The sequence below is a fragment of the Blautia caccae genome, assembly GCF_040095955.1.
GTDB classification, from domain to species: domain Bacteria; phylum Bacillota; class Clostridia; order Lachnospirales; family Lachnospiraceae; genus Blautia; species Blautia celeris.
Genome location: NZ_JBBMFP010000005.1, coordinates 57,672 through 173,014, shown reverse-complemented (window position 1 = coordinate 173,014; position 115,343 = coordinate 57,672). Strand labels below are relative to the sequence as shown.

General features: G+C 48.1%; 109 protein-coding genes, 1 tRNA gene and 1 other RNA gene (2 of these 111 cut by a window edge). 22 read left to right on the top strand and 89 right to left on the bottom strand.

Features of this window, described 5'->3' with window-relative positions; genetic code table 11:
* Positions 1 to 981, bottom strand: partial view of a 3-isopropylmalate dehydrogenase gene (gene leuB / locus WMO65_RS07475; protein ID WP_033143500.1) — the 5' portion only. 102 nt of this gene lie to the left of the window's left edge; only the first 981 of its 1,083 coding nucleotides appear in the window; it begins with the start codon at positions 979 to 981; the stop codon falls past the left edge of the window.
* A 320-nt stretch (positions 982 to 1,301) separates the two neighbouring features.
* Here leuB and WMO65_RS07470 point away from each other — a divergent pair.
* Positions 1,302 to 1,372, top strand: a tRNA-Gly gene (locus tag WMO65_RS07470).
* Between the two features lie 178 nt (positions 1,373 to 1,550).
* On the opposite strand, the gene WMO65_RS07465 is transcribed toward WMO65_RS07470, so the two are convergent.
* From WMO65_RS07465 to WMO65_RS07445, 5 genes are all read right to left on the bottom strand, one after another.
* Positions 1,551 to 2,402, bottom strand: coding sequence for a phage major capsid protein (locus WMO65_RS07465; RefSeq protein ID WP_148392942.1), 852 nt, complete (start codon positions 2,400 to 2,402; stop codon positions 1,551 to 1,553).
* A 7-nt stretch (positions 2,403 to 2,409) separates the two neighbouring features.
* The gene (locus tag WMO65_RS07460; protein WP_148392943.1) at positions 2,410 to 2,919 is read right to left on the bottom strand and encodes a hypothetical protein; all 510 of its coding nucleotides are present in this window, start codon (positions 2,917 to 2,919) and stop codon (positions 2,410 to 2,412) included.
* Between the two features lie 344 nt (positions 2,920 to 3,263).
* The gene (locus WMO65_RS07455) at positions 3,264 to 3,404 is read right to left on the bottom strand and encodes a hypothetical protein (protein ID WP_187370621.1); all 141 of its coding nucleotides are present in this window, start codon (positions 3,402 to 3,404) and stop codon (positions 3,264 to 3,266) included.
* A 69-nt stretch (positions 3,405 to 3,473) separates the two neighbouring features.
* Entirely contained in the window at positions 3,474 to 5,138 is a 1,665-nt protein-coding gene (locus WMO65_RS07450; RefSeq protein ID WP_187370622.1) for a YfjI family protein, read from the bottom strand.
* A 218-nt stretch (positions 5,139 to 5,356) separates the two neighbouring features.
* A complete protein-coding gene (locus WMO65_RS07445; protein ID WP_148392945.1) occupies positions 5,357 to 5,548 on the bottom strand; it encodes a helix-turn-helix transcriptional regulator in 192 nt (63 codons plus the stop codon).
* 137 nt (positions 5,549 to 5,685) lie between these two features.
* Between WMO65_RS07445 and WMO65_RS07440 the strand changes: the two genes are divergently transcribed.
* On the top strand, positions 5,686 to 6,087 hold the full coding sequence (locus WMO65_RS07440) for a helix-turn-helix domain-containing protein (RefSeq protein ID WP_148392946.1): 402 nt from the start codon (positions 5,686 to 5,688) through the stop codon (positions 6,085 to 6,087).
* A 165-nt stretch (positions 6,088 to 6,252) separates the two neighbouring features.
* Complete coding sequence (locus WMO65_RS07435; RefSeq protein WP_054352362.1) at positions 6,253 to 6,783, top strand: ferritin-like domain-containing protein; 531 nt, start codon at positions 6,253 to 6,255, stop codon at positions 6,781 to 6,783.
* Between the two features lie 54 nt (positions 6,784 to 6,837).
* Here WMO65_RS07435 and WMO65_RS07430 read toward each other — a convergent pair whose 3' ends face one another.
* From WMO65_RS07430 to tgt, 8 genes are all read right to left on the bottom strand, one after another.
* Entirely contained in the window at positions 6,838 to 6,984 is a 147-nt protein-coding gene (locus tag WMO65_RS07430; protein WP_018596440.1) for a hypothetical protein, read from the bottom strand.
* Between the two features lie 91 nt (positions 6,985 to 7,075).
* A complete protein-coding gene (locus WMO65_RS07425) occupies positions 7,076 to 8,824 on the bottom strand; it encodes an NADH-dependent [FeFe] hydrogenase, group A6 (RefSeq protein WP_118594048.1) in 1,749 nt (582 codons plus the stop codon).
* Positions 8,818 to 10,656: an NAD(P)-binding protein gene (locus tag WMO65_RS07420; RefSeq protein ID WP_148392947.1), complete on the bottom strand. Its 1,839-nt coding sequence runs from the start codon at positions 10,654 to 10,656 to the stop codon at positions 8,818 to 8,820. Before WMO65_RS07420 ends, WMO65_RS07425 begins: the two co-directional genes overlap by 7 nt.
* 287 nt (positions 10,657 to 10,943) lie before the next feature.
* On the bottom strand, positions 10,944 to 11,795 hold the full coding sequence (locus WMO65_RS07415; protein ID WP_225305293.1) for an AraC family transcriptional regulator: 852 nt from the start codon (positions 11,793 to 11,795) through the stop codon (positions 10,944 to 10,946).
* Between the two features lie 79 nt (positions 11,796 to 11,874).
* Positions 11,875 to 12,750, bottom strand: a complete 876-nt coding sequence (sdaAA, locus tag WMO65_RS07410) for an L-serine ammonia-lyase, iron-sulfur-dependent, subunit alpha (RefSeq protein ID WP_033141124.1) — start codon at positions 12,748 to 12,750, stop codon at positions 11,875 to 11,877.
* 9 nt (positions 12,751 to 12,759) lie between these two features.
* Positions 12,760 to 13,428 carry an L-serine ammonia-lyase, iron-sulfur-dependent subunit beta gene (gene sdaAB, locus WMO65_RS07405; protein ID WP_033141125.1) on the bottom strand — a complete coding sequence of 223 codons (669 nt, stop codon included), beginning with the start codon at positions 13,426 to 13,428 and terminating at the stop codon, positions 12,760 to 12,762.
* A 156-nt stretch (positions 13,429 to 13,584) separates the two neighbouring features.
* Positions 13,585 to 13,908, bottom strand: coding sequence for a preprotein translocase subunit YajC (yajC, locus tag WMO65_RS07400; protein WP_033141126.1), 324 nt, complete (start codon positions 13,906 to 13,908; stop codon positions 13,585 to 13,587).
* 210 nt (positions 13,909 to 14,118) lie between these two features.
* Positions 14,119 to 15,255, bottom strand: coding sequence for a tRNA guanosine(34) transglycosylase Tgt (tgt, locus tag WMO65_RS07395; RefSeq protein WP_033141127.1), 1,137 nt, complete (start codon positions 15,253 to 15,255; stop codon positions 14,119 to 14,121).
* A gap of 281 nt (positions 15,256 to 15,536) precedes the next feature.
* Here tgt and WMO65_RS07390 point away from each other — a divergent pair, with 281 nt between their 5' ends.
* Complete coding sequence (locus WMO65_RS07390; RefSeq protein WP_103731377.1) at positions 15,537 to 19,781, top strand: 2-hydroxyacyl-CoA dehydratase; 4,245 nt, start codon at positions 15,537 to 15,539, stop codon at positions 19,779 to 19,781.
* Positions 19,782 to 19,865: 84 nt separating this feature from the next.
* On the opposite strand, the gene WMO65_RS07385 is transcribed toward WMO65_RS07390, so the two are convergent.
* From WMO65_RS07385 to WMO65_RS07365, 5 genes are all read right to left on the bottom strand, one after another.
* Positions 19,866 to 21,500: a putative polysaccharide biosynthesis protein gene (locus WMO65_RS07385; protein WP_148392948.1), complete on the bottom strand. Its 1,635-nt coding sequence runs from the start codon at positions 21,498 to 21,500 to the stop codon at positions 19,866 to 19,868.
* Between the two features lie 14 nt (positions 21,501 to 21,514).
* Positions 21,515 to 22,189, bottom strand: a complete 675-nt coding sequence (ung, locus tag WMO65_RS07380) for a uracil-DNA glycosylase (RefSeq protein ID WP_148392949.1) — start codon at positions 22,187 to 22,189, stop codon at positions 21,515 to 21,517.
* Between the two features lie 86 nt (positions 22,190 to 22,275).
* Positions 22,276 to 23,745, bottom strand: a complete 1,470-nt coding sequence (locus WMO65_RS07375) for a sensor histidine kinase (RefSeq protein WP_033141131.1) — start codon at positions 23,743 to 23,745, stop codon at positions 22,276 to 22,278.
* 3 nt (positions 23,746 to 23,748) lie between these two features.
* Positions 23,749 to 24,423, bottom strand: coding sequence for a response regulator transcription factor (locus WMO65_RS07370; RefSeq protein ID WP_054352361.1), 675 nt, complete (start codon positions 24,421 to 24,423; stop codon positions 23,749 to 23,751).
* 145 nt (positions 24,424 to 24,568) lie between these two features.
* Positions 24,569 to 25,330 carry a Tim44 domain-containing protein gene (locus tag WMO65_RS07365; protein WP_103731379.1) on the bottom strand — a complete coding sequence of 254 codons (762 nt, stop codon included), beginning with the start codon at positions 25,328 to 25,330 and terminating at the stop codon, positions 24,569 to 24,571.
* Between the two features lie 210 nt (positions 25,331 to 25,540).
* On the opposite strand from WMO65_RS07365, the gene ssrA reads away from it, so the two are divergent.
* The 9 genes from ssrA (at position 25,541) to WMO65_RS07320 (ending at position 31,715) form a co-directional block, all read left to right on the top strand.
* Positions 25,541 to 25,892: a transfer-messenger RNA gene (gene ssrA, locus WMO65_RS07360) on the top strand.
* A gap of 245 nt (positions 25,893 to 26,137) precedes the next feature.
* Positions 26,138 to 26,461: a sporulation initiation factor Spo0A C-terminal domain-containing protein gene (locus tag WMO65_RS07355; RefSeq protein ID WP_033141133.1), complete on the top strand. Its 324-nt coding sequence runs from the start codon at positions 26,138 to 26,140 to the stop codon at positions 26,459 to 26,461.
* Positions 26,462 to 26,550: 89 nt separating this feature from the next.
* Positions 26,551 to 26,706 carry a hypothetical protein gene (locus WMO65_RS07350; protein WP_156120842.1) on the top strand — a complete coding sequence of 52 codons (156 nt, stop codon included), beginning with the start codon at positions 26,551 to 26,553 and terminating at the stop codon, positions 26,704 to 26,706.
* A 154-nt stretch (positions 26,707 to 26,860) separates the two neighbouring features.
* Complete coding sequence (locus WMO65_RS07345) at positions 26,861 to 27,526, top strand: response regulator transcription factor (protein WP_054352358.1); 666 nt, start codon at positions 26,861 to 26,863, stop codon at positions 27,524 to 27,526.
* 2 nt (positions 27,527 to 27,528) lie between these two features.
* Entirely contained in the window at positions 27,529 to 28,608 is a 1,080-nt protein-coding gene (locus WMO65_RS07340) for a HAMP domain-containing sensor histidine kinase (protein WP_306799953.1), read from the top strand.
* A gap of 117 nt (positions 28,609 to 28,725) precedes the next feature.
* Positions 28,726 to 28,878: a hypothetical protein gene (locus tag WMO65_RS07335; protein WP_181014410.1), complete on the top strand. Its 153-nt coding sequence runs from the start codon at positions 28,726 to 28,728 to the stop codon at positions 28,876 to 28,878.
* Positions 28,875 to 29,723 (top strand): ABC transporter ATP-binding protein, encoded by an 849-nt coding sequence (locus WMO65_RS07330; RefSeq protein ID WP_148392951.1) that lies wholly within the window; start codon positions 28,875 to 28,877, stop codon positions 29,721 to 29,723. Before WMO65_RS07335 ends, WMO65_RS07330 begins: the two co-directional genes overlap by 4 nt.
* On the top strand, positions 29,720 to 30,712 hold the full coding sequence (locus WMO65_RS07325; protein WP_148392952.1) for an ABC transporter permease: 993 nt from the start codon (positions 29,720 to 29,722) through the stop codon (positions 30,710 to 30,712). Before WMO65_RS07330 ends, WMO65_RS07325 begins: the two co-directional genes overlap by 4 nt.
* A gap of 1 nt (position 30,713) precedes the next feature.
* Entirely contained in the window at positions 30,714 to 31,715 is a 1,002-nt protein-coding gene (locus WMO65_RS07320) for an ABC transporter permease (protein WP_148392953.1), read from the top strand.
* Between the two features lie 57 nt (positions 31,716 to 31,772).
* On the opposite strand, the gene WMO65_RS07315 is transcribed toward WMO65_RS07320, so the two are convergent.
* The 11 genes from WMO65_RS07315 to WMO65_RS07265 form a co-directional block, all read right to left on the bottom strand.
* Complete coding sequence (locus WMO65_RS07315; RefSeq protein ID WP_148392954.1) at positions 31,773 to 33,452, bottom strand: M3 family oligoendopeptidase; 1,680 nt, start codon at positions 33,450 to 33,452, stop codon at positions 31,773 to 31,775.
* A 42-nt stretch (positions 33,453 to 33,494) separates the two neighbouring features.
* Positions 33,495 to 33,962: an SsrA-binding protein SmpB gene (gene smpB / locus WMO65_RS07310; protein ID WP_033141140.1), complete on the bottom strand. Its 468-nt coding sequence runs from the start codon at positions 33,960 to 33,962 to the stop codon at positions 33,495 to 33,497.
* A gap of 4 nt (positions 33,963 to 33,966) precedes the next feature.
* The gene (rnr, locus tag WMO65_RS07305; protein ID WP_103731384.1) at positions 33,967 to 36,159 is read right to left on the bottom strand and encodes a ribonuclease R; all 2,193 of its coding nucleotides are present in this window, start codon (positions 36,157 to 36,159) and stop codon (positions 33,967 to 33,969) included.
* A gap of 112 nt (positions 36,160 to 36,271) precedes the next feature.
* Entirely contained in the window at positions 36,272 to 36,508 is a 237-nt protein-coding gene (gene secG / locus WMO65_RS07300) for a preprotein translocase subunit SecG (protein ID WP_018596465.1), read from the bottom strand.
* 188 nt (positions 36,509 to 36,696) lie between these two features.
* A complete protein-coding gene (gene eno, locus WMO65_RS07295) occupies positions 36,697 to 38,016 on the bottom strand; it encodes a phosphopyruvate hydratase (protein WP_033141141.1) in 1,320 nt (439 codons plus the stop codon).
* 85 nt (positions 38,017 to 38,101) lie between these two features.
* On the bottom strand, positions 38,102 to 38,794 hold the full coding sequence (locus tag WMO65_RS07290; protein ID WP_052099417.1) for a TasA family protein: 693 nt from the start codon (positions 38,792 to 38,794) through the stop codon (positions 38,102 to 38,104).
* Entirely contained in the window at positions 38,769 to 39,266 is a 498-nt protein-coding gene (locus WMO65_RS07285) for a signal peptidase I (RefSeq protein ID WP_187370623.1), read from the bottom strand. Before WMO65_RS07285 ends, WMO65_RS07290 begins: the two co-directional genes overlap by 26 nt.
* Entirely contained in the window at positions 39,263 to 39,922 is a 660-nt protein-coding gene (locus WMO65_RS07280; RefSeq protein WP_148392958.1) for a hypothetical protein, read from the bottom strand. Before WMO65_RS07280 ends, WMO65_RS07285 begins: the two co-directional genes overlap by 4 nt.
* Positions 39,919 to 40,500 carry a hypothetical protein gene (locus WMO65_RS07275; RefSeq protein ID WP_148392959.1) on the bottom strand — a complete coding sequence of 194 codons (582 nt, stop codon included), beginning with the start codon at positions 40,498 to 40,500 and terminating at the stop codon, positions 39,919 to 39,921. The genes WMO65_RS07280 and WMO65_RS07275 overlap by 4 nt, the downstream gene beginning before the upstream one ends.
* A complete protein-coding gene (locus WMO65_RS07270; RefSeq protein WP_187370624.1) occupies positions 40,493 to 43,432 on the bottom strand; it encodes an MSCRAMM family protein in 2,940 nt (979 codons plus the stop codon). Before WMO65_RS07270 ends, WMO65_RS07275 begins: the two co-directional genes overlap by 8 nt.
* A 234-nt stretch (positions 43,433 to 43,666) precedes the next feature.
* Complete coding sequence (locus tag WMO65_RS07265) at positions 43,667 to 44,923, bottom strand: uroporphyrinogen decarboxylase family protein (protein WP_148392963.1); 1,257 nt, start codon at positions 44,921 to 44,923, stop codon at positions 43,667 to 43,669.
* Between the two features lie 214 nt (positions 44,924 to 45,137).
* Here WMO65_RS07265 and WMO65_RS07260 point away from each other — a divergent pair, with 214 nt between their 5' ends.
* Complete coding sequence (locus WMO65_RS07260; protein WP_033141147.1) at positions 45,138 to 46,013, top strand: helix-turn-helix domain-containing protein; 876 nt, start codon at positions 45,138 to 45,140, stop codon at positions 46,011 to 46,013.
* A 119-nt stretch (positions 46,014 to 46,132) separates the two neighbouring features.
* On the opposite strand, the gene gpmI is transcribed toward WMO65_RS07260, so the two are convergent.
* The 5 genes from gpmI to WMO65_RS07235 form a co-directional block, all read right to left on the bottom strand.
* On the bottom strand, positions 46,133 to 47,674 hold the full coding sequence (gpmI, locus tag WMO65_RS07255) for a 2,3-bisphosphoglycerate-independent phosphoglycerate mutase (protein ID WP_033141148.1): 1,542 nt from the start codon (positions 47,672 to 47,674) through the stop codon (positions 46,133 to 46,135).
* A 141-nt stretch (positions 47,675 to 47,815) separates the two neighbouring features.
* Positions 47,816 to 48,556 carry an amino acid ABC transporter ATP-binding protein gene (locus WMO65_RS07250; protein WP_148392964.1) on the bottom strand — a complete coding sequence of 247 codons (741 nt, stop codon included), beginning with the start codon at positions 48,554 to 48,556 and terminating at the stop codon, positions 47,816 to 47,818.
* Positions 48,546 to 49,241 carry an amino acid ABC transporter permease gene (locus WMO65_RS07245; RefSeq protein WP_033141150.1) on the bottom strand — a complete coding sequence of 232 codons (696 nt, stop codon included), beginning with the start codon at positions 49,239 to 49,241 and terminating at the stop codon, positions 48,546 to 48,548. The genes WMO65_RS07250 and WMO65_RS07245 overlap by 11 nt, the downstream gene beginning before the upstream one ends.
* Before the next feature lie 85 nt (positions 49,242 to 49,326).
* On the bottom strand, positions 49,327 to 50,106 hold the full coding sequence (locus WMO65_RS07240; RefSeq protein ID WP_033141151.1) for a transporter substrate-binding domain-containing protein: 780 nt from the start codon (positions 50,104 to 50,106) through the stop codon (positions 49,327 to 49,329).
* 232 nt (positions 50,107 to 50,338) lie between these two features.
* Positions 50,339 to 51,787 (bottom strand): L,D-transpeptidase family protein, encoded by a 1,449-nt coding sequence (locus WMO65_RS07235; RefSeq protein ID WP_148392965.1) that lies wholly within the window; start codon positions 51,785 to 51,787, stop codon positions 50,339 to 50,341.
* Between the two features lie 188 nt (positions 51,788 to 51,975).
* Between WMO65_RS07235 and WMO65_RS07230 the strand changes: the two genes are divergently transcribed.
* On the top strand, positions 51,976 to 52,878 hold the full coding sequence (locus WMO65_RS07230; protein WP_242980804.1) for a radical SAM protein: 903 nt from the start codon (positions 51,976 to 51,978) through the stop codon (positions 52,876 to 52,878).
* Positions 52,879 to 52,939: 61 nt separating this feature from the next.
* Here the strand turns inward: WMO65_RS07230 and tpiA are convergent, their stop codons facing one another.
* From tpiA to gap, 3 genes are all read right to left on the bottom strand, one after another.
* Complete coding sequence (tpiA, locus tag WMO65_RS07225; protein WP_033141154.1) at positions 52,940 to 53,689, bottom strand: triose-phosphate isomerase; 750 nt, start codon at positions 53,687 to 53,689, stop codon at positions 52,940 to 52,942.
* Between the two features lie 63 nt (positions 53,690 to 53,752).
* Positions 53,753 to 54,946: a phosphoglycerate kinase gene (locus WMO65_RS07220; RefSeq protein WP_033141155.1), complete on the bottom strand. Its 1,194-nt coding sequence runs from the start codon at positions 54,944 to 54,946 to the stop codon at positions 53,753 to 53,755.
* A gap of 105 nt (positions 54,947 to 55,051) precedes the next feature.
* Positions 55,052 to 56,071 carry a type I glyceraldehyde-3-phosphate dehydrogenase gene (gap, locus tag WMO65_RS07215; RefSeq protein WP_033141156.1) on the bottom strand — a complete coding sequence of 340 codons (1,020 nt, stop codon included), beginning with the start codon at positions 56,069 to 56,071 and terminating at the stop codon, positions 55,052 to 55,054.
* Between the two features lie 208 nt (positions 56,072 to 56,279).
* On the opposite strand from gap, the gene WMO65_RS07210 reads away from it, so the two are divergent.
* Positions 56,280 to 57,080 carry a histidinol-phosphatase HisJ family protein gene (locus WMO65_RS07210; protein WP_148392966.1) on the top strand — a complete coding sequence of 267 codons (801 nt, stop codon included), beginning with the start codon at positions 56,280 to 56,282 and terminating at the stop codon, positions 57,078 to 57,080.
* 16 nt (positions 57,081 to 57,096) lie between these two features.
* Here WMO65_RS07210 and WMO65_RS07205 read toward each other — a convergent pair whose 3' ends face one another.
* From WMO65_RS07205 to WMO65_RS07185, 5 genes are all read right to left on the bottom strand, one after another.
* Positions 57,097 to 57,720 (bottom strand): GNAT family N-acetyltransferase, encoded by a 624-nt coding sequence (locus WMO65_RS07205; RefSeq protein WP_033141158.1) that lies wholly within the window; start codon positions 57,718 to 57,720, stop codon positions 57,097 to 57,099.
* A gap of 140 nt (positions 57,721 to 57,860) precedes the next feature.
* Positions 57,861 to 58,937, bottom strand: coding sequence for a tRNA 2-thiouridine(34) synthase MnmA (mnmA, locus tag WMO65_RS07200; protein WP_033141159.1), 1,077 nt, complete (start codon positions 58,935 to 58,937; stop codon positions 57,861 to 57,863).
* Entirely contained in the window at positions 58,937 to 59,374 is a 438-nt protein-coding gene (gene nifU / locus WMO65_RS07195) for a Fe-S cluster assembly scaffold protein NifU (protein ID WP_033141160.1), read from the bottom strand. The genes mnmA and nifU overlap by 1 nt, the downstream gene beginning before the upstream one ends.
* Before the next feature lie 35 nt (positions 59,375 to 59,409).
* On the bottom strand, positions 59,410 to 60,603 hold the full coding sequence (nifS, locus tag WMO65_RS07190; RefSeq protein ID WP_033141161.1) for a cysteine desulfurase NifS: 1,194 nt from the start codon (positions 60,601 to 60,603) through the stop codon (positions 59,410 to 59,412).
* A gap of 12 nt (positions 60,604 to 60,615) precedes the next feature.
* A complete protein-coding gene (locus WMO65_RS07185) occupies positions 60,616 to 61,071 on the bottom strand; it encodes an RrF2 family transcriptional regulator (protein WP_033141180.1) in 456 nt (151 codons plus the stop codon).
* A 162-nt stretch (positions 61,072 to 61,233) separates the two neighbouring features.
* Here WMO65_RS07185 and WMO65_RS07180 point away from each other — a divergent pair, with 162 nt between their 5' ends.
* Positions 61,234 to 62,565 carry a polysaccharide biosynthesis protein gene (locus WMO65_RS07180; protein ID WP_033141162.1) on the top strand — a complete coding sequence of 444 codons (1,332 nt, stop codon included), beginning with the start codon at positions 61,234 to 61,236 and terminating at the stop codon, positions 62,563 to 62,565.
* 244 nt (positions 62,566 to 62,809) lie between these two features.
* Positions 62,810 to 63,841, top strand: a complete 1,032-nt coding sequence (locus tag WMO65_RS07175) for a 3-deoxy-7-phosphoheptulonate synthase (RefSeq protein WP_033141163.1) — start codon at positions 62,810 to 62,812, stop codon at positions 63,839 to 63,841.
* Positions 63,842 to 63,987: 146 nt separating this feature from the next.
* Here the strand turns inward: WMO65_RS07175 and xerD are convergent, their stop codons facing one another.
* The 9 genes from xerD to WMO65_RS07130 form a co-directional block, all read right to left on the bottom strand.
* Entirely contained in the window at positions 63,988 to 64,872 is an 885-nt protein-coding gene (xerD, locus tag WMO65_RS07170) for a site-specific tyrosine recombinase XerD (protein WP_033141164.1), read from the bottom strand.
* Positions 64,873 to 65,087: 215 nt separating this feature from the next.
* Complete coding sequence (locus WMO65_RS07165; RefSeq protein WP_033141165.1) at positions 65,088 to 65,657, bottom strand: stage II sporulation protein M; 570 nt, start codon at positions 65,655 to 65,657, stop codon at positions 65,088 to 65,090.
* 193 nt (positions 65,658 to 65,850) lie between these two features.
* Positions 65,851 to 67,410 (bottom strand): ribonuclease Y, encoded by a 1,560-nt coding sequence (gene rny / locus WMO65_RS07160; protein WP_033141166.1) that lies wholly within the window; start codon positions 67,408 to 67,410, stop codon positions 65,851 to 65,853.
* Positions 67,411 to 67,538: 128 nt separating this feature from the next.
* On the bottom strand, positions 67,539 to 68,150 hold the full coding sequence (locus tag WMO65_RS07155) for a regulatory protein RecX (protein ID WP_148392967.1): 612 nt from the start codon (positions 68,148 to 68,150) through the stop codon (positions 67,539 to 67,541).
* A complete protein-coding gene (gene recA / locus WMO65_RS07150) occupies positions 68,150 to 69,286 on the bottom strand; it encodes a recombinase RecA (RefSeq protein ID WP_033141168.1) in 1,137 nt (378 codons plus the stop codon). Before recA ends, WMO65_RS07155 begins: the two co-directional genes overlap by 1 nt.
* A 355-nt stretch (positions 69,287 to 69,641) precedes the next feature.
* Positions 69,642 to 69,899 carry a spore coat protein gene (locus tag WMO65_RS07145; RefSeq protein ID WP_033141169.1) on the bottom strand — a complete coding sequence of 86 codons (258 nt, stop codon included), beginning with the start codon at positions 69,897 to 69,899 and terminating at the stop codon, positions 69,642 to 69,644.
* Between the two features lie 12 nt (positions 69,900 to 69,911).
* On the bottom strand, positions 69,912 to 70,097 hold the full coding sequence (locus tag WMO65_RS07140; protein ID WP_033141170.1) for a hypothetical protein: 186 nt from the start codon (positions 70,095 to 70,097) through the stop codon (positions 69,912 to 69,914).
* A gap of 87 nt (positions 70,098 to 70,184) precedes the next feature.
* Positions 70,185 to 72,185 (bottom strand): ABC transporter permease, encoded by a 2,001-nt coding sequence (locus WMO65_RS07135; RefSeq protein WP_033141171.1) that lies wholly within the window; start codon positions 72,183 to 72,185, stop codon positions 70,185 to 70,187.
* A complete protein-coding gene (locus WMO65_RS07130) occupies positions 72,175 to 72,942 on the bottom strand; it encodes an ABC transporter ATP-binding protein (RefSeq protein WP_033141172.1) in 768 nt (255 codons plus the stop codon). The genes WMO65_RS07135 and WMO65_RS07130 overlap by 11 nt, the downstream gene beginning before the upstream one ends.
* Before the next feature lie 301 nt (positions 72,943 to 73,243).
* Between WMO65_RS07130 and WMO65_RS07125 the strand changes: the two genes are divergently transcribed.
* Entirely contained in the window at positions 73,244 to 75,208 is a 1,965-nt protein-coding gene (locus WMO65_RS07125; RefSeq protein ID WP_033141173.1) for a sodium-translocating pyrophosphatase, read from the top strand.
* Positions 75,209 to 75,308: 100 nt separating this feature from the next.
* On the opposite strand, the gene WMO65_RS07120 is transcribed toward WMO65_RS07125, so the two are convergent.
* The 35 genes from WMO65_RS07120 to spoIIIAA all read right to left on the bottom strand — a co-directional run bounded on the left by WMO65_RS07120 (position 75,309) and on the right by spoIIIAA (position 110,550).
* Positions 75,309 to 76,058: a GNAT family N-acetyltransferase gene (locus WMO65_RS07120; RefSeq protein WP_148392969.1), complete on the bottom strand. Its 750-nt coding sequence runs from the start codon at positions 76,056 to 76,058 to the stop codon at positions 75,309 to 75,311.
* Between the two features lie 127 nt (positions 76,059 to 76,185).
* Positions 76,186 to 76,632: a GNAT family N-acetyltransferase gene (locus WMO65_RS07115; RefSeq protein WP_148392970.1), complete on the bottom strand. Its 447-nt coding sequence runs from the start codon at positions 76,630 to 76,632 to the stop codon at positions 76,186 to 76,188.
* A gap of 258 nt (positions 76,633 to 76,890) precedes the next feature.
* The gene (locus WMO65_RS07110; protein WP_148392971.1) at positions 76,891 to 79,425 is read right to left on the bottom strand and encodes a DsrE/DsrF/DrsH-like family protein; all 2,535 of its coding nucleotides are present in this window, start codon (positions 79,423 to 79,425) and stop codon (positions 76,891 to 76,893) included.
* Positions 79,426 to 79,528: 103 nt separating this feature from the next.
* On the bottom strand, positions 79,529 to 80,545 hold the full coding sequence (locus WMO65_RS07105; RefSeq protein WP_148392972.1) for a sensor histidine kinase: 1,017 nt from the start codon (positions 80,543 to 80,545) through the stop codon (positions 79,529 to 79,531).
* On the bottom strand, positions 80,542 to 81,210 hold the full coding sequence (locus WMO65_RS07100) for a response regulator transcription factor (protein ID WP_148392973.1): 669 nt from the start codon (positions 81,208 to 81,210) through the stop codon (positions 80,542 to 80,544). Before WMO65_RS07100 ends, WMO65_RS07105 begins: the two co-directional genes overlap by 4 nt.
* Positions 81,211 to 81,337: 127 nt before the next feature.
* On the bottom strand, positions 81,338 to 82,783 hold the full coding sequence (glgA, locus tag WMO65_RS07095; protein ID WP_033141221.1) for a glycogen synthase GlgA: 1,446 nt from the start codon (positions 82,781 to 82,783) through the stop codon (positions 81,338 to 81,340).
* A 148-nt stretch (positions 82,784 to 82,931) separates the two neighbouring features.
* Positions 82,932 to 83,726: a sporulation transcription factor Spo0A gene (gene spo0A / locus WMO65_RS07090; RefSeq protein WP_033141185.1), complete on the bottom strand. Its 795-nt coding sequence runs from the start codon at positions 83,724 to 83,726 to the stop codon at positions 82,932 to 82,934.
* A 199-nt stretch (positions 83,727 to 83,925) separates the two neighbouring features.
* Positions 83,926 to 85,128 carry a SpoIVB peptidase gene (gene spoIVB / locus WMO65_RS07085; RefSeq protein ID WP_243128828.1) on the bottom strand — a complete coding sequence of 401 codons (1,203 nt, stop codon included), beginning with the start codon at positions 85,126 to 85,128 and terminating at the stop codon, positions 83,926 to 83,928.
* Positions 85,129 to 85,209: 81 nt separating this feature from the next.
* A complete protein-coding gene (gene recN / locus WMO65_RS07080) occupies positions 85,210 to 86,895 on the bottom strand; it encodes a DNA repair protein RecN (protein ID WP_349063914.1) in 1,686 nt (561 codons plus the stop codon).
* 5 nt (positions 86,896 to 86,900) lie between these two features.
* Entirely contained in the window at positions 86,901 to 87,371 is a 471-nt protein-coding gene (gene argR / locus WMO65_RS07075; RefSeq protein ID WP_033141187.1) for an arginine repressor, read from the bottom strand.
* A 38-nt stretch (positions 87,372 to 87,409) separates the two neighbouring features.
* Positions 87,410 to 88,270, bottom strand: coding sequence for an NAD(+)/NADH kinase (locus WMO65_RS07070; protein WP_148392976.1), 861 nt, complete (start codon positions 88,268 to 88,270; stop codon positions 87,410 to 87,412).
* A 4-nt stretch (positions 88,271 to 88,274) separates the two neighbouring features.
* Entirely contained in the window at positions 88,275 to 89,084 is an 810-nt protein-coding gene (locus WMO65_RS07065) for a TlyA family RNA methyltransferase (protein ID WP_148392977.1), read from the bottom strand.
* Positions 89,081 to 90,943: a 1-deoxy-D-xylulose-5-phosphate synthase gene (gene dxs, locus WMO65_RS07060; RefSeq protein ID WP_033141190.1), complete on the bottom strand. Its 1,863-nt coding sequence runs from the start codon at positions 90,941 to 90,943 to the stop codon at positions 89,081 to 89,083. The genes WMO65_RS07065 and dxs overlap by 4 nt, the downstream gene beginning before the upstream one ends.
* Positions 90,944 to 90,957: 14 nt before the next feature.
* Positions 90,958 to 91,860 (bottom strand): polyprenyl synthetase family protein, encoded by a 903-nt coding sequence (locus WMO65_RS07055; RefSeq protein WP_148392978.1) that lies wholly within the window; start codon positions 91,858 to 91,860, stop codon positions 90,958 to 90,960.
* Positions 91,850 to 92,071 carry an exodeoxyribonuclease VII small subunit gene (gene xseB / locus WMO65_RS07050; protein WP_148392979.1) on the bottom strand — a complete coding sequence of 74 codons (222 nt, stop codon included), beginning with the start codon at positions 92,069 to 92,071 and terminating at the stop codon, positions 91,850 to 91,852. Before xseB ends, WMO65_RS07055 begins: the two co-directional genes overlap by 11 nt.
* A gap of 185 nt (positions 92,072 to 92,256) precedes the next feature.
* Positions 92,257 to 93,504: an exodeoxyribonuclease VII large subunit gene (xseA, locus tag WMO65_RS07045; RefSeq protein WP_103732524.1), complete on the bottom strand. Its 1,248-nt coding sequence runs from the start codon at positions 93,502 to 93,504 to the stop codon at positions 92,257 to 92,259.
* Positions 93,501 to 93,908, bottom strand: a complete 408-nt coding sequence (gene nusB, locus WMO65_RS07040; protein ID WP_033141193.1) for a transcription antitermination factor NusB — start codon at positions 93,906 to 93,908, stop codon at positions 93,501 to 93,503. The genes xseA and nusB overlap by 4 nt, the downstream gene beginning before the upstream one ends.
* 139 nt (positions 93,909 to 94,047) lie before the next feature.
* Positions 94,048 to 94,428: an Asp23/Gls24 family envelope stress response protein gene (locus WMO65_RS07035; protein ID WP_018596515.1), complete on the bottom strand. Its 381-nt coding sequence runs from the start codon at positions 94,426 to 94,428 to the stop codon at positions 94,048 to 94,050.
* 618 nt (positions 94,429 to 95,046) lie between these two features.
* Complete coding sequence (locus WMO65_RS07030; RefSeq protein WP_256139327.1) at positions 95,047 to 97,329, bottom strand: oxidoreductase; 2,283 nt, start codon at positions 97,327 to 97,329, stop codon at positions 95,047 to 95,049.
* Entirely contained in the window at positions 97,326 to 98,039 is a 714-nt protein-coding gene (locus WMO65_RS07025; protein WP_148392981.1) for a hypothetical protein, read from the bottom strand. The genes WMO65_RS07030 and WMO65_RS07025 overlap by 4 nt, the downstream gene beginning before the upstream one ends.
* Entirely contained in the window at positions 98,039 to 98,239 is a 201-nt protein-coding gene (locus WMO65_RS07020; protein ID WP_033141196.1) for a hypothetical protein, read from the bottom strand. Before WMO65_RS07020 ends, WMO65_RS07025 begins: the two co-directional genes overlap by 1 nt.
* Positions 98,240 to 98,252: 13 nt before the next feature.
* A complete protein-coding gene (locus WMO65_RS07015; protein WP_103732581.1) occupies positions 98,253 to 99,047 on the bottom strand; it encodes an acyl-CoA dehydratase activase in 795 nt (264 codons plus the stop codon).
* Positions 99,048 to 99,074: 27 nt separating this feature from the next.
* Positions 99,075 to 100,721, bottom strand: coding sequence for a 2-hydroxyacyl-CoA dehydratase family protein (locus WMO65_RS07010; protein WP_052099418.1), 1,647 nt, complete (start codon positions 100,719 to 100,721; stop codon positions 99,075 to 99,077).
* A complete protein-coding gene (locus tag WMO65_RS07005) occupies positions 100,714 to 101,919 on the bottom strand; it encodes a 2-hydroxyacyl-CoA dehydratase family protein (protein WP_033141198.1) in 1,206 nt (401 codons plus the stop codon). The genes WMO65_RS07010 and WMO65_RS07005 overlap by 8 nt, the downstream gene beginning before the upstream one ends.
* Before the next feature lie 15 nt (positions 101,920 to 101,934).
* On the bottom strand, positions 101,935 to 102,696 hold the full coding sequence (locus WMO65_RS07000) for an ATP-binding protein (protein WP_148392982.1): 762 nt from the start codon (positions 102,694 to 102,696) through the stop codon (positions 101,935 to 101,937).
* 283 nt (positions 102,697 to 102,979) lie between these two features.
* Positions 102,980 to 103,519, bottom strand: a complete 540-nt coding sequence (locus tag WMO65_RS06995; RefSeq protein WP_033141200.1) for a M48 family metallopeptidase — start codon at positions 103,517 to 103,519, stop codon at positions 102,980 to 102,982.
* A gap of 128 nt (positions 103,520 to 103,647) precedes the next feature.
* The gene (locus WMO65_RS06990; protein WP_033141201.1) at positions 103,648 to 105,240 is read right to left on the bottom strand and encodes a peptide chain release factor 3; all 1,593 of its coding nucleotides are present in this window, start codon (positions 105,238 to 105,240) and stop codon (positions 103,648 to 103,650) included.
* A 93-nt stretch (positions 105,241 to 105,333) separates the two neighbouring features.
* On the bottom strand, positions 105,334 to 106,119 hold the full coding sequence (locus tag WMO65_RS06985; RefSeq protein ID WP_033141202.1) for a SpoIIIAH-like family protein: 786 nt from the start codon (positions 106,117 to 106,119) through the stop codon (positions 105,334 to 105,336).
* A gap of 61 nt (positions 106,120 to 106,180) precedes the next feature.
* Positions 106,181 to 106,666, bottom strand: coding sequence for a SpoIIIAG-related protein (locus tag WMO65_RS06980; RefSeq protein WP_033141203.1), 486 nt, complete (start codon positions 106,664 to 106,666; stop codon positions 106,181 to 106,183).
* The gene (locus WMO65_RS06975; RefSeq protein WP_052099419.1) at positions 106,663 to 107,019 is read right to left on the bottom strand and encodes a stage III sporulation protein AF; all 357 of its coding nucleotides are present in this window, start codon (positions 107,017 to 107,019) and stop codon (positions 106,663 to 106,665) included. The genes WMO65_RS06980 and WMO65_RS06975 overlap by 4 nt, the downstream gene beginning before the upstream one ends.
* Before the next feature lie 12 nt (positions 107,020 to 107,031).
* Positions 107,032 to 108,417 carry a stage III sporulation protein AE gene (locus WMO65_RS06970; protein ID WP_148392983.1) on the bottom strand — a complete coding sequence of 462 codons (1,386 nt, stop codon included), beginning with the start codon at positions 108,415 to 108,417 and terminating at the stop codon, positions 107,032 to 107,034.
* Positions 108,414 to 108,800, bottom strand: coding sequence for a stage III sporulation AC/AD family protein (locus tag WMO65_RS06965; protein ID WP_018596529.1), 387 nt, complete (start codon positions 108,798 to 108,800; stop codon positions 108,414 to 108,416). The genes WMO65_RS06970 and WMO65_RS06965 overlap by 4 nt, the downstream gene beginning before the upstream one ends.
* A gap of 18 nt (positions 108,801 to 108,818) precedes the next feature.
* Complete coding sequence (spoIIIAC, locus tag WMO65_RS06960; RefSeq protein ID WP_026255597.1) at positions 108,819 to 109,013, bottom strand: stage III sporulation protein AC; 195 nt, start codon at positions 109,011 to 109,013, stop codon at positions 108,819 to 108,821.
* 53 nt (positions 109,014 to 109,066) lie between these two features.
* A complete protein-coding gene (locus WMO65_RS06955; RefSeq protein WP_103731194.1) occupies positions 109,067 to 109,585 on the bottom strand; it encodes a stage III sporulation protein AB in 519 nt (172 codons plus the stop codon).
* The gene (spoIIIAA, locus tag WMO65_RS06950) at positions 109,579 to 110,550 is read right to left on the bottom strand and encodes a stage III sporulation protein AA (protein WP_033141206.1); all 972 of its coding nucleotides are present in this window, start codon (positions 110,548 to 110,550) and stop codon (positions 109,579 to 109,581) included. The genes WMO65_RS06955 and spoIIIAA overlap by 7 nt, the downstream gene beginning before the upstream one ends.
* A gap of 237 nt (positions 110,551 to 110,787) precedes the next feature.
* Here spoIIIAA and WMO65_RS06945 point away from each other — a divergent pair, with 237 nt between their 5' ends.
* Positions 110,788 to 111,348 carry an HD domain-containing protein gene (locus WMO65_RS06945; RefSeq protein WP_148392984.1) on the top strand — a complete coding sequence of 187 codons (561 nt, stop codon included), beginning with the start codon at positions 110,788 to 110,790 and terminating at the stop codon, positions 111,346 to 111,348.
* A gap of 108 nt (positions 111,349 to 111,456) precedes the next feature.
* Here WMO65_RS06945 and WMO65_RS06940 read toward each other — a convergent pair whose 3' ends face one another.
* Positions 111,457 to 113,400 carry a glycoside hydrolase family 127 protein gene (locus WMO65_RS06940; RefSeq protein WP_148392985.1) on the bottom strand — a complete coding sequence of 648 codons (1,944 nt, stop codon included), beginning with the start codon at positions 113,398 to 113,400 and terminating at the stop codon, positions 111,457 to 111,459.
* Positions 113,401 to 113,593: 193 nt separating this feature from the next.
* On the opposite strand from WMO65_RS06940, the gene WMO65_RS06935 reads away from it, so the two are divergent.
* Positions 113,594 to 114,493 (top strand): AraC family transcriptional regulator, encoded by a 900-nt coding sequence (locus WMO65_RS06935; protein ID WP_033141208.1) that lies wholly within the window; start codon positions 113,594 to 113,596, stop codon positions 114,491 to 114,493.
* Between the two features lie 94 nt (positions 114,494 to 114,587).
* Here the strand turns inward: WMO65_RS06935 and WMO65_RS06930 are convergent, their stop codons facing one another.
* Entirely contained in the window at positions 114,588 to 114,992 is a 405-nt protein-coding gene (locus WMO65_RS06930) for a MerR family transcriptional regulator (protein ID WP_033141209.1), read from the bottom strand.
* Positions 114,993 to 115,242: 250 nt separating this feature from the next.
* Between WMO65_RS06930 and WMO65_RS06925 the strand changes: the two genes are divergently transcribed.
* On the top strand, positions 115,243 to 115,343 hold the 5' portion of the coding sequence (locus WMO65_RS06925) for an aldo/keto reductase (protein WP_148392986.1). Its footprint extends 895 nt past the window's final position; the window shows 101 of its 996 coding nt (coding positions 1–101); its start codon is at positions 115,243 to 115,245; its stop codon lies beyond the right edge, outside the window.

Genomic DNA, 115,343 nt, shown 5'->3' with positions numbered 1-115,343 from the left:
CTGTACGGCTGCCTCCACGGCATCTGCCTCTTTGTCCAGGTCCAGGGAATAGCGCAGCATCATAGCCGCAGACAGAATGGTTGCCAGGGGATTGGCGATGCCTTTTCCCGCAATGTCAGGCGCTGAACCGTGGCTTGGTTCATAAAGGCCGAATTTTGTCTCATTTAAGCTGGCTGATGAGAGCATTCCGATGGAACCTGTCACCATGCTGGCCTCATCAGACAGAATGTCGCCGAACATGTTCTCTGTGAGGATCACGTCAAACTGACCCGGGTTATGGACAAGCTGCATAGCGCAGTTATCTACCAGCATGTGTTCCAGTGTCACTTCCGGATAGTCCTTTGCCACCTCTTCCACTACTTTTCTCCAGAGTCTGGAGGAGTCCAGTACATTGGCTTTGTCCACACTTGTAACTTTTTTGCTTCTCTTCATGGCAATATCAAATGCCTTGACAGCGATTCTGCGGATTTCATTTTCATTATATGTAAGTGTGTCAACGGCTGTAGTTACACCGTTTTCCTCCACAGTCTTTCTCTCACCGAAATACAGGCCGCCGGTCAGCTCCCTGACAATGATCATGTCAAATCCGTCTCCGATGACTTCCTCTTTCAGGGGGCAGGCACCTTTCAGCTCATCATACAGATACGCCGGGCGCAGATTGGCAAACAGATTCAGGGCTTTTCTGATAGCTAAAAGTCCTGCCTCAGGGCGTTTTGACGGCTCCAGTTTATACCAGGGAGAAGTCTTGGCATCCCCTCCGATGGAACCCATCAGCACTGCGTCAGAAGCCTTTGCCGTCTCCACAGCCTCCTCTGTCAGCGGTACACCGTGTACATCAATAGATGCCCCGCCCAGCAGCACTTCCTCATAGGAAAAACTGTGTCCGTATGTTTCACAGACCTTATCCAGCACTTTTTTGGCCTCTGCCACAATCTCCGGTCCGATTCCGTCACCCGGTATCAATGCAATTTTATAGTTCATGAGATTCTCCTCCTGTCGTACAGTTGTCGTATGTTATCGCATTATAGTATTTTAATTATGATAATCCTTTTTCGCTTATATTTCAAGGCATAATAAGGCAGTCTGCTATTCTTTTTCGTTATATAAGCTATAACAGTTTAAAAACCCTCTTGCAAATAAAAATAATTTGGATTATAATATTTTCAACGCATCAGTTCCGGGAGGAGTGCGGTTACGCCCGTATCTGCGGTGTCTCGGTTCACACATATGAATATCCCGGAGGAACACGCGCAGGCTGGTGCATGCCTGAAGATGTTCAGGTTCCTCAATTATACATGTATGCAGATATAGTTCATCGGTAGAACGCCAGCTTCCCAAGCTGGAGAGGCGGGTTCGATTCCCGTTATCTGCTTATAAAAATGTCGAAATTACTGTATAGACAGTGATTTCGGCATTTATTGTTTTTCGCCGGTAAGCATATGGTAATCATTCTGCATCAAAACCTCTATCTCTTCACAGACACGGAACCGGGCGGCTATCACGCACAAAATGCCCCAGACAATCCGCTTTGGAAAGCCCGGGGCATCTGTTTAACTTTTTGCTGCTGCAGTCTGTTCCTGATAATAAATAGCTTCTGCTTTATTTTCTAAAACAAAAGCATCGTAACAGATGCGGCCTTCTATCAGTTCGCCGCTGATACCAGGCGGGTCCTGATGTGTCTTGTAATCTTCCAATTTGGTAGGAGCTACGGTAGCCACCGGATGGGCCAGCATAAAACCAAATCCTTTTGGAAGTCTTTTAGACGGAACTTTGATCACTACCGCCCCGTCCAGATTGCCAATAACACCGCGTAATCTCATATCACTGCCAATATCTGTCTCCATTGTGATATCCCTGCACTGTTTCATAAGAAGATAAGTGTCAGGAGTCACCAGCAGCACACGGCCTGTTTCCGGCACTTCAGAATTGTCCAGAGCATTACTGGCCTTGATGATCTCCGTATAGATATTGTCTGCTGTCAGCGCCACAGCTGCAGGCTTATGCCCCGCCTTTGTTGTCATAACTCCATATACATAAGTATCAACTTCCGGAATCACGACTTCCCGCACCTGCCGAGCAAGAGCAGACGCTGCTGCCAGCTGGTCACTGGTTTCATCCTTATCCAGCTTATCAATGGCAAAGGTAAAAGATCTGTCATTTTTCAGCGTAAATTCTTCCGTAGTGGCATCCAGTCCCTGCACTCTGCCGTACCTTGACCATTCTCCCTCCTTCGGGCCGGAGCGCCCGTAATCATTCATAGATGCGGTTGTCACCTTATAAACCTTGATCGTATGTGCCCCTGTCCAGGATAAGTCCTGATTCGTCAGCAGGGATTTTTTGCTCTCTGTTGAAAATAATTCATCTACATAAGGCAGATATTGTGTTACTAAATCAATTGCCATTTATCCATCATTCCTTTCTGTTAAGCCCCATAGCCTGTCTTACCGGATCTGTACCGGTGTGAAAAGCTCCGGTTCCCTCCGGAACGCACCCCACTTTTAAATTCTTGGAGGGTATCGCACGAAAACCGGATGCAGGCTCCTGGTCTGTTTTGTCATTTTTTCCATATATTTCGTATAATTTGTCTAATTTACAGTTTAAATCCTCTTCATCCGTACAGTTGATAATATCTGCCAGCTCACGGGACATTCCCCGTTCGTCCAGCTTTTCCTTTACCATCAGCTTCATTTCCCTTGCCTGCAGTTCTGCAAGCTTCCGGTCATACTCTGCCTGGGCTTCTTTGTTGATCTGCCCCTTCATCCTGGCTATCCTGGACTGAACAAATCCGTTCACTTCTTCCTGTGTGAACAGTTTCTGCTCTTTTCCGCCGCCTTCCCTGGCAGTTCCCTGTACTTCTGATTCATTCCCCATATTTTCAGCCTGGGTACTCTGTTCTGCATCATTCATGCTTTCTTCCATATTTTTCCTTCCTGTTTAACGTCCAGTGGACTATTTTACCATCAGACAGATATGCCCCGCTGCCCGTCCGGGTGAATAGATGTTCCCTAAGGAAAGGAGTGAACAAATAAATAAGCGTGGGAACGGCTATAATCGCATATTGCGGCTTTAGCTGTTCCCACGCCTTATACAAGACTTCCAGCAGAAAAGAGATGAACTGCTGGGGTACTTTTATTATTCTATCTGTTCTAAAACTATTATATCACATCAAACAAATATATGCAAGTAAAACCTTTATATTTTTAATGATTTCCGGCATCTTTTCATACTTTTTCTCGATACAAGACCAAAGCCGGGTTAGCGTATCATTTCAAGATCACGTATGCCTTCTTATATTCCCCCCTCTGTTCTTTCGCCAATTTACAGGACTTAATGACCGGGTGCAACAGTCTGAGCACGGTATGAAGTTCCTGGGCATTTTGGTAAGATATTTTAATCTTGATCATGTTTTACAACCTCCCTGTTCTCTGATATTTTTGTGACATATCCGCAAATACAATCTAAAGCTTGATCATTCACACATTTTTCTCCTTCCATCTGGCATATTCCGGATTTTTATATACAATTTCCGACGGTCTGCCTCCTTTTTGGAGGTTTTGGGGGTTTTGAGAGGTGAGACAAGATTTCTGAATGCGTATGTAGCCATGTTCTGTCAAACACCTTAACCCGGGAATCATTCCTTCTTTTTTCTCCATACCTTTTCTGTCACAGCACAATTTATACAGATCTCTCAGTTTCATTTCCATTTTTCCGGTAGAATCTATACGTCTCATAATGTATTTAGCGTCTCTGACTTCCGGTGAATCCGTTAAACCCATGATATTGAATGCTGCCCTGGCATGGGTCCGGAAATACCTGCCTATTTCTACAGCATTGCCCATAGTCTGACCGCTGACTTTATAGAATTCCGACTGTTCCGCATACTCAAAGCAATGGAGAATCAGTGCTATCCTCATTGTAGTACCGTGAAGTTTTCCGAGCCATGCCTTGAACTCTGAAAAACATTCTTTCAGCTCACGCTCAATCTCATAGAAAAAGGCTTCTGCCAGTCTATCTGCTTCCTCACCCAGTTCTATGACCTTCGGCTTATCCGGTACGGGAATTGCAAGAAGCCTCTGAACTGCTTCACCATAATCCGCCCTGTCTGTATCAGATATCTTTTTCACCCTATAGTTTCTGTCTCCTATGGCAGAAGGCGGCAGACTGTATAAAAATCTGGCATTCAGGCCACGGCCTGTAAATTCACTGTTTTCCATTATTTGTTTTATCACTATTGGCTGTACATACAAAAGCATGGTTATCAAGGGACAATCCAAAGCCTGTCCCTTCCTGGTTATTCTGTCCTGAGCGTACCGGTCACCTGTATAGGCTTTCAAAATAAGATCAATGACGGTCTTATCACTGTATCTGCCGGCCAAAATATTGAAGATACCTCCTTCTGTGGAAAAAATTCCTATTCTTTCATGATTCTGCTCCATTAACTTCCCGAGTATTTCCATCGTTACGTCATCTGCCACCAATCTGACAGGAGCTTTCTCTTTTAGTCCATTCAATTCCTGCTGTATATCCGAAAGGGCTTCCAAATCCTCACATATATCCTCTCCTTTTCTTTTGCTGCATCTTGTCAGGTTCTTTGTAATTCCGGCAATCTTGCCTTCCAGTATCCTTTTTTTCGTCTCATACAAAGCAATATCCGGCGCCCGTTTTTCATTTTCCTTTTTTTCATATTCATAAACAGGCTTCATGATTTCTTTCATTACTGGACTTTTTCTTTCGGAAGCCTCTCCCACAACAGCCATATACAAATTTCCGGGTTCATACCAGTCAGAATGAGGATGGATACTATATTTCTTCTGTATGCACAGTGAGCCTACTGTGAGCACTGCCGGGGCTACCATACCGGAAGATACCTGCAGGTTCTCTGCAACTGCTTCTGAAAATCTCTCCACAACTGATGGCAGCAGACTAGTATTGAAAGCCGTAAGTTTCGTTATATCTGTTTCCCCAAAACCCCCAAAACCCTCAAAACTATCTGAATAGGGAATCTCACCTTGTCCGGCAAAGCCTGCTAAAGTGCAGTCTCTGCTTACTGTCCGGGCCTGTCCGGGCCTTTTCCACTCAGAAAACGCCGTATCAAATCTGTCCCACACTCCATCTGCCGCAAGTGTATTTCTGATCAAATTTAAATTCTGCAGATAATAAGGTTCAATCTCAGAAAAAAAAGCATCTGTCCAATTGTCAGAATTCCGGATTTCATGTATTAATTCCATGCCTGTCATTTACTCACCTGCCGTATTCCTTCTACCGCCACAGTATTTCTTCACCTTCTCAACCACCCTTCTTATAGTGTAATGCACTGCTTCTTCTCTGCTGTTCAATCAGCTCTCTTTCCTGCATGTTATTCCATAATATCGGTCAGATTAACGCCTAAAGCTTCTGCAATCCTTTTACCTACTTCATCCGAGCAGGTTTTGCCGCATCTGATATAATTAACTGTAGCCCTGGAAATCCCGGCAAGCTCCGCTAATTTTTTCTGTGTCATATCTCTTCTGGCAAGTTCTGTAACAAGTTTGATTCTGTCAATCCTCATTTTTTCACCTCATTTCAAAATCATTTGATTGTATATGTGCATAATATATCAATCTTACGATTGTGTCAATGCTTTATTTAAATCTTTTGATTGTTTTTCTATCAACATTATGTTATTGTATATATAGAGGTGATAAAATGGATACAGGAAAAAGAATCAAAGAAATCAGGAAAGCCAACGGGCTTACACAAAAAGAACTCTCAGAAAAATTAGGGACCTCGCAGCAAAATCTTGCCCAATACGAGAACGGAAAAAGACAGCCAAAGTTTGAAACTTTACGCCGAATCGCAAAAGCTCTGGATGTCGGATTAGATGAATTTATGTCCGATACAGAGCTTTCTCTTTTTGAAGGAATGGCAGACTTATATCTCCATTCTTCCAATGATATCAAAGACATTTCTCCCTGTGAAGCGGGCAGTATTCAGGAGAGATATCTCATGGAAGCCTTTAGGGCACTGAATCGTGAAGGACAGAATAAAGTTGCCGATTATGCGGATGACCTTTTGGGAAATCCTAAATACCACAGAAAAAATGCGTAAACAGGGAGAATGCATTTCATAGATAACCAAAAAACAGAGGACCCAGCAATTTTGCTGAGTCCGTTTTTATACTGCCTGTTGAGTTATCCGGAACTACCTGCAAATATAGTTCTATCCCGGAACCTTCCCACATAAAAATTATTAATCCCATTTAGGAAATCAAATATGAATAAATACCAGTATAATATCCATGCTAATCCCGATTCCATACCAGTGAAATACTCTAACTGGTATCCCCCGGTCAAAGTCACTGAAAAAAATACAGATTACGCACAGCTGCTCATGCCGGATCTTGCATCTGCGGTCAGTGAAATGACAACTGTACATCAATATCTATTCCAATCCTGGACAATCAATAACGAATACGGTAATATCCGCCGTATAATCAAACGCATTGCCGTGGTCGAGGAACACCATTTCTCTGTCATTGGACAGTTGATTGCCCTTCTCGGCGGACAGCCGGAATGCCGTTCTTCAGAATCCAAATCTTTCTGGTGCGGGGATATGGTGGATTACAGCCCTGATATTTACACCATACTTGCAGTTAACGCTAAATCAGAGAAGTTTGCTGCCAAAGCATATCTGGAACAGTCAAGAGAAATAAAAGATCCTCTTGTTTCAAAAATGCTGGCAAGACTGGCCCTCGATGAAAAACTGCACTATAATATTTTCAGTGACTTTTTGTCACAGATATAATTGTTTGGCACTGCTTTGTGAAAGGGGCGGCATTCCGCCCCTGCCGACAGCTCTTTATACCTGTCTGATCTTCGGCTCCACGGCCTCAGACCTGGCATTGTGCTGCTGATTCTGGTTTTCCGGTTTTACCTTCTGGGTAATGCTGTTGAAAGTCTCGTTTGATTTCTTTCTGTTTAACGCTTCCTGCTGCTTTTTATCCATCTTATTCACCTCGGCATTAAAGTGTTTTTACATATTATTCTTACACTTCAGTATTCCCAAAGGCTATGGTTTTTATGTATGCCGCTTAAGCTCACGTTTCTCCCGGCATTTTCCATCCGTGATGGTCTGTATGCAGCAGCTCGTGGGCTTTGTGGGACAATGGTTTTTCCAAAAAATCTTCGTAGCATTTTATCACAGAGGGATTTTCATGTGAGAACCGGATGTGACTGACCTTATCCAGGCCGTATAGGATCTGTCCCCTGTCCCCGGCAAGCTCCCGGCCGTCGTGGATAGGCTGGCCGCCTCCGCCTGCGCATCCGCCTGGACATGCCATGATTTCCACAAAATCATAGGAAACCCTGCCCTTTCTTAGCGCTTTCATCAATTTCCTGGTATTGCCCAGTCCGCTGGCAACCGCCACCTTTAAAATCGTGCCTGCCAGATTAAATTCTGCCTCCTTCCAGCCGTCCATGCCCCGGACTGCCCGGAAGGCATCCGGTTCGGGATTCTTACTGGTCACCAGATAATACGCGCTGCGCAGTGCAGCCTCCATAACACCGCCTGTGGCGCCGAAAATGACGCCTGCGCCGGAGCCCACGCCCAGAGGCATATCCAGCTCCTCCTCTCTAAGCGTCTCAGGAAGTATATGGAACATACGAATCATCCGGTCTATTTCCCTGGTAGTCAAAGAAGCGTCCACATCCTGCCCTGCACCCGCATCCCTCATGGTCGGAAGGGCACATTCCTGTTTCTTGGCTACGCACGGCATCACAGACAAGCAGAAGATCCGCTCCGGGTCCACATCAAGCAGCTTTGCATAATAGGTCTTTGCCACAGCCCCGAACATCTGCTGCGGTGATTTGGCTGTGGAAAGCTGGTCCACCATATCCGGATACTGGGATTTCATAAACCGGACCCAGCCCGGACAGCAGGAGGTAAACATAGGGAATGTCTCATTTTCTCTGTTCTTCAGTTTCTCCAGAAACTCACTGCCTTCCTCCATGATTGTCAGATCCGCACTGAAATTCGTATCGAAGATATAGTCAAATCCCATTTTGCGCAGAGCCGAGGCCAGCCTTTTTACGGTTGCAAATTCCGGCGCCAGGCCAATGGATTCTCCCCATGCCGCACGCACGGCAGGCGCGATCTGAACTACTGTGATCTTGTCCTTATCGGCAATGGCATCCAGTACATGCTCCGTATCATCCCGCTCTCTAAGCGCCCCCACCGGACAGTGGGTGATGCACTGGCCGCACACAGCGCAGTCCGATTCTTCAATTTTCCGGTTGCCTGACACATCCACTGTGGTTCTTGAGCCTGTATTCACCACGTCCCAGATATTAACAGACTGGATTTTATCACAGATTTGTACACAGCGCATACATTTGATGCATTTCGTATAATCCCTGATCAGCGGAAACTCCATATTCCAGCAGTTTTTCGGCAGCTCCTTAACAAAAGGAACATCCATGATGTTCAAATCGTTTGCCACGCTCTGCAGGGAACAGTTCCCGCTCCTGACACAGTAGGCGCAGTTGCTGTTGTGCTGAGATAAAATAAGCTGCACATTCGTTCTTCTGGTTTTCCGGGCTTTGGGGCTGTTCGTATGCACCATCATTCCCTCTTTTACCCGGTTATTGCAGGCCGTGACCAGCTTTGCGTAACCTTCCACCTCCACAACACAGACACGGCAGGCTCCAATCTCATTGATACCCTTCAGATAGCACAGTGTGGGAATCCGGATTCCTGCAAGGGCAGCCGCCTGTAGGATCGTGCTGCGTCTGTCGGCCTCTATCTGTATGCCGTCAATCGTAAGTTTAACTCTCTCTGTATTCACCATTTTTCCACCCTGCCTCCCTTAAACACACCGAAACCGAAGTGGTCACAGCGCAGACAGCGTCTTGCCTCCTGGGAAGCCTCCTCAGAAGTCATACCGCATTCGATCAGTTCCATATCCTTCACTCTCACGGATGCCTCGCGCTCCTTCATATTCACACGGCCGCAGGTGGGACGGTCATGGAGACGGACCCTTGGAATCTCCACACCGCTTGTGATCGTATGGTTATATCCCAGAAATTCGTCAATATTGGCTGCCGCCACTTTCCCCGCCGCAATGGCACGGATCACAGTCGCCGGACCGGTCACACAGTCACCTCCGGCAAATACGCCGGCAGCATCCTTCACACCGCTCCAGTCAAAGGCATCAATGGCAGCACCTCTTGTAATGGGAATACCGGATTCCCCGAAATGCCGGGAGTCAATCCCCTGTCCTATCGCCACCAGGATTCGGTCACAGGGCAGACGGAGCTTTGCCACATCCGCGTCTCCCGGTGTGGGTCTTCCGTTTTTCATTTTACCGATGATCTGAGGCTGTACCCAGAGCGCGGAAACCTTGCCCTGTCCGTCCTTCTCTATAGACAGCGGCGCATGAAGGTCCAGCACCTCGCACCCCTCCGCAATGGCTCCTTCCACTTCCTCCGGAAGAGCCGTCATATCCACTTTCCTTCTTCTGTAGGCAATACGCACACGTTTTGCACCCAGACGCACCGCGGAGCGCGCCACATCCATAGCCACATTGCCGCCGCCGATCACAATGATATCCCTGTCCTTAAAGTCCGGCATCTCTCCGTCACCGATGCTTCGCAGCATTTCCACTGCGGACATAACGCCCTCGGCATCCTCGCCCTCCATTCCTATCTTTCGGTCTGTATGGGCACCGATGGCTATGTAGACGGCATCATACCGGGGACGGATATCCTGTATCAGATACGGCTCCTCCCCCACATCTGCCCCGGTGACCACGTCAATCCCCACGCTCAAAAGCCGGCTTATTTCCCCATCCAGAACCTCTCTGGGAAGCCGGTAGCTGGGAATGCCGTATCGCAGCATGCCGCCCAGTTGTTTTTCCTTTTCATAGATTGTCACCTTATGGCCCATTAAAGCCAGGTAATACGCTGCGCTGATGCCTCCCGGACCGCCCCCGATGACTGCAACTTTCTTACCCGTTGCAGGGGCTGTCTTTGGTACCGGCACTTCTCCTGCCTGCTCCACTGCAAAACGTTTCAGTCCCCTGATATTGATGGGGTCATCCAACATGGTCCTGCGGCACCGCACTTCACAGGGATGCTCACAGATAAGGCCGCAGACTGCCGGCATGGGATTGTCCTTCCGGATCAGGCGCACCGCATCTGCATACCTGCCCTCCCTGACAAGGGCAATGTAACCAGGAATGTCCACACCAGCCGGACACTGGGATACACACGGCACGGGCTGGTTCAGGTTACAGGAGCACCTCCCCCTTAAAATATGCTCTTCAAAATCCTCCCTGAATCCCCGGATTCCCTTCAGCACCATCTTGGCGGCCTCATAACCGATGGCACAGTCCGCGGAATAGAAGATACTCCTGGCTGTCCGCTCAATAACCGCAATGGTCTCCAGAGTGGCATCACCATCCAGCACATCATCAAATAATTTTTCCAGCTGCCCCAGTCCGACACGGCAGGGAACACACTTTCCGCAGGACTGAGCATGGCACATTTTCAGGAAAGATGCCGCCATATCCACCGGACATAACCCGGGCGGGCTGGCAACAATCCGCCGTTCCAGGTCCTTATAGAGTTCCTCCACTGTCCGCTGCGCGCTGTTTTGCGTAATGATACTTAATCTGCTCATATCTACCTCCAATTGCTTCTGTATACCTGGCAGTTCAGATAACTGTTCTGAACTGCCGCCCATATACATTCCGGACTCCATATGATCTCAGAATGATATGACAGTTACCCTTTCGCTTTATCATATTAACGGGATATAGTTATAATTTAAAATTACCATTTTACAGCTTTATCGTCAATACTATTTCAGTTATTTTTATTAATTTTCCAATAATAATGCTTTGTTATCTATATTTTTCATATAAAAATACCCCATATCTTTTTACAGATATGAGGCATCCTTCTTTTTCAATATTTCACCGGTATCCAGACTTCCACTTCTCCCAAATCTTCCGCCTCGTTCCAGAAAACGTACTTTTCAATGGTGGGCAGTCCGCACTTGTCATACTGGCTCTGCGGAAGAAATTCCTGATTGATCTGCCGCCACAGATTTCCCAGAACATTGTCAGAAATCTTACCCCTGGCCTGAAAAATAAGCCACGTTGCCGGGGGATACTGATATGTCACAAAACCATCTATCTCCGGCCCGTCCCATAAAACAGCGCACATATAATCATTGCTGCCATCCTCCTGAAATCCGAAACACAGTCCCAGATCAAAGAAATCTCCGCTTACGGCTTTCATTTTCTCATTGGTGCCGTCACTTTTGACCACTGCCCAGGTACCGCCGCCATACGGCGTTGTCATTCTTGTTCCCAATACCCGGAAAGCCCCTTTTTCCTCAATCGTATACTTCATAGACTCCACTCCCTTCACAGTCACCTGAAATTCCAGCCTGCAGTAAAACATCAGCGGAACAGCACTCTGCCTTACCTCTGAGGGATTGACGCCGTGCATTTTGCGAAACGCCACACGGAAGGCATCTCCTGACTGATAGCCATATTTTAACGCGATATCTATTACCTTTTCCTCTGTATTCTGCAGATCATAGGCTGCCATGGTAAGCCTGCGTCTTCTCACATATTCAGAAAAACTGATATTAGTCACCTGTCCGAAAAGACTCTGAAAATTCTGATACGGACACGCCATGATCCTGCTGACTTCCTCCTCATCCACATCATCCCGGAGGTGGTCCTCCACATAATCCATCACCCGGTTGATTCGCTGCATCCACTCCATTTTCTCACCTGCCTTACGCATAGTATAAGCCATCCAGAGCCTGTCTGCCCGACAATTTTTCTACGGAAAATATCGGCACGGAAAATGCGTCTGTCCGTTTTCAGCCGCCGAAGATCTCACAGGTACGCCTGCATGCCGCCGGGGTTGCCGCACAGCCTCCCAGCGCGCTTTCCCGCAGCTCAAAGGGAAGGCTTCTGCCCACATGATACATGGCCTGTGCCATTTCGTCGAAGGGAATAAGAGCCGGAATCCCTGCCAGTGTCTGCTCCGCGCAGATCAGCGCATTGGCCGCTCCCACACTGTTCCGGTTCTGACACGGGTATTCCACAAGGCCAGCTATGGGGTCACAGACCAGGCCCAGCAGGTTGGACATTGCCACAGAAGCCGCGTCAAGGCACTGCTTTGGTGTACCGCCCATCATCTCCACCGCTGCCGCGGCAGCCATGGCGGACGCGGCGCCCACTTCTGCCTGGCAGCCAGCTTCCGCGCCTGCCACAGAGGCATTCCTCATAAGCAGATATCCCACAGCCCCTGCTGTGTACAGCCCGTTTAAGATCACCTCTTCCGGCAGATCATACGCCTCCTCCAGAGAGAGGAGCACGCCCGGCACCACACCCGAGGAGCCCGCTGTGGGCGCAGCCACGATCACACCCATGGAGGCATTGACCTCCAGAACCGCCATGGCGTATGTGACCGCACGCTGCAGCACAGTCCCGCAGACAGATTTTCCTGCCTCTGCATGGCGGTGAAGCTTCCCGGACTCTCCGCCGATGAGACCGCCCACGGACGGTTTTGGATTGGTCAGAGGTTCTTTTGCGGAACGGCGCATGATCGCCAGGGATTTCTTCATTTTCTCATCCACTTCCTCCTCAGAAATCCGGGAAAACTCTGTCTCCCTCAGCTTCATGACCCTGGAAATGGGTATGTTCTTCTCACTGCATATCTCTAAAAGCTCACTGCCCTGATTGAATTCCATCCTATCCTCCTATATCTGTACCAGAATCACATTGGAGACACAGGGATTTTCCCTGATCTTCTCTGTCACATCTTCCGGTATTTTCTCATCCGACTCCACAATGGTATATGCCCTGGCTCCTCTCTCCTCCCGGTAGAGGCGCATGAACGCAATATTCACATTTCTTTCGCTCAGTACCTTGGTGATATGGGCCACCACACCCGGCTTATCCGTCTGGCTCACCACCAGGGTACTGTACTCCCCTGTAAAATCCACCTCTATCTGGTTCAGCCGGACAATCTTTACTTTACCGCCGCCCAGCGACACACCCCGCACAAAGAGATGCTCCCCGCCGGTACCCTCCATATCCATATCCGCGGTATTGGGATGTTCGTCGCCAAGCTTATCACTGATGATAAACTCATAATCAAGTCCCTGTTCACGGGCAAGTGTCAGGGAATCCCTGATCCGCAGGTCATCCGTCTGAAATCCCATGATTCCCCCGAGTAGTGCACGGTCTGTGCCGTGTCCCCGGTATGTCTGGGCAAAGGAGCCATACAGAGTAAAGCGTACCTTCTTTATTTTCCCCGGAAAAAGCCTCCGCGCAAGAAGGGCCATTGACGCCGCTCCTGCCGTGTGAGAGCTGGAAGGCCCTACCATATTGGGACCGATCACATCAAATAAACTGATAAATGCCATATGTTTATTTCTCCATTTCTGATACATCTCCACAGCCTGTATCCCATTTGGCGAAGACTGCAGAACACTATTTTCAAATACCTTCTGACAGACGAAAAAACAGGCGCCGCAGAACTATTTTTCCTGCAACACCTGTCTTACTTTTCAATCTTCTGATCACTCTTTTTCTGCGATTCCGTCTCCGGCTTTCTCAACTTCTGCGATTGCCGCTTTTCTCATGGGAATTCTGCAGTTTCTGTTGTTTCCGAATTCTACGATCACATCTTCATCTGTAATATCAATTAAGATTCCGTAAAAACCGCTTGTTGTTACCACGCTGTCTCCCACTTCCATAGAGGATAACATGGATTTTACTCTCTGCTGTTCCTTTTTCTGCGGTCTCATAATCATGAAATACATTAAAAGAAAAAATACAACCAGGGGCAGTAACATAGTTGCCCATGCGCCTGCACCGCCTGCGCTTGCCTGTCCTAAAAACATTTTAGCTCCTCCTGCAAAATAAACTTTTTAGTTCTTTCAACTTATATGCCGAGTTCCCATATAAACTCGGTATGATACAGCAGCTATACCGCTGTTTCATCCGATCACCCGGACTGCTATATTGAACGCTATTACAATAATACACAATTTCTCTTATTTCTTCAAGTGTTTTTCAGGTTTTTTTATATATTTTACACATTTTTTCTGTTTTTATGCCTTGGGGCCTGCTGCCATGCGCTCCAGTTTCTGCTGTTTATAGTCCTCATAGTGCCCCTCATCAAGTGCCTGCCTGATTTCCGTCATCATTGTATTGTAGAAGTACAGGTTGTGAAGCACACACAGACGCATGCCCAGCATCTCCTTTGCCTTAAGCAGATGGCGGATATATGCCCTGCTGTAGCTTCTGCAGGCAGGACACTGGCAACCCTCCTCAATGGGACGGGAATCCAACTCATATTTGGCGTTGAACAGATTCAGTTTTCCAAAGTTGGTGTACACGTGGCCATGGCGTCCGTTCCGGCTTGGATATACGCAGTCAAAGAAATCCACGCCCCTGGAAACACCCTCCAGAATATTAGCCGGTGTTCCCACACCCATCAGGTATGTGGGCTTGTCTGCCGGAAGATAGGGAACCACACTGTCCAGGATCCGGTACATCTCCTCATGGCTCTCTCCCACGGCCAGTCCTCCCACCGCATAGCCGTCAAGGTCCATTTTGGCGATCTCTTTTGCGTGGGCAATACGGATATCATCATACACTGCGCCCTGGTTAATGCCGAACAGCATCTGCTGGGGATTGATGGTGTCCTCCTTCGCATTCAGCCTTGCCATCTCATCCTTACACCTTGCAAGCCACCTTGTGGTTCGATCAACAGAATCCTGGACATATTTCCGGTCCGCCACAGAGGACGGGCACTCGTCAAAAGCCATGGCAATGGTGGATGCCAGATTGGACTGTATCTGCATACTTTCCTCCGGTCCCATGAAAATCTTATGACCGTCAATGTGGGAATTGAAATAAACCCCCTCCTCTTTGATCTTCCTTAATTTTGACAGGGAAAACACCTGAAATCCGCCGGAGTCCGTGAGGATCGGCCTGTCCCAGTTCATGAACTTGTGGAGGCCGCCCAGCTTCTTCACCACCTGGTCACCGGGACGCACATGGAGATGGTAGGTGTTTGACAGTTCTATCTGAGTTCCTATTTCATGCAGGTCTGTTGTGGCTACAGCGCCCTTGATGGCTGCCACTGTGCCAACGTTCATAAAGACAGGTGTCTCCACTGACCCGTGCACAGTTTCAAAATGGGCGCGTTTTGCCATGCCTTCCTGTTTCAATATCTTATACATACAGCAATTTCCTCTTTCTAAAAATAATTCTTCTGCCGGCTGTTTCCGGCATCTGTGTCTGGCTTATTCTACCATATGGAAAATATAAACGCAACCGGCAGGAATATTTTCTTTTGTCCATATATATAACTAAAATAATCCAATTTCAAAATAGCAATTGTATTTTTAGAAATATTGTCGTATAATGTTAAATGATTTTCTATAGCACTATATAAATAAGAAGAAACGCATATATGACGGCGTGAAAACCGTCCATTTTTTATGAAGGAGGTCTCCTGACTATGTCAGCAGATAATAAAAATACTGCAGCCGCATACCGTCTTGGCATTGATATCGGTTCCACCACGGTAAAAATTGCAGTTTTAAATGAAGAAAAAGAAATCCTTTTCTCTGATTATGAACGCCACTTTGCAGACATTCAGAATACACTGGCTGGGCTGCTTGACAAGGCATACAGACAATTGGGGGAATTTTCAGTCCTCCCGGTCATCACCGGTTCCGGCGGACTGACACTTGCAAAGCATCTGGAGGTTCCCTTTGTACAGGAGGTTATCGCTGTATCCTCCTCCTTACAGGAACTGGCACCCAAAACCGACGTGGCTATAGAGCTGGGCGGTGAGGATGCAAAGATCATTTACTTTGAGGGTGGAAATATTGAACAGCGTATGAATGGTATCTGCGCCGGCGGTACCGGCTCTTTTATTGACCAGATGGCTTCTCTGCTGCAGACAGATGCTGCGGGGCTGAATGAGTACGCTAAAAATTACAAAGCCCTCTATCCCATTGCAGCCCGCTGCGGTGTGTTCGCCAAGACAGACATCCAGCCGCTGATCAATGAGGGCGCCACCAAAGAAGACCTTTCCGCCTCCATTTTCCAGGCTGTGGTAAACCAGACTATCAGCGGTCTTGCCTGCGGGAAACCCATCCGCGGCCATGTGGCATTTCTGGGCGGTCCGCTTCACTTTTTATCTGAACTCAAGACAGCATTTATCCGCACACTGAAGCTGGATGAGGAGCACACTATTGTGCCTGACAATTCCCATCTGTTCGCGGCTATCGGTTCCGCGCTGAATGCGAAAAAAGAAACGCCTGCTGTCTCTGTCACTGCCATGCGCGACAGGCTGTCAGCCAATATACATATGGAATTTGAGGTGAACCGTATGGAGCCTCTGTTCGCCTCCAGGGAGGATTATGACAAATTCAATGAGCGCCAGAGCCACTACAATGTCATAACCGGAGACATTTCCAGCTACAGCGGAAACTGTTATCTGGGCATTGACGCGGGTTCCACCACAACAAAGGCAGCCCTGGTCGGTGAGGATGGTTCCCTGCTCTATTCCTTCTACAGCAACAATAACGGCAATCCCCTGGCTACCAGTATCCGCGCCATCCAGGAGATTTACAGCCACCTTCCGCGGGAAGCAAGGATCGCATACTCCTGCTCCACCGGATACGGCGAGGCACTGATAAAAGCCGCTCTCCTTCTGGACGAAGGGGAAGTGGAGACTGTTTCCCACTATTATGCTGCCGCCTTCTTTGACCCGGAGGTGGACTGCATCCTGGATATCGGCGGACAGGATATGAAATGTATCAAGATAAAGAACAAGACCGTAGACAGTGTGCAGCTCAACGAAGCCTGCTCCTCCGGCTGCGGCTCCTTTATTGAGACTTTTGCAAACTCCCTGAACTACAGTGTGCAGGATTTCGCAAAAGCTGCCTTGTTTGCCAAAAACCCCATTGACCTTGGAACACGATGTACTGTTTTCATGAATTCCAAGGTAAAACAGGCACAGAAGGAGGGTGCCGAGGTGTCGGATATCTCAGCGGGCCTGGCTTATTCTGTTATCAAGAACGCACTGTATAAGGTAATCAAGGTATCCGATGCCTCCGAACTTGGAAAACACATTGTGGTACAGGGCGGAACCTTCTATAATGATGCTGTTTTAAGAAGCTTTGAGCGTATTGCCGGCTGTGAGGCCATCCGTCCGGATATTGCCGGGATCATGGGAGCTTTCGGTGCTGCCCTGATCGCCAGAGAGCGCTATACGGCAGGACAGGACACTACCATGCTGCCCATTGAGAAGATCAACAGCCTTCAGTATAAGACCACTATGGCAAACTGTAAGGGCTGTACCAACAACTGCCGTCTGACCATCAACAAATTCTCAGGCGGACGCCAGTTCATTTCCGGCAACCGCTGCGAGCGCGGCATCGGCAAGGAGAAGAACAAGGATCATATTCCCAACCTGTTTGACTATAAATATAAAATGCTGTTCTCCTATGAACCGCTGACAGAGGACAAAGCCCCCAGAGGAAAAGTGGGAATCCCGAGGGTCCTCAACATGTTTGAAAATTATCCCTTCTGGTATACCTTCTTCACCAGACTGGGATATCAGGTGGTGCTTTCTCCCACCTCCACAAGAAAGATTTATGAGCTGGGCATTGAGTCCATCCCCAGTGAGTCCGAGTGCTACCCGGCCAAGCTGGCCCACGGACATGTGTCATGGCTGATCAAACAGGGCGTGAAATACATTTTCTACCCCTGTATCCCATACGAGCGTGAGGAATTTGAGGACTCCATCAACCATTACAACTGTCCGATCGTCACCTCCTACGCGGAAAATATTAAGAATAACATTGACGAGCTGAATGACCCGGAAATCAAATTCCACAATCCGTTTTTAGCCATGACGAATGAGGAGACCATCACAGAGCGACTGCTGGAAGAATTCCAAAACATTCCCTCCACGGAAGTCTCTGACGCCGCCCACGCTGCCTGGAAGGAAATGGCCAGATGCCGGGAGGATATCCGCCGAAAGGGCGAGGAAACCCTGCGCTACCTGGATAAGACAGGAAGACACGGCATTGTGCTGGCAGGAAGGCCATACCACATTGATCCGGAAATCCATCACGGCATCCCGGATCTGATCAATTCCTACGGTATCGCCGTACTGACTGAGGATTCCGTTTCCCATCTGGCTCCCATTGAACGCCCGCTTCGTGTCAATGACCAGTGGATGTACCACACCAGACTTTATGCGGCTGCCAACTTTGTGAAGGAAAAAGATAATCTGGATCTGATCCAGTTAAACTCCTTTGGCTGCGGCCTGGATGCCGTGACCACTGACCAGGTAAATGAAATTCTGGCTGGCAGCGGCAAGATCTACACCTGCCTGAAAATTGATGAGGTAAACAACCTGGGCGCTGCCCGTATCCGTGTCCGCTCCCTGATTGCTGCCCTCCGCGTCAAGGAAGAGCAGCATATCAAACGGAAAATATCACCCTCCTCCATCAAAAAGGTGGTGTTCACACCGGAAATGAGAAAAAAATATACCATTCTCTGCCCCCAGATGTCACCCATCCATTTTTCTATCCTGCAGGCAGCTTTCAACGCCAGCGGATACAATCTGGAGGTGCTTCCCAATGACAACAAGGAAGCCGTGGATGTAGGCTTAAAATATGTGAACAATGATGCCTGCTATCCTTCCCTAATGGTGGTGGGCCAGATCATGCAGGCACTTCTGTCAGGCAAATACGATCTGCACAAGGTAGCGATCATCATGTCACAGACAGGAGGCGGATGCCGTGCCTCCAATTACATCGGATTTATCCGAAGGGCACTTGCCAAGGCAAACATGTCCTACATACCGGTCATCTCCATCAACTTAAGCGGGCTGGAAGAAAATCCGGGATTTAAGATCACGGCAAAACTGGCCACCAGGCTGGCTTTCGGCGCAGTGTTCGGTGATATCCTGATGAAATGCATTTACCGCATGCGCCCCTACGAAGCAGTCAAAGGCTCCGCAAATGCCCTGCACCGCAAATGGGAGAAACGCTGCATCCGTTTCCTGAGCGCGAAACATATCACCTTCGGACAGTTTAACCGTATCTGCCGCCAGATGATCCGGGAGTTTGATACTCTCCCCATCACCGGTGAGAAAAAACCGAGGGTCGGCATTGTAGGTGAGATTCTGGTCAAATTCCTTCCGGCTGCCAACAATCATCTGGCAGAACTTCTGGAAAAAGAAGGCGCAGAGCCTGTATGCCCTGATCTCATAGACTTTTTATGCTACTGTTTCTACAACCAGAACTTTAAAGCAAAATATCTCGGCTTCAAGAAATCTTCCGCGAAAACCGCCAATCTGGGTATCAAAGCCATTGAGTTTATCAGAGGCGCCGCCAACAAAGAATTTGCCAAAAGCAGGCACTTTACGCCCTCTGCCAGCATTGAAGATCTGGCAAAAATGGCAGCACCCATTGTGTCCATCGGCAACCAGACCGGGGAAGGCTGGTTCCTGACCGGAGAAATGATGGAGCTGATCCACAGCGGAGCGCCCAATATTGTATGTACCCAGCCATTTGGCTGCCTGCCTAACCATATTGTGGGCAAAGGTGTCATCAAGGCCATCCGCAAGGATTATCCTGACGCCAATATCGTTGCCATTGACTATGACCCGGGAGCCAGCGAGGTAAACCAGTTAAATCGTATTAAGCTGATGCTCTCCACTGCATTCAAAAAAATGTAAATGCTCCGGAATATAAAAAAAGCCTTCGGGCCGCCGTCTTCTATGCGGCCCGAAAGCTTTTTTCTGTTTGCAGATTTATTTTTCTTAAATGATCTTCAGTTTCTGAGCCAGCACAGCCAGCTTTGTTCCTCCCGGCAGAGACAAAAGTTCCTGTCTGGATGGTTTCGCAATAAAGAGATATGCAATAAAATACACGGCAACAGCCAGCGCAATGGAGGGAATCAATGCCAGCAAATTGGAATGGGGCAGAGCTTTTGCCAGAAACCGCACTCCCTTGTACACCCCGAATGCCACTGCTCCCATGGGAATGGTAGCTAAAAGCGGAGGCAGATAAGCATATCTCCAGGGATTCTGATATCCCAGATATTTCTTCAGCGCCCTGTCATTGAGCACACACATCACTATGGCATAGACAATCATGGCAATAACCACGGCATAGATGCCCGCATTGGTGAAAAACAGCAGTACCGCAAGAAAAACCACGTCCACAGCCAGGGAAACAGCAGCGTTGATCATAGGAATATTGGCCCTTCCGATTCCCTGCAGCACACCATTTGATATATTGGATGTACTGTTTAAAATAACCGTGATGACACCGAGCACCATGAGCTTTCCTGCCACGCCTTCTGTGGAGGGGAACAGCAGGGAGGTCACCGGCTGTGCCAGCACAGCAAGACCCACAGAGGCCGGCATGGAAATCAACATACTGATCCATGTGGCATTGTTTATCTTTTCAATAGCCCCCTTCACATCACCGGTGGCATAGTGGGCGGAGACCTCCGGAATCATGGAGGTTGGCGCCGTACTTGCCAGTGTCAGGGGGATATTGATCAGCGTCATGAAAAATCCAAACTCCGCGTACAGCACCTTCACCTGGCTGTTGTCCATCCCTCTGAAATCGGAAATGCTTGTGTACATCACACCATTGATATAGCCGTTCACATTGTAAATAAAGGCGCTGAGAATAATGGGAGCCACAATCAGCACAATGTTTCTCATAACCTGCTGATAACTCTCATCCACAGACACTTTGTCCCTGGCAATCCGGCGGTTGATGGTCTTCCTGTTCACACTGTATACAAACAGCATAAAAAGAAGCGCTGCCGTAACGCCTGCGCCCGTACCGATGGTCGCTCCGGCTGCACTCCATCTCTGCAGCGTATCCTCACCTGTGCCTGCGAAATGGTGAACCATAAAGTTTGCCATCAAAAGCGCCACTACCGCAACTGCTATCTGCTCCACGATCTGTGAGATCGACGTGGGCATCATATTCCTGTAAGCCTGGAAATATCCGCGGAACACACCCAGGATACCCGAAATGAAAATGGTGGGGGCCAGCATCTGAAGCGCCAGTCTGGCATTTGCCACACTGTCCGGCACTAAGACAGAAGCGCCGAACACACATATGAGCGCCACAATGCCTCCTGCTATGACTGCATATAAAAGGGCACCTTTAAAAACCCTCTGCGCGTCCCTGTACCGTTTGAATGCAATCCTCTCTGACATAATCTTGGATACAGCCTGCGGAATACTGAAGGATGCGATCATCAACAGAATAAAATAGACATTCTGCGCAAACTGAAAGCAGGCAAAACTCTCTCTTCCCAAAAGAGAAGACAGCGGACTTTTGTAAATCATTCCGATGATCTTTGAAATCAGTGCTGCGACCATTAAGAAAGACGCATTTTTTACTAATGTATTACTATTCTTTTTACCCATTTGTCCAAATTCCTCTATCTGTTTTCTATCTGCCAGTCAATTGGCTCCAGGCCATGCTCCTGCAGAAAAGCATTTGCCTTGCTGAAATGACGGCATCCGAAAAATCCGCGGAACGCAGACAGCGGACTGGGATGAGGTGCTTCCAGGATCAGGTGGCCGGGATTGTGCAGCATACTCTTTTTCATCTGCGCCGGTCTTCCCCATAAAAGAAATACCATGGGCCTGTCCTGTTCATCCAGAATACGGATTGCTGCGTCCGTAAACTCCTCCCAGCCGATCCCTCTGTGGGAATTTGCCTGATGGGCGCGCACAGTCAGCACTGTATTCAGAAGCAGTACGCCCTGCTTTGCCCATTTTTCCAGATATCCATTGTTGGGTATATAACAGCCGCAGTCCTCCTGCAGTTCCTGGTAAATATTCACCAGGGAAGGAGGAATCTCCACATCCGGCTTCACAGAAAAACACAGGCCGTGAGCCTGTCCGTCATTGTGATAAGGATCCTGTCCCAGTATGACCACTTTCACCTGGTCCAAGGGGGTAAAATGAAATGCATTGAAAATATCGTCCGGTGCGGGGAATACCTTTCTTGTCTGGTATTCCTGCCCCACCTTCGCGAACAATTGTTTATAATATGGTTTTCCGAACTCCGGCCTTAAAGCCTCCAGCCATTCTCCCTGTAAAGGCGGCATAAAAACATCCCTCCTGCATTTTTATCATGTCCTCTAGTTTAGCAGAATCCATCGAAAAATGCAAGGAGGTGTCGCAGAACCCCCGGTTACTTTTCTTCCAGCTCAAACCAGAATTCCACCCCGTTGTCATAGTTCACAACGCCGAATTTCTGGTGCATTCCCTCCATAATAGCCTTGACAATTGACAAACCGATACCGCTTCCGCCGTATTCCCTGGTACGGGCTTTGTCCACTTTATAGAATTTTATCCAGATCTTATCAAGATCCTCCTCCGGAATGGGTCTGCCTGTGTTGAAGACGGAGAGACGCACATGATTGTCCCTTCTTCTCATCTTCACCTCGATCTTCATATCCCCATCCACGTGATTCAGGGCATTGGACACATAGTTGGTCACCACTTCCTCCACCTTGAACTCATCGCCCCACACATATACAGGCTCATCCTGAGGGAAGGAAATCTGCGCGCCTTTCTGGTCTGCCAGAAGCTGCGCAGACTGCACGACGCCTCTCACAAGGTCCGTCAGATCAAAACGTTCCATGGCAGTCTGGTCATTGCCGAACTCCAGTTGGTTGAGAGACAGCAGCTTTTTCACCATATTGTTCATTTTGGCAGACTCGTCCATAATGACATCACAGTAAAATTCCCTGCTCTCCGCATCGTCATTGATACACTCCTTCAGGCCCTCCGCATAGCCCTGGATCAGAGCGATGGGCGTCTTCAGCTCATGGGATACATTGGAGAGAAATTCCTTACGCATCTCATCAATCTGTTTCTTCTGCTCAATGTCCTCCTGCAGCTCATTGTTGGCGGTCTTTAACTCGGATATGGTATGTTCCAGCTCCTCGGACATCTTATTAAAATTCTGCCCCAGAGTGCCGATCTCATCCTCCCCGCCGCCTTCATATCTGGCCTCAAAATCAAGATTGCTCATACGCCTGGAGATTTCCGTCAGTTCCAAAAGAGGCTTTGTGATCCGCTTGCTCATAAACCAGATGATCCCGCTGCTTATCATAATCACGAGAAGCCCGATATAGACGTAAAACATATTGGAGATTTCCACACTGTCCCGGATACTCGCCATGGGCATACGAATCAGAAACGCGCAGTTTCGGTTTTCCATCACGCCCCACATATCCAGATACACCACATTTTCCTTATCATCTGTGTTCTGCTCCAGCGTATAGGAATCATTTGCCGAGATGACTTCCCTGTTTTCCGGCATCATGCCCCAGATATATCCAAAGAGAAGCCTGGTTGCCAGCAGATCCGGATTCCGGCCGTCATTGGCTATGATGGTCCAGTCCTGAGAGCTCACGTCCACGAGTACCCAGGATATATTCTTTTCAATACAGAGCCCCTGCAGATGCGTCCTGCCCTCCGGGTCATTGAAGGCCTGCTCATTCAATGCTTTATAGACCGTTTCCAGCGAGTCCGCTTTTCTGGAAATGTAATATTTCTCCAAGAACAGCCGGTTTACTGCCGTTATGGACAAAAGAGACAAAAGCGTGATCCCGATAAAAGAAACTGCCAGACGCACCTTAATTGATTTTCTCATGTCTTATACCTCAAACTTATATCCCATGCCCCAGATGGTCTTGATGTATTCACCCTTGTCCCCCAGTTTACTGCGAAGTTTCTTTACATGGGTATCAATGGTGCGGGCATCGCCAAAATAATCGTAATTCCATACAGAATTCAGAATCTTCTCCCTGGAAAGCGCAATTCCCTGGTTTTCCAGGAAATAGGTCAGCAGCTCAAATTCCTTATAACTCAGCTCCATGGGCTGCCCGTCAATGGTTGCAATATGGGATGCCTTATTCACCTCAATACCGCCTGCTGACAGAACATCACTGCTTCCGCAGATATTTGCTCTTCTCAGGATAGCCTCCACCCTGGCAACCAATATCTTCGGACTGAAAGGCTTTGCAATATACTCATCCACGCCCAGCTCAAATCCCAGAAGCTCGTCCCTCTCATCTCCCCTGGCTGTCAGCATAATAATGGGCACCTTTGACTCCCTGCGTATTTCCCTGCATACCTCCCAGCCGTCCATCTTCGGCATCATGACATCCAGAATCAAAAGGGCAATGTCCTTTGTGGCATAAAATATATCCAGTGCCTCCTCACCGTTGCCGGCCTCCAGCACCTCAAAATCTTTCTTAACCAGGAAATCGCGCACCAGCTTGCGCATCCTGCTCTCATCATCCACTACCAGTATTTTGCATTTTTCCATATCCGTTCCCTCTCTATTCCTACAGACTATTTCTGTCTGTTTTTTATGTACCTGTTTGACTCATACTGCCGGCAGAAACCGTAATATCCCTGCCATTTCAGTTAAATATAGCAGAAAAATTTGTTGAATTTGTGAACAAATGCTTTTATACAAACTGATTGATATCTATTTCATCCTGCTGTCTGATCTCCTGGAGAACCCACCGCTCATTCCGGTAAATAAATTTCCAGTATTCATAAAAGCTCTCTTTTTTCGTGTTGCCGCGCACACAGATTTTTGTGTTCCTGTTAATATAGTACCCCACCATGCTGCCGTGAATCAGATACCAGATACAGTCATTCTCCTCTCCCAGTTCGTCATAGGCACCTACCGGCACTGCGCTCAGAAGCTTTACATGCTTCTGTACCACTTCTTCCTCCCTCACTTCCATCCACTGAATCTTCATATTAAAATCTTCCAGCAGTTCCTCACTGAGATAGGCAGCCGCATAACCGGCGTCCATCCGTCTCCAGCACTCCTGTATTTGATAATAAGCCTCCTCCACCTGACGCTGTACTTCCCGGTAATCCCAGTTTCCTCCGATTTTTTCATATTGGCGCATAAGATTTCTGCTTTTTGCAGCAGCTTTTTTGGCTTTTATTGTAAACGCGATTGCTCCGCCGCAGGTAACGACAATAGCATTCACCCCGAAAAGAATATTCCCCGTCAGATTGCTGCGGGATGAGGAGCGGCCGCTGTGGTAACTGCCTCCCCCGGAACTTCCGCTGTGTCCGCCGCCTCCGCCCGAACTTCCGCCGCCGGCCCGTCCCCAGACAGGCACAGCCAGAGCAGTCAGAAGTATTCCAAGAAGTAAACAGCCGTGCCAGAACTTCCTATACTTTCTTTTCTTATTTGATAACTTCATCATCTCTTCTGTCTGCAGGGAAACTGTCCCCCATGGGCCCTCCCCCTGCTTTCCCCTTGTGATTCATTTAAATTCAGTCTATCCCAGACAGATTTATCTGTCAAGCCTGCTGCTTCCCGCCTATGCACAAAACAATTTTTTTACGCTTTTCCCTTGACAAAACCATAAAAAGACGCTATTCTATAGTATACTTCCACAGTGAAGTCCAGTTATGGGCTTGTACTGGTTTCGACGGGGGTTTTGAAGTTGGGGAAGCCATCCGCAGACTCCGGGACTGCGCAACAACCTGGAACTTAAATATAAACGCAGACAATAATAATTTAGCGTTAGCTGCCTAATTGCAGCTTGTCGGCCCCGGGTCACCTGCTGCCCGGGAATCCGGCATCGACTTTGCAGGGCCCTTTACTTTCAAAGCTTTGAGAAAGTAAAAGATTCATGAAGCTACTAAGTACATCAGCCTGTCATCCGGCGGTTGTATGAGGGAATGTTAAAAGAATGACTGTGATGGGAGATGCCTCAAGGGATAGACTTTCGGACGCGGGTTCGATTCCCGCCAGGTCCACTTAATAGTGCCATCCGAATCCGGAGTGTTCGGATATTGACTTATCAGCTCCACTTTTATTTTACCCGGAATGCCTGGTTTTACCGGCATCCGGGTCTTTTTTTTATTTCCAGGACACTCTGCATTTTCATTCCCTTTGTACATTCAGTGTAACGAAGGTCTTTTTTTGCATTATAATGTCGAACTTTCCTTTCTCTATACGAATCTCCTTTATAATATTATAGAACATATGAGGAGGGTAAATAATCATGCATACAAAAGATAAAATCATAAGGCAATTTGGCATTACTTCAAAATATAAAGGATACCGCTATCTGCTGGACGCAATTCACATTGCTGCCGAGAATTACGATGAATGTCTCAAGGTGACAAAGGATGTCTATCCTGTCATTGCTCATAAGTATGGGGTTACCAAAGTCAGTGTAGAACGTGACATAAGAACTGTTATCGAGAAGTGCTGGGACAACAATAAAACATATCTGCAGGAGCTGTCCGGTTACAAGCTTTCCAGATGCCCCTCAAACAGCGAATTTATAGATATTATCGCCTACACTGTATACCGGAATCAATAGACTGCCTCGGATGGCAGTCTGCTGTTTCCATTATTTACCAGTTTATCTGTCAGACTTACGGTTTTATAATGGAGGCAGGGGTGATTTGATTGGAAAACTCTGATAAAAAGGCAGACAAAGCATTTGAAGCGTGGATCGCCGAAACGGTCAGACGCGAAGCTGTTCCTAAAGAGACGCAGAGCGAACAGGAGCTGTTTGACAAGATATCCGCTGAAGCAAAACGCCGCGGACTTTTCCATGAATGATTACGGCTCTGCCGTGAACAGTAACATAGGGCTGTCCGCATAGGGCAGCTCTTTTTCATTCTGTTTGCATTCCCTTTTGGAACGTAATATAATAAAATCTGATCAGGCAGTTATAAAAGCCTGTACTAAAGAACAAAAACAGAAGGAGACGAAAATGGCACTGATCTTAATTGCTGAGGATGAAAAAGGTATGCAGGATATCCTGACAGACTATATGCGCCACGGAGGACACACCTGTATAACGGCAGATGACGGCATAGACGCTGTGACGATCCTGAAAAATAATCCTGTGGATCTGGCTGTCCTGGATATTATGATGCCCCATCTGGACGGCTTTTCCGTATGCCGGATTGCCAGGGAAATGTGCAGTATCCCTATTATATTTCTCACGGCAAAAGACAGCGAGACAGACAAATTAAAAGGCTATGAATACGGCGCCGACGATTATATCACGAAGCCCTTCAGTCCCAAAATACTGCTCGCCAAAATCAATGCCCTCCTGCGCCGCGCTGCGTCTGTCCATCCGCAGGATATCCTAAGCGCCGGAGACATAGTGCTGCAGCTCTCCTCCCATACAGTTACCGTCAGCGGCACGGAAACTGTACTGACCCATAAAGAATTTGAACTGCTGCGCCTTTTCATGCTGAACAAAAACCAGGTCTTTTCCCGGGAACAGCTCCTCAACCGTATCTGGGGATATGATTTTGAAGGGAATACAAGAACTGTGGATACCCACATCAAAACTCTGCGCCAAAAGCTCGGCAGCGAAGGAGAGCATATTGTAACCCTCATCCGTTCCGGTTATAAGTTTGAGGTATGACTATGAAAAAAATACTATCTGCATTTCAACTGACCACGATCCGTAAAAAAACACTTTTGCTCTCAAAACTCATGGGCGGAAGCATTGTCTTATTCTATCTGCTCACTTCGGAGCTGCCTGCAGACAGCAGTCTTTCTTTTCTCATATGGTTCTGCCTTATGGCAGCCGTTATCATCTGTGTGGATATTCTGCTGGGGCGCCTCATCTCCACCCCCTTAAACGAAATCAACCGGGAGGCAGAGCGGATGGCACATCTGGACTTCACAGCACGCTGCCGCATAAACTCCAACGACGAATTCGGCAGACTCTCTCAAAGCCTGAATACCATGTCCGCCAATCTGAAGGACGCACTGCAAAAGCTGGAGCAGGCAAATATCCAGCTTGAAAAAGATGTGCAGAAAGAGCGTCTTCTGCAGGCTCAGAGAAAAGAGCTGACCGATAACCTGTCACACCAGATGAAAACACCCCTTGGACTCATACGCGCTTATACGGAAGGCTTAAAGGATGAGGTGGATGAGACAAAAAAACAGCAGTATCTGGATGCCATACTATCTGCCGAAGACCGGATCAGCCATATGCTGGTATCCCTGCTGGATCTGTCCGCACTGGAGTCCGGTTCCGCGGAACTTTCTGATGAAACCTTTGATTTTATTGAAATGGCAGAGACGTGTGCCGGACGCCTGCTCCTCGGCACCCCGGGCGGAAATTACCGTTTCACTTACCGGCTTCCTGATACTCCTGTTCTGATTCGGGCAGATTCAAAACGCATGGAACAGGTGCTGGACAATCTCATTGAAAATGCGAGAAAAAATGTCCGGGAAGGCGGTGAAATCCGCCTCACTATAAGCTGTTTTGAAAAGGAGCTGTCCTTTTCCCTGTTCAATCAGTGCGCCCCCATTCCGGAACCGGAACTTCCAAAAATCTGGTCCAAGTTCTACCGCGGACAGAATACTGCCGGCAGCGGTTCCGGACTGGGGCTGGCGATTGTAGCCCAGGTGCTCTCAGCATACCGGGTTCCCTATGGCGTCCGTAATCATAAGAACGGAGTGGAATTCTATTTTTCTTTCCCTATTATCACATGATTCCCGGACAACGATTCCCCTTTTGCAGCGGACAGTTATTTCACATGAACTTCACAGCAGTCCCACACTGACTTCACCTTCCCTGTATAGACTATCTTATACAAGGGAGGTGATTTTATGTTCTTTGGTCTTGCATGGTATTGGTGGCTCATAATCGCCGTGATTTTTGCACTTTCCATACCTCTGAAAGTGAAATTTATGAGATGGTGGAACAAACGCAGAGTGGAAAAAAGAAAGTTCGATAACGACAAATGGGGGGATGAATCATGATTGATGTTAAGAATCTTCGTTTTTCTTATAAAAAGGGCCATGAAACGCTGCACGGTCTGACGTTTGCTGTGGATGACGGAGAAATTTTCGGTTTTTTGGGGCCCAACGGTTCAGGCAAATCCACAACACAGAAAATACTGACAGGGATTCTTGGCGGTTATTGCGGCGAAGCACTCCTTTTTGGGCAGAAACCGGATGCACATCCCATGGATTTCCGAAGTCAGATCGGTGTGCTCTTTGAATTTCCTTACCTGTATACAAATCTGAGTGCTCTTGACAATCTGAATTATTTTGCTTCTTTCTATCCCGCCGGAAGACGCAGAAATGCTGCAGAACTTTTGGAAATGCTGGAATTTAAAAAGGATTTTCTGCGAAAGCCGGTATCTTCCTATTCAAAAGGCATGAGGCAGCGGGTCAGCATGGCAAGAGCGCTGATACACAATCCCAGGCTGCTGTTTCTGGATGAGCCGACCAGCGGGCTTGATCCATCCGGAGCTGTGCTGTTTCGGAAAATCATTGAGGAGGAACGCCGAAAAGGAACTACCGTCTTTCTTACCACCCATAATATGCTGGATGCCGACCTGCTTTGCGACAGGGTCGCATTTATAGCGGACGGGGAGATCAATGCACTGGATACGCCGCAAAAGCTGAAAGAACAAAAGAACAGCAATATGGCAGAGGTCACTTATCTCTATGAAAATAAGCGCTGTACTGTCAGCGTGGAGCTGTCCCGCCTATCCCGGGTTTTCCCTTTCCCACATGATAAAATCATCAGTATCCATACAAAGGAACCCACTTTGGAAGATATCTTTATCCAATATACAGGGAAGGGGCTGATTTCATGAGATATGTTGTATTTTCTCTTCTCAAAAAAGATTTCCGCCTGATGCTGGCATCAAAATTTTTCCTGCTGACACTTGGATCCCTTATTCTCTATTCCTGTTATATTAACCTGGTCTATGTCCGTTTGGACCAGGAAATCTACCCTGTATACCTCTATGACCCCATGGGGGTTCAGAGCACTGCCCCCTCTGCAGCTATAAGATCAGAGAGTGCAGAGCAAATGCATCAGGCCTGTTCAGACGGTTATTCTGTAGGGATTGACGCCTCCGGCCGTGTTCCCCGCATCTACATGGTCTCCTCCGGTATCAGGCGCACCGACAACAGCAGGGCAGCCTATGCGGTATCCCTGCTTTTCCCAGATTCTGAAACGAAAACTGTAGTCATAGGCACCAATACAAAGGAAATGAAAAACAGGCGGGAGATCACCTGTGAATTTCTCTTCTTTGAACTGTCTGCAGTGGGATTTCTCGGACTGGCTTCCACCCTGTTTAAAGAAAAACAGATGGGTGTCATCCGGGTGCACAGTACGCTGCCGGTCAGTCAGACTTACATAGTGCTCTCCAAACTGGTGCTCTTTCTCGCGGCAGATTTGATCTTCGCGGCATTACTGACTTTAGTTAATCTTGGTGTTTCACAGGGACTATCCGTACTGCCTGCTGTTATGATCCAGGCAGGTATTCTGTCCGTTGTCATGGCACTTACAGGTTTTTTCTGCGCCGTATGCCTGCAGGGTTTCCGGCAGTTTTCCCTTCTGTATCTAATACTTGCCGTATTTGTCACAACACCGGTTTTTCTTGCGGGGCAGACCGGTATATCCTGGAAATGGATCAGATACCATCCTATGTATCACTTGTTTATGGCTCTGAAAAACGCATATTTCGGCATGAAACCTGCAGGTAACATATATTATGCAATCTGTGCAGCAGCGGTTCTGTCACTGTTTATGCTGGTCTGCCGGACTCTGAAACATGAAATGGCAAAGGAGGGGTAACATGACAGGAATAACCTTTCAGTTAAAAAATGTCCGCCGCGATAAAATGTGTATCCTGACCTTTCTGCTTCCCATCCTTGCAGGACTGGCTGTCAACCTGCTGTCAGGTATAAACTTATCCTCAGTCAGTGAGACAGGTTTCGCCGCAGTCAAAGACAGCCTCACCTCTGACGCTGTCCATTGGCTCCGCAGCATGGGGCGTTTGGAAATGTATGAAAACAGACAGTCTATGGAAACTGCAGTCAACCAGCCAGCCTCACAGTTGATCGGTGTAATCCAAAACGGAGACAGCCTCACTGCCGTTCTCTCCGGAGATGAACTGGAAGTAAATACCGTAATCGGAAATACCCTTCCTAAGATGTATGAGGAGCGGGCAGCACTTTCCTCCTACGAGATAGATATTGTGCCGGGAGGCAGCAGTGACAGCTTGAAACCGCTGCTGACAGCCATCACCATGGCAACTGCTCTGTTCATGGGATGTACGTTCAACGCTATGAATATGATCAATGAAAAGGAAGAGGGAATCGGATTTGTGAATGAAGTGATGCCTATGACTAAGATGGGCTATATGCTGCAGAAACTCTCTCTGGGATATATAGGTGCCGTTCTGTCCGCCGCGCTTACTGCCTTTATCTGCATACGCATATCCCCGGATATGATAATCCCGCTGCTTCTGGTCATTTTATTGTCTGCTTTTCTTGCCGCTCTTGCGGGATTGTTCATCGGACATTTTTCAGACGGGCTTATGTCCGGGATTGTCTTTATTAAAATGGTTATGATACTGTTCCTTGCACCCCCGGTGCTGTTCTATCTGGTCATTCCGGAAGACAGTTTCCTGCATACCATAACATATCTGCTTCCCTCAAGCGCTGCTTTTTATGGCATCCTGGACCTTATAAACGGATACTGCGGACATATGCAGGAATACATCCTTGTACTTCTGCTGCACAGTATCATCTGGCTGGCTGCGTATCTTCTTATGTGCCGCCAAAGAAAGTCATAGCATACATCTGATCACTGCTTTACAGCGGCCGGAATCCTATCCCGGCCGCAGCTTTTCTTACCTGGTGATATCCTTCTTCAGTTTATCCACGATTTCCTGAATACATCCATCCTCAAAGGGGGAGCGCAGTCCGGCTTTCCGCAGAAGATTTTCAAAATAATCCGAAGCAGACAGTCTGCAGAGCTGCAGATAGCTTTTCCACGCTTCCTCATAATTCTCCTGCATCTTATTTTTGAACTCAAAGGCACAGAGCTGTGCAATCACATAGTCAATATAATAGAGAGGGAAGCTGTAAATGTGATGCTGCCGCTGCCAGTAACCGCCCTCTGCAAAGAACTGCAGACTGCCATAATCCAAATGCGGTTTATAGGTCTTCTCCAGCTCTTTCCAAACGGCTTTTCTCTCCTTTGGCGTCATATCCGGATCATCATAGACCCTGTGCTGGAACTCATCCACCATACAGCCGTAGGGAATGAATAATACCGCATCTTCCAGATGCATCTCCCGGTATGCCTCAGCCTTGACTCCGGCAAAAAACAGAGAATACCAGGGCTCCGTGAAAAACTCCATTGACATGGAATGGATCTCTGCAGTCTCCATACCGATATCAGCATGCTCCCGAATAGGGTCCTCTGATGCCAGATACCCCTGAAAAGCATGCCCGCACTCGTGTGTAATGACATTCACATCATCACTGGTTCCGTTAAAATTGGCAAAAATAAACGGAGATTTATAATCCGGTATATATGTCATATATCCGCCCACTGCCTTTGTCTTTCTACCGAACACATCCAGAAGCTCGTTCTCCATCATGAAGTCAAAAAATTCCCTTGTCTCTTTTGAAAGCTCTCCGTACATTTTCTGTCCGGCTTCCAGAATCTCTTCCGGTGTCCCAAACGGCTGGGGATTTCCATCCTTTCCATAGACCTGTTCATCTGAAAAATACATCTTATCCAGACCCAGGCGCTCTCTTCTGTTCTCATACAGACTCTCCGCAAATGGCACAAAGACCTCTTTTACCTGCCGTCTCAGATTTTCCACCTGTTCTCTCTGGTAGCTGTTCCGCTGCATACGCAAATATCCCAGCTCTGTATAACTCTCAAAGCCCAGCTCTTTTGCCTGGCGTGTCCTGTTCTTTACCAGCTTGTCGTACAGCTCATCCAGTTTATCCGCAATACCCATGAAGAATGCATTCTGCTTTTCATATGCCCGTCTTCGGACTTCCGGGTCTTTATGCTTGAGATAAGGACCTAAAAGAGACAGATTTAATATTTCCCCATCCCAGTCTATTTTGGCACTGGCCAGGAGTTTTTCATATTCTGTCACCAGCGCGTTTTCCTCCTGCATGATCGGTATCACGGATTCATTTACGCAGCGGAAGGAAAGCTCCATATTTTTAAATGCTACAGGCCCGATGATCTGCTCCAGCTCTTCCCTGAACCGGGAATGATACAGCAGTTTCAAATACTCCACAGACAGGTTGCTGTAAGCAGGCACCTGTTCATCGTAGTAAGCCTTTTCTTCTTCATAAAACGCATCTGTGGTATCCATGCTGTGCCGGATGGATGCCAGGGTGACCTGTGTGGAAACCCGGTCAGAGAGGGCATAATACTTTTTGTGGATCTCAAACTGTTCCTGTGCACTTTCTGCCATTTCAAATGCCTTCATCAGTCCCAGCAGTTCCTCTTTTACTTTTCCAAAGTCAATTCTCTCATACGGCATATCACAAAATTTCATGTTGGTTTCCTCGCTTTTCACTGAATTTATTCCCGCGCTTTTTTATAAGTTTTTTACTTTAAATTCCCGCTCAGCTTCTCTTTTCTGATCCTTCTTGGCAATGTCCTGCCTCTTGTCATACAGCTTCTTGCCTTTTGCGATGCCGATTTCCACTTTCACAAGGCTGCCTTTGAAGTAAACCTTAAGCGGTACCAGGGTATAACCCTTCTCTGCTATTTTTCCTGCAATCTTACGGATCTCATACTGGTGCAGGAGAAGCTTTCTGGTTCTCAGAGGATCTTTATTGAAGATATTCCCTTTCTCATAAGGGCTGATATGCATGCCGTAGACAAAGACCTCGCCTCTGTCAATCTGAATAAAGGACTCCTTAATGCTGCATTTTCCCATGCGCATGGACTTTACCTCAGTGCCTGCAAGCTCGATACCCGCCTCATAGGTATCTTCTATAAAATAATCATGATAGGCTTTTTTATTGTTTGCAATCAGACGAATCCCTGATTCTTTTCCCATAATTTTAATCCTTTCCTCTCACCATTTCTTCACTTTCCCCGATCACAGGTGAAAAATCCACTGCTTTTGTGACAATATCCGCATTTTCAACCCGCACCTTTACTTTCTGTCCCATGATATATTGTCTTTTTGTCGTTTCGCCGGTCAGGCTGTAATGCTCCCTGTCGAAGATATAGTAGTCATCGGTCAGTGTATTGACATGCACCAGCCCTTCCACTGTATTTGACAGTTCCACGTAAAAGCCCCATTCCATAACGCCGGATATGGTGCCCTCAAAGATTTCGCCCAGATGGGATTCCATGTATTCTGCTTTCTTCATCTTCACAGTTTCCCGCTCCACTTCCTCTGCTCTGCGCTCCAAGGTGCTGGACTGATTGGCAACCGCGTCCAAGAGATCCCCATAATGTTTTTTCTTATCCTGGGTCATTCTTCCATGGATGGTCTCCTTGATGATCCTGTGTATCTGCAGGTCCGGGTATCTCCTGATCGGAGAGGTAAAATGGCAGTAATATCTGGCTGCCAGTCCAAAGTGTCCGCTGCAGTCAGTGGTGTATTTTGCCTGCTTCATGGAGCGCAGAAGCAGCCTGGAAAAGAAAGGTTCACAATCCATTCCCTCGATTTCATCCAGAATCCGCTGCACTTCTTTTGGATGGATCTCCTGCTTTGCCTTTTTCACTTTGATTCCCGTTCCGCGTATCATGGAAAGCACTGCCTCCATCTTCTCCGGGTCCGGATTATCGTGCGTTCTGTACACAAAGGGAATCTCCCTGAAATAATATTCCTCCGCAACCGTCTCATTCGCCAGCAGCATAAAATCTTCGATAATTTCTGTTGCCACATTCTGTTCATAGGGATATATCTCTGTAGGCCTGCCGTTTTCATCCAGCTTTATCTTACTTTCCGGGAAATCAAAGTCAATAGCTCCCCGTTTTCCTCTTTTCTTTCTCAATATCCCTGATAATTCCTGCATAAGGAAAAACATGGGGGCCAGTTCCGCGTATTCCCCGGTAACCTCCTCATCCTCGTGGAGCAGGATTTTTTTCACATTCGTATATGTCATCCTTCTGTCCACATGAATGACAGTCTCTGCGATCTTATGCCCAATCACATTTCCCTTCTTATCAATATCCATGAGACAACTGAGTGCCAGGCGGTCTTCCCCTGCATTCAGGGAACAGATGCCATTGGACAGCTTCTTGGGGAGCATGGGAATGACACGGTCAACCAGGTAGACACTGGTTCCTCTTTTCAGTGCCTCTCTGTCAAGGGCACTGTTGTATTGTACATAATTGCTCACATCGGCAATATGCACGCCCAGATGATAGAACTCTCCCTCTTTCGTAATAGACACCGCATCATCCAGATCCTTTGCATCTTCCCCGTCAATGGTGACCATGGTCCAGTCCCTCAAATCCATGCGTCCGTAATAGTCACCCTCATTGAGGGTTTCCCTGATTCTTTCAGCCTGGTTCAGCACCTTTTCCGGAAACTCCATGGGCAGGTCATAGCTTCTGGCCACAGACATGACATCCACGCCCTTTTCACCCAGATGGCCCAGAATCTCCTTCACCTTTCCCTCCGGGTTTCTGCTTCTGCTGCCGTAACTGCGGATAGCCGCCACTACTTTATCACCGCTGACAGCACCCATGGAGTGTTCCATGGGGATAAAAATATCTTTTGAAAATTTTCTGTTGTCAGGAACCAGGAAGCCAAAGCTGTCACTCTTCTCATATGTGCCGACAACCTCTTTCATTCCGTGTTCCAGTACCTTGACCACTGCGCCTTCCCTGCGCCTTCCGTCTCTTTCCTCTCTCAGGATTCTTACCTGTACGGTATCCTTGTGGAGCGCATCACCGGTGTGTTCCTCGGGGATAAAAATATCCTCGTCTTCACCTTCCACCTCCACAAAGCCGAATCCCTTGGCATTGCCCACAAAGGTTCCTGTCAGATAAAATTCACGTTTTGCTTTGTTTTTCTTCTCATATTCACGGGAAGGTTCCTTTTCCTTCTTCCCGCTCTCTTTTCTCACCGCCTCGTAGCGGCCCCGCTTGTTGATGCTTATTTTTCCTTCCTCCAGCAGCATGTCCAGAGTCTTATGAAGCTCCTCTCTTTTTCCTGCCGGAATCTGTAAGAGCACTGCAAGTTCCTTCGCCCGCATAGGCGTATACTCCTTGCAGCACATGATCTCATACAGCATCTTTTTGCGTTTCTTAACCTGCGCATTTTTTTTCAAATATTTACTCCTAACTAAAGGCGTCTTTCGCCTATAAAAATATGACACCCTTGCGTGACTGCAAGAGTGCCATCTCTTAAAATTTCAGATTCAAAACCAGTGCCAGAACAAAGAATAAAATTCCCATGATCTTAGTGGCTTTAACCAGTGCCCCTTCCATAGAACGGCCCTTGTTTTTACCCCAATAGGTATCAGCCATACCAGCAATTGTGCCAAGTCCCTGAGATTTTCCTTCCTGCATCAGAATAATAACGGTCAACCCAATACAATCAATAACGAATAAAATCGTCAGTACAATTCTCAAAATTTCCATGATTACACCTCCTAATCGTCAAACAAAATTAGTGTATCACAGTATTTCCGAGATTTCAACTGTTTTTAGCGATTTTAGCCTGTTTCTGGAAATATTATAGTTACTGTTCACTGCGTGCCCAGTATCACGCTTCGCGATGCACAGATATGGAACATTCTGCTCTGTATCGCGCCGGATGTCTCGGGATTTTATCTCTCAAATGGTGTCTCATAACAAGCCTGCGCGCCAAGAGAATCCTCAATCCTTAAAAGTCTGTTATATTTTGCTGTACGTTCTGAACGGCAGGGAGCACCTGTTTTGATCTGTCCCGCATTCACTGCAACAGCCAGATCCGCAATAAAAGTATCCTCACTCTCACCGGAGCGGTGGGATATCACTGCCCGATATCCTGCTTTCTGGGCCATTTCCACAGCATCCATAGCCTCTGTCAGAGTGCCGATCTGGTTTACTTTCACCAATATGGCATTTCCCGCGTTTAACTTAATACCGCATTTGAGTCGTTTTACGTTCGTGACAAACAGGTCATCTCCCACAAGCTGCACCTTTTCACCAAGCTCCTGCGTCATGAGCTGCCATCCGTCCCAGTCATCCTCGTGTAAGCCGTCCTCTATCGAGACAATCGGAAATTTATCCAGCAGCTCCTGGTAATATTCTACCATTTCCCTGGAATTTCTCTGTACTTCACTGCCGTTCATCTGGGATTCCCCTGGAAAGTAATAACAGTCTTTTTCCTGGTCATACAGTTCGCTTGCCGCAGCATCCATAGCATAGCAGATCTGTTCCCCCGGTGCATAACCGCACTTTTCCACAGCCTGATTCAGGATCTCAAATACTTCCCCGGCACTGCTCAGATTTGGCGCAAAACCGCCCTCGTCCCCTACTCCTGTGGATAACTCTTTATCCTTCAGTATCTTTTTCAGAGCCTGATAGATTTCTGTACACATGCGCAGACCTTCATGGAAGCTCTCTGTTCCCACCGGCATGATCATAAATTCCTGGAAGTCTACCGTGTTGTCCGCATGTTTTCCTCCGTTTAATATATTCATCATGGGAACCGGCATTCTCTTTGCGTGACATCCGCCGAGATACTGATAAAGAGGAAGCTTCAGGGCTTTGGCAGCCGCTCTCGCCACAGCCAGCGACACACCCAGCACCGCATTGGCACCTATATGCTCCTTGTTGTCGGTTCCGTCTGCTTCCAGAAGGAGATTGTCAATATGACTCTGCCTCAGCGCGTTTTCTCCAAGCACAGCGTCTGCCAGCTTCACATTGACATTGTTCACAGCCTTCTGTACACCAAGGCCTCTATACCTTTTTTCTCCGTCTCTCAGCTCAACTGCCTCAAATCTTCCCGTAGATGCGCCGGAGGGTACGATCGCCCTTCCTGTCACCCCGTCTTTTCCCACTATTCCTTCACCGACTGTCACTTCCACTTCCACAGTCGGATTTCCTCTGGAGTCTAATACTTCTCTGGCGTATACCTTTCGTATTGGTAAATAACGATACATGGCATTACCTCCTGCAATTTCTTCATACAAAACTAGTATTGTCTGGCTCCGGTAAAAATATGCCTTGACAAATTATTTTACGCTGTCAGGATTTATTCTGTGTTTCAAAAATTTTCCAGACGTTTGCAGGGTCCGTCACATCCTTCTCCGTAAGATCCGTAGTCTGAATGGCAAAAGCCTTCAGATCAATATCCGTCGCTGCCTCCTCCATGGCAGTTCCATCCGGCATTTTTTCGCCCTCAATCACATTGGCAAAAGTTACGGAACTGAAAAGCTCCGGTGTTGTGATTCCTTTTGCCAGCGCGGTGCAGGCAGACTCTGTGCCGTATACATATTTGTACTCATGGGCTACCACCACATTACTCTCATTTTTAATGTCTGCCGCATTTCCCATCCTTGTCCAGCCGCTGTTGACGGTCCAGGAATAAAGTTCCGTAAGTGCCTTTGGATTCCTGCTGCCGTCCTGGTTTGCAGTAATGACATCTGCCACCGGCACCTGTACTGTGACAAAGACAAAAGCGTCATTTATCCCCACATTGGTCACCTTAGGATCTTTGATCAGCTTTTTATTGGGCGTGATATCCTGCTTTTCTTTCTCAGGCACAGCGTCCCACTTCGGTTCTGTCAGGGTAATATCCACTTTACCGATGGTTAAATGGTTTTTCACCTGTTCCCTGTCCGTAAAGTACGCCGCCGCACTTCCGGCCAAAAGTATGGCTGCCAGTGCCAGACATAAAAGAAATGCTTGTTTTTTACTCTTCCGTGTTATGTTTCTCATAATACGTTCCTCCTGAAATTTTCACTGTTTTTAATAAAATAAATAAAATCACACTGCCTGTTAAAAAAAATACGGCAAACTCTTCTGCGTTTTTCATAAACGCCTTTCCCACATACGGGACGCTAAACAAAACCTTACCTTTTATCTGGTGTACTCTCACCAAAGCCGCATCCGGCACCGGATTGGCATCCCCCTTTGTCACTATTCCCGCTTCTGTTCTTCGGACGATCCGGTGCAGGACCAATTCTCCGTCATTTCTTTCAAAAGCCAGAATGTCCCCCTGCTGCAGGTGATCGGCATCCGCGCGGAGATTTACCCAGGATATACTTCCCGTTTGAATGGCCGGTTCCATTGATCCGCTGACAACAACAAATGGACGAATACCGAAAATACATAAGGCTATGTTGGCTATCAAAAGCAGACAAAGTACCCAGTACAAGATTTCCCCTATGCGGTAACATGCTTTTTTCATTGTTTTCTCCATTTCCACACCGCATAGGCCGCAGCCGCAGATCCCAGACACAGAACCGCTGTCAAAAAGAGGGCTGTATCATCACCTGTTTTCGGGGAGCGTACTGTGGCTTTTTCTTTTGTCCAGTCTCCATCTCCCACAGCCTCCACAGTTACAACAATATCCAGGCTGTTCTCCGTGTAGTATTTTATGATATTTCCACTGCTGTCATATTTTGTATCCCACGCAGAAGGAATGGTAAAAGAACGGAAGATGTCTGTTTTCTCACCTTTTTTCAGTTTCTTCTCATAGTAATACCAGCCATCCTCCCGCCGTTTCCATTCTTTTGGCATTCCCTTTATCATATCCTCTGTGACGGGCAGCTTCACCTCCTTTCCCATGATCACTTCAATCTTAGCCCGAATCTCACATTCATTCTGCAGATTGGTGACTCTGGGAATCTTTATGATCTCCTGTCCGGGCATAACTGCCTCCAGGTCCTTCCAGGGTACTTCCCGGCCGTTTCTATCCAGGGTGAATTCTTCGAGCCTGATATCCACCTTTCCCCTGGCCTTTTCCAGACCTTCGGCCTTTTCTGCAAGGACAGGGACCGGAAGACTCAATCCTACAAACAGGAGGCAGATGCACAACAGCGGATGATATCTCTTTCTTTTCATACATTCCCCTCCTCTTTCCCTGTTTTTTTGTTCCTGTCAAAATGTTTCCATGCCTCCTGCCAGGCGTCTTTTAAAAACTGGCCCTGCTGGTAAGATTCCGCATAGACACTCAGGGAAAATCCCCGCTTTAACAATTCTTCCGGCGCATCCTCTGACACGGTGATCTGTCTCAGCAGTTCTGTAGTGATCTCTCCCATCTCCAGTGCGCTTTTGTAATAATAGTATCCATCCTCTGACTTTTCCCAGTTTTCTGAATCGATTCCCAGATGCAGATAGGGCAGGATTTCCTCATCATCCATAAGAAGCCTGCACCGTATAAAACAACTGGATTTGCCTTTGTTGGCAATCTGCACGCTTTTTGCTATGACCTCCCCGGGCTTTAACTCATCCGGGGGATGAAATTCCTCTGTGATCTCCAGATTGCTGTCACCCGGTCTGATTCGGTTGCTGCGCGCGTCCTGGTCACTGAAATAAGCACTCCCCACACCCACAGCCAGACCGGCTGCTGTCAGCAGAAGAATCAGCAGCAGCAGTGCCGCGGCTTCCTTCAGCCGTTCTTTTTTTCTGACTTCACTCATGTTCTTCCTTTTCCCTCTTCAAAATAATATTTTCACAGACAGACGTATCTGACCAGTCCTGCCATTCGTCTTTATGGTTGATAAAGACTGCGCGGCCGGCATCGTTTTGGATCAGGTCAAATACCACGGTATCTTCCTTCCTGGTGCCTCCTGTTATTTCTGTAATATCTTCCAGTGAATACCGCATAACTTCCATCTCATATGCCGTGTAGGTACCGGCTGGTAATTCCGTAAATGTGACAGTTTTTCGGATCCTACCATCACTGTTTTTCTCCTGTTCCGTATACTCCCTGGTAAATTCAGCAGTTCCATGCAGAATATGTGTCTTTCCTTCCAGATCCACCCCTTTAACCTCAAACAGAAAAATGGGGTTGCCGTTGGCAAAATTGATCTCATCCGCACGGATCTCTTTTTCCAGAATGAGTTTTACTTTTCTCGGTGTATTCCTGGCCGCAACCTCCAGGGTCTTTCCCGCGGATTCCTTATTTATAGAAAATGCGATCTTCTCATCGGACAGTTCGTATCCCTCCGGCGCAGTCTGCTCAATGAAGAAGTAACTGTTCCATGGTAAATTTTTGACTGTGATACATCCCTTATCATCCGTAGTGTATTCTCCTACTTTTTTGTTTTTACTTGTATAGAGATAAAAAACCGCACCTTTTAAGGTCTTGTCAGACTCTGATGATAATTTCTTCAAAGTCACATTTCCCTTTTTCACAGGCTCCTCTGAGCGGACGCTTTTCCGGTATACGGTCTGATTCAAATCCGTGTTTGTAAAGGTAACCGTATATGTATTTTTATCCAGGTTATATCCTTTTGGCGCGGTAACCTCCCTGACTGTATAAGTTCCTGTAGCAAGCGGTACGCTGGTGGCTTTCCCTGATGTATTTGTGGTCATTTTGTCCACCACGGTCCCTGCTTTATTTTTCACTTCATATACCGCACCGGAAAATTCCGCATTGCCCTGTGGTTTTGTTTCTTCGGTATCCTTGTCCGCTTTTTGAAGATCAATGTAGCAGCTTACCGCCTTTTTGGGAATCTGGGCTGTAACTGTCTTTTTATGTGCCGCGGAACCACCGCCGCCCTCCAGCATGGTCACCATCTGATATTTGGAATTACTGCTTTTATATACCCATCCCGCCAGATACAGGGAATGGTTTCCTGAGATTGTTGCTGTGACCTTGGCCCCTTTTTCCTGCAGCAGCAGATATTGTGTTTTGGGAATCCAGATCCGGAATGCGGACGCATCGCCGCTGTCCTTCCAGATCACGGTGGCACCGTTATCCGCCGTTCCCTTTTTGGATGTAATGTACTCGCTGCAGTCTGTGAGGCCGTCCGACAGGTTCTGGCTGATCCATTTTGTTGTGAAACCGGCCTTGCCGTTATAATCCTGAGCTGTCCAGGTCACACTGGAGTCAGACAATGCGTAGTCAAAATCTCTCCATCCGTCAGCAAACGGTGTGTAATAGGGGGGATGATTTGCATCATTTACCATCTTGTTGATGATGCTGTAGAATTGTTCTTTTTTAGATCCTTTGAGATGATTATAAAGTGTGTTCAGGGAGAATTCCCCGTTGACTATGTGGACAGCATACTGGGTGGCCAGTGCATCATATTTCCATCCGTATCCTGTCCTGTAATTTGGCCACAGGCTCTCTTGGCCCCAGTAGCGGCATCCCCAGTACATAAGATAGGCAATAGACGGTGACACACGCCCTGCTCCATCCCAGGTAATCTGCCCCTCCGGCGCATTGTGCTGATACTGCACACAGTAAAGAAGGCGCCACTTTCCCCGCATATCCTGGTTGTCAGAATCGCTGGAGTCCACATACTTGATCGAGACATTATACGGATCGTCCAGGCTTAAAAGGCCGGGGTCAATGGAACCTAAGGATTCCTGCCATCCCACCTGTATGGTACTGGTGGCCGCACTCCTCAGGTACATATCCGAGATTCTGGAATACTGTCCCGGTATCTGTTCCTCCAACAGCGGCCCGGATGTATCCTGTTCCGGCTGCGCCTCCTGTTCTGGCTGTTCCTCCTGCCCTGGCTGTTCCTCTTGTTCCGGCTGCGCCTCCAGTTCTGGCTGATTACCCTGTTCCGGCTGTGCCTCCTGCCCCGACTGTTCCTCTTGTTCCGGCTGTTTTTCCTGCTCTGGCTGATTACCCTGTTCCGGCTGCTTTTCCGGGTTTTCCTTTTTGTCCTTTTCACCGGGCGTACTGACATCCTCCGGCTGCTTCTGCGCAGAAGCAGAACCTGCAGGCTCTTCCAAACCGTCCGGCTTTTTCTGCCTGCCGGACTCTTTTGCACCTCCTTCAGCCATTAGACTGATCTCGGTTTCCTCACAGCTATCCTGCCCGTTTTTCTGTTTATATCCGGGTTCCAGGTCAGAATTTTCCTGCTCTTGTCTCTTTTGTACATATCCTTTGCCGGATATGTACTGTGTTTTCGGGTGACCGGCAGCTTTGTATATTCCCCGTGCCTCCACACCTGGATCACAGGACATTTCTTTCTGTTCTGCGGATGTACTACAGGCAGGCTTTTCCCCTCGCCCTGTCTCCAGACCGGAAATCTGGCCTGTTCCCGGCATCTGGCCGGATTCCATGTCTTCTTCATAGCCTGATGAGCTCTGATATTCTGTCTTTTCTCCTGTACATCCGTGTAATCCCACTTTTTTGCTGTGATCATTTTCTGCAACCTCCTTCTGAACTGCAGTTTTTTCTGCTCCTATGGACTTCTGTCCATATTCCTGTCCTCCTGACGATTTGGACGGAGGGCCTTTTCCCCCCGCTGCTGTCCCCACAGCCAAACCGTGTGCATCCGTATGCAGCATATCCCTGCCGTTTCCGGCAGAAATTGCCTGTGCACAGACAGCACAGGAAAAAAGGACTGTAAGAAGCCCTGCTGCCAGAACCTTCTTCCATTTTTTCATAAAAACAATGCCCCTTTCCGCTTCAGGGCGCAAAATTCCCCTATAAGGATCTTTTTACCCCTTCTGCTTTTACTTTACATTTGGAAACTTCGGCCGAACGGCCTTTTCAGATTTTCGGAATCGCTCCGAGATTTGATTTGTAGATAAATCATAGCATACGAAATTCATGAAAACAAGACGGAAACTTTCACAAATTCCCGTCTTGTTTTACCCTGCATTTTTGTTGAAATATTATTACCTGTCCCCGTTGAACTCCTTCACAGCCTCAATCATGGCAGCTATATTTTCAATTGGGGTATTGGCCTGTATGTTATGTATGGTATTAAACACATAGCCGCCGTCCTTTGAAAAGATCTCCAGTCTTTCCAGAACCTGTCTGCGCACTTCCTCCGGCCTGCCAAAGGGCAGTACCTGCTGTGTATCCACACCGCCGCCCCAGAATACAATGTCTTTGCCGTATGTATCTTTCAGTGTCTTAGGGTCCATTCCCTCTGCAGAACACTGCACCGGGTTGATGGCGTCGAACCCGCCTTCGATCATATACGGAAGAATGGGGAAAATACCCCCGCAGCAGTGTTTCAGTGTCTTCCACGTTGTGTGCTCATGCACCCAGTCATTCATCTTTTTATAATACGGCATATACAGGTCGCGGAACACTTCCGGGCTCATAAAAGGGCCTCTCTGGGTTCCGAAATCCGTACCGCAGATAAAGAGAATATCAATATCCGAACCAAATGCATCCCAATATTTCTTAAAACTCTCTATGGCAATATCTGTTCCCTTCTCAAAAACCTCTTCCACGTAATCCGGATAGAGAAGGGGCGCCATATACCATTCCTGAATGCTTCTGATTCCCCTGGGATTCTTCAGATTTGGTCCCGGTATATTATTGGCATCCCCAAGGCCAAAATAGCCTGGGCCTACCTGTATGGCCCTCTGTGAGCCTTTCACCTGAGCCAGCACTTTTTTGTGGTAGGCGATCTGTTCATCTGTCACATGGGTATAATCCTCCACGTTGTCATCCGGATTGGCCTCGTCCTCATCAAATTCCGGCGTGCGCGTAAGATTATCAAAGTAAAATCCATTGGCGGGCATGTGGCCGGACGGGGGCAGGGAATTATCTCCCTCCGGATAGACGAAATATCCGCCTTTTCCGTCATCCTTTACCACCGCATTGGAGGGAATCAACACAGTCTCTCCCCGGTATCTCCACTCTTTCCAGTCTGTATTGATATGTCCGTAAGTGTCCCCATAGTTATAAAGCTGCTGTACATCACATCCCAGGCAGTCTGCCAGATCCGGCTCCACAAAGGCTGTCATGGTGGACATGTCATTGATCTTCGGCGGACGGTACTCCAGCCCGTAATATGCCCGCAGATCCTTCAGCACAATGGCATTGATCATGGAACAGCACATTCCCCCAAAATCCACCGGCACTTTATCCGGCTGCCTGTGTTCAAACGCCGCGCGAACTCTCTCTCTTGATGTCATCCTTACCTCTCCTTTCCCGTACTTCAAAAAGTACGTCCCAACATGCGCAGTTTACCCATAATTAACAAATCGTGCGCATACAAAATAGTTTTCTCCCATGTCTCTGTAATTCCGTCTTGCTTGTTTCTAATTCATAATATATACTATTCTTATAGTTTTTTCACTACTCAATCATGCTCATTAATATACATTTTGTGCTGTCAGGAGGCTGCTTATGATATTGGAAAAAATACACGAAGAAGGCATGATACCGGGGGAACGGGGAATCATGAGCAAAAAAGGGATATACTTTCATTCCCCCTCCCCCTTTGCGAAGGAGCATCTCTTCTGCGTATACTGGGGAGCTGAATATCTCTGTGCACCGCCCTACCAGGTCAGCCGAAAGGGTCTGCACTCTTACCTTTTTTTCTGCATTTTGTCAGGGGAACTGCATTTTACATACAGGGATCACTCTTTCACAGCAGCTACCGGGGATATTGTTCTTTTAGACTGTATGTATCCCCACCACTATTACACACCCAAACAGGTAAGGTTCCAGTTTTTTCACTTTGACGGCAACATCACCTCTGACTACTGTGAATATCTCTACCAAAAAGACGGAGCACTGTTCCGTAATAAATCCGAGGCCGCGTTAACTTTCCAGCAGCTTTTGGATCAGCTCCGTCTTCCCCAGCCTGATGACCACCGTCTTTCCGCCCTGGTCCACACCCTGTTCGGTTCTCTGGCTGCCAAAATCCGAAAACCATTAAGCCCCTCCATTCAAAAAGCCTGCCTCTATCTGGAAACCCATTTCCAGGAGCCAGTGACCGTGGAGGACGCTGCCCGCCAGACAGCTCTGAGCAAATACCACTTTTCACGGGTATTCAAGGCCGAAACCGGCTCCTCTCCCCATGAGTACCTGTCCACCCTCCGACTCCGGCGGGCCAGGGAGCTTGTTATGGAGACCACACGCTCCATAGACGCCATCGCCGTGGAATGCGGTTTTTCCAGCACCTCCCACTTTATCCGCGCCTTTAAAAAAGACCTGGATTTCACTCCTGCTGTTTACCGCAAATTCTTCGACCCCTCCGGCTTTCAGAAATCCCCCTGATCCACGTACATCCTGTCCGGAAGACTGTTCCGGTACGGCAAAAAGAGCGCTGTTCCCTCCCGGTTCCTATAACCGTTTTGGGAAACAGCGCCCTTTCTCATTCAGGCATACTGAATCATTTATTTCCTGATCAGCAGAGATTTTCCAGTCATTTCTTTCGGCTGTTCCATCCCCATCATCTCAATCAGTGTAGGTGCAATATCTGCCAGGCATCCGCCTTCTCTCAGACCATAGCAGGGGTCTGCATTGACCAGAATGAACGGCACCGGATTCGTTGTGTGGGCCGTAAAGGTTTCCCCTGTCACATAGTCTTTCAACTGCTCTGCATTTCCGTGGTCCGCACAGATGAACATCTGGCCTCCCACTTCCTTCACAGCGTCCACGGCTCTGCCTACGCACTCATCCACGGCTTCCACTGCTTTGATCGCTGCCTCTTCCACTCCTGTATGGCCTACCATATCAGGGTTGGCAAAGTTGATGATGATCACATCATATTTGTCGGAGCGAATGGCCTCTGTCAGCTTGTCGCAGACTTCATAAGCGCTCATCTCCGGTTTCAGGTCATAAGTAGCAACCTTGGGTGATTTCACCAGGATTCTGTCTTCGCCCTCATTAGGCTCTTCCACACCGCCGTTAAAGAAGAAGGTCACATGCGCATACTTCTCTGTCTCTGCGATACGTGCCTGTTTCATGCCATGGGCAGCCAGGAATTCACCGAATGTATTGCTGATGGCTACCTTATGGAAAGCCACGTCTTTGTTCGGGATAGTCGGGTCATACTCTGTGAAGCATACATAGGTCAGATCCAGTCTCTTCTCTCTTGCGAAACCTGTAAACTCCTCATCACAGAAAGCTCTCGTGATCTCACGCGCCCTGTCAGGACGGAAATTAAAGAAGATGACAGAATCTTTGTCCCTGATGATTCCTACCGGCTGGCCGTCTTTTACAATGGCTGTAGGCTCTACAAATTCGTCAGTCTTCTCTGCCGCATAGGAGTCCTTGACAGCGCATACAGGGCACTCTGCCTGCTTGCCCTCTCCCTTAGTCATAACATTGTAGGCTCTCTCCACACGATCCCAGCGGTTGTCACGGTCCATAGCATAGTAACGTCCCATAACGGATGCCACCTGGCCAACACCCAGCTCTTTCATCTTGTCATTGAGCTCTTTGATATATTCTTTTCCTGCTGTGGTCGGAGTGTCACGTCCGTCCAGGAAGCAGTGTACAAATACTTTGGAAAGACCTTCTCTCTTAGCCAGCTCCAGAATACCATACACATGGGTATTATGGCTGTGCACACCACCGTCAGAAAGAAGTCCGAATAAATGCAGTGCTGAGCCGTTCTCTTTGGCATTGCGTACTGCCTTCAGCAGTGCTTCGTTCCGGAAGAAATCCCCGTCTTCAATCTCTTTTGTAATTCTCGTCAGCTCCTGGTAGACAATACGTCCTGCACCCATGTTCAGGTGACCCACCTCAGAGTTGCCCATCTGTCCTTCCGGAAGGCCCACGGCCATTCCGCTTGCATTGCCTTTTACAAAGGGACACTGGGATTTTAACTGGTCCATAACAGGAGTCTTCGCCTCGCATACAGCGTTTGCCTCACAATTATCATTCAGGCCATATCCATCGAGAATCATTAATACGGTTGGTTTTTTACTCATATTTTCTCTCCTTTATATGTCAAATTCCATTTCTGCATCTCATACCTTTTTCATTTTAACAGAAATCCAGAAATTTTCAATCCTAATTGCAAGATTTGGACGGATTTTGTTAAAAAAATGACAGGGCAGGATGATTTGAATTTATAATACTTTTGACAAAAAGTCCCTTAATCTCTGGTTTTTCGGATTTTCAAAAAATTCCTTTGGTTTGTTTTCCTCCTGGATCTTCCCCTCATCGATGAAGATTACCCTGGAAGCCACCTCTTTGGCAAATCCCATTTCATGAGTCACCACGACCATAGTCATTCCCGACTGTGCCAGTTCCTTCATAAGCTCCAGAACCTCCCCGACCATTTCAGGATCAAGGGCTGATGTAGGCTCGTCAAACAGCATAACATCAGGATTCATTGCCAGAGCTCTTGCGATGGCGATTCTCTGCTTCTGACCTCCGGAGAGCATTTCCGGATATGTGTCAGCCTTCTCCGGCAGCCCAACTCTGGCAAGCAGCTCGTCCGCTTTCTTTGACGCCTCACTCTGTGACATGAGTTTCAGCTTCACAGGCGCAAGCATGATATTTTCCTTCACAGTCATGTTAGGGAAAAGATTAAACTGCTGAAACACCATACCGATTTTCTGGCGATGGCGGTTAATATCCACCTTAGGATCTGTAATATCCGTACCTTCAAAGAGAATACTTCCCCCTGTAGGCACTTCCAGCAGATTCAGGGAGCGGAGAAAAGTGGATTTACCGGATCCGGAAGGTCCAATGACCGCAACCACTTCACCCTGGCGGATATCCGTGGTTATGCCGTCCAGCACTTTATTATCTCCGAAGGCTTTCTCAAGCCCCTGCACTTCCAGTAAAATGTTGTTATCGCTCATTGGTCCTCAACTTCCTTTCCAGCTTATTCATACATGCTGTTAAAATCATAACCAGTATCAAATAAATCAGCGCTGCTGCCAGCAGAGGCAGGAATGCGTTGTAGGTACGGCTCTGGATCAGCATAGCGCCCTTTGTCAAATCCATCATTCCGATGTAGCCCACAATGGAAGTCTCTTTTAAAAGCACGATCATCTCGTTGACCAGTGCCGGAAGTACATTCTTAAATGCCTGCGGCATGACAATGGACTTCATGGTCTGGGAATAATTAAGTCCCAGAGAACGCCCTGCTTCAAACTGTCCCTGATCCACTGACATAATACCGGAACGGACGATCTCCGCCACATAGGCGCCTGAGTTGATACCAAAAGCCAGGCCGCCCACCAGCACAGGGTCCAGAGAAAGGCTGCCGAAAATAACGAAGTTCATGATCAGCAGCTGGATCATGGTTGGTGTTCCGCGGATCACGGTCAGATAAATCTTAAATACGGCGTTTAAAACACCGAAGGAACCGTTTTTATCATGGCTGGAACGCACAATGGCCACCGCAAATCCGATGATGATACCGATGATCACTGCCAGAAGTGTGATGAGCAGAGTATTTTTCAAACCTTCCAGCAGCCACATATACCGGTCATCCTTGATAAAGTTGTTATAAAGCTGTTGTGAAATCCCTAATACACACATTTTTCCACCTGTCTTACTTTCTCCCGCAAGTAAAGCTGCCGGCAGGATTGTCAGCAGCTTTTCTTTTCATGGGTCATCTTTCAACTTATTTCTTTACTATGATTACCTGGCTTGCGTTTGCATACGTGTCTGTAAAATCAACGCTCTCCAGACGTTCTTCGTTTACTGTCATGCCGGCTGCACCGAAGTCTGCCTTTCCGGACTGTACTGCAGGAAGGATGGCGTCAAACTCCATATCGGACACTTCCAGCTCATAACCCAGCTTATCACAGATTGCCTGCGCGATATCCACATCGATACCTACGATAGCCTCACCGTCATGATACTCCCACGGCTCAAACTCCGCGTTGGTAGCCATCACAAGCTTTCCTTTGGAACGATCTGCATCTGCCGGTGATTCATAGGGATTTTTACCCGCCTCATCACCGATATAATTGTTTACTATATCGGAAAGAACACCTTCCTCCTCCAGCTCGCCCAGAGCTTTATTAAATGCATCTTTCAGCTCTGTGTTGCCTTTTTTCATGCTGATGGCATACTGCTCGTCTTCAAACTGGTTCTCAATCATTTTCAGGTCATCATTCAGCTCAACGAACTTCTTGGCCGGCTCTGTATCGATCACCACACAGTCGATCTGGCCTTTTTTCAGCGCCTGGATTGCCTGAGCGCCTTTGTTATAACGCTTTACCTCTTTTGCGCCGATTGACGCCTCTGACACTGTGGTATCACCTGTTGTTCCAAGCTGAACGCCGATAACGGCATCCTTTAAATCCTCTTTTGACTCAATCTTCTTTGTGCTGCTGCCGCATCCTGCCAAAGACAGTACCATGGCAGCAACTAAAGCTGCTGCTGCTAATTTTTTCATTTTTCTCTCTCCTTACGCATTCATTTTTATGCATTTTTAATGTATATTATGTATTTTTATTCAACTGATTAGCATTATATCAGCTTTGCAGGCAAATTTCAACAGAAAAACTGCAAAAACAAGATACACATTCACACCTTCCCGCGCCGCAGTGATGCTGTTGTGCACACAGAGAGCACCAAATATTTCCGGATATAGCTGCGGCCGAAGCTTCCGCTCCGGCCGTCTTTCGTCAGTACACCACAATCGGTGTATTCACCTCAATATTATTATAGATCATCTGCACCGCATCTATGGGTGTATTGACACATCCGTGAGAACCATTGGACAGATAGATATCGCCTCCAAAAGCATCTCTCTTTACAAGGTCATGGATTCCCACGCCTCCGTTAAATGGCAGCCAATAGTTAACCGGCTCTTCATAGTCAATACTTCCGTCCGGTTTTTTGCCCACCAGAGTGAAAGGACTCTTTTTATCTTTCAGATTCCAGACACCCCCTGCCGGTGTTGCATGTCCTGTGTTGGGATTGCCGGTCACGACCGGGGTATCCACAATAAGACTGCCGTTTTTATAGAACCACATATGCTGCTGGGAAATGGATATCTCCACATAAGTACCGTCAATCTCATTGCCGTCATGCTTCTGTGCCTTGTACAGCCAGGTCACTTCCAAGGTTGTGCTCTCCCCTGCATTGAGAGTATTCATCAGAGACTCTGTAGTCTTATCCTGCCATAACTGCCAGCCATAGTCGCCTCCGGTAAGATGGACCGTACTTCCGCCTGTAGTAACAAAGTCCCTTGCTTTGCCCTTTGTGTTGTATACTGCGGAAAGATCGATAATATACTGCTTCACAGTAGGTTCATCAAAATAATAATTGCCTGCATCGTCTTTCTTCAGCCAGGATTTCAAAAGGTCCCTTGTGATGGTTTCCTGTCCATGCCCAAAGTCCAGAACGATCTGCATGGTGGTCAATGCATTCAGCTTATCTCTTTCCTGGGTCAGCCCCGGGTCATCCTGCCGCACTGCCGGTGCCTGATAACAGCCTGACTCTTCTAAGGAGACTTCTCCTTTTCGTCCGTTAACGGCATCCTTGATGGCTTTTACTGTCTTTTCCTGATCCAGCGTATTGCCTTCCACCTCAGGAACGATCTGATATGCTTCCCCTGTATCCTCCAGATAAGCATCCTGCGGCGCTGTCATATTCTCCGGCTTGAGACAGGCCAGGCTGCTGATGACCGTGTCAAGACTTGCCTCATCATAAGAATTATCCAGACTCACCTCATAATTCTTGTCTTTTGTCAGGCTGAAGATCCACAGCCAGGCGTTCTGGTCCTCCATAAGCTTTTCCAGTTCACCGTCGTCCTTATAAGTCAGCTTAATATCTGCCGCCTGGATCACATCCTGCTTATCCTCTTTCTCTTTGATCGTCAGAGAATATGTCTCCGCCTCTTTTTTAATGATCTCCTTGATGTAGTCCACAGATTTTTCACTGCAGTCATATCCGTTGATGGTAGTGCCGCTGTAGAACTTGTCCTGGTAATAATAGCCCACAGCACAATAGATACCCACCACTGCCAAAAGCAGCACGATCAGAAGCGCCAGCAGTATCCTTTTGACGACCTTGCTTTTTCCCTTATTCTTTTTTTCTGTTTTCTTTTTTTCATTCGTTTTTTTACTCATTTTCACACCCTTAATTATTAGACGCATTTCTCCCCTAAAAAGTTTCACATGAATTATTTTAACGCAAAATACGACAAAAAGGAAGAGGTTTCAGGCACACACTTGAAATTTTAGGAAATTTTCATTATGATGTTAATAAAACGAAACAGTTTTGGAAGAGATTTGAAATGTTTGGAGGAAAATCGCTGATGAACCAGCCTGACGAATATAAAAATTGTTCACTCTGCCCAAGGAACTGCCATGCAGACCGTCATTTGCGTAAAGGTTACTGTCAATGTACCGACAGGCTCACGGCCGCAAGAGCTGCCCTGCACCACTGGGAAGAGCCATGTATCAGCGGCACCAACGGCAGCGGCACTGTATTTTTTACGGGCTGTACGCTCCGCTGCTGTTTCTGCCAGAATTATTCCGTAAGCAGTGAAGGCTTTGGAAAGGAGATCACAGAGGAGAGGCTGTCCGAAATCTTCCTGGAACTGCAGGATGCCGGTGCCCACAATATCAATCTGGTGACAGCCACCCAGTACCTGCCTTCCGTCCTGCCTGCCCTTGACAGGGTAAAGGACCGCCTGCATATTCCCGTTGTGTACAACTGCGGAGGATATGAAAAACCGGAAACCCTGGCACGCCTCAGGGATTATGTGGATATTTATCTGCCGGATCTAAAATATTATGATTCCGCGCTCTCCATGCGCTACTCCATGGCCCCCGATTATTTTTCCGCCGCGTCCAAAGCCATACCATATATGATAGAGCAGACAGGTGCTCCCAGATTTGACGATAACGGACTTTTGAAAAGCGGTGTCATCATCCGCCATATGGTCCTCCCCGGCTGTCGAAAAGATTCCATCCGGCTGCTGCACTGGATCAAGGAAAATCTTCCGGACAACCACTATCTCATCAGCCTGCTGAGCCAGTTTACCCCATTCTATAAAAGCAGCGGGTATCCTGAGATCAACCGCAGGATCACAACTTATGAATACGAGAGCGTACTGGAGGAGGCTGTCCGTCTTGGGCTCACAGACGGATATATGCAGGAAAAAAGCAGTGCCAAAGAGGAATACACCCCGCCCTTTGATCTGGAGGGGATATAGACAGCGTCAAAAAAGCCTTCCCCGTGTTTACCGTGGAAGGCTTTCTTTCTGCTGTTACATATTATTTGTAGTTCACAATCTGTCCGAATTCCGGTTTCAGGGAAGCGCCGCCTACTAAGCCGCCGTCAATATCGTTCTGAGCGAACAGTTCCGGAGCTGTCTTGGCATTTACGGATCCGCCGTACTGGATGCGGATAGCTTCTGCAGTCGCCTCGTCATATACTTCAGCGATGCATGCACGGATACCTGCACAAACTTCCTGTGCCTGCTCTGTGGTAGCTGTCTTACCTGTTCCGATAGCCCAGATCGGCTCGTAAGCGATCACTGCTGTCTTAGCCTGGTCTGCTGTTACGCCCTGGAATCCAACTTTCACCTGCTGACGGATGAAGTCCATGGTCACGCCCTGCTCTCTCTGCTCCAGAGTCTCGCCGCAGCACATGATCGGAGTGATTCCATGCTCAAATGCTTTCAGCATTTTTTTATTTACAGTCTCGCTTGTCTCTGCGAAGTATTCTCTTCTCTCAGAGTGGCCTAAAACAACATATTTTACACCGGCATCTGTGAGCATGCCCGGAGCGATCTCACCTGTGTAGGCACCTTTCTCCTCATAGTACATATTCTCAGCGCCAACCTGGATGTTTGTGCCTTTGCAGGCTTCTACAACCGGAAGGATATCAATTGCCGGTACACAGAATACTACGTCAACTTCCTCGTTTGCTACCAGAGGTTTTAATGTGTTTACTAATTCAACAGCTTCGCTGGGAGTCATATTCATCTTCCAGTTACCAGCAACAATTTTTCTTCTTGCCATGACTTTATTTCCTTCTTTCACTTATTCTTTATCTGCAACTGTCCAGTGTTTTCACAGTTACTTTTATTTATCATTAGCTGCTGCCACGCCCGGCAGTTCTTTGCCCTCTAAGAATTCCAGGGAAGCGCCGCCTCCTGTGGAAATGTGGGTCATCTTGTCACCATATCCCAGGATATTGACAGCCGCTGCAGAATCACCGCCGCCGATGATGGTGGTAGCGTCTGTTTCAGCCAGTGCTTTTGCAACTGCTTCTGTACCATGAGCAAAATTCGGCATCTCGAAACATCCCATCGGTCCGTTCCATACAACAGTCTTAGCATCTTTTACAGCGTCACAGAAGATTTTCTCTGTCTCAGGTCCAATATCCATGCCTTCCCAGCCGTCCGGGATCTCGCCGCGTTTTGCAACCTGGATGTTGCAGTCATTGGAGAAATCATCACCAATACGGTTGTCCACCGGCAGTAAAAGTTTCACGCCTTTTTCCTCTGCCTTTTTCATCATATCCAGTGCATACTGCAGATAATCGTCTTCACAGAGAGACACGCCAATGTGTCCGCCCAGAGCTTTTGAGAATGTGTAGGACATTCCGCCGCCGATGATCAGAGTATCTACTTTATCAAGCAGATTGTCGATCACAGAAATCTTACTGGAAACTTTAGCGCCGCCAAGAATTGCAACAAACGGTCTGTTTGGGTTGTCCACGGCATTTCCCAGGAAGTCGATCTCTTTCTGCATCAGATATCCGACAACCGCAGTATCTACAAACTGAGTCACACCGACATTGGAGCAGTGTGCTCTGTGGGCAGTACCAAATGCGTCATTTACAAATACATCGCACAGAGATGCCAGCTCTTTGCTGAATGCTTCTCCGTTCTTTGTCTCTTCTGCACGGTAACGTGTATTTTCCAGTAAAACAACATCTCCGTCTTTCATTGCCTGGACAGCAGCTTTTGCATTCGGTCCGACTACTTCCGGGTCTGCTGCAAATTTCACTTCCTGGCCCAGTAATTCTGACATTCTCTTGGCAACAGGAGCCAGAGATAACTCCGGTTTTGCTTCTCCCTTAGGTTTGCCCAGATGAGAGCACAGGATTACTTTTCCACCGTCAGCAATCAGCTTCTTGATAGTGGGAAGGGCTGCCACCAGACGGTTTTCATCTGTGATCTTACCTTCCTGAAGGGGAACGTTGAAATCACAGCGGACTAAAACTTTTTTTCCTTTTACGTTGATGTCATCAACTGATTTCTTGTTGAGCATTGGATGATGCCTCCTTTAATATTTGTTCTTGTTAAATAACAGAATGGACAAAAGGAGCCCGGTCCAAAATAGACCGGACCCCTTAATGAGTCTTTATTTGTAATATTATTTCTCTAATAATTTTCCGAAGTATTTGATTGTTCTTACCATCTGGCTTGTGTAAGAATTCTCATTGTCATACCAGGAAATAACCTGAACCTCAGTTGTGCCATTGTCTAACGGCAGAACCATTGTCTGGGTTGCATCAAACAGAGAACCGTATTTCATACCGATGATATCGCTGGATACGATTTCGTCTGTGTTGTATCCGAAGGACTCTGTAGCCTGCTCTTTCATGATTGCGTTAACCTGATCTACAGTTACAGTTCCGTCAACAACTGCTGTCAGAATTGTAGTAGAACCTGTAGGGGTCGGAACACGCTGAGCAGATCCGATCAGTTTGCCGTTCAGTTCCGGAATAACCAGACCGATTGCCTTTGCAGCACCTGTGCTGTTCGGAACGATATTAACTGCAGCTGCACGAGATCTTCTTAAATCGCCTTTTCTCTGCGGTCCGTCCAGTGTCATCTGATCGCCTGTGTAAGCATGGATTGTGCACATGATACCGGATTTGATCGGAGCCAGGTCGTTTAATGCTTTTGCCATCGGAGCCAGGCAGTTTGTTGTACAGGAAGCTGCGGAGATGATGTTGTCATCTTTTGTCAGTGTCTCATGGTTTACATTGTAAACGATGGTCGGAAGGTCATTTCCAGCCGGAGCGGAGATAACAACTTTCTTAGCACCTGCTTTGATATGAGCTTCTGCTTTTGCTTTGGATGTATAGAAACCTGTACATTCCAGAACAACATCTACACCGATTTCTCCCCAAGGAAGTTCTTCAGCGTTAGCTTTTGCGTAGATTTTGATTTCTTTGCCATCAACTGTGATGGAATCTTCACCTGCTGTTACTGTATCGCCAAGTGCATATCTTCCCTGTGTAGAGTCATATTTCAGTAAGTGAGCTAACATTGTCGGAGATGTTAAGTCATTGATTGCTACAACTTCAAATCCTTCTGCTCCAAACATCTGTCTGAAAGCCAGACGTCCAATACGTCCAAATCCATTGATTGCTACTTTTACTGCCATGTTATTCATTCCTCCTAAAAGTGTTTGTATTCCGTGAGGTTTCTATTAAGATTGTTAAAGAAACATCAACCTATTTGATATTGTACCTAATCTGAGACAAAAATTCAAGCATAAAATGAAAAATCGTACCAGTTTTACATTCTCTTTATGTACAATTCCCTCTCTTTCCTATATAATTAGGGCAGCAAATGAAAAGGAGATGTCATCTATGTACGCAGATTATCACATGCACACATCATTTTCCAGCGACAGCGAAGCTCCTATGGAGCACATGATCCTCGGTGCCATTCACAGAAATGTGCCCCGGGTCTGCTTTACAGAGCATATGGATTTCGATTTTCCCACAGGAGAGTTTGATTTTCTTGTGGATATGCCGGCTTACCGGGAAAAACTTCTGGAACTCAGAAAAAAGTATGAAAATAAAATAGAGATAAATTTCGGTATCGAGCTTGGACTCCAGCCCCATCTGACCGGGAAACTGCCGTCCTTCGCAGCCGGTTACCCCTTTGATTTTGTCATCGGCTCCGTGCATGTTGCGGACGGATGTGACCCCTATGACAGGATATTTTTTGAAAACCGCAGCGAGGAGGAGGCATACCGCAGCTATTTTACCTGCCTTTTGGAAAACTTAAAAGTCTTCTCCTGTTTCGATGTATGCGGTCACATTGACTATGTGGTTCGCTACGGCCCCAACCGCAACCTGTATTATACCTATGAAAAATACAGAGATATCCTGGACGAAATTCTCCGCGTTCTGGTGCAGAAGGGCATCGGACTGGAATGCAACACCGCGGGGTTCAAATACGGTCTCGGGCATCCCAATCCCACGGAAAAGATATTAAGCCGCTACCGGGAACTGGGAGGCGAAATCCTCACCCTTGGCTCTGACGCTCATGCGCCGGAACATATAGCCTATGACTTTGAGCGCGCAGGGGCATTGTTAAAGGAATGTGGTTTTCATTATTATACGGTTTTCAGGAACAGAAAACCGGAATTTCTTCCATTGTAAGAGAAATTCCGAAATCTTACAGCCAGATCACCTGGCTGCCATATACGATCTTAGGAATGACAGTGCGGTAAATGCTGTCCAATTCCTCCCTGCAGCGTATCTGTATCTCCTCTTTTTCGGCTGCAGCGGAGGACTTTCCTAAAATTCTGTATTCCACCCCAAAGAGGCGGCAGGTGTTCCGGGAATCAAAAAATCCATTCTTTTCGTAAAAGCGGATTCTTCTTCTGCGGACCTGCAGTTCCTCTTCCCGGGCTGCAAAGGATGGGTCTTCGGTCTCTGCCATGATGATATACCCCTCGTTCTCCCGTACGGCTTCTTTATCGCTGTACATGTCTCTTTTATCTAAAATAGACTGAAGTGCCAGAAGACATGCACTCCCATACCCTCTGCCTCTCACAGACGGCAGCACTGCCAGATAATCGATCAGGTATGCCCTCCCGGAGGGTGCCTTTATCAAAAACGCATATCCTGCCAGTGCATTCCCGTCATAGAACCCATACCCATCCCCTCTGCCGCTCTCTGTCAGCGCCAGAATACTTTTCAGAGGTTTGAGTTCTGACCTTGGAAAATCTTTCTTCATGTAGGTTTTATATATGTACCGAATGCTTTCATTATCCAGTCTCTCTGCTCTCACATTCATCTAATCCTTACCTCCCGGTTAAAACCCAATATTTCGGCCGCGTGTTCTGCATACGATCTGTACCGGCCCAAAGAAAAAACTGCCCGGAAAACAGCTTCATGCAAAAACTGTCTCCCGGGCAATTTTATACTCCAAAAAAGTCATAAAATAATGCCGCCTCCGGCTACATATTCTCCGTCATAAAAGACAACTGCCTGTCCCGGAGTGATGGCCCTCTGGGGTTCATCGAAGATCACCCGAATCTTGTCTTCCTCTTCTCTGTGTATGACAGCAGAAGCACCTCTGTGGTTATACCGGATTTTAGCCATAACATGCATGTCCTCTTTCAGGTCAGGAATGGACATAAAGTTAATCCGGTTACAGATCAGTTCTCTTTGGAACAGGTCCTCATTTTCTCCGATCACCACCTCGTTGCTTTCAGGACGAATCTCTGTCACAAAGACAGGATGTCCCATTGCCAGGCCCAGGCCTTTTCTCTGACCAATGGTATAATGGGTGATCCCTTTATGGCGCCCGATCACCGTACCGTCTGCCAGCACGTAGCTGCCCTCTTCTATCTTATGCTCTGTATTCTCCTCGATAAATCCGGCATAGTCCTTGTCCGGCACAAAGCAGATTTCCTGGCTGTCCTTCTTCTTCGCCACGGGAAGGCCAATCTGTTCCGCTATTTTTCTGATCTCATCCTTCTCATAGAATCCAACAGGCATAAGCGTGTGTGAAAGCTGGAACTGGGTAAGATTATAAAGGGCATAGGTCTGGTCTTTTCCTGTGGCATCCGACATTTTCAGAGAATACCTGCCGCTGTCTGTCTGCACAATCTTGGCGTAATGGCCTGTGGCAATGTAATCCGCACCGATCTCCATGCTCCTTTTGAGAAGGGATTCCCATTTTACATAACGGTTGCAGGCAATACAGGGGTTGGGTGTGCGGCCTTTTAGATATTCCTGAATGAAATAGTCAATGACATTTTCTCTGAACTCATGTTTGAAGTTCATGACGTAGTAGGGAATCTCCAGCATGTTCGCCACTCTTCTGGCATCGTCCACTGCGCTCAGGCCGCAGCAGCCGCCGTTCTCCTCCTGTGCCGCATTGTCCTCATCCTGCCAGATCTGCATGGTGACTCCAATGACATCATATCCCTGTTCCTTCAGCAGATAGGCCGCCACTGAGGAGTCCACACCGCCGGACATCCCCACAACTACCTTCTTTTTTTCCATTAATACTCTTCCTCTTCTTCCCCTTCAGAAATATCGCTTTTTGGCTTATCCAGACCCTCGATCTTAATTCCGTGCTTTTCCGCATAATCCCAGAGTGCTGCATGGATCGCTTCCTCAGCAAGCAGGGAGCAGTGTACTTTTACCGGGGGAAGGCCGTCAAGAGCCTCCATAACCGCTTTATTTGTCACCTGCAGGGCCTCCTGAATGGTTTTGCCCTTCACAAGCTCTGTAGCCATACTGCTGGTTGCCACTGCGGCGCCGCAGCCGAAGGTTTTGAATTTACAGTCCCGGATGATTCCGTCCTCATCAATATCCAGATACATTCTCATAATGTCTCCGCATTTTGCATTGCCTACGGTTCCGACACCGCTGGCGCCTTCAATCTCTCCTACATTTCTCGGGTTCTGAAAATGGTCCATTACTTTTTCGCTGTACATAATTTATTTTCCTCCATAATTTGTCTTTTTTGATCTTACGCTCTGTTCTGTTTCTGTTTTTTTATGAAATCTTCATATAACGGGGAGAGTTCACGCAGACGGTTTACAATCTCCTTGATCTGGTCCAGTGTGTAGTCCAGATCTTCTTTTGTTGTCTCCTCGCTGATGGTCATTCTGAGAGAACCATGGGCAATCTCATGAGGCAGACCGATGGCCAGCAGTACATGGGACGGGTCCAGGGATCCGGAGGTACATGCAGAGCCGCTTGACGCCGCGATCCCCTTCATATCCAGCATAATGAGCAGGGACTCACCCTCAATGAACTGGAAGCTCACATTAATGTTGTTCGGCAGACGTCTTTTGGCGTCACCGTTGAGGCGGACATAGGGAATCTCATTTAAGATTCTGCCGATAAAGTAATCCCTCAGCTCTATCTCTTTCTTCGTACGCTCCTCCATGGTTCTGGCTGCGCGCTCTGCTGCCACACCGTATCCCACAATGGCCGGCACGTTCTCTGTACCTGCTCTTCTCTTTCTCTCCTGAGCACCGCCGTGTACAAAACTGCGGATCTTTACGCCTTTGCGGATATATAAGAAACCAATGCCCTTTGGTCCGTTGATCTTATGTCCGCTGGAGCTTAACATATCAATGTTCATCTCATCCACATGAATCGGGACCTGTCCGAATGCCTGTACCGCATCTGTGTGGAATAATATATTGTGTTCTTTGGCGATCATTCCGATCTCTTTGATGGGCTGGACAGCGCCGATCTCATTGTTTGCAAACATAATGGAGATCAGGATCGTCTCCGGTGTGATGGCTTCTAAGAGATCATCCAGCTTTACGATACCATTCTCATCCACATCCAGATAGGTCACCCTTGCTCCGCGTTTTTCCAGATATTCGCAGGTGTGCAGAATAGCGTGATGCTCTATCTTCGTGGTGATGATATGGTTTCCTTTGCTTTTGTATGCTTCAAATGCCGCTTTCAAAGCCCAGTTATCCGCTTCACTGCCGCCTGCTGTAAAGTAAATTTCCTCTGACTTTGCGCCCAGCACCTCTGCGATCTGTTCTCTGGCTTTTGTGATCGCCTCTTTGCTTCTCTGTCCGATCTCATAGATGCTGGATGGATTTCCGTAGCTCTCTGTGAAGTACGGAAGCATGGCATCTACAACCTCCTGTGCTGTTTTTGTTGTTGCTGCATTATCCAGATATATTGTTGTCTTCATAATTCCTCTCTCCTAATTGTCACATTTTTGCACCTGAATCTGCCCCTTATCCCGCATCCTGCGGCTTTCCTCTACGAGCTGATCCAGCATGATGGAATCTACAGTTTCTTTTATACTATTATTGATACGCTGCCATACATAGCGGGTGACGCACAAATCCGCACCCTGGCAGCTATGTTCTCCTCCTCCATTACAGGTAACGGCATCCAGACTGCCCTCCAGCGCCCGAAGGACATCCCCTACGGATATCTCACCGGCAGGTCTGGCAAGCTTATATCCGCCCTGTGCACCGCGGACGCTCACTACCAACCCGGCACTCTTTAACTTGCGCACCAGCTGTTCCAGATAACTGTCAGAAATGTTCTGGCGTGTGGCAATGCTCTGTATGGAAACAGCCTCAGATTCGCTGTATAAAGCCAAATCGATCAAAGCTCTCAAGCCGTACCTTCCTTTGGTTGATAATTTCAAATCATCACCATCCTTTTCAAATTCCGACTGTTTTACTCGGATTTGATTGTAGAATATCATTCTTATCCTGTTCTGTCAAGATACTTTTTGGAATATATTGTGAAAAAGGCTATAAAAGTTACTATTGCTCTCTCTGCGGATAGTGACTATAAAGGACTTCTTATGGATAACAAACATATTTTGCTGAAAGGAACACTCATCCTGACCCTGGCTGGTTTCCTTACAAAAATCCTTGGGTTTCTCTATAGAATATTCCTGTCGCAGACAATTGGTGCACAGGGGATGGGTATCTACCAGCTTATCTTTCCCATCCACACCCTCTGTTTTGCACTGACAGTCGGAGGAATCCAGACCGCGATCTCCCGCTTCGTGGCTGCCCGGGTAGCTTTAAAGGATGAACAGGGCGCCCGTGATATTTTTCTCATCGCCACTTCCCTGTCCATGGCCATATCTTTTGCCGTCACCTTTTTGCTGTACCGACATGCCTCCTGGTTTGCCGTACATATCCTGCTGGAGGAACAGTGTACAGACCTGCTCCGTGTCTCCTCCCTGTCAATTCCCATGGGAACTTTTCATTCCTGTGCCTACGGCTACTATCTGGCCAGGAAGAAGACAGGAATCCCGGCCTGGTCGCAGCTTGTGGAGCAGACAGCGCGCATGAGCGCAACCTACCTTCTCTACCTGGTGTGGACCGGGGAAGGGCATCCGCTCACACCCATGCTGGCTGTTGTGGGGCTTTTCGCGGGGGAACTGGTCTCCATGCTGTTCTCTCTGTTGTTCATTCTGTGGGATTACAGAAAGTATCATTACCAAATCAGCAATATCCATGCGCCGGGTAAGGATTTAAAGGACATTGTGTCTTTGTCTCTGCCCCTTACAGGAAACCGGCTCTTTATCAATATCCTGCACAGTATGGAGTCTGTGCTGATCCCCGGGCATCTGCGGCTTTTCGGCATGGACAGCGCCTCCGCACTCTCCATCTACGGGGTGTTAAACGGTATGGCACTGCCGCTCATACTGTTTCCCTCCGCGATCACCAACGCTGTCTCAGCCATGCTTCTGCCCTCTGTGGCACAGGACCAGGCAGTGGGGAATTATAAGAATATACGGAGAAGCATTTTTACCACCACCCGCTACTGCCTGCTGCTGGGTTTCCTCTCCACCGCCTTTTTTTATTTTTCCGGTGATTTTCTGGGGCTGTTTTTATTCAAAAATGAGTTCGCAGGGACTTTTATCAAAACGCTTTCCTTTATCTGCCCCTGCCTGTATCTCTCCAGCACGCTGAGCGGAATCTTAAACGGTCTGGGGGAGACGGGAAAATACTTTGCCCAGAACCTGTTAGGCCTCTCCATCCGCCTGCTCTTTGTTTTTTTCGTGATTCCGCGTTTCGGTATTCTGGGGTATCTGTGGGGGCTTTTGATCAGTGAATTGGCAATCACGCTCCTCACTTTATTTTTCTTAAAAGATTACATGAAAACAGCGCCGGGTGAATAAACCCGGTGCTTTTCGCACCCGGGAAAAGATCCCCCCCAGACTCCCGTACCATGCAGTTCTAATCTTTACCGCTTAGACGCTTTAAAGCAAAAAATTACCCAAAACTGTCGACAACCGGAAAGTTTTGTATTATAATAATCAACTAGAACGTGTTTGAAAATTGCTTTCGGCAAGATGTGCGGCGTACAGACTGCCGGAATAAATTTTCAAACACGCTCTGGAAAGTCAAACAAAGGAGATAATTATGAGTTTCAAATTCGTAAAACAGCTTCCCTCTCCGGATGAGATCAAAGCACAGGCACCCGTGTCCGAAGAGTTGAAACAGATAAAAGCTAAAAGAGACAAAATGATCAGCGATGTCATCACAGGTGCTTCCGACAAATTCCTTGTCATCATCGGCCCCTGTTCTGCAGACAATGAAGATTCTGTATGTGACTACACCAACCGCCTTGCAAAGCTTCAGGATAAAGTGGAAGACCGTCTGGTGCTGGTTCCGCGTATATACACCAACAAACCGCGTACTACAGGGGAGGGCTATAAGGGCATGCTCCACCAGCCGGACCCTGAGGCAAAGCCGGACGTACTGGCAGGCATTCTGGCCATCCGCCACATGCACATCCGTTCCCTGCAGGAGACAGGGCTCAGCTCCGCGGATGAAATGCTGTACCCGGACAACTACCACTACTTATCTGACCTGCTCTCCTACGTGGCGATCGGAGCGCGTTCTGTGGAGAACCAGGAGCACCGTCTCATGGTAAGCGGCCTTGACGTTCCTGTGGGTATGAAAAATCCCACCAGCGGGGACTTCTCTGTTATGCTCAACTCCGTGGTTGCCGCACAGCAGGGACATGACTTCATCTCCAGAGGATGGGAAGTCAAGACAGAGGGCAATCCCCTCACCCACACCATCCTGCGCGGTGCTGTGAACAAACACGGCAATACCCTGCCCAACTATCACTACGAGGATCTGCAGCTTCTTCTGGAAATGTACAATGACCGTGACCTGGAAAATCCGGCAGTCATCATTGACGCCAACCATGCCAACTCCGGCAAAAAATACGAACAGCAGGTCCGCATTGTCAAAGAAGTGCTGCACAGCCGCCTGGTATCCCGTGATATCCGCCATTTGGTAAAAGGTGTCATGATTGAAAGCTACCTGGTATCCGGCTGCCAGAAGATCGGCCCTGACCATATCTATGGAAAATCCATCACAGACCCCTGCCTTGGCTGGGAGGAGACAGAGAAACTCCTCTATACCATCGCGGAACTGTGTTAAATTATCGGAAAGCCACGCTTTTTGAACTTTCCGATGTTCAAAAACAAAAGGCATTTGCTTCCGAACATCACACTCGGAGGCAAATGCCTTTCCTGTTTCTCCTGCCAAAAAGAAAGAACCCGAAAACTCATATCTTTTCAGGTCCTCTATTTTCTCGGATGCGCTTTCAGATACACATCCCTGATTTTATTCACATTCATATTCAGATAAATCTGGGTGGTGGATATATCAGAATGTCCCAGCATTTCCTGTACACTTTTCAGATCCGCACCGTTCTGCACCAGATGGGCTGCAAAGGAATGCCGCAGCGTATGTGGTGTGATATCCTGCTGAATCCCGGCAGAAGAGGCATAGGTCTTCAGCACCTTCCAGAATCCCTGCCGGCTCATAGGTTTTCCGGAACAATTAACAAAGAGGCAGTCGCTTTCCTTATGGCTTAAAAGCTCCTCCCTTGCCTGCTCCAGATACTCCTTCACCGCCTTCTTCGCCGCGTTTCCGAAAGGTATTACCCTCTCCTTCTCGCTGGCCTCGCAGGTGATGTATCCCAGTTTTAAATTTATATTCTCCAGCTTCAGTCCGATCAGCTCACTGACCCGGATTCCTGTGGCATATAAAAGCTCCAGCATGGCTTTATCCCGGACACCCTTGGCTGTATTTTCCTTTGGCTGGTTCAACAACAAATCGACTTCTTCTACAGTAAGAATCCCAGGCATCTTCTTTTCGATCTTAGGCGCCTTCAATATGTCTGCCGGATTCTCCGAAAGCATTCCCTGCTGGCAGCAATACTGAAAAAAAGCGCGCATAGACGCGATACTCCTGGAAATGGTGGAAGCAGCGAACTTCTCCCGCTCCAAATACATCTCATAAGAATTCAGATTCGTGGCAGTCACATCCTGAACCCTGTCCACTCCTTCGTTCCTCAGAAACTGATCCATCTTTCGCAAATCCCGCTCATAGGATACTTCTGTATTTTTGGAAGTGCCTTTGGTGTTATGTAAATAGGCTATAAACTCTTCAATCTCGCACTTCATGTATGATTATCCCTCGTTAAGTTAATTGTAAAAGGCCATACCTTTCCAAATCATAATGAAATTATATATCAACTTCCATAGAAAAAGCAAACGGATTTTTCCAAAGTTTTTCTTGTTTTTCAGGCTTTTTTTACATTTCCACAACATATCGAAAAAGCTCTATTTATGTCTACCAGATGTGGTAAATTTGAAATTGTTAATATTTTGTTAATTTTTTATAAAAACCTCTCAATTACAAAACTCAGCACATTTTGGTTGACATAACTTTCCATAAAAAGAGCCAGCAGGAATAAGATACCAATCCCGGTCATAAAAAAAAGGTATGCCCTGTAGTCCGCCTTCACCCGAATACCCTTCCCCCAATACTTCTGGCTCATCTGCACAATGAAGAAGAAAAACAGCAGCACAGAGGGCACATAAAAAAGCCCCTGAGGGAAAAAGCAGGCAAGCGCGGCCCCGATTCCGCGAATCCCATATTCCATCAAAAACACAGTCAGCAGATTCCCGCCCAGAAACCCCAGCCAAAGCAGTCCCCCAAGCACCAGCGGAATCCCAAAAGGCGTCACCCCGCTGATCAGATACAACAAAAACCAGACACCTCTTCTCTCAAACAACCGCAGAAAGATCCCGCTCCCGGAAACACTTCCCGCCGCCCTGTCTGCCAGATAGACCCCCAGCAGACTGGTCTGATACCCCGCATAACTCCTCAAAAAATTACAACAAAGCACCCCCACTACAAATCCTCCTAAGTACAGGAGGAAAAACACATTCAAATATTTTTTCATAATCTCACCCTATATATTCTATGCCCTGCCCCCTGCGATTAGTACGCTCCTGTCTGTCACATCTTTTTTCTTCCGCCGCTGCTCCCGGGTAAACAGGCCCTGCAGCCATCTTTCTCTGCAATAAAAAAGTGCAGAATCTGCAGTGATATATAAAATATCATCGCAGCATTCTGCACATCTTTCCCGGTCCAGCCTACTTTGCGTAATCTACTACGCGGCTCTCCCGAATCACATTAACCTTGATCTGTCCCGGATACTCCAGTTCAGCTTCAATCTGTTTTGAAATATTCCGTGCCAGCAGTACCATATCGGAATCTGTTACGTGTTCCGGTACTACCATCACTCGAATTTCCCTACCTGCCTGAATAGCAAAAGATTTGTCCACTCCTTTGAAAGAGTTTGTTATGTCTTCTAATTGTTTTAATCTGTTGGTATATGTTTCTAAAGTTTCTCTTCTAGCACCAGGTCTTGCCGCGCTGATCGCGTCAGCAGCCTGTACAATGCAAGCCACCAGTGATGTGGGTTCCGTGTCTCCATGATGGGATTCCACGGCATTTATTACCACCTGGGACTCTTTATATTTTCTACATAAGTCAGCACCGATCTGAATATGGGAACCTTCTACTTCATGATCGATGGATTTTCCGATGTCATGTAACAGACCTGCACGTTTAGCCATGCGAATGTCTGTCCCAACTTCACCCGCCAGAAGGCCGGCAAGCTGTGCCACCTCAATAGAATGCTTTAAAGCATTCTGGCCGTAACTGGAGCGGAATTTCATACGTCCCAGCAGACGGATCAATTCCGGATGAATGCCGTGTACGCCAACTTCCAGGGCTGCGGATTCACCTTCTTCTCTCATCATGGTCTCTACTTCTTTTTGTGCCTTTTCCACCATCTCTTCGATTCTGGCCGGATGAATTCTTCCGTCCACAATCAGTTTTTCCAGCGCAATACGTGCTACTTCACGCCGGATCGGATCGAAACCGGACAATACGACTGCTTCCGGGGTATCGTCAATAATGAGATCTACGCCCGTAAGTGTTTCCAAAGTTCGGATATTGCGTCCTTCCCTACCGATAATACGGCCCTTCATTTCATCGCTTGGAAGCTGTACAACGGAAATTGTAGCTTCCGATACATGGTCTGCCGCACATTTCTGAATGGCTGTCACCACGTATTCCTTGGCCTTCTTATCGGCTTCCTCTTTTGCTTTGCTCTCCAATTCCTTGTAGAGCTTGGCAGTGTCAATTTTTACTTCGTCCTCAACAGTTTTTAACAAATAATCTTTTGCTTGTTCGGAGGTCAGGCCGGAAATTCTCTCCAGCTCTTGTACTCTCTGGTCATGTAATTCATCGACTTTCTTTTCTTTCTTTTTTAGCTCGGCTTCTTTTGCTGTATAATCTGCTTCTCGTTTTTCCAGGGCATCAGCCTTCTTGTCCACTGCTTCTTCTCTGGATAAAACACGCTTCTCATACTTCTGAAGTTCTGCCCGTCTCTCTTTTGTCTCTTTCTCCAACTCATTTTTAGTACGGAGATTTTCTTCTTTTGCTTCTAAGAGAGCTTCACGTTTCTTCGTTTCCGCAGATTTCAATGCTTCATCTATAATGCTTCTTGCTTTTACTTCTGCCGTTCCGATCGTCTCAGCATCTTTTTCAGTTTTTTTCTTAACTGAAATGTTGGCTGTAACAGGAACTGCAATCAGCAGCGTGATTACCACAGCAACAATTGCAACTATTACATAGATTGCCACAGGAGCACCTCCTTATTTAGTTTTCATTGTACAAATACAACAGTTTAATTTTATACTGTTTTTACTGAAAAGTCAACATAAAACCTATTTTTCTAAAAGACAAGTATGTGAAATCTGTCCAAGATTTTTCAGCAAAAATCCTCTTTTTCTTTTAATACGGACAAAATATCAGAGGAGGAAAAACCTTTTCTCATTAAATAGCCGTAAATTCTCTGCCGTTCTCTGTCATCCATGGGGCCGCTGCCCCTTCTTCTCTTCCTTACCAGTTCCCGGATCGTGTCCCTGCAGTCATCCAGCTCCGCCTCCTCCAGAACCTCCTCTATGATGCTTCTGTCCACACCTTTTTGGGCCAGCTCCATCTTCAGCCTTGCTTTTCCTCTGCCCTCTTTTTTACATTCCACATAATGCCGGGCATATCTTCTGTCATCCAGATATCCAAAAGATTCCACATACGCAAGTGCCGCTTCCACAGCTTCCCTGGGGTACTCACCTGCCTGCAGTTTTCTCTCAAGCTCCGCTCTGGTCCGGTCCATGCTCTCCAAAAGGTGCATGGCGCGCAGTTTGGCTCGTTTGGTGAGAACCTGTCCCACAAGCTCCTGATAAACCGGTCCTGGAATCTCCTGTCCTTCTTTTATTCCATAGCGAGACAGCTCGCCTTTGTAAATAACAAAGGCGGGCTGTCCGTCAAGTTCAATCCTGTATTTTTGTTTTGTTACAGCCTGTATTTTTGTGACAAGCATTATACAACCCCATTTTCCTTTTTCGTGCCCTGCGCTGCAGGTGCCTCCGCGGCCTTCATATCCGGTGCTTTTGTGTCAGAGGCTTTGGCGTCAGCCTTTTTCTCCTCTTTTGCACCTTTCTTGTCTTCTTCTGTATTTCCCTCAACAAGTCCGTAGTGTTCCCTGACTTTTGCTTCCACTTCTGCTGCCACGTCCGGATTTTCTTTCAGGTACTGTTTTGCATTTTCACGTCCCTGGCCGATCTTTCCGTCCTTATATGCATACCATGCGCCGCTTTTATTGATAATGCCCAAATCTGCTGCCAGATCCAGGATATCACCGGCTTTGGAGATTCCCTGGCCGAACATGATATCAAACTCTGCCTCTTTAAAAGGAGGCGCGATCTTATTCTTAACTACTTTGATCCTGGTACGGTTTCCAACGATCTCTCCGGCCTGCTTCAGAGCTTCAATCCTCCTGACATCCAGACGGATGGAGGAATAAAACTTCAGGGCACGGCCGCCTGTGGTGGTCTCCGGGTTGCCGAACATAACTCCGACTTTCTCACGGAGCTGGTTGATAAAGATAACGATACAGTTGGATTTGCTGATGACAGCCGTCAGTTTACGGAGAGCCTGTGACATCAGACGCGCCTGCAGACCCACATGGGAATCACCCATATCACCCTCGATCTCCGCTCTCGGAACCAGAGCCGCAACAGAGTCCACGATCACAATGTCCACAGCACCGGAACGCACCATAGTCTCTGTGATCTCCAGGGCCTGCTCCCCGTTATCCGGCTGTGAAATATAGAGATTGTCCACATCCACGCCGATATGCTTGGCATATACCGGGTCCAGAGCATGCTCTGCATCAATAAATCCGGCAATTCCGCCTCTTTTCTGTACCTCAGCCACCATATGCAGCGCCACGGTGGTCTTACCGCTGGATTCCGGACCGTAGACCTCTACGATCCTTCCTTTCGGGATGCCTCCCAGACCCAGTGCAATGTCAAGGCTGAGAGAACCTGTAGGTACTGTCTCCACATTCATATGTACAGAGGAATCGCCCAGTTTCATAACAGAGCCTTTACCAAACTGCTTCTCAATCTGTCCCAGGGCCGCGTCCAGGGCTTTTAATTTATCTTCTTTGACCATTTGAAATCTCCTTTATTCGATTCATCTCAATAATTTCTTCTTCTGTCATTTCTACGAACTTATGTTCGTATTGCTGTTATCATAATAGTACACTTTTCGTTCCTTGTCAACTGTTATTTTCCTGCCTGCAATACGCATCACACCCTTTCTGCGCGTTCTTTTTCTATGGGAATACCGGCGCAGCGGAATGCTGCTTGAACAGATAAAAAAGGCAGAGCTGCCTTTGACGGTATGTGTTCAGTATGTAGCATCTGGCGGGATTTGTCAAGAAAAAAAGGACACCGGATGTGTTCCGATGTCCCTGTGCACTGCTGTTTACTCCGTGCCCGGCAGGCCAGCGGTGTGTGAGAAGTGTCTACTGTGCAGATAACTGTGTCAGTACGCTTTTTACATGAGAAATCTCTTCCGGTGTCGCTTTCGCAGCGGGAACGTAATAGCTTTTTGCTCTGGCGATCTGATAGATCTCTTCCTGTGACATTTCACTCTGGTTTCTCATCTGTTTTAAAGCCTGTTTTAACTGGGCATTTTCTGTCTGGGGAATCATTTCACCATAGTGTACCAGTTCACCGTTGATACCAACCAGGGTATCTACTACCATTGTCTTATCTGTCATTTTTCCTACCTCCTACTGTAAATACTGCATAAGCTGCTGTTTGCTCTCCATAGCTGACTGTGCAGCCTTCTGGAAGAACTGTTTCACCTGTGGGTCCTGTGCCTCGTGTGCATAGTCCTGCATTTTGCAGTGGGTAGTCTCAAATCCGCCGATCAGATGGCGCAGATTCTGTAAGTCAAGTACTGAAAGTTCTGTCATGACATTTTCCTCCTATTTCTGTTTTTGGTGGTTCTAACACCGTTTTGTCTACAGAAATAGTATGGCAGGTCCGGGTTTTTCTTATTCTCATTTTCCCTGAATAATTCGTTTGCTGCCCAGATATGTGGTAAGGAAATATCCGCCGTAAATAACCAGCAGAACGGCCGCTGTGGTGACAATAGAGCCGAAACGGTTCACTTCTCCTATGGTGATCATCATCTTCCTAACAAACTGCAGACCAAAGACGGAATGCACCACTGCCAAACTGAGCGGCATGAGGAAAAATATCCCAATTTGTTTGAACAGGGAGCGGTTTATCATGCTCTCATCCGCACCGATTTTGCGCAGCACATCATACCGTTCACGGTTGTCTGAACTCTCTGAAAGCTCTTTCAGGGCCAGAATGGCTGCCCCTGAGATCAGGAATATGATTCCCAGGTATATGGCTACAAATGTAATGATCGTGGAAAGCCCCATGCTGGCAGACACAATATCTGTCCTGGTATTGCTGTAAATCCCGCTCTCTCTTCGCACAGCGTTGATCTTGATATCTGTCTCCTCCACGCCCTTTTTATCCTGCACGGCATAATTGGCTGCCAGAAACCCGCCTGTCCTCCAGGCTTCCTTCACCGCATGGTCCGGAAGTATATAGATTCCCGGATTAATACGGTTGGTCATCATCATGAGAAAACCGTCCTGGCATTCCTCGTATCTGGGTGAATAGGACACGCCGTCCAGCCGGATCTTCTCCCCCTTTTTCAGCATTTTGTCTCTCTGCAGTTTCACATCATCTATATTGCAGAGCACCAGATATTCCCCATCCCCAAGCTCATACTGTTCCCTGCCGTAAAGCTTTGCAAGGCGGTTGTAATCTGACAGTTTTACAATGTCCTCCGGCAGATTCGCGTCAAGGAACATAAAATTCTTTGTCACCTCGTCTATGTTTTCCCCAATAGTCATGCCCATGGTGAGCTGGTCTGTGGCATAGATACCCATATCCACATAGTCATCCTGAAAAGCAGTAAGGTCAAATCCTTCCTCCTGCAGTTTATCCGAAACAGAAATCCCTGCGCTCTCCCCTTCAGGCGGCATATATTCCGTATTCACATCCACCGGAGTCATTTCCTCTAAAGATACCCGGAAAGAGTGGTTTATTCCGAGACCGCTTGACAGCACTGTGATCGTCATAAAAAGCATAATGCAGATGACTGTCATGGCAAACACCGTGGTATTGACCTTGCTGTTGATCTGTCTGAGAACAAAAGCGTTTAAATCCTTCAGATAATATTTTTTATTCCGCTTCACCATGTGCAGAAGAAATCCTGACAGAGACCAGAAGATCAGGAATGTAGCCAGGCAGCCCAGTAAAATGATGATCCCGTAGGAACCGGTATCCAGCTTATCCGGTGTAACAGCTACCAGATAGTAGAGCACTCCCAGAAGCGCAGCGGAAGCAAGGAACAGCAGTATGCAGACTGCCGGCTTTTTCATTTTGATCTGCTCTGTCTTCTTCCCGGCAGATAAAAGGTCTATGAGGCTGCATTTTGAGATGCTGACAGTATTGAAGACCAGGACAGCCAGGTACATGATCCCAAAGTATAAAATCGTTTTGAAGAAGGCCGTTTTGGAAAATACGAAGACATAGGACTCCATATCCACCTCAAACATTTTCACCACCAGCACGGACATGAACTGCGCTCCCAAAACACCGATGAACAGTCCAACTGCCAGGGACAGAAGACCGATGAGAAAGGTCTCTCCCACAAGGATCCTGGATATCTGCCCTTTTCCCATTCCCAGTGTCATATATACCCCAAATTCTTTTTTCCTTCTCCTGATCAGGAAATTGTTGGCGTAAACGATGAGAAACGCCAGGATACAGGAAACAAACACGGAGACCCCGCCTAACATGGTGATCATGAGCCGTATGATCTCTTTTGTGGAGGAGGACAGATCCGTCATGGCCTGCTGGGAATCCAGGGAGTTGAAAATATAAAAAATGGCAACCCCCAGTATCAGTGTCATGAAATAGATAGCATAGTCCTTCAGGCTCTTTCTGATATTCTTGACCGAAAGCTTAAATAACATCGTTCAGCTCACCTCCCAGGAGAGTAACCACCTCGATGATGCGGTTGAAAAATTCTTTTCTCGTGTCCCTTCCCCTTACCAGTTCATTGAACAGCTTTCCGTCCTTGATAAACAGAATCCTGTTGGCATAACTGGCGGTAAAGGCGTCGTGCGTGACCATAAGGATTGTGGCAGCCATCTGCTGGTTCAGATACTGGAAGCTCTCCAGCAGCATCCTGGCAGACTTGGAATCCAGAGCGCCTGTGGGCTCATCGGCCATTACGATCTGCGGATTTGTTATCATGGCTCTTGCGCAGGCCACACGCTGCTTCTGGCCTCCTGACATCTGATAGGGATATTTCTCTAAAATGTCCTCAATTCCCAGCTTATCTGCGATCTCTTTTACCGACTTATGGATTTTCGCCGGGCTGATGCGCTGAATCGTGAGTGCCAGGGAAATATTCTCATAGGCGGTCAATGTATCCAGAAGGTTGAAATCCTGGAAAATAAAACCCAGCTCCTCTCTTCTGAACTGATTAAGGTGATTTCCCCTGAGTCTTGTCACATCTATATCATTGACGATGATCTTTCCGCTGGTCACACGGTCAATCGTAGAGACACAGTTGAGCAGCGTTGTCTTACCGCTTCCCGACGCTCCCATGATCCCCACAAATTCACCCTCCTCCACGGAAAAGCTGATTCCGTCCAGGGCTTTTGTCAGGTTACTTTTATTTCCATAATATTTTTCCACATTTGCTACTTCCAATACTGTATTCATGATGGTAACTCCTTCCTTGATTGATGATTCTATCATACAACCGTTTAAAAATCCATCCCATCGATTTGACTTACATTTATCTTTCAGATTTGTAAGGTTTTCCATGCGTTTTTGATAAAAATTAGCGATTTACTGAAAAATGTCATGTTTTTTTAAGTTTTTTTATGTATTTTCGACATATTTGTTATATAATGATATTACAAAACTTATTTGTGACAGGACAAACGTCCACGCCGGGTGAAACTCCTCCGCACCCCTGCGCAGCCAAATGTCCTCACAGGGAAAGGAAGGGAATTATATTATGGAACAACTGCTTTATCTCGTCCCTGTTATAGGGATACTGGGACTTCTCTTCGCCTTCTTTCTGACCTGCACCATAAAAAAACAGCAGGCCGGAAATGACAGGATGAAGGAGATCGCCTCCTACATTCATGAGGGGGCACAGGCTTTTTTAACGGCTGAGTACAAGATACTGATCATTTTCGTTGTGGTGTTCTTCCTGATTTTAGGTATCGCTCTGAAAAGCTGGATGACTGCAGCCGCGTTTCTTATGGGAGCGGTCTTCTCCTCCGTATCCGGCTACTGCGGCATGCAGGTTGCCACAAAGGCCAATGTGCGCACAGCAGGCGCTGCAAAGGAATCCGGCATGAAACAGGCACTTTCTATTGCCTTCTCAGGCGGTTCTGTTATGGGTATGTGTGTAACCGGCCTGGGCCTTCTGGGTGTCAGCCTGGTTTATCTTGTGACAAAGGATGCCGGAATCATCTCCGGTTTCGGCCTGGGCGCTTCCTCTATCGCGCTTTTTGCCCGTGTGGGCGGCGGTATCTATACAAAAGCGGCGGATGTGGGCGCCGATCTGGTTGGAAAGGTGGAGGCGGGGATTCCTGAGGATGACCCCAGAAATCCGGCTGTTATTGCCGATAATGTAGGTGACAATGTAGGTGATGTGGCCGGTATGGGGGCTGACCTGTTTGAATCTTATGTGGGTTCCCTGGTATCTGCCATCACGCTGGGGCTGATCTATTTTCAGGGTTCCGGTGCTGTATTCCCGCTGGTGCTGGCAGGTGTGGGGATTCTGGCTTCCATGGCTGGCACTTTCCTGGTGAAAGCCAGCAGCAGCGCAGACCCCGGTAAAGCACTGAAGGTTGGAACTTATGGTTCCAGTGTGGTGGTGCTGGTGCTCTCCCTTGTGTTAAGTCATATGTTCTTTGGAAATTTTAAGGCGGCTGTCGCCATTATCAGCGGACTGATCGTGGGACTGCTGATTGGTATCACCACAGAGTATTATACTTCCGGGGATTTTAAGCCGGTTCAGAAGATTGCATCCCAGTCTGAGACAGGTGCTGCCACTACTATTATCAGCGGACTGTCTGTGGGTATGCGTTCCACTATGCTCCCGATCCTTTTTATTGCTGTCGGAATCCTGGCTGCTTATCATTTCAGCGGACTGTACGGGATTGCTCTTTCCGCAGTGGGAATGCTTTCCACAGCCGGTATCACCATCGCCATCGATGCCTATGGGCCGATTGCGGATAATGCAGGCGGTATCGCGGAGATGGCAGGGCTTGATGAATCTGTACGGAATATTACGGATAAGCTGGATTCTGTGGGAAATACCACTGCTGCCATGGGCAAAGGATTTGCCATTGGCTCCGCGGCGTTAACGGCTTTGGCATTGTTTGTGTCTTACGCGGAGGCGGTGAATCTGGATACCATCGATATTCTGAATCCGCAGGTTATTGTGGGGCTGTTTATTGGCGGTATGCTGCCGTTTTTATTCTCTGCGCTTACCATGGATTCTGTTTCCAAGGCGGCAAATAAAATGATCGAGGAGGTGCGGAGGCAGTTTAAGACGATTCCGGGTATTATGGAAGGGACAGGGAAGCCGGATTACTCTTCCTGCGTGCAGATTTCTACCCAGGCAGCGTTAAGAGAGATGCTGGTTCCAGGTATTATGGCTGTTGTGGCTCCACTGTTTGTGGGGCTGGTTCTGGGGCCGGCAGCGCTTGGCGGGTTATTGGCCGGGGCATTGGTCACAGGAGTGCTGATGGCTGTTTTTATGGCAAATTCCGGCGGGGCATGGGATAATGCCAAGAAGTTTATTGAGGAGGGGGCTCACGGCGGTAAGGGCAGCGAGGCGCATAAGGCGGCGGTTGTCGGTGATACAGTGGGGGATCCGTTTAAGGATACTTCGGGGCCTTCGATCAATATTTTGATTAAGTTGATGACGATTGTGGCGGTGGTGTTTACGCCTTTGTTTCTTTGATGTGATATAAGGGACAGTGAAAGTGGTAGAAAAAAAGAAGTTTCCACGGTTGATATTTAAAACCGTGGAAGCTTCTTTTCTTTATGCAGAAAAATTATTTTTATTTGTTTAGGATTCGTTTTATGGTGTTGAGGTCTGCAAGATTTACGGTTTCAAAGTTTCCCTTGTAGAATATGGCCCAGTTGTTGAATACACAGGGGAGGGTTTTTGCTTTTTGTAGTGTGTCTACCTGGATGAAGGCGGAGGGGGTGTTGGTGGATTCGCAGTATTTTTTTATGGTTTCTATGGTTTGGTAGGTGTAGGGACATTGATGGTCGTAGTAGATGGTGAGGATTTTGTTCTCGATTGTTTGGGCTTTGGCGCTTTTGGTAAATTGAGGGATGGTTCCGTCGAAGGAAAGGGCAAGGAGGTCGTAGCCGGAGTCTGTTGTGTCGACAACTTCAAAGCCGAACTTTTTGGCAAATGCCTGGTCGGAAAGCCAGGCTTTTTGTTTTTTGGAGCCGAGCATACAGATGCCCGACTTTCCTTTTGCTTTGGCGTCGGCTATGCAGTATTCCATCAGTGATCTGCCGTAACCGTTTCCTTTGTGAGTACCCGTGACCCACAGGCAGTATATATAATAGTAATTGTGGCCGGTTATGGGGACCCAGGCGGTTTCCAGAGGAGCGTATTCTATGAAGACCACTGCTTTTTCGTTTAATTTTCTGAAGACATGGCCCTCTTTCAGTCGGTCAGAAAGCCATTGCCGCTTTGCCTCAACGCCGGGATGGGGCTTTTTGCTGCGGATGATGCAGCATAAATGCTCAGCGGGAAGGTTTTCGGTTGTCAGGTTAATAAAATTTTTATTCATATTTATCCTCGCTTATATATCTATCGGTTTTCCGGTCAACATTATTCTTATATCATGCGTCTTAAACTCATGTGCCGTAAAATAACACAATAATTTAACAGGCAGACGATTCATCCTCCATTGTTGTCTATTTTTCTAAGTATATAAAAGTAAGTTCATTCGAAACTTCCTGTTGTTTAAAAATTTCATATCCAACCTGTTCATACAGCTGTAAATTTTTTGCACTTTTTGAACTTGTAAACAATTCACATCGGTTATGCGGACAAGTGTGTTCAATTTCTTTTAATAATTTTGTGCCTATCCCTTTTCCTTGCCAAAATGGGTGTACGAATAATTTTCCAATGTATAGAGTACCATTTTCTATATACCCACGTACTGAACCGATAATTCTGTTATTATCATCAAGAACTTTTAATCTTGTCCCATTATCATATTCGTTTTGAACCTCTTGTAATGTCTGCTTTAGTGGCGGAATATCAAAATTATTTAATAGTTTTGCTTCGCTTTGATAAGACAAATATTGCAGTTGTAGAATTTCTGATAAGTCCTCTTTTGTAGCTTTTGTAATAATCATCAAAACACCGTCCTTTGTTCATATTAGTAGCTGCCCCTAAAATTTTTGAAATGGATTGGTGCTGCTTTTTCAGGGCTGAATTTAGTTATAGTATACAGGATTAGCAGGAGTATAACAATGTTTTTCGAACATATTTTCTGTTCTTGTATGTAAAAATATTCTGATGAAGCTGAGGATTCCCGTACGCCAAATTCAGGTGATTCCGGAGGACAAAAAGAAACACCCGGCTCTGTAAAAAACAGATGCCGGGCGCCTTGCTTATACAAACAGGTTTACGTTGGACTGCTCCGCGTCGCCCAGGTAGGAGACTACACCGGCCAGTTCTACGCCGTCTATGAGTTCCTCCGGGGTAATGCCCATGACATCCATGGACATGGTGCAGGCTACCAGCTTTACGCCGTTTTCCTGGGCCTGCCTGATGAGTTCTTCCAGAGAGGAGACATTTTTGGATTTCATGACTTTTTTCATCATTTTGGTGCCCATGCCCATCATGTGCATTTTGGAAAGCTTCAGTTTTGCGGTGCCCCGGGGCATCATGAATCCGAACATTTTCTCAATAAAAGGCTTTTTGACATGGACTTTTTCCGGTTTTCTAAGAGCGTTCAGGCCCCAGAAGGTAAAGAACATGGTGACCGGGCGGCCCATGGCAGCAGCGCCGTTGGCTATGATGAAGGAGGCCAGAACTTTGTCTAAATCACCGTCGAAGACGATAATTGTCTTGCCCTGGTCATCCCGGTTGTGGGACGGGCATGAGGCTGCGCTCAAATCATCCCGGTTGTGGGACGGACAGGAGGCTGCGTCTACAGCTGAGGAGGGCGCAGTGCCTTTTTGAATAGTCACAATATTTTCTCCGCCCTGGCGTTCTGTGGACAATAGAGTGTTGCCGGTTCTCCGGCACCAGGCGTCTATATCCCGGGCAAATCCCATGTCTGTGGCGGACACCTGAAGTCTGGAGCCTTCGGGCATCTTCTTCAGGGTCTCATTTACTTTCATGATGGGACCGGGGCACTGAAGGCCGCTGCAGTCCAGAATCTGAAGCTTCTGCGGTGAGTCTTTGGCAGGCTCCGGCGCCGCAGGGCTTTTTTCAGCGGAAGTTAAAACCGGCGGTGTCTCACCGGATGCAGTGTGGTGATATGTTTTGTAGAAGGATGTACCGCCGGCCAGGACACTTACCTTTTGAAATCCGCTCTGCATAAGGATGCGGGCCGCATTGTAGGAACGCACGCCTATGGAACAATACGCTACAATCCTCTTATCCGGATTCAGCTCCCTGAGACGGCTCCGCAGGGTGCCGAGAGGCATGTGGACAGAACCGGGAATGGAAAATACCATGCGTTCAGCCTCCTCTGTAACATCCAGGACGGTAATGCCCTCATGCTCTGCCTGCAGAAGCAGATCCAGCTCCGCGGGGGTGACAAAGGATACCATGTTGTTCCGAATATTCTCCGCCACAAAGCCCAGCATATTGACAGGATCCTTGGCTGAGGAAAAGGGCGGGGCATAGGCCAGTTCCAGTTTTGCAAGATTCTCTGTGGTTCCCTTCATGCTCATGACCGTGGCTATGGTATCTATCCTTTTATCCACTTTATCCTGGCCTACTGCCTGGGCCCCCAGTATCTTTCCCTCTTTGTCAAAGAGAAGCTTCAGAGTGATGGGTGTAGCCTGGGGATAGTAGCCGGCATGGGATTTCTGGTTGATGACAACAGTCTCATAATCTGTTCCCTTTTTCCTGCCGGATGCCAGAAGGGCTTTTTCGTTCAGACCCACTGCAGCAGCGGTCAGGTCAAAGACCTGGGCAACAGAGGTTCCCATGGAACCCTCGTATGTTTTTTGGCTGCCCGTAATGTTGTCCGCACAGATTCTGGCCTGCTTGTTGGCAGGTCCTGCAAGGGGAATCATGGTTTTCTCAACGGTCACCAGATGATTCACTTCTATGACATCACCTACTGCATAGATATCCGGTTCGGATGTCCTGAGACAGGTATCCACCTGAATGCCTCCGCGGGCATTTAAGGCAAGGCCAGCGTCTTTTGCAAGTGCACTGTTGGGCCTTACGCCGATGGAGAGGAGCACCAGCTCAGCCTCCACGGTTCTGCCGCTTTTCAGATGGATTTTTGTACTGCCGTTTTGTGTCTCAAAGTGGTCGACACCGTCCTCCAGGATCAGCCTGGTGTTGTTCATGCGGATGTTTTCGTGGAGAATCTGCGCCATTTCGTAGTCAAGAGGCGCCATGACCTGATTCTGCATCTCTATAATCGTCACGTCAAGGCCTGCCCTGTGCAGATTTTCCGCCATCTCAAGGCCGATAAAGCCTCCGCCGATCACAGCCGCCCTGCCAGGATGATGCTGTTCCATGTAATGCTTTATATTATCCGTGTCCGGAATGTTCCAGAGGGTAAAAATACCCTGGCCGTCAATGCCGGGGATGGGCGGTTTTAAAGGAGAGGAACCGGTGGCAAGGATAAGGCTGTCGTAGGTTTCCTCGTATTCCTCCCCGGTGGAAAGACTGCGTACCAGAACTTTGTGCTCCTTGGGGTCAATGGCGGCTGCCTCTGCTTTTGTGCGGACATCAATATTGAATTTTTTCTTCATGGCCTCCGGTGTCTGGAGAAGAAGGGCATCTCTGCTCTTTATCACATCCCCGATATAGTAGGGAAGGCCGCAGTTGGCAAAGGATATATAGTCTCCCTTTTCCAGAACAACAATCTCCATATTCTCATCTCTTCTGCGCAGTCTGGCCGCTGCTGTGGCTCCTCCTGCTACGCCTCCGATTATCACTGTCTTTTTTGGCATATCTGAAACACTCCTTTTTTGTGGTTGGTCTGTTTTCTCATTGCCACTATCATACACAGATTCGGATGGGTTTTCCGTAACAGAGTCACATAGGCAGAAGGGATCACTCCAGAAATCCGGTCATACTGCCTTTTGGAAATTCAATAAAGACTTCACAGCCTTCCCCTTCCCTGGATGTCAGGTAGATTTTGTGTCCCATTTTCTCACAGAGTTTTCTACACAGGTAGAGGCCTATACCCGTGGACTTTTTGCCAAAACGGCCATTGGAGCCGGTAAAACCCTTGTCAAAAACACGGCCCACATCCATGACCGGAATACCGATGCCCTTGTCCTTCATGCACAGGATGACTTTTTCTTTTTCGGCAGCAGCATACCACTCGATCCCCGCGCTGTCTTCCTTCCGGTATTTGATGCTGTTTGCCAGGATCTGGTTCAGAATAAAGGCCAGCCACTTACTGTCAGAATACACACATACATTCAGGTCATGCAGGGCTATGGAGAATTTTCCGCCTATAAGTGCTTTCTTGTTTTTGCGTATAACCTCGCGTGCCAGCTCCTCCAGATTCAGCTTTTTCAGTATATAGTCCTTTTCCACGTAATTGCTTCTGGCGTAAAAAAGTGCCTGCTCTGCAAAGTCATCGATCTTGTCCAGCTCCTCCGAAAGGCTTTCACTGCAGCTGTCCCTGTTGTTTTCCAGAATCATTTTCCCGGTGGCTATGGGGAGCTTCACCTCATGAACCCACAGTTCAATGTATTCCTTGTACTCATCGCTTTTGCGTCTGTACTCTCCCACCCGCCAGTTCATGGATTCCGTCATTTCCTGCAGGGTTTCATACATGAATTTCCCTTCCAGAAAACCCGGGCATTCCAGCAGCTCGGGAAGCAGGTATTTCTGGTCAAGATGTGCCAGATGATTTTCCACTGTCCTGTAAAAACGGCGTTTTCTCATATAATCCGTGCACCACACCGCGAACCAGATGCTGACAAAAGAGACCCCTACCAGCAGCAGATAAAAGTTCGGTATCATGACCAGCACACCGAAAAGGATCACCACCGTGAGAACTGCCAGCAGCATAATAAACTGCAGCCATCGCTCCTTTATATATTCTCTCAGATTCATTCTAACAGATACCCCTGCCCTCTCTTGGTATGGATCACGCCCTTTCGTCCGATAGATTCCAGTTTTGCCCGAAGCCTTGTGATATTCACAGTCAGGGTATTGTCATCTACAAACAGTTCACTGTCCCACAGATCATTGATGATCACATCCCTGGACACGATCTTTCCCCTGTTTTTCGCAAGGCAGTACAGTATCCTGCTCTCATTTTTCGTCAGGTCCGCCTCCTGCTCCCCTGCTTTTGCCACGCTCCGGGAAATATCCAGAATAAAGTCACCGCAGGATATCTCCTCTGTCTCCTGCAGGCTTCCCTGGCTTCTCTTCAGCACTGCCTCCACATGGGCCAAAAGGATCTGGGGATTAAACGGCTTCGCTATAAAATCATCTGCCCCGTAATTAAGACACAGAAGCTCATTCATCTCCGTATTCTGGCTGGTTATGATGACAATGGGAATCGCCAGACGTTTTCTCAGCTCCTTACAGATGTATTTTCCGTCTGCGTCCGGCAGGGAGAGGTCTAAAAGCAGAATATCGCCCCCTGCACGGCAGATCTCCTCCACTGCATTTTTGTAATCCGTGATCTCCCCTGTATCATATCCGTGCATTTTAAAAAACAGCGCCAGCTCTGTGCGCAGTTTGTCATCGTCTTCCGTCAAAAGAATTTTCATTTCTATCCCTTCTTTCTTCTGCAGCCGGGTAAGTGATCTTTTCTCTGCGCGGCTGCACAACCAGAAAACCGGATGCAGCCTCTGCCGCATCCGGTTCACTCTCAGCTTTTTACAAGAATCCTTCCTGTCATGATCCAATCAGCCAGTTGTACATTTCTTCATACTGGTTCGCAGAATTGGACCAGGAATAATCCTTGGCCATTGCGCGGTCGATCAGTTTGTTCCACTCGCGCTTCCTATCGTAGTATACAGACTCTGCATAGCGAATCGTACTCAGCATCTCATGAGCATTGTAGTTCGTAAAGCTGAAGCCTGTTCCTGTACTTTCAAATTCATTGTATGGTTCTACTGTGTCTTTCAAACCGCCAGTCTCACGCACAATGGGAATGGTTCCGTAACGAAGGCTCATCAACTGACTCAGGCCGCATGGCTCAAACAGTGACGGCATCAGGAACGCATCACATGATGCATAGATTCTGTGAGATAACGCATTGTCATAGAAAATATTGGCGGACACCTTGCCTTGATATTTCCATGCGAAATGGCGGAACATATTCTCGTATCGTTCTTCACCAGTGCCCAGCACTACAAGCTGGATCGCATCCTGGCACAGCTCATCCATTACATAAGCGATCAAATCAAGGCCCTTCTGGTCTGTCAGACGTGACACAATACCAATCATCATAGCCTTTGGATCCTGGTTCAGTCCCAGTTCGCTCTGCAGAGCTGTCTTGTTCTTTATTTTTTCTTTGCGGAATGTCTTCGCATTGTAGTTCTTCGCGATCATACGGTCAGTTTCGGGGTTGTATTCATCATAGTCAATTCCATTTACGATACCGCGCAGGTCATGGGCGCGGGCGCGAAGCAGTCCGTCCAGTTTTTCTCCGTAAAATTCAGTCTTAATCTCTTCTGCATAGGTATTACTCACAGTTGTAATGGCATCCGCATACACCAGTCCGCCTTTTAAGAGGTTGCCGTCCTTGAATGACTCCAGCTTGTCAGGGGTAAAATAGTATGCCGGAAGTCCGGTCAGCTCTCGGATCGTCTTAATATCCCAGGTACCCTGGAATTTCAGGTTATGTATGGTCATGATTGTCTTAATACCCTGATAAAAGGCACCTTCCTGGAACCTGTCCTTTAAGTAAACCGGTACCAGTCCTGTCTGCCAGTCATGGCAGTGGATCACATCAGGCCTGAAATCAATTACAGGCAGGATGGACAGTGCGGCTTTTGAGAAAAACGCAAATTTCTCAATGTCAAAACGGATATCACCATATGGCTGGTATCCTGAAAAATAGTATTCGTTATCAATGAAATAGAACTGAACACCGTCATATTCCATCTGCATGATGCCCACATATTCTCTGCGGTAGCCTATGTCCATATAAAAATGTGTAACATACTGAAGCTGGTTCTTGAACTCTTCCTTCATGCACATGTATTTGGGGATAATCACCCGCACATCAAAATAATTCTTATCAAAGCACTTGGGCAGCGCGCCGACAACATCTGCCAGCCCTCCTGTTTTAATAAACGGTACGGCCTCTGAAGCCACAAACAATATCTTCTTCACTGAAATACCCTCCTTCAGCCAGGCACCTTCCTCACAAACCTCCCAAGTCTGCCATGCCTGCATATTTTAGACAGTATCTCAACCTGCCTATTATAATGATTATACCCTATTTTCAGTGCAATGAAAAGTGCTTTTTTGGCGGTGATTTTTATTTCTTGTATTCTAATCTGATTTTATCTGCAATTAAGGCAATAAATTCCGAATTGGTGGGTTTGCCTTTTCCTGTACTTACGGTATAGCCAAACAGCTCGTCGATGGTATCCATCTTTCCTCTGCTCCATGCCACTTCAATGGCGTGGCGGATTGCCCGTTCTACGCGGCTGGGTGTTGTCTGGTGTTTTTTTGCTATGGTTGGATATAAGATCTTCGTAATAGAATTGAGCATTTCCATGTCATTGACAGAGAGTATGATCGCATCTCTCAGATACTGATAGCCCTTGATGTGTGCAGGAACACCAATCTCGTGGATGATGTTGGTCACATCTGCTTCCAGATTTCTCTCGAAATAAGTACCCTTATCCTCATATGCATTGACTTTGCGCAGTTCCTTCACTCTCGTGTCCCTGGACTGCCTGATATGCTTGATGCGGGACAGAAGCATCTTGTTGTCAAACGGTTTCATAATATAATAATTTGCCCCCAGATTAAAGGCATCTTCTGTGATCTGCTCCTGTCCGACAGCGGATACCACGATAAAAGCGGGATGTTTTTTCAGATTGCCGTCCCTTCCGACACGTTCCATCACGCTCAATCCGTCCACTTTCGGCATTATGATATCTAAAAGTACTACGTCAGGTTCTTTTTCTCTGATTATATCGTATATATCGGCGCCATTGTTGGCATGACCTACCAATTCCAGCTCTTTATCTTCATTGATGAGATTCCCCAGTAAATCCAACATTTTCTCATTATCATCTGCTATAGCGACATTTAACTTTTCCATAACTCGTCCTCCATGTCATGTTGCTCTTTTTCTTCAGTAAATGACGGGCGCCCTGTTGAATCGTCATTTCTGAAGACTACTTGTATTATATTATCAGTTGTTTTCATAATCAAGCTAAATCATCTTACAACTTTCACCGTATTCTGCCACATTCATCATTTTTTCGACATCTAACCTGATTTTGCAGATATTTTTTCGCCTAATCCTCCAGCATTTTTTCAATAAAAATGCCGTAGCCTTTGGTAGAATCCTGTACAAAAACATGTGTCACAGCGCCGATCAGTTTTCCGTTCTGTACAATAGGACTTCCGCTCATGCCCTGCACGATCCCGCCTGTTGCCGCAAGCAGCTCCGGATCTGTTACCTGTATGGCAAAAGCTTTGTTCGTGTCCGCCTGGTCCCTGTAAATATCCGTGATATTTACCTGGTAAGCCTTTACCTCACCTTCCAGGTCTGCCAGTATCTGGGCTTCCCCTGTCTCCACCTCCTGTTTGTAGCCCACCTCCATGGAAGTAAGCGGAAGCTTATACATGCAGCCATCGCCCACAGAACCGAATATACCCTTTTCCGTGTTGCTGTCAATGGTGCCGATCCTTTTGCTGTCATCATAATCAATATAGCCCGAGAGTTCCCCCGGATTTCCCTTTGTCCCTTTTAAGACAGATACGATCTGTGCCTGATACAGTTCCCCGCCGGCTATATCAAGAAGCTCACCTGTATCCGTATCGCTGATCCCATGGCCCAGCGCACCATAGCTTCCATCCTCCTCCACATAAGTGAGGGTACCGATACCCTGGGTATTGTCCCTGACCCAGATGCCCAGTTTATACTCCTGATCCTCCCCCATGACCGGGTCGATGGAGATGGGAACTTCCTCCTCGCCGCGCTTTACAAGAAGGGTGACAGGCTTTCCCCCGCAGTCATGGATCCTTGAGATCAGATCTTTTTTGGAATTGACAGCTTCTCCGTCAACCTGCAGGATGTAATCTCCTGATTTGGCAATGTTAGCGGCCGGCTCACAGGGAATTCCATCGCTGCCGATGATTTCCCCTGTATCCACGATCAAAACTCCCTGTGTGTCCATATAGAGGCCTATGGGCATGCCGCACACAGATACCCATTTCTCCTCCACAGTCTCCACTTTCACATCCTTAAGCGGAACTACTCCAAGCAGGCTGCAGGGAATCCGGTAGGTGCCGCTGTCTGCCACGTTCAGGGTTTCCGGGTAAGTGACCAGGGGATTATCCAGCATTTTGCTGATCCCATCCTCATTTCCTGAACGGACATACAGGGTGTCCGGTATGGAGTCTTTAACCTCCTTATATCCCATTGTGCCGGCTGCAATAATATCTGCTATTAAGAATACGAAAAGAAGGCGCCGATAATTACGCTTTTTCGACAAAAAATCACATCCTTTCATAATTTTTTTAAAAAGAAAAAAGGATACACTCTTGTGTACCCTTTTTAGTATGTGATGATTCATCTATTTCAATCTTGTATTTTTTTGTTGACGTGCCAAATCTTTCATTTCGGAAGCATTGGATAATACGGCGTCTGTGATCCTGTCACCGCCCAGCATCCTTGCCAGTTCTCTTACGGAGTCCTGCTTTCCAAGTTTCAATATCCTGGTCCGCGTCCCCTTATTTTCCACATTTTTTTCAATAAGGAAATGGAAATCCGCCTGGGCCGCGATCTGGGGCAGATGGGTGATGCAGAGCACCTGATGCTGCCTGCCGATGACTGCCATCTTCTCAGACACCTTCCAGGCTGTCCTGCCGCTGATTCCTGTGTCGATCTCATCGAAGATCAGGGTCTCCTTCTCATCCTTGTCAGCCAGAATAGTCTTGATGGCAAGCATGATTCTGGACAGCTCACCGCCGGATACCACTTTTGTCAGATCCTTCACCGGTTCGCCCGGATTTGTGGAAATCATAAAGCAGATACGGTCCACACCGTTTTCTCCAAAAGCTTCCTTTCTTGCAAAGTCGATACGAAATACCACTTCCAGAAAATTCAAATCCTTCAGTGCCTGGGTGATCTCACGCTCCAGCTTCCCTGCCCAGGTCTTTCTGGCTTTGGTCAGGACATCGCTTTTCCCGGTTAGTGCCTCCGCTTTCACGGACAGCTCTTTTTTCAGCCGTTCCCTGTAAAGCTCAAAGTTCTGGAGACGTTCCAGTTCTTTTTCTTTCTCTTCTTTATAAGAGAGGATATCCAGGATGGTCCTTCCATATTTTGCCTTCAGGTGGTTGATCAGGTTCAGCCTCTCCTCAAGCTGCAGAAACTCTTCCTGGGAAAAAGAAAAATCATTCAAATAGGAGGACAGTTCCCTGTTAAAATCGCTCAGAAGTGCATCCACATCACTCAGTGACGCGTACAGCCCGGACAGGTTCTCATCAAATTCTGTCACCTGGGCAAGACGCCGCACAGCTCTTCCGATTCGGTCGGCGCTTCCAGCCCTCTCATATCCGGTCTGCTCATGGATCTCATTTAACGCTTCCGTGATCTTTTTACCGTTGATCAGGCGGCGGTACTCTGTCTCCAGGGTTTCATCCTCGCCTTCCTTTAACTGCGCATCTTCTATCTCACCAATCTCAAATGCAAGAAAGTCCATCTCCCGCTTCCGTTGTTCCTCGTCAAGCTGGTAGGTGGAAAGTTCTTTTTTCATATCTGCATATTTCCTGTAAAGTCTGCTCACCTGTTCCCTGCAGGGAAAAATATCCTCTCTGCCGTATGCATCCAGAATATCCATTTGTTTTTCCGGATATAATAAGGACTGGTGTTCATGCTGTCCGTGGATATCAAGCAGATAGGACGCTGCTTCCTTCACAGCGGACACGGTGCAGGTCTCACCGTTAATTTTGCAGATACTTCTGCTCCCGGTAATTTTCCTGCTGATAATAATCTGCCCATCTTCAGGAAAAATATCCATGGCCTTCAAATGTGCCGCTGTTTTTTCATTCACTTCAAAGACCAGCTCCACAAAAGCAAATTCGGCGCCTTCCCGGATCATTTCTCTGGAAGCCTTCTGTCCCAGCGCCAGATTGACAGAGCCGATGAGTACGGATTTACCTGCGCCTGTCTCACCTGTAAGGATATTCAGGCCTTCCGCAAAGTCCACTTCTATCTCATCGATCAGCGCCAGATTTTTTACATGTAAATGTACCAGCATACTCTCTACCTTGTACTCTCTTCATAAGCATTGATTATTTTTTTAATTTTATCCATCAGGATGATCGTGTCATCTGTACTTCTGTTGATGCAGGCAATGGTGTCATCCCCTGCGATGCAGCCCACCACTTCACTGTAGTTCATGTTGTCCAGGGCTGCACCTGCTGCATTTGCCATACCGGAAACCGTTTTGATCACCAGAATATTCTGTGCCATCTCCATGGATAGAAAGGCATCTTTCAAAACCCTTATGTACTTCTCGCTGTTCTGGCTGTCACGCTGCCCCATAACGGTGTACCTGGAGCCGCCGTCCGGCTTGGCGATCTTCATCAGCTTCAGCTCCCGGATATCGCGTGAAACGGTGGCCTGCGTTACCGCAAAGCCGGCCTCCTGCAGTTTTGCAGCCAGTTCTTCCTGTGTCTCAATGTCATACTGGTTGATCAAATCTATGATTTTTGAATGTCTGGCAATCTTCATGGTTCCCTCCTTGTGTGAAATTTCGATTCAAGCCATTGTCAGTTCTTCATCTTCCGCCGCAGCACTTCCAGAAAGCTGATGTTGCTGATCTTCACGATCTGGGTATCCCTGACGGAGCGTCTGATGACAATCCTGTCTCCTGTGGTCATGGTCACATTGGTATCCCCGTCAAAGGATGCCACTGCCCGGGCCATACCCTTCTGCCTGCCCTCACCGATCTCCACGGTGATCTCATCATCCGCCGGGAAGATCACGCTTCTCGTATTCAGGGTATGCGGCGCTACCGGTGTCATGATCAGAATATTCGTCTCCGGGGATACGATAGGCCCTCCTGCGGAGAGGCTGTATCCTGTGGAACCTGTTGCCGTGGAAATGATAATGCCGTCTGCTGTGTAGGAATTCAGAAATTCCTCGTTTACAAAATTATGAAACCGTGTGACGCGAAGAGGTCCTTCTCTTCCGATGACGATATCATTGAGTGCCACGTCCCTGGCCATAAGCTCTCCCTGATGGAATACCCTGCCGCTGAGCATCATGCGTTTTTCAATGGTATATTCATCCAGCATCAGGTGGTTCAGGGCTGACTCAATATTTGAATGGTCAATCTCCGCCAGATATCCCAGGGTTCCCAGGTTAATGCCCAGCAGGGGAATCTGCCTGTCCACCACATCCCTGGCCGCGTGGAGCAGTGTGCCGTCCCCGCCCAGGACAATGACGCACTCCACCCCTTCCGGTATGGCAGACGCGTCCGTGTAATGGTTGTCGGCATCTCTTTCACAGGATTTCTCTGCCCCGATGGTACACATTTTTCCTTTGCTTTTGAGATAGGCCTCCGCTTTTCTGGAAATTTTCAGTCCTTCGTCTTTTTCACAGTTGGCTATGATAAAAAATTTTTCCATTTGTCTATTTGTCCAGCTCTTTGTGCGCCTCGCTTACCACTGTATGAACATCCAGAACGGCATCTTCTGCTGGCTCTTCTCCATCTTTTTTCTTTAAGTGCAACAGGTACTCAATATTACCTTCAGGCCCTTTGATCGGTGAAAAGTCCAGGTGCAGGGCAGCAAATCCGATGCTCTTTGCATATGCCATTACTTTTTCAATGACTTCCTCATGTACTCCCGGGTCACGGACCACGCCTTTTTTCCCCACCTTTTCTCTCCCCGCCTCAAACTGGGGCTTGATCAGGCAGACGATCTCGCCGCCTTCCAGCAGCAGCTCCCGCACAGGCAGAAGCACTTTTGTCAGGGAGATAAAGGATACGTCTATGGACGAAAATCCGGCTCTCTCCCCCAAATCCTCCGGCACCACATAGCGGATATTGGTACGCTCCATGCAGACCACACGCGCATCATTTCTGAGCTTCCAGTCAAGCTGTCCGTGCCCCACATCAATGGCGTAGACTTTCACAGCTCCGTTCTGCAGCATGCAGTCCGTAAACCCTCCTGTGGAGGAGCCCACATCCATGCACACTTTGCCTTCCAGAGTTACACCGAAGCGCTCCATAGCCTTTTCAAGCTTCAGCCCGCCACGGCTTACATACTTAAGGGTACTGCCCCTTACCTCTATCTTCACGGTATCGGCGAACATAGAGCCCGCCTTATCCTCTTTCTGGTTGTCCACATAGACATTGCCTGACATAATTATAGCCTTAGCCTTCTCCCTGGAAGGCGCAAGCCCCTGTTTAACCAGCATCACATCCAGACGCTCTTTCATCCTTCGTATGCCTCCTTGATTTTCTTGTATACTGACAGAGCATCCATGCCCGCTTCTTTTTTCAGCACTTCCGGATTGCCGTGGGAAATGAATGCGTCCGGAATGGCCACAATCTCCACCCTTACCTCAGGATGGTTCTCATGCATATAGGAGAGCACTGCACTTCCGAAACCTCCGGATTTCACATTCTCCTCCATGGTCACCAGCACTTTATGGGCCTTTGCCAGGCTATCCAGCATCCTGGTATCCAGAGGCTTCACAAACCTGGCATTTACCAGAGTGGGGTCTTTGCCCTCCTCTTTCAGCATATTGTAAACTTCCTCTGCTGTCCTGACCATGCTGCCCACAGGCACCAGCGCAATGTCGCGCCCTTTATAGATCAGCTCACTTTTCCCGTACACCATAGGCTCCCTGTACTCTTCCAGGCCGTCATAGGCTTCCCCGCGGGGATAGCGCACTGCGATAGGGCCGCTGTAGCGCACCGCGAATTTCATCATATCGGAAAGCTCCCATTTGTTTTTCGGAGCCATCACGGTCATGTTGGGGATCATGGACAGATAAGATAAGTCAAAACAGCCCTGATGGGTCTCCCCATCGCTTCCCACAATGCCTGCCCGGTCCACTGCGAATATCACATGCAGATTCTGGAGGCACACATCCTCAATCACCTGATCCACTGCCCTCTGCAGAAAAGTGGAATAAATCGCCACCACGGGAATCAATCCCCCCAGGGCAAGGCCTGCCGCAAAGGTCACGGCGTGTTCCTCGGCAATGCCCACATCAAAAAAACGTTCCGGGAACATATTGCGGAACCGTTTCAGCCCTGTTCCGTCCGGCATGGCCGCTGTGACTGCTACCACGCGTTCCTCCCTGTCGCCGAATTTCCTCATGACTGTGGAAAAAATATCCGTGTAGTTGGCCTTCCCGCTGTTGGCAAGGGGAATTCCGTGTTCCAGGTCAAATGCCGCTGTGCCGTGGAATCTGGCGGGATGCCGCATGGCAGGCTCGTATCCCCTGCCTTTTTCCGTGAGCACATGGACCAGCACCGGACCCTCCACTTTCCTGGCCTCATTGAGTACCTGGATCATACGCCCGCAGTCGTGGCCGCTGATGGGTCCCAGATATTTGATACCCATATCCTCAAAGAACATACCGGGAATGATCAGTTGTTTGATACTGTCCTTTGTCTTGTGTATCCTCTGCACCATGGCAGGGCCGATCCCCGGCACCTTGTTCAGCGTGCGCTTCACCTCTGTCTTGAGCCCTGTGTAGGATTCCGCTGTGCGCAGATTGCTCAGGTACTGGGAGATGCCGCCCACATTCTCGGAAATGGACATTTTATTGTCATTTAAGACAATGATAAAATTCTTTTTTAACTGCGCCGCGTTGTTGAGTGCTTCGTAGGCCAGGCCGCCTGTCAGGGCACCGTCCCCAATCACGGAGACCACCCGGTAATCCTCTTTTTTCAGATCACGCGCGCTGACATAGCCCACCCCTGCGGAAATGGAAGTGGAGCTGTGTCCTGTATCATAAGCGTCACATGAGCTCTCCGACCTTTTGGGGAAACCGCTCAGTCCGCCGAATTTTCTAAGTTCATCAAAGCCTTCCTTCCGCCCGGTCAGGATTTTATGGGTATAGGACTGATGCCCCACATCCCAGATGATCTTATCCTTGGGCAGGTCAAAGACATAGTGCAGAGCCATGGTAAGCTCCACAGCTCCCAGATTGGAAGCCAGATGTCCCCCTGTTCTGCTCAGATGTTCCAGCAGAAATTCCCTGATCTCCTGTGCAAGCTGCGGGAAATTCTCAGGCGGGATCTTCTTGATATCATTTTCTTTTTCTATCTGCTCTAACAGCATTTCTTACTGCACCTCTATTTTCTGCGGGTGCAAAGTGAGATCAGCAATTCTGTGAGAAATTCTTTTTCTCCGGGAAGCTCCTGCAGAAGCCCGATGGCTTCATCTGTCAGAATCCTGACCTTCTCTCCCGCTTTTTCGATTCCTTCCAGGGTCACGTATGTGGTTTTATGGTTTTTCTCGTCGCTGCCCACAGCTTTTCCAAGCTCCTTTGAGCTGCCTGTCACATCCAGTATATCATCCTGGATCTGGAAGGCAATGCCGATACGGCTTGCTGCCTGTTCTATTTTTTCTGTCTCTTCCCCGGATGCCCCTGCCAGCACGGCACCTATCATCATGGCACACTCGATCAGGGCTGAAGTCTTGTTCTCATAAATGTAATCAAGCATTTCCCTGGAAAGAGGTTTTCCGTCATTTTCCACGTCCACGCCCTGACCGCCCAGCATTCCGTGAATGCCTGTTTTCCTTCCCAGGATCTGAAGGGCACGAGCGATTCCTGCCTGTCTGCCTTCCCTGTGCGCGCATTCCATATCAAATGCGGTAAATGCCGTCTCATAGGCATAATTCAGCAAAGCGTCCCCTGCCAGTATAGCCGCGGATTCCCCGTAGACTACATGTGTAGTCTTCCTTCCTCTGCGGTACTCGTCATTATCAAGGGCCGGCAGGTCGTCATGGATCAGGGAATGTGTGTGCACCATCTCCATGGCTGCCATAAACGGTTCCACCAGTTTCTCTGTGCCTCCGAACATGCGGTATGTCTCATACATAAAGACAGGACGCAGTCTCTTTCCGCCTGCCAGCATGCTGTAGTTCACCGCCTCAGCCATCTTTTTTGAAAATCCGGACTCCCGGGGCAGGTATTTTCTGATGACCTGTTCCGCCAGTTCCGTCCTCATTTGTAATTCTTCTTTAAAATTCACTTAATTCACCATTCTCATTCATCTTGAGCATCTTTTTTTCCACAGTATCAATTTTATTGCTGCACTGTTTTAAAAGCTCCATGCCATGCTGGTACATGGTAAAGGAGTCCTCCAGGGAAATCTCCCGGCTCTCCAGCTTTTCCACAATGGTGTCCAGTTCTTTTAAGGATTCCTCGATCGTCTTTTCTTCTGCTTCTTTTTTCGCTGCCAAATGTCACACCTCTCTTAGCGTTTTCCTTCTTTGTCACGTCTGCTTTCGGTTCGATATCGGGTCTGCCTACTGTCCGGCCTGCTTTCAGATCACTGTCCCATCTGTGCGCTGTCGGAACTGACGGGTCTGCTTTCGGTTCACTGTCCCATCTGCGCACTGTCGGAACTGACGGGTCTGCTTTCGGTTCACTGTCCCATCTGCGCGCTGTCGGAACTGCCGGGACGGTCATTTCTGCTCACAGCCTGCACGCCTGTCACTCGTGACAGTATGCAGCCGTCACTGACCTGGATACGCAGAATATCGTCTGTCTTCACATGCTCTATACTGGTCACCGCATGATGTCTTTCATCTTCCACATAAGAAAATCCCTGATTCAGCTTTTCAAGAGGTGACAGACCCTTCATCCTCTCAATATAGATGTCCAGGCTTCTTCTTGCCATATAGATCTGATTCTTCATGGCAGCCTCCATCTTATCCTCCAAATCCATCAGGTGCTGACGTTTTTCCCGAATCTGATTCTCCGGGCTTAAGAACCTAAGCTTGTTCTGATACAGGCGCAAATGCTGGCGAAGCAGTAAAATTCTGTTCTCCACGCTTCTTGACAGCTTATCCCTGTAATCCTCAAAGGTCTTCAGCAGCATGCGCACATCGCCCACTGCCAGCTCTGCCGCGGCGGAGGGCGTGGGAGCCCGCAGATCTGCTACATAGTCCGCAATGGTGGTATCTGTCTCATGCCCTACGGCTGAGATCACAGGCGTCCTGCAGTTGAAAATGGCACGTGCCACTTCCTCCTCATTAAAGGCCCACAGATCTTCAATGGAGCCTCCGCCTCTTCCCACGATCATCACGTCCACACCATAGTCATCCAGCATCTGAATCCCTTTCACAATGCTCTCCTTCGCACCTTCTCCCTGTACAAGGGCAGGGTAGAGAATGATCTGCACATAGGGATTTCTTCTGCCGGCCACATTCCTGATATCCTGCACGGCAGCCCCGGTTGGAGCTGTGACCACACCCAGGGTGCGGATGTGTTTTGGTATGGGCTGTTTATAATCCTGGGCAAACATTCCCATTTCCTCCAGCTCACGTTTCAGAGCCAGATAACGCTCATACAGAAGGCCGGCCCCTTCCAGGGTGATCTCCTTTGCGTAGAGCTGGTATTTGCCGTCTCTTTCGTATACATTCACACTGCCGCCCACGATCACCTTATCCCCGTTCTTCATCTGGAAGGCCAGGCCTTTTCTGGCTCCTGCAAACATAACGCAGGCCATGGCTCCTGTCTCGTCCTTCAGGGAAAAATAAATATGGCCGGAAGTGTGGTATTTACAATTGGATACTTCCCCTTTTATATAGATTTTATTTAGAAGGAAGTCCTGTGTGAACATATTTTTAATGTAGGTGTTCACCTGACCTACGGAGTAGACGCTGTTCATGACAGCTCCTTGGCAATCTTTCCTAAAATACCGTTGACAAAGGAAGAGGAATCATCGCCGCCGAATTTCTTCGCCAGCTCCACTGCCTCGTTGATCGCCACCTTCACAGGCACATCCTCATCATATTTCATCTCATAGACCGCAAGACGCAGAATATTCACATCCACCTTGCTCATACGGCTCACTTTCCATCCGGAGGATGCCTGATTCAGGACTTCGTCAATCTCAGCGAGATGTTCCAGAATCTTTCCGTATTTGTCCTGCATATAGACCTCATTCATCGGGGTCAGTTCCTCCAGAGATTCAAAATACATCCGAATCTGCTCCGGCATCTCCTCTGACGGATTAAATTCTCTCAAAAACAGGAGCTTGAAAATGTGCTCCCTCATTTCTCTTCTACCCATGGTTATCCTCCGTTTGTGTTTGTAATCCATTCCATCTTCTATAAAGAAAAGGTGCCCTTTTTGTAAAAGACACCTTTTCATTTTTTCATTTCTAAAATGCTGTGCTTCACTTGTCAGGGTACTCTAACGGCTTTACACCTTATTTGGTCTTTTCCATCTCCACACTGGCAATCCGCACATTCACATCGGAAACATTCAGACCTGTCATATTTTCAATCGCAGATTTTACTCTCTCCTGCACCTTTTTGCTGGTTTCCAGGATATTGAAACCATATTCAATATTCAGGGCCAAATCCACACATACAACGTCCTCAAGCACGTCCACTTTGACGCCCTTGGAAAGGTTCTTCATGCCCAGCTTGCCTACCAGTTCATTGGTGATATTTCCTGCCATGGAGCCGACACCGTCAACTTCTGTAGCAGCCAGTCCGGCGATGATGGCAACCACTTCATCAGCAATCTGCACTTCACCAAGCGAACCGTTATCATGTATCTTATACGTATTTCTGTCTTCCGCCATAGTTTCAACCTCCTATAGGAAAATCTCCTGGTTGTTATTATACCAAATTCCTATAGAAAATAAAAGAGAAATTTTTTTGTGGCAGGGTGGAGGGCGGACGGAAGGGGTGAGAGGGCGGAGGAGCCGGGGGTGTGGGAAAGGTTTGGGGGAAGCGTTCCGCTGCCAGGGAGCTAACCTGCTCCCAGTTACTAAATTCATCGGCAACGGCCTCTTCATTAAGTAACTGGGGCAGGTGGATCTCCCCGGCGCTCCACTATACATCCCCCAAACCTTTCCCACACCCCCGGCCCCTCCCCCCTCTCACCCCTTCCTGTTCTCCATCCTCCCACAAGTCTGTGAAGCGAACCAAAAACAAAAAACCATAAACTCCCGGCTTGCGGTTCTCTCATTACCTATCGGCAGAGAAAGCCAGGGCTGGCGGGGGAGGTTGTTGTGGTCTTCTGGCAGACATTACGGTAGAGAGCCTGAAAATCCAGCGCTTACTAAGACTTAGGCGCGAAGCCTCTGCTGAGCGTCTTAGTCGCAGTTAGCGCTTAGTTGAAGGGGAACGAAGCTGGCTGCCAGAAGACCACAACAGCCTCCCCCGCCAGCCCGTCCCCCCTGCCAACCACCTATCGTCTAAATATCCCGTGCCAAACGATAAGCCGCCCGCGCCGCCTCCAACACTCTTCCTCCTGAAAAGCTGTCTCCAATATTATAAAGCTCCTTCGCCGCATGCATCCGAAGCCCTTCCAGATACAGACTCTCATCCGGCCTGCCTCCCATGGCAAATACCACCAGATCGGCGGGAAGCTCCTGTACCTCTGTCTCCGGGCCGATTTTTTTAGCCAGGGGATTGGCAATGTTTTCAGGAAGCTGTGGCTGCCAGGTATTGTAGGGGTCCGGAACCCCTTTTGAGATGTTCTTTTCTATCTGTACACTGTCCTTAGTAAATCCCGTGACTTTTGCACAGTTTAACAGCTTCACTCCCGCCTTCTCCATGTAATGGATCAGATGGTAACGGTTGGCTGTGCAGGCGCCGCTCATAATGTAGGGGAGCATCTCCACAACGGTTACGTCGCAGCCCTTCTCGTATTTGAGCCAGTACGCCGTCTCACATCCCACAACGCCGCCGCCGATGACCACGGTTCTTCTGGCATCTCCCAGTTTCTCGGGCTCACAGAGAAGGTCTGTGGCCTGCACCCAGTCTGCCTGGTCCACGCCGGGGATTCTGGGGACTACGCTGGTGGTTCCGATGTTGTAGACAATGGCGTCAAAGTTCTGTTCTTTCAGCCACTGTGTATCTGCCTCCACACCGGTCTGCAGGATAATGCCGCCTTTTTCCTCTGCCAGCCGTACTTCCCTTATGAGGTAATCCAGATAATTTTTAAAGTCAAATTTTATCTTCGGTCTGCTGCCGGGAACCACCTTGCCGCCAAGCACCTTTTCCCGCTCGATCAGGGTCACCTCATGGCCGCGGGCAGATGCGGTCAGGGCAAACTGCATGCCTGAGGGGCCGGCTCCCACAACTGCGATCTTCTTTTTGTTCTCCGCTTTTGGCAGAGTCTCTGGTATCACATCCTCAAAGCCGGTTCTCGGGTTTACTGCACACTGGGGATGGCCGCCCTCCACAAACTCGTTGATGCAGCCCTCCTGGCATCCGATGCAGGGACGGATCCTGTCCACCTCCCCGGCATATGCCTTTTTGCACCAGTCCGGGTCAGCCAGAAGGGGACGCCCCAGCATGACAAGGTCGCACATGCCGTCTCTTATAGCCTTTTCCGCCAGATCCGGGTATCCCAGTTTTCCCACTGCCACGATCGGTACCTCCAGGCCGGCATTGGATCTCACTTCCCTGGTCTTGAAATATTTCTTTGCGATCCTGGAAATTTCCAAAAAACAGCCTGCCGGCATACCTGCCGGGGGATGGGGCAGCCACCAGTTGTCATAGCAGCCCAGATCCACGTCAAACATATCCACGCCGGCTTTTACCAGATTTTCCATGTAGCGCAGGGTATCGTAGATGGTTCTTCCGTTTCCGAATTTCTTCAGGGATTTTACGCTCTCCATCCGCTCTTTGTACGTCTCATTGAGAGCCAGAGACAGATCGATCCTGTACATGATAGGATAAGCATCTCCCACTCGTTTTCTGATCTCCCTTACCAGGTCCAGGCCGAAGTTCTGCCAGTAGGCGTATCTCCCTGCTTTTCTCCTGTTGAACGCAGGGTTTGTGAGCTGGTCCAGCAGATAACCCTCATGGCCGTGGAGGTAAACGCCGTCAAGTCCCGCTGTCTTGGCGTCGGAGGCGGCCTGGCCGCCGTTTTTAATGATTTTATGGAGAGCCAGGTCTGTCAGCGGCAGACAGGGAAGCTCCGGAATGTAGAAATTAGGGTTCAGAGATGCGGAACAGGGCAGCTTCATCTCATTGATGACACACTGGGGCGGTCCCACTCTTCCGAGTCCCGGGGTGAGCTGGATAAAAATGCGGCTCCCGTATGCATGTACTCCCTGAGCCAGATCTCTCCACCCGGAGAAAACCGTCCGGCTTCTGTCGATTCTGGGGAAAAAGCTCAGCTTCCCGGGCTCGGTAACGGTATTGTCAATCCCGTGGCTGATGGGGATCAGGCCGGTTGTAAGAAGGCCGGTCCCTCCTTTTGCCCTGGCAAAAAAATACTGGAGCATCTTGTCATTTGGCCGTCCGTTCTCCTCACACATGTTCAGATTGCCCATGGGGGCCATGACGACCCTGTTTTTCAATGTCATGCGGTTGACCCGTATAGGTGAAAAGATCGCGTCGTAGGGGTAAAGCTTACTGCTCATGACAGCAGAGTGTCCGGGACAGTTTTCCTTCTCCTCCTGTACCCAGCTTCCGTAGCTGTCTACCAGCTTCTGAACGATTTTATCAGTTTTCAAACATGTCACCTCTTTCTGTTCTGGAAATGCAGTTTCCGAAGCCCTTCCACCTCATCGCAGATTTCCTTTAATCCGCAGGTGCTGCACTCTTTGTCTGCTTTTTCCATGATTTTATTCAGTGCTTTTGTTATCATTTTATTCTTCTCTGCCAGCCGCTTAAGCGACAAAAAATCTGCTGACTCCTCGGTTATGAACAGCACCTGCACAGCTTTTACACCGGGGTATTCCAGATATTTATTTATATACAGACTGCCTACCCGGGCAAAGGACAGCCCTTCCTTAACGGCTTTTTTTCCTACTCTGACCTGTTCCCGCTCCTCCATGGAGGAGGCTCTTACCATAAATCCTTCGGGATAGACACTGTATTTGATCAGGTCAATGTCCTTACAGATGTGATACGCCCTGTCGTCCTCCCCAATCTCCTCCGTCTCCGCAAATGTGATTCTGGCATAGGAAAGAGGCCCCCTGATCTGCCCAAGATCCGGCCCGTACAGCAGGGTTTTGCTTTCCCCCACTATGCCCGGCGTGGAGGAAACACAGGTATACGCTGCGCTCTTTTTCTCTCTGCCGCCAAGCTCAAAGGCCGTCTCTTTTAGAAGCAGCACCTGGCTGTCCTTCCGGGCGGGTGCGCATTCCTGTGCATTATAGGGAAAACAGGCGGCAGGGATCTGCTGCAGCAGAGAACGGGTATCCCGGATGATCTGATCCTGTATATCCATTACAGTTTTCTCTCCCTGTCCATATCGTCGTAATGTTTGCCAAGCAGCTTATAGACAAAGCCGATCAGCTTCACATCCAGGTTAAAGATATATATGATGAAAAGCAGGACGGCTGCGATTCCGCTTACTGCCAGTATCTTTTTCAGGATGCATCCGTGCTTTTTGATACAGCATGTCTTTACACAGCATTCTTTCTTCATAGGGATTCCTCCTTTATCTTCTGCCCTTCTGGCGGGCATATTCCGCTGCGCCCAGGGCGCCCATAAGCTGCGGGTCCACATCCAGATCGATCACTTTTACCTTCAGAACATGTTCAATGGCCTTTTTCAGTCCTGCATTCTTGGCGCAGCCTCCGGTCAGGGTGATCCTGTCCGTGACACCGGCTTTCTTTGCCATGACAAAACAGCGTTTTGCCACTGCCAGCTCAATACCGGCTGCGATCTCGTCCCTTGCCTTTCCCTCGCCTACCAGTGTGATCACTTCACTCTCCGCAAATACGGTGCACTGGGCAGTGATGGGAATGACATTTTTCGCGCTCAGAGACAGATTTGAAAAATCCTCCAGGGACATTTCAAAGGCATTTGCCATGGTCTCGAAAAAGCGTCCCGTTCCGGCGGCACACTTGTCATTCATGGCAAAGTTCTTGACGGTGCCGTCTGTGTCTATGGCAATTCCCTTTACATCCTGTCCGCCGATATCAATGATGGCGCGCACTTCCGGGTTCGTCACATGGACACCCATGGCATGGCAGCTTATCTCCGAGATATTTTCGTCCGCAAAGGGTACCTTGTTTCTTCCGTAGCCGGTGCCGATGAGATAAGCCAGGTCCTCCGGGCTTTTTAACTCCTCCACCTGTTTTACGGTTTCATCCATGGCGATCACGGAGCTTTCCGATGGATTGATCTTACTTTTTATTGTTGTGTGGGCAGCTATATTTCCCTCCTCATCCAGTATCACGCATTTGGTATAGGTGGAGCCCACGTCACAACCCCCATAATATTTTTTCATTGCCTGCAACCTCCTTTTCCCGGATATCTACCATTCTTTCTCATCGTCAAAATCTTCCAAAGACGGGTCCACGGGTTCCTCATGCATGACTGTGCGCATGTAGCGGTTCACGGACTCTCTCATATGGCGCCTGGAGACCGTTCTGGGGTCCATCAGATCGTGTTCCACCCAGATAAAACGGATTCCCCGCTCCCTTGCCTGATCGTCAAACAGTCCCTGAAGCCCTGCCATGGTCTTGCAGGAAATGTGGCTGTACATGATGACCATATCCGCATGGAATTCCTCACAGACCTTCCAGAGTTCATCCAGCACATTGGCATAGCCGCCGTTGGTGTGTTTTCTCATGGCCATTCGCTCATAGGTCCATGCAATATCCTTTAAAGATTCCTCTTTGTCCTCCGTATTGATGAATTTCATGGACATCATGCTCTCCATATCAATGAGCACATCAATCCCCCAGCACTGTTCTGCCCAATTTCCGAAGTTGGCGTAATAGTGGGCCGGACAGGACCATACCACAGCCCGGTGCCGCATCTCTTTTGCACAGGGGTTCTTCTCCCTGTAGGCCTTCATCATGATCTTGTTCACTCTCTCATCTGTCTTCAAAAATCTGGGATCCCGGCCTGCGTCTGCCATATAGCTCAGCTCTCGGTAGATAGCCAGGATGGAGCCTGTGATCTGCGGATACGCGGTCTGGTTTACATCCCATTTCTCCTGCTCATACTCTGTCTCCTTATTGTATCTTTCCATGGCTTCAAAATAAGCGTCCCAGTCAAATGTCTCCCCTGTATTCTCCTCGATAAAGCGGATCATACCCTTGATCTCCTCCACCGCATAGTCCACGGCCTGCTCATCCAGATAGCGCACCGGAAGAGTCAGCGGATAGGTGGGGAGCTTAAAATATCTGTCCTGGAATATATTTGTCATAACGCTTCCGTCGCAGGGCATGCTGCTGGTTATATAGCATTTTCCGAATATGGGATAATCCCCGGCGATGCCGCATCCTGCCTCCGCGGAGGGAAGGGGACATACGTCTGCCGGAAGCCCGTAGTTTTCCGTCTCATCCAGATAATGTACCTGCATCTGCTGATCCAGAAGGGAAGTGATGTACACAGGGGCCATCTGGGACGGCATGCCTATGAGGTTCGGAAAACCTGCCATGATATGTATGGGCATCATCTCGTCAAAAAGTACGATTTTATCGCTTAAGGCATTGGGTCCGTTCAGGTTCTCATCTGCCTTGAAGGTGTTTTCCAGAAGGCGGGTACAGAACCGCACGATCATCCTCATATGCTCCCTGGCAATACGGAGCTGCGGCCCGCGCAGTCCTGTGAGCTGGGCGTCAATGAACATGGGGGTCTGCAGATAGGAACTGAACCATCTGTATTTCCACAGTCCCTTTACGGAACCCACAGGATTTTTCATGATCATAAGGCTCATATCTCCCCACACCTGCAGCCATTTTGCAAAGTCGTAGGCTGTGTCCTTTACACCTCTCCACTCTCTGAAGGCGGTTGTCAGCTCACCGGTGTGGACATCTCCCTTGTGATGGTCCATGTCTTTCCAGGCATGAAAGGCTCTGGAGACTGTTTTTTTCTCCTTTTTCAGAATCTCACTGCCCTGTGTTTTCAGTTCTTTTCCCTTTTCCAGCAGTTCTTCTATTTTTTTATCCATGGAGGGCGCCTCCTCTCTGGTTCTGGATCTTCTTAATTTCCATCCGTTCCACAAAAGCCTGGATCCTGGTACGCATCTGCCCGGAGGAGCCGGCCCTGTAAGGTCTGTCCACGGACAGTACCGGAAGTTCGTATTCCTCCTGCATGATATGACTGACTAAGGCTCTTTCATATCCCCAGTAGTCACAGAATTTTAACTGCTCATATATAATGCCGTCCGCATGGTAATCCTCATAGAGTTTTCTCACAAAATCACGTCTTGCCTGGATCTTCTCGTGGCTCATATAACGGGCACACTGGCTGTCCTCCATATATCTGCGGCATACTGCCTTCAGTGCGTCCTCCTCTTCTCCAATGTGTATCTCCTGCCTTCCCGGAAAGGAGCCGAAGCAGAAACGGTCTGCTACCACAAGGGCACCGGCCTCCTCCACCAGCTTCGTAAAATCAGGGTCATCGATCTCACTGCCCGCAATGACCACCCTGGCCCGGTAATTCTTTTTTTCATCCGGTTCTCTGTTTCTGATCTCCTCCAGCGTCTCCTGCAGCCTGTCCAGGATCAGATATTTCGGACAGACATAGGTGACCAGGTTCAGAATATGGAATTCGTAGCCTGTAATGCGGGGATTCTCTTCCTTGCGGTATTCCCCGATCTCTGTGATGATACGGCAGATTTTATTGTGCTCCTCCACAGCCTTTCTGATGGCATCATCCGAAGTGTCCACCCCGTAGTTTTCCTCAAGTTTTTTAAAGACCTTTGTCCGAATTTGTTCTGCCTGGTGCTCCACCCCATGTTCCGTCACCTTATAGGGCACATCCACATGGGACATGAAAAATTTGTCTCCCGGTATCAGCTTCTGCACCAGGATATTTTCCATGGAACGGTTCATCTGGGCACAGGCATCAACCGCTGCTATACCGTCCAGGAAATTGTAGCCGCCCTCCACTGCCCGCTCCAAAAGGGCGCGGCAATACTCACAGGTATAGTTTGACATGTAATATGTGGCAATCTCCAGGGAACCTGTCCTGGGCGCCCTCATCCTGAGGGAAAAACAATTGTCCACATTGAGCAGAACCTCCGGCATATGGAAACAGGTATATCCAATCGCCAGTTTTCCCTCCTTTTTTGCCTGCTGTACCAGTTCATTGTTAGCCTCCTGAAGCAGGTTTTCAAAGTAAAACAAGTGCTTTAAATCTTTCACCCGGTTCACACCTCCTTATACAATATGCAGTTTTTCCAGTGCCTTCCCCACACCTGCCGCCAGCAGGGAACTGTCAGGCAGGTCTAAAATGTTCTCCCCCTTCAGATCAAACTCTGTCAGACTGCTGTCCTGTCCGATGGACCCGAGAAAAGGAATCTTCTCAAAATCCAGAAACCTCAGCATTTCCGTATCCGGCAGACGGTTCACAAGCACACCGCAGGCTTCATACATGACCAGCTCATCCGCCACTTTTTTTATGGTTTTGATGACCTGCAGCCCTTTCTGGCTGGGATCTGTGATGAGAATCAAATGGGTCACGCGCTCCATAACACGGCGGTTGATCTGTTCAATCCCGGCCTCACCGTCAATCACCACATAGTCAAACTGCTCTGCCATCATGGTGATGACTTCCTTCAGATATGCGTTTACCGCACAGTAACATCCTGCAGCCTCCGGGCGTCCGATCGCCAGAAACGCAAATCCCTCCTGCTCTTTCAGAGCGTCAAACATTAAATTTCTGGCCTCCCCCAGGCACTCCACCGCTTCCTTTTTCTGACCTTTTTGAACATTTTCAACAATTGCCTTCCGTATGTCATCCATGGTGCTCTCCACAGTAACCCCAAGTGCTGTGGCAAGCCCTACAGCCGGGTCCGCGTCGATGGCCAGGATCCTGGCATCCGGATATTTCCGTGTCAGGATACGAACGATCATGGCGGAAACCGATGTCTTTCCCACACCTCCTTTACCTGCAACGGCAATGATTTTTGCTTCTCCCATACGCCTATCCACCTCCTGTGTTCACGCTGCACTGTTACCTTTATTATAGAGATTCGACCGATTATAGTCAATGCAATTTGTTTATTTTTATTATATTTTTCTGTAAATTATATCTATATTACTTTGTATTTCAAAATATTATTTGTATCTCCGGAACAAGAATGTATTTTCATGCAATTCATCCGATAAATATCCATAATTTTTCGTAAAATACAAAAGGCAAAGCTATTTGACAGCTTTGCCTTTGCAATCATTACTTATTTTGTTAAAATGGATCTTCGGCTCACTCACGGCTCCATAACAAAATGGAACGCTCTTTCAGCCACTGTTTCCATACCTGAAAATCCGGCATGAGCTGTTCCACCAGTCTGATGGTCAGAAAAGGATAATTTTTAACACGGGCCAGTGTGAGGATGACCACATAGTCCAGCACCTCCTCCGGTGCAAGGATCAGTCTCCAGTTAAAAAAGAGCCTGCCGTCCTTTGTGCATTTTCCCCATTGACCATATTTTTCCATAACCTGGATCTGCTCATAAGAAACTCCCATAAGTGACGCATAGTAATCTGCTTTCACAGCGAAGATTTCCAGTGCAGAATCAAGGTACTGGGCCTTTTCTTCCTTCTGATATGGCTGGGCATTGATATACCAGGCATCGGTTTTCCCGGCCTCTGCCTTTTTATGTATCCATTCTTTTTTCATTCGTACAAACTGTTTGATTTTTCGCTTAGGATAATGCTTTGGCGCCCGGACTACCACATTCCCTTCCGGTGTGATCTGGATTCCCACTGTAGTCCTGCTGCCGTAAATTATTTGGTATTCCATTTTATTACCCCCGTTGCTGTGCACTCCCCTCTCTGTTTGACGAAACTTTCTGCCGCTTTTTTATTATACTGTATTTTTCCTCCTTTGAAAACAGGCAATTAAAAAAGAGCCCTGTCGGACTCTTTTTCTCAGTTTCTGCTGAATTCCGCAAGCTCCAGGCCTTCGTTCCTGTCCAGCGTCATGCCCACACTCCAGGCATTGACAAACAGAAGCAGCGGATTTCCTCTCATATCTTTTACTTTCTTCATATCTGAGGTTCCTGTCAGCTTTTCAATATCCACGGATTCCTTGTTGGCGATCCAGCGGATATGTTCGTACGGCAGGTTCTCCAGACGGATTTCCACATTATACTCATTTTCCAGTCTGTATTTCAGCACGTCAAACTGCAGGACACCTACTACGCCTACAATGATCTCCTCCATGCCGCCCATAAATTCCTGGAAGATCTGGATCGCACCTTCCTGGGCAATCTGGTTGACACCTTTGACAAACTGTTTTCTCTTCATGCTGTCCATGAGACGAACCCTTGCAAAATGCTCCGGCGCGAAGGTTGGGATACCTTCATAGGCGTATTTTTTTCCCGGTGAACACACTGTGTCGCCGATGGAGAAAATGCCCGGGTCAAAGACACCGATAATGTCACCTGCATAGGCCTCCTCCACCACATGACGGTCTGAAGCCATCATCTGCTGAGGCTGGGAAAGACGCATCTTTTTATTTCCCTGGACATGGTACACTTCCTGGGAAGCGTCGAATTTTCCGGAACAGATACGCATAAACGCGATTCGGTCTCTGTGGTTCTTATTCATATTTGCCTGAATCTTAAATACAAAAGCAGAGAATTCTTCCTTCATAGGGTCAATGACTCCGATATCCGCAGTTCTTGGCAGCGGTGAGGATGTCATTTTCAGGAAATGCTCAAGGAATGTCTCTACTCCAAAGTTGGTGAGGGCGGAGCCGAAAAATACGGGAGACAGTTTTCCCTGGTTGACCAGATCCTGGTCAAATTCCGCACTGGCACCATCCAGCAGTTCGATCTCTTCCAGAAGCTGTTCCTTCTGTTCTGCATCCAGCACCTGATCAAGGCGCGGTTCGTCAATGCCGATCTCTTCCTCAATCCCCTCTTTTGTACCTTTCATGGTATCGGAGAAGGTGAGTACCTTCCCGGTATCTCTGTCATACACACCTCTGAACTTCTTGCCGGAACCAATGGGCCAGTTGATGGGGCAGGTGGGAATTCCCAGCTCCTTCTCAATGTCGTCCAGCAGATCAAAGGTATCGTTTGCATCCCTATCCAGCTTGTTGATAAAGGTAAAAATAGGGATATGACGCATGGCACAGACTTTGAACAGCTTTCTGGTCTGTGCCTCCACACCTTTTGAGGCGTCAATGACCATGACCGCAGAATCTGCTGCCATCAGGGTACGATATGTGTCCTCCGAGAAATCCTGATGTCCCGGAGTATCCAATATGTTAATGCAATAACCATCATAGTTAAACTGCAGCACAGAGGAAGTAACGGAAATACCTCTCTCTTTTTCAATTTCCATCCAGTCAGAAACCGCATGGCGTGAGGTTGCCTTGCCCTTCACACTTCCTGCCAGATTGATGGCTCCTCCGTAGAGAAGGAACTTTTCCGTCAGTGTGGTCTTACCGGCATCGGGATGGGATATGATCGCAAATGTACGTCTTTTCGTAATTTCTTTCGTATAGTCAGCCACTTGAGGGACCTCCTTATTCTTTTAACACGCTTAAAACATTTTAGTATACCGGGAATATGGTGTCAAGGACTTCTTAACCTTTCTCTTATCTCATTATTCCCCGTCGGAGGTTCCTTCATCCATTGGTGTGATCACGATATTCTCTACCGGAACGCTTGTTTTCCGTTTTACGATGTCCTCGATCTGGGCGCGTTTATCATCTGCCATGTACTCCTGGGGAACGATCACGTCCGCGGAGTCATTGGTCAGATTCACTACCACGTTCTCAAATCCCTTGGCATCCAGCAGCAGCTCCGCAGCTTCCTCCTGCTCAGCCAGATCTGTCATTTTCACCATGGATGCAATGGCTTCCTGTTTCTGCTCGTCTCCAATGTTCTCATTGTTGATGATCTCAAGAAGGGTCTCTTTGTTGGCGGAGCGCACCTGTTCCCTGCTGACCTTTGCCTGTGCCACAAAATTGGATGCTCCTGTCAGAACTGCCTCACCTGGTGTCTCAGCGGACGCGTCTTTGCTGTCTGCATTGTTGTCCGTGGTGTTTCCGTCCTCCCCAGTGGCTGTGCCGTCTGTGGATGAGGAGCTCTGATCCTGTGTTGTATTATTGTCCTCTGTGGTGCCGGTATCCCCGTTTTCCGCCGCTGCATTCTCTTCAAGTAAAGCGGACTCGTCTGTAAGGTCGTAATCCAGGCTGTCAATATCCTCCACGATTCCGTCTGCGTCCGCTGTCTCTTTGCTCTTATCATCCGCTGTGTTTGTGCTGGCTTTCTTAAGTGTCTTGTCAATCCCCAGATGGTTATCTGAATAATTGATGTACCCGGCAACCGCGATCATGATTGCCAGTGCGGTGATAATGACCTGATTCTTCTTAAAGATTTTTTTCATGCGAGCTACTCCTTTAATTCATTTTAGCAACTGCCCTGCCGAAAGAACGCCTTTTTGGGCGTCAGCGGTCAGTCACCATCTTCATTACTTTAATTTTATGGGCTTCTACCTGAAATAATGCCTGCACAGCCTCCTGAATATTCTGAATTACATGGGGATCTTCCCCGCCCTCGGCCACAACCACTACGCCGCTTATTTTCGGGTAACGCTCATTTGACAGATACGGCTCCTGGTTGCCCTTGGAATCCTTGGAATATACGGTGTCTGTGCCGTCCTTTTCCACCACCCTCTCTCCTGTGTCCTCAAATGTGACGAAGACGTCTGTCTTTCCGATTCCCTTTACCTCAGCCAGCACCTCCTTAAGCCGCTGCTGAAGCTGGTCCTCATAATTGGTTTTCTGGCTTGCTTCGCTTGTGGGTGTACTCTTGGCAGTCTGTTCCTCGGTATCCTTTTTCTTCACAGGCATGGCAATGATAAGCAGCAGGATGCCTGCCAGCAGCACTACCACAATCTGCTCCTTTTTCAGCATTTCCGGAAATGGCTTCATGGTCCCACCGCTCCTTCCTGCAGGGAATCTTCCTCATCCTGCGGCTGTGTATCCCCGGTATCCTCACTTTTTTTATTCCAGCCGTACTCCTCCTCAATCTCCCTTGCATAGTTCTCCCATTCCTCCCGGTCCCGCTCCTCCTCTTCCATGTACCGGTCCACACCCGCGTCGATTTTATTCTCAAGCTGCAGGAAATCCAGCACAGGCGAGAGCAATAGGAGTATCAGAAGCAGTCCCATATAAAACTGAATGTACTTTTTATAATTGTTGTCCGGCAGAAAATGCATCACTGCGGATAAAAAAATAAAGTAGCACGCCAGGTTCCGCATCCAGCCGTAAAGGGTATCTGTCATATTGCCGGCCTCCTAATGTCCGATAAATGAAATGGTGAGTACTGCAATGGTGATCAAAAACAGCAGTTCCATGGTGAGCAGCACCTTTAAAAGCAGCATACAGCCGTCCCCGATGGTAGCCAGAGCCCCCACCATTCTTTTGTCCGAAATAGGCTGGACAATGGCTGCCAAAAGCTTGTAGAGCAGAGTCGTCATCCCCAGCCGGATGACAGGGGGAAGTCCCACACACAGGATGACTATGATCCCGATAACTCCCAGCCCGTTCCTCACCAGGACAGCGGTTCCGAGGGCTACCTCTGTCACGCCGTTTATGGCGTTTCCGATGCCCGGGATAGCTGCCGCCGTCTTGCCGATGACGTCCCGCTTCAGCGTGTCTATGGCAGGGCTTATCATGTTCTGGATGATCTGCATTCCGATCACAACTGCTATACAGGTCCGCATGACCCATTCCACTATGGTCCTCACAAGCTCTGCCATTTTGGAGAGGAAATCCTCACTGTGCAGAAAGTTTACAAGCTGAAGCAGCACGTATATATGGATACCCGGCAGAACACCTTTTAAAAAGATAACCTGTACCACATACACCAGCACCAGGACCACTTCATAGAAGACCATGGCTGTGGCACTCCCCGTAGCCGCAGTGACTGCCAGGAAGTAGGAGGGCATCAGCGCTTTCATAAAAGTGACAAAGCCTGTCAGCCCCTCACTTATCTCTATGCTGAGTGTACCGAAGGAATGCACCAAAGCTGCCAGAAGAAGCATGTATACAATGTAAAAACTGATCTCCCCCATCTGTCCGTTGTTGAATACATTGGAAAAATTGGAAAACAGAGAAGCCAGCAGCACCAGCAGCACCACATGGATCATGGTATCCCTCTCCGCCGCCAGGTTTTCCAGCAGAAAATTCTTGGCCAGCGCAAAAAAATACTCTTTTGAGAACAGCTTCTCTCCGCTTAAAATCTTATGCAGGGCGTCCTCCAGACTGAAGCTTTCCTCCCCCAGAAGCTCATTGATGGCATCCTGCATCTGCTCTAACTCCATGTCATCCATGAGTTTTTCCTCTGTGGCACTCTGTGTGTCCTGACGGATCTCTTCCTCTGACTTTTCATCTGCTGCGTCTTTGTTCTCTGCCGTATTCCCGTTCTCCGCCGCATTCCCGTTCTCTGCCGCATTCCCGTTCTCCGCCGCATTCCCCTTCTCCGCCGCTTTTCCGTCCCCGTTATCTTTTGGCTGCCCATCCTGCGTTACGGTATTCTGCGGCTGGTTTTTCATCACATCTTGTCCTGCATTTGCCGAAAAAAAAGAGGCTCTCACCTCCACTGCCGCAGCCAATACCAGAAACAGCACTGCCAGCACGCATCCTGCTGCCCTGACTCTTTTTCCTATCCCCCCTTTCATACCAGAAACCCGTAGATGGCCTCCATCAGTGCAAGCAGCACCGGCATGGACAATACCATGATATAAAGTTTGACAAAGATCTCAATCTGGTTCCCAATAGCCCCGTATCCCGCGTCTTTGCAGATGCTGGCGGAGAACTGGCCGATGTAGGCAGCCCCTATCATTTTCAGCAGTATGGTCAGATATTTTGTATCCACAGGCACATACTCCTGGATCTTCAGCACAGAGTCCAGCAGGTAGGAGAGCTTCTGCGCCATGAAGGTAAAGATGCAGATTCCCACTGCCAGGCTCAGATACAGAGAATACTCCGGCTTTGTCTCTTTTAAAAACAGCGCCAGCACCACTCCTGTCATGCCCAGCATGACGATTTTCACCACTTCCATCCAAAGCCCTCCTTTCCTCTACAGCGCAAATAACTCCTGTATGGTCTGGAATAAATCGTTAATGTAAGGCAGCACCCAGAACAGCACCAGTAAAAGTCCGGCAAGGCTTGTCAAAAAAGCCAGTTCTTCCCGCTGGCTGTGTTTTAAAATCTGGCACAGCACAGAGACCAGAATCCCCACTGCGCCGATTTTGAATAAAATTGTTACCTCCACTTATCTTCCTCCCTTCCTCCTGGATTTCATGTCCCGCGTGCCCTGCCTTTTTTTCAGATCAGCGTAATGGCAAGAAATATTCCTCCCAGCACCCCCAGACTCTGATAAAGTCTTTTTTTCACAGGAATCTCAGCCTGCACTGCCTGAATTTTCCGCTCCAATTCCTGCTGAAACAAAGCCATGGCATTTTCCTGCTGGGAAATATCCAGATAGCCCAGATACTGGCCCAGCTGTCTTAGCTCCTCCTTGTCTTCTTTTGTAAGCGCACTGTCTCCAAATGCGGTTTCCGCCTCCTGCATAAAAATATCGGCAAACAAGATTCCGTCATAGGCATCCGCCCGCTCTGCCACATTTCTCAAAAAATCGGAAAACGGCGGGGTCAGTCTGCCTGCTGCCCGGATAAGAGCCTCCGGAAGCGCCTCCTTGCGGTAGCTGATCTCTCCTTTTATAAGCAGGACCATCCGCTGAAGCTCCCGAAGACCGGAAAGTCTTCTGGTAAGCTTCAGGCTTCTCTCAAAGCCCAGAGCCGTACAGGAGAGCACCACAAGACAGACTCCCAGCACTTTCAGCATAAAGTTCCTCTCCTCCTTGTTTCATCAAACAGGCAGGTGCCCCTCTCATCAAACACGGCCTTCACTTTTCCTGCCTTGTCCTTATTGTGGAGAATAATATACCTCTCAAATATCTTTTCCTGCACCAGACGCTGCATCAGGGGCTTCCTCTTGATATCCTCAATGGAGCTTCCGTGAACCGTGGCAAACAGCTTGCATCCGCAGTGGATAACGGATTCAATGGCATGAATGTCCTCATAATCCCCCAGCTCATCCACGGCCACCACTTCCGGTGACATGGAGCGGATCAGCATCATCATACCCTCCGCCTTTGGACAGCAGTCCAAAATATCCGTGCGGATTCCCAGGTCATTCTGCGGAATCCCCTGATAGGAACCGGCGATCTCGGAACGCTCATCCACCACCCCCACTGACATGCCCGGCAGATAGGTATTGCCGTCACTGACCTGTCGAATCAGGTCGCGCAGCAGGGTGGTCTTCCCGCACATGGGCGGGGAAATAATCAGGGTGTGGCAGACATTCCCCTTGTTGACCACATAGGGAAGGATCTGGTTGGCACATCCTTTTATCTGGTGTGAAAGTCTCAGATTTATATAAGATATGTATTTCAGGCTTTTGATCTTTGCTCCGTCCAGTACCGTTTTACCGGCAATTCCCACACGGTGGCCTCCCTGAATGGTGATGAATCCCTGCCGGATCTCTTCCTCAAATGCGTACATGGAATAATTGCTCACATACTCCATGGTCTCCCGCAGGTCCTTTGCCTCTACCTGGCAGACGCCCTGCATCTGCTTGGTCAGTTTTCCTTCTTTTGTAAGAAAATACTCATTCCCTTTGTAAATTAAGATCAGCGGCGCGTTGACCCTCAGCCTGATTTCATACAAGTGCTCCATATCAAACTCCGCATGCTCCAGGGCTGCCCTGATCTTCTGGGGAAATAACCGTATAATATCCCTTTCTCTCATTGTCTCACCTCTTTAAGATAATATATGAGGACAATCCCTGTTTCATACGAAAAATATCTCGACGCAGAGTATATATGGTTTTGCGCAGATTTCTGTTGACCTTTTTTTCTTCTTATCTTATGCTGATACTATCTCCGCAAGTCCTGAAACTGCATTTTTTTGCAGCAGTTCATGTAAGCGCTTGAAAATTTTCCAATACGCTTTTGGACGCGGTTCATTTTAAAAAGGAGAGAGATCATGAAAGAAACCATAGACGCCTATCTGGCTTTTATGAAAGAGACGGAACTGCTGAAATCCGTGACAAGGACAGCCTGGACCGGTTCCGGGAAACAGGAAAGTACCGCGGAACATTCCTGGCACCTGGCGCTCTTTGCCGCGGTCATGCTGGAAGAGTACCCCGGGCTGGACGCCCGAAAAACGCTGCTCATGTGTCTTCTCCACGACATAGGGGAAATCTATGAAGGCGATATCTCCGCCGCACTCCACCCGGACAGCTCCCGCAAGTACCAGGAGGAGTACCGTGCTGCCAGCCGTGTCTTCTCCCTGCTGCCCGAAAAACAAAAAGAAGATTTCATGGCCGTCTGGCAGGAGTATGAGGACGGCCAAACGCCCGAAGCCCGTCTGGTAAAGGCTCTGGATAAGGCGGAGACGATCATCCAGCATAATACAGGAAAAAATCCGCCGGACTTTGACTACGACTTTAATCTTCAGTACGGAAAATCGTATTTTACCGATGATACCCTGCTGGAGAAAATGCGGAATGTGCTGGACAGTGAGACAAAGAAGCATCTGCCGTAAATTTAAAAAAGCCTGCTCCAAATGGCAGTGAATAGAAAACGCCGGACCCCGGGATACCCTTGATCCCGCGCAGTCCGGCGTTTCCTATTTATGGCCTCTGTCTGTATCTCAAATCCTCACCCACACAAGCATCTCACCCACTGTCCTGTTTGTCCAGGCATAGTATGGAATGAATTTCAGCGTCTGGCGCTCAAATTTTCTTCCCGCATAGGATTTATATAGTGTTTTCTCGTCCCACTCATCTTCTGAGAGGCGTTTTCCCTCTGTGGTCAGTGTCACAACCCCTTTCAGCAGATCTTTCTCATATTTCACTGTAAACTGTGGATTCTCATCCAGGTATAATTCCTGGAGCTGGTCCCCGTTGTCCGCCTCTTCCAGGCAATACACAACCGGACCGCGCATCACTGCCACCTTACCGACATCCTCCCTGACTTTTGGATTGGCTGCCACCAGTTCCACCGGCATTTCCATGGAAAATACAAGCACGTCCCCGTTCTTCCAGCAGCGGTCTAAAAGCAGATATCCGTTCTCCACAGGACAATCCACCGCTTCCCCATTGAGTTTCAGGCTATAGCCGCGGCACCAGCCCGGCACGCGGATGGCATATGTAAACGCCGTATCCGCCTCATTTTCCACCTGTATCTTCACATCACCGCTCCACGGATAATCAGTCTCCACTCGGAACTGATTCTTTTTCCCGTTCAGAACAGCCTGCATACTGCCGCCGATAAACAGATTCATATAGATCTCTTTCTCATTGTACTCATAAGCATATCCCCCGATGGAGGAGAGGAGACGGGCCACATTGGGAGGGCAGCAGGCGCATCCGAACCATTTCTGACGCTCCACTTTCACATGTTTTTTGTGATAATCTTTCTCGGAAGCCTCCGGCACGGCCTCCAGAGGATTTACATAGAAGAATTTCTTACCGTCCAGGGACATGCCGCTGATCACTCCGTTGTAGAGACAGCGCTCCATCACATCTGTGTACCGGCTGTCCTTTGTGATCTCAAACATCCTTCTGGCAAAGAAAATAAATCCGATGGCAGCACAGGTTTCCGCGTAAACCGTATCGTTTGGCAGATCATAGTCAAAGGTAAATGCCTCACCGTACTGCGAGGAACCGATAGAACCGGTTACATACATCTGCTTTTCCACAATATTATTCCAGATTTTCCGGCAGGCTTCAAATAACTCCCGGTCTTCGGCTGCACTGGCCACTTCAGCCATTCCCGTATAGAGATATACGGCACGCACCGCATGGCCTTCTGCCCTGTCCTGCTGGCGGACCGGCTTGCCGGCCTGATAATACTGGTCTTGGAAATAACTGTCTTTCCAGAAGAAATCATTGCCGTTTTTTTCCCTCTCCTCTGCAAAATACAGCGGTGCCTGCCCCCTCTGGTCAATGAAATATTTGGCAAGCTCCAGATGTTTTTCATCCTTTGTCACCTCATAGAGTCCCACAAGGGCCATCTCCGCTACCTCATGACCGGGATATCCGGGTTTCTTACCGGGCGCATTTCCTATATTTTCATAAACACAATTTACATAGCCAATGGCTGTGTCCAGAAATTTCCGTTTTCCGGTTGCCTTATAATAGGCTACAGCACCTTCCACCATATGACCCAGGCAGTAGAGCTCGTGGTGATCCATAAGGTTTGTAAAGCGTTTTTCCAGACCATTCAGAATATAATAGGTGTCCAGATACCCGTCCGGCTGCTGTGCCGCACAGATGATATCAATGGCCTCATCCGCCGTTGCCTCCAGCTCCTTGTCCGGATGCCACATGAGAGAGTAGGCCACAGCCTCCAGCCACTTATAGGCATCACTGTCCTGAAATACCATTCCCTGAAAACAGCCTTCCTCCATACCAGCGGCAACACGGAAATTCTGAATACAGTAACTGGGCTCCGCCCCCTCGATCCTGTCATTTAATGCCTCCCACTGGTAAGGGATCACATGGTTTCTCACCAGCTCCATATACTCTTTCCAGAAATCATCCTGAATCGACACATCGCCCAGCGGCATCATTTTCACTTTCTTTTCTAACATGCCATACCTCCTAAATTTCATGTTGAATTCCAAGATTCCCCGTGCTACCATAAAGATATGGAAAACTTTATAAGGCAGCAGCCGGATTCCTGTTTTTCCCTTTGTTTATCAGGTTTTATCTTATGAAATGATTGTATCATCTACAGTTTCGGAAACAACATATAAATCAAAAGAAAAGGTGGTCATATCCCAGATGTTGCATTGTATTTGTGATGCCTCAAAGCCGGCAGAATACCTGACCTGCGGCAACCTTATAAGTGAAAACGGATTTATGCATTTAAGCAGGACCCTGGACTTCTTTGTTCTGATCCTGGTGCAGGAGGGAACACTGCACATCTGCCAGGACGACAGGGCCTGCGATGTGGGCCCGGGGGAATTCTTCGTCCTGTTTCCCGGCATCACCCATTATGGTTATAAGCCCTCCCATGGATATCTCTCCTACTGCTGGGCGCATTTTGCACTGCCGGGCACTCCTGCGGATACGGTCAAAAATCTGCCTCATTCTGTCGGAATCTATCAGCAGGCCCGGGGCTTTCCCCTCACAGATGCCTTCTCTGCCGAGCAGGTTTTTCTTCCGGAGCACGGCAGAATCTCCATGGAAAAACGTTCCCAGCTCCTGTTTCTCCAGCTTCTGGATCTGGCTAAGCGCAGCAGCTATCAGAGGACTTGGAGCTGCCGCCATGCGCTGAATCTGCTGCTTCTGGAGATCAGCCGTGAGTATCTGCAGGCAGAGCACTTTGGACAGGATCTTCTGCCGACTGCCGTGCAGGATATCATAGAATGGGTGCAGAGCCATTTTGACCAGCCCCTTACAGTCAGCGGCCTGGCGGAAAAATTCGGGTACCACCCTACCTATCTGTCTGCACTGATCAAACAGTACACCGGTTATCCCCTTGTCACCTATATCAACCGCACACGCATCAGCGTATCAAAAAATCTGCTGAACAGCCATTCCCTGACCATTCGGCAGATTTCTTCCATGTGTGGATTCGCGGATGAAAAGCATTTCATGAAACTGTTCCGGCAGTTTGAAGGCATGACTCCCACCCAGTACCGGAAAGCCTTTGACCAGAAAAAGATCAACACACTCTGATACGCACCCGGAAGCAGCGGCAGGGAGAGCTGTTTTTCGGTCATGAGAAGACTCACACGCTATGACGCGCATTCGGAAGCAGCGGCAGCCTTTTTTAGTAGTCACCCCAGAAAGGATATGCACTCCCGCTGTCCATGGACGCCTTAATGTCACTGTAATATCTCAGTTTACGGTTTATCTGCTTTCTGGCAGACTGCAGTTTCTCAATCTGCTCTGCCACATGCCGGTCCTGCTCCTTTAGCAGAGCGAGGATTTCCTCGATATGCTCCTGTTCCTCCTCCTCGTATGTAAAAAACTCCAGAAGCTTTGCCATGGACATGCCCGTCTCCTTAAAACAGCGTATGGCGCCCAGACGGCCGATATGCTCTTCGGTATAAATGCGCTGATTTGCCTTTGTCTTTTCCACTGCAGGCAAAAGACCGATCTCCTCGTAGTACCTGAGCGTGGATGCCGGCAGCCCAAACATCTGGGAAACCTGTTTTATTGTGTATGTTGTCATAATACCCTCCTTATTTTCGGCGTATATAACAAAGTTAAGGTCCTTTATTGACTTCAAGTATACTTGAAGTGCTAAACTTTGTAAAGAAACAAGAAAAGATGACAATTATTCAGCAGGTCTGCGCATTTACTGCGCTGACCGTAAGAAAATGTTTCACAGCCAAGTAAAAATCCCATCGCCAAAGGCGATTTTGTATGGATTTTTGCCTGTAACTGTGAGGACACTGAACAGTTACAAAAGGAGATCACTTATGTACAGAGCAGATGACAAACGATATGAAACCATGACATACAACCGCTGCGGATACAGCGGCCTAAAGCTTCCTGCAGTCTCCCTGGGACTATGGCACAA

Excerpts from the sequence above, each read along its gene's own strand:
- WMO65_RS07465 (WP_148392942.1), bottom strand. The coding sequence starts at position 2,402 with ATGGCAATTGATTTAGTAACACAATATCTGCCTTATGTAGATGAATTA.
- WMO65_RS07460 (WP_148392943.1), bottom strand. The coding sequence starts at position 2,919 with ATGGAAGAAAGCATGAATGATGCAGAACAGAGTACCCAGGCTGAAAAT.
- WMO65_RS07455 (WP_187370621.1), bottom strand. The coding sequence starts at position 3,404 with ATGATCAAGATTAAAATATCTTACCAAAATGCCCAGGAACTTCATACC.
- WMO65_RS07445 (WP_148392945.1), bottom strand. The coding sequence starts at position 5,548 with ATGAGGATTGACAGAATCAAACTTGTTACAGAACTTGCCAGAAGAGAT.
- WMO65_RS07440 (WP_148392946.1), top strand. The coding sequence starts at position 5,686 with ATGGATACAGGAAAAAGAATCAAAGAAATCAGGAAAGCCAACGGGCTT.
- WMO65_RS07435 (WP_054352362.1), top strand. The coding sequence starts at position 6,253 with ATGAATAAATACCAGTATAATATCCATGCTAATCCCGATTCCATACCA.
- WMO65_RS07430 (WP_018596440.1), bottom strand. The coding sequence starts at position 6,984 with ATGGATAAAAAGCAGCAGGAAGCGTTAAACAGAAAGAAATCAAACGAG.
- WMO65_RS07425 (WP_118594048.1), bottom strand. The coding sequence starts at position 8,824 with ATGGTGAATACAGAGAGAGTTAAACTTACGATTGACGGCATACAGATA.
- WMO65_RS07420 (WP_148392947.1), bottom strand. The coding sequence starts at position 10,656 with ATGAGCAGATTAAGTATCATTACGCAAAACAGCGCGCAGCGGACAGTG.
- WMO65_RS07415 (WP_225305293.1), bottom strand. The coding sequence starts at position 11,795 with ATGCGTAAGGCAGGTGAGAAAATGGAGTGGATGCAGCGAATCAACCGG.
- sdaAA (WP_033141124.1), bottom strand. The coding sequence starts at position 12,750 with ATGGAATTCAATCAGGGCAGTGAGCTTTTAGAGATATGCAGTGAGAAG.
- sdaAB (WP_033141125.1), bottom strand. The coding sequence starts at position 13,428 with ATGGCATTTATCAGTTTATTTGATGTGATCGGTCCCAATATGGTAGGG.
- yajC (WP_033141126.1), bottom strand. The coding sequence starts at position 13,908 with ATGTTTTTAGGACAGGCAAGCGCAGGCGGTGCAGGCGCATGGGCAACT.
- tgt (WP_033141127.1), bottom strand. The coding sequence starts at position 15,255 with ATGTATAAGATATTGAAACAGGAAGGCATGGCAAAACGCGCCCATTTT.
- WMO65_RS07390 (WP_103731377.1), top strand. The coding sequence starts at position 15,537 with ATGTCAGCAGATAATAAAAATACTGCAGCCGCATACCGTCTTGGCATT.
- WMO65_RS07385 (WP_148392948.1), bottom strand. The coding sequence starts at position 21,500 with ATGGGTAAAAAGAATAGTAATACATTAGTAAAAAATGCGTCTTTCTTA.
- ung (WP_148392949.1), bottom strand. The coding sequence starts at position 22,189 with ATGCCGCCTTTACAGGGAGAATGGCTGGAGGCTTTAAGGCCGGAGTTC.
- WMO65_RS07375 (WP_033141131.1), bottom strand. The coding sequence starts at position 23,745 with ATGAGAAAATCAATTAAGGTGCGTCTGGCAGTTTCTTTTATCGGGATC.
- WMO65_RS07370 (WP_054352361.1), bottom strand. The coding sequence starts at position 24,423 with ATGGAAAAATGCAAAATACTGGTAGTGGATGATGAGAGCAGGATGCGC.
- WMO65_RS07365 (WP_103731379.1), bottom strand. The coding sequence starts at position 25,330 with ATGATGAAGTTATCAAATAAGAAAAGAAAGTATAGGAAGTTCTGGCAC.
- WMO65_RS07355 (WP_033141133.1), top strand. The coding sequence starts at position 26,138 with ATGCATACAAAAGATAAAATCATAAGGCAATTTGGCATTACTTCAAAA.
- WMO65_RS07345 (WP_054352358.1), top strand. The coding sequence starts at position 26,861 with ATGGCACTGATCTTAATTGCTGAGGATGAAAAAGGTATGCAGGATATC.
- WMO65_RS07340 (WP_306799953.1), top strand. The coding sequence starts at position 27,529 with ATGAAAAAAATACTATCTGCATTTCAACTGACCACGATCCGTAAAAAA.
- WMO65_RS07335 (WP_181014410.1), top strand. The coding sequence starts at position 28,726 with ATGTTCTTTGGTCTTGCATGGTATTGGTGGCTCATAATCGCCGTGATT.
- WMO65_RS07330 (WP_148392951.1), top strand. The coding sequence starts at position 28,875 with ATGATTGATGTTAAGAATCTTCGTTTTTCTTATAAAAAGGGCCATGAA.
- WMO65_RS07325 (WP_148392952.1), top strand. The coding sequence starts at position 29,720 with ATGAGATATGTTGTATTTTCTCTTCTCAAAAAAGATTTCCGCCTGATG.
- WMO65_RS07320 (WP_148392953.1), top strand. The coding sequence starts at position 30,714 with ATGACAGGAATAACCTTTCAGTTAAAAAATGTCCGCCGCGATAAAATG.
- WMO65_RS07315 (WP_148392954.1), bottom strand. The coding sequence starts at position 33,452 with ATGAAATTTTGTGATATGCCGTATGAGAGAATTGACTTTGGAAAAGTA.
- smpB (WP_033141140.1), bottom strand. The coding sequence starts at position 33,962 with ATGGGAAAAGAATCAGGGATTCGTCTGATTGCAAACAATAAAAAAGCC.
- rnr (WP_103731384.1), bottom strand. The coding sequence starts at position 36,159 with ATGCTGTATGAGATCATGTGCTGCAAGGAGTATACGCCTATGCGGGCG.
- secG (WP_018596465.1), bottom strand. The coding sequence starts at position 36,508 with ATGGAAATTTTGAGAATTGTACTGACGATTTTATTCGTTATTGATTGT.
- eno (WP_033141141.1), bottom strand. The coding sequence starts at position 38,016 with ATGTATCGTTATTTACCAATACGAAAGGTATACGCCAGAGAAGTATTA.
- WMO65_RS07290 (WP_052099417.1), bottom strand. The coding sequence starts at position 38,794 with ATGAGAAACATAACACGGAAGAGTAAAAAACAAGCATTTCTTTTATGT.
- WMO65_RS07285 (WP_187370623.1), bottom strand. The coding sequence starts at position 39,266 with ATGAAAAAAGCATGTTACCGCATAGGGGAAATCTTGTACTGGGTACTT.
- WMO65_RS07280 (WP_148392958.1), bottom strand. The coding sequence starts at position 39,922 with ATGAAAAGAAAGAGATATCATCCGCTGTTGTGCATCTGCCTCCTGTTT.
- WMO65_RS07275 (WP_148392959.1), bottom strand. The coding sequence starts at position 40,500 with ATGAGTGAAGTCAGAAAAAAAGAACGGCTGAAGGAAGCCGCGGCACTG.
- WMO65_RS07270 (WP_187370624.1), bottom strand. The coding sequence starts at position 43,432 with ATGAAAAAATGGAAGAAGGTTCTGGCAGCAGGGCTTCTTACAGTCCTT.
- WMO65_RS07265 (WP_148392963.1), bottom strand. The coding sequence starts at position 44,923 with ATGACATCAAGAGAGAGAGTTCGCGCGGCGTTTGAACACAGGCAGCCG.
- WMO65_RS07260 (WP_033141147.1), top strand. The coding sequence starts at position 45,138 with ATGATATTGGAAAAAATACACGAAGAAGGCATGATACCGGGGGAACGG.
- gpmI (WP_033141148.1), bottom strand. The coding sequence starts at position 47,674 with ATGAGTAAAAAACCAACCGTATTAATGATTCTCGATGGATATGGCCTG.
- WMO65_RS07250 (WP_148392964.1), bottom strand. The coding sequence starts at position 48,556 with ATGAGCGATAACAACATTTTACTGGAAGTGCAGGGGCTTGAGAAAGCC.
- WMO65_RS07245 (WP_033141150.1), bottom strand. The coding sequence starts at position 49,241 with ATGTGTGTATTAGGGATTTCACAACAGCTTTATAACAACTTTATCAAG.
- WMO65_RS07240 (WP_033141151.1), bottom strand. The coding sequence starts at position 50,106 with ATGAAAAAATTAGCAGCAGCAGCTTTAGTTGCTGCCATGGTACTGTCT.
- WMO65_RS07235 (WP_148392965.1), bottom strand. The coding sequence starts at position 51,787 with ATGAGTAAAAAAACGAATGAAAAAAAGAAAACAGAAAAAAAGAATAAG.
- WMO65_RS07230 (WP_242980804.1), top strand. The coding sequence starts at position 51,976 with ATGAACCAGCCTGACGAATATAAAAATTGTTCACTCTGCCCAAGGAAC.
- tpiA (WP_033141154.1), bottom strand. The coding sequence starts at position 53,689 with ATGGCAAGAAGAAAAATTGTTGCTGGTAACTGGAAGATGAATATGACT.
- WMO65_RS07220 (WP_033141155.1), bottom strand. The coding sequence starts at position 54,946 with ATGCTCAACAAGAAATCAGTTGATGACATCAACGTAAAAGGAAAAAAA.
- gap (WP_033141156.1), bottom strand. The coding sequence starts at position 56,071 with ATGGCAGTAAAAGTAGCAATCAATGGATTTGGACGTATTGGACGTCTG.
- WMO65_RS07210 (WP_148392966.1), top strand. The coding sequence starts at position 56,280 with ATGTACGCAGATTATCACATGCACACATCATTTTCCAGCGACAGCGAA.
- WMO65_RS07205 (WP_033141158.1), bottom strand. The coding sequence starts at position 57,720 with ATGAATGTGAGAGCAGAGAGACTGGATAATGAAAGCATTCGGTACATA.
- mnmA (WP_033141159.1), bottom strand. The coding sequence starts at position 58,937 with ATGGAAAAAAAGAAGGTAGTTGTGGGGATGTCCGGCGGTGTGGACTCC.
- nifU (WP_033141160.1), bottom strand. The coding sequence starts at position 59,374 with ATGTACAGCGAAAAAGTAATGGACCATTTTCAGAACCCGAGAAATGTA.
- nifS (WP_033141161.1), bottom strand. The coding sequence starts at position 60,603 with ATGAAGACAACAATATATCTGGATAATGCAGCAACAACAAAAACAGCA.
- WMO65_RS07180 (WP_033141162.1), top strand. The coding sequence starts at position 61,234 with ATGGATAACAAACATATTTTGCTGAAAGGAACACTCATCCTGACCCTG.
- WMO65_RS07175 (WP_033141163.1), top strand. The coding sequence starts at position 62,810 with ATGAGTTTCAAATTCGTAAAACAGCTTCCCTCTCCGGATGAGATCAAA.
- xerD (WP_033141164.1), bottom strand. The coding sequence starts at position 64,872 with ATGAAGTGCGAGATTGAAGAGTTTATAGCCTATTTACATAACACCAAA.
- WMO65_RS07165 (WP_033141165.1), bottom strand. The coding sequence starts at position 65,657 with ATGAAAAAATATTTGAATGTGTTTTTCCTCCTGTACTTAGGAGGATTT.
- WMO65_RS07155 (WP_148392967.1), bottom strand. The coding sequence starts at position 68,150 with ATGCTTGTCACAAAAATACAGGCTGTAACAAAACAAAAATACAGGATT.
- recA (WP_033141168.1), bottom strand. The coding sequence starts at position 69,286 with ATGGTCAAAGAAGATAAATTAAAAGCCCTGGACGCGGCCCTGGGACAG.
- WMO65_RS07145 (WP_033141169.1), bottom strand. The coding sequence starts at position 69,899 with ATGACAGATAAGACAATGGTAGTAGATACCCTGGTTGGTATCAACGGT.
- WMO65_RS07140 (WP_033141170.1), bottom strand. The coding sequence starts at position 70,097 with ATGACAGAACTTTCAGTACTTGACTTACAGAATCTGCGCCATCTGATC.
- WMO65_RS07135 (WP_033141171.1), bottom strand. The coding sequence starts at position 72,185 with ATGTTATTTAAGCTTTCGGTCAAGAATATCAGAAAGAGCCTGAAGGAC.
- WMO65_RS07130 (WP_033141172.1), bottom strand. The coding sequence starts at position 72,942 with ATGAATACAGTATTGGAAGTAGCAAATGTGGAAAAATATTATGGAAAT.
- WMO65_RS07125 (WP_033141173.1), top strand. The coding sequence starts at position 73,244 with ATGGAACAACTGCTTTATCTCGTCCCTGTTATAGGGATACTGGGACTT.
- WMO65_RS07120 (WP_148392969.1), bottom strand. The coding sequence starts at position 76,058 with ATGAATAAAAATTTTATTAACCTGACAACCGAAAACCTTCCCGCTGAG.
- WMO65_RS07115 (WP_148392970.1), bottom strand. The coding sequence starts at position 76,632 with ATGATTATTACAAAAGCTACAAAAGAGGACTTATCAGAAATTCTACAA.
- WMO65_RS07110 (WP_148392971.1), bottom strand. The coding sequence starts at position 79,425 with ATGCCAAAAAAGACAGTGATAATCGGAGGCGTAGCAGGAGGAGCCACA.
- WMO65_RS07105 (WP_148392972.1), bottom strand. The coding sequence starts at position 80,545 with ATGAATCTGAGAGAATATATAAAGGAGCGATGGCTGCAGTTTATTATG.
- WMO65_RS07100 (WP_148392973.1), bottom strand. The coding sequence starts at position 81,210 with ATGAAAATTCTTTTGACGGAAGACGATGACAAACTGCGCACAGAGCTG.
- spo0A (WP_033141185.1), bottom strand. The coding sequence starts at position 83,726 with ATGGAAAAGTTAAATGTCGCTATAGCAGATGATAATGAGAAAATGTTG.
- recN (WP_349063914.1), bottom strand. The coding sequence starts at position 86,895 with ATGCTGGTACATTTACATGTAAAAAATCTGGCGCTGATCGATGAGATA.
- argR (WP_033141187.1), bottom strand. The coding sequence starts at position 87,371 with ATGAAGATTGCCAGACATTCAAAAATCATAGATTTGATCAACCAGTAT.
- WMO65_RS07070 (WP_148392976.1), bottom strand. The coding sequence starts at position 88,270 with ATGGAAAAATTTTTTATCATAGCCAACTGTGAAAAAGACGAAGGACTG.
- WMO65_RS07065 (WP_148392977.1), bottom strand. The coding sequence starts at position 89,084 with ATGAAAGAGCGTCTGGATGTGATGCTGGTTAAACAGGGGCTTGCGCCT.
- dxs (WP_033141190.1), bottom strand. The coding sequence starts at position 90,943 with ATGCTGTTAGAGCAGATAGAAAAAGAAAATGATATCAAGAAGATCCCG.
- xseA (WP_103732524.1), bottom strand. The coding sequence starts at position 93,504 with ATGAACAGCGTCTACTCCGTAGGTCAGGTGAACACCTACATTAAAAAT.
- nusB (WP_033141193.1), bottom strand. The coding sequence starts at position 93,908 with ATGGGTAGAAGAGAAATGAGGGAGCACATTTTCAAGCTCCTGTTTTTG.
- WMO65_RS07035 (WP_018596515.1), bottom strand. The coding sequence starts at position 94,428 with ATGGCGGAAGACAGAAATACGTATAAGATACATGATAACGGTTCGCTT.
- WMO65_RS07025 (WP_148392981.1), bottom strand. The coding sequence starts at position 98,039 with ATGGATATACAGGATCAGATCATCCGGGATACCCGTTCTCTGCTGCAG.
- WMO65_RS07020 (WP_033141196.1), bottom strand. The coding sequence starts at position 98,239 with ATGAAGAAAGAATGCTGTGTAAAGACATGCTGTATCAAAAAGCACGGA.
- WMO65_RS07015 (WP_103732581.1), bottom strand. The coding sequence starts at position 99,047 with ATGAAAAAATATTATGGGGGTTGTGACGTGGGCTCCACCTATACCAAA.
- WMO65_RS07010 (WP_052099418.1), bottom strand. The coding sequence starts at position 100,721 with ATGGATAAAAAAATAGAAGAACTGCTGGAAAAGGGAAAAGAACTGAAA.
- WMO65_RS07000 (WP_148392982.1), bottom strand. The coding sequence starts at position 102,696 with ATGGGAGAAGCAAAAATCATTGCCGTTGCAGGTAAAGGAGGTGTGGGA.
- WMO65_RS06995 (WP_033141200.1), bottom strand. The coding sequence starts at position 103,519 with ATGGAATACCAAATAATTTACGGCAGCAGGACTACAGTGGGAATCCAG.
- WMO65_RS06985 (WP_033141202.1), bottom strand. The coding sequence starts at position 106,119 with ATGAAAAAAATCTTTAAGAAGAATCAGGTCATTATCACCGCACTGGCA.
- WMO65_RS06980 (WP_033141203.1), bottom strand. The coding sequence starts at position 106,666 with ATGAAGCCATTTCCGGAAATGCTGAAAAAGGAGCAGATTGTGGTAGTG.
- WMO65_RS06975 (WP_052099419.1), bottom strand. The coding sequence starts at position 107,019 with ATGACAGATACCCTTTACGGCTGGATGCGGAACCTGGCGTGCTACTTT.
- WMO65_RS06970 (WP_148392983.1), bottom strand. The coding sequence starts at position 108,417 with ATGAAAGGGGGGATAGGAAAAAGAGTCAGGGCAGCAGGATGCGTGCTG.
- WMO65_RS06965 (WP_018596529.1), bottom strand. The coding sequence starts at position 108,800 with ATGGAAGTGGTGAAAATCGTCATGCTGGGCATGACAGGAGTGGTGCTG.
- WMO65_RS06955 (WP_103731194.1), bottom strand. The coding sequence starts at position 109,585 with ATGCTGAAAGTGCTGGGAGTCTGTCTTGTGGTGCTCTCCTGTACGGCT.
- spoIIIAA (WP_033141206.1), bottom strand. The coding sequence starts at position 110,550 with ATGAGAGAAAGGGATATTATACGGTTATTTCCCCAGAAGATCAGGGCA.
- WMO65_RS06945 (WP_148392984.1), top strand. The coding sequence starts at position 110,788 with ATGAAAGAAACCATAGACGCCTATCTGGCTTTTATGAAAGAGACGGAA.
- WMO65_RS06940 (WP_148392985.1), bottom strand. The coding sequence starts at position 113,400 with ATGTTAGAAAAGAAAGTGAAAATGATGCCGCTGGGCGATGTGTCGATT.
- WMO65_RS06935 (WP_033141208.1), top strand. The coding sequence starts at position 113,594 with ATGTTGCATTGTATTTGTGATGCCTCAAAGCCGGCAGAATACCTGACC.
- WMO65_RS06930 (WP_033141209.1), bottom strand. The coding sequence starts at position 114,992 with ATGACAACATACACAATAAAACAGGTTTCCCAGATGTTTGGGCTGCCG.